The sequence below is a fragment of the Streptomyces sp. TLI_053 genome, assembly GCF_900105395.1.
Classification (GTDB): domain Bacteria; phylum Actinomycetota; class Actinomycetes; order Streptomycetales; family Streptomycetaceae; genus Kitasatospora.
Genome location: NZ_LT629775.1, coordinates 5,917,501 through 6,032,005, shown reverse-complemented (window position 1 = coordinate 6,032,005; position 114,505 = coordinate 5,917,501). Strand labels below are relative to the sequence as shown.

General features: G+C 73.4%; 95 protein-coding genes, 2 tRNA genes, 2 rRNA genes, 1 other RNA gene and 1 riboswitch (2 of these 101 running past the window's edge). Of the genes, 30 read left to right on the top strand and 70 right to left on the bottom strand.

Annotation, left to right across the window (positions count from 1 at the left end; all coding sequences use genetic code 11):
* Window positions 1-296: the 5' end (the start) of a chitinase C-terminal domain-containing protein gene (locus tag BLU95_RS24885; protein ID WP_231978837.1), read on the bottom strand. 2,092 nt of this gene lie to the left of the window's left edge; the window shows 296 of its 2,388 coding nt (coding positions 1-296); the start codon lies at window positions 294-296; the stop codon falls past the left edge of the window.
* Window positions 297-704: 408 nt separating this feature from the next.
* Here BLU95_RS24885 and BLU95_RS24880 point away from each other — a divergent pair, with 408 nt between their 5' ends.
* Both BLU95_RS24880 and BLU95_RS24875 read left to right on the top strand, forming a co-directional pair.
* Window positions 705-1,418 (top strand): HNH endonuclease signature motif containing protein, encoded by a 714-nt coding sequence (locus BLU95_RS24880; protein ID WP_093861949.1) that lies wholly within the window; start codon window positions 705-707, stop codon window positions 1,416-1,418.
* 12 nt (window positions 1,419-1,430) lie between these two features.
* Window positions 1,431-1,514 (top strand) — tRNA-Leu (locus tag BLU95_RS24875).
* Between the two features lie 70 nt (window positions 1,515-1,584).
* Here the strand turns inward: BLU95_RS24875 and rdgB are convergent.
* The 4 genes from rdgB to BLU95_RS24855 all read right to left on the bottom strand — a co-directional run bounded on the left by rdgB (window position 1,585) and on the right by BLU95_RS24855 (window position 3,950).
* Window positions 1,585-2,190 carry an RdgB/HAM1 family non-canonical purine NTP pyrophosphatase gene (gene rdgB, locus BLU95_RS24870; RefSeq protein WP_045938651.1) on the bottom strand — a complete coding sequence of 202 codons (606 nt, stop codon included), beginning with the start codon at window positions 2,188-2,190 and terminating at the stop codon, window positions 1,585-1,587.
* A 37-nt stretch (window positions 2,191-2,227) separates the two neighbouring features.
* On the bottom strand, window positions 2,228-2,617 hold the full coding sequence (locus BLU95_RS24865; protein ID WP_149030570.1) for a hypothetical protein: 390 nt from the start codon (window positions 2,615-2,617) through the stop codon (window positions 2,228-2,230).
* Window positions 2,618-2,819: 202 nt separating this feature from the next.
* Window positions 2,820-3,554: a ribonuclease PH gene (gene rph, locus BLU95_RS24860; protein ID WP_093861948.1), complete on the bottom strand. Its 735-nt coding sequence runs from the start codon at window positions 3,552-3,554 to the stop codon at window positions 2,820-2,822.
* A gap of 162 nt (window positions 3,555-3,716) precedes the next feature.
* Window positions 3,717-3,950 (bottom strand): PTS sugar transporter subunit IIB, encoded by a 234-nt coding sequence (locus tag BLU95_RS24855; RefSeq protein ID WP_030060521.1) that lies wholly within the window; start codon window positions 3,948-3,950, stop codon window positions 3,717-3,719.
* 380 nt (window positions 3,951-4,330) lie between these two features.
* Between BLU95_RS24855 and BLU95_RS24850 the strand changes: the two genes are divergently transcribed.
* The 4 genes from BLU95_RS24850 (at window position 4,331) to BLU95_RS24835 (ending at window position 10,126) form a co-directional block, all read left to right on the top strand.
* Complete coding sequence (locus BLU95_RS24850) at window positions 4,331-5,620, top strand: PTS transporter subunit EIIC (RefSeq protein ID WP_093861947.1); 1,290 nt, start codon at window positions 4,331-4,333, stop codon at window positions 5,618-5,620.
* 396 nt (window positions 5,621-6,016) lie between these two features.
* Complete coding sequence (locus BLU95_RS24845; RefSeq protein ID WP_093861946.1) at window positions 6,017-7,288, top strand: PTS transporter subunit EIIC; 1,272 nt, start codon at window positions 6,017-6,019, stop codon at window positions 7,286-7,288.
* A 433-nt stretch (window positions 7,289-7,721) separates the two neighbouring features.
* Window positions 7,722-8,840, top strand: coding sequence for an LLM class flavin-dependent oxidoreductase (locus BLU95_RS24840; RefSeq protein WP_093861945.1), 1,119 nt, complete (start codon window positions 7,722-7,724; stop codon window positions 8,838-8,840).
* Window positions 8,837-10,126: an NtaA/DmoA family FMN-dependent monooxygenase gene (locus tag BLU95_RS24835; RefSeq protein ID WP_093861944.1), complete on the top strand. Its 1,290-nt coding sequence runs from the start codon at window positions 8,837-8,839 to the stop codon at window positions 10,124-10,126. The genes BLU95_RS24840 and BLU95_RS24835 overlap by 4 nt, the downstream gene beginning before the upstream one ends.
* A gap of 78 nt (window positions 10,127-10,204) precedes the next feature.
* Here BLU95_RS24835 and BLU95_RS24830 read toward each other — a convergent pair whose 3' ends face one another.
* The 9 genes from BLU95_RS24830 to clpS form a co-directional block, all read right to left on the bottom strand.
* Complete coding sequence (locus BLU95_RS24830; RefSeq protein ID WP_093861943.1) at window positions 10,205-10,951, bottom strand: MBL fold metallo-hydrolase; 747 nt, start codon at window positions 10,949-10,951, stop codon at window positions 10,205-10,207.
* Between the two features lie 234 nt (window positions 10,952-11,185).
* On the bottom strand, window positions 11,186-11,377 hold the full coding sequence (locus tag BLU95_RS24825) for a MerR family transcriptional regulator (protein WP_093861942.1): 192 nt from the start codon (window positions 11,375-11,377) through the stop codon (window positions 11,186-11,188).
* Window positions 11,378-11,534: 157 nt separating this feature from the next.
* Window positions 11,535-12,503, bottom strand: a complete 969-nt coding sequence (locus tag BLU95_RS24820; protein WP_093861941.1) for a PLP-dependent cysteine synthase family protein — start codon at window positions 12,501-12,503, stop codon at window positions 11,535-11,537.
* A gap of 91 nt (window positions 12,504-12,594) precedes the next feature.
* Window positions 12,595-12,873, bottom strand: coding sequence for a MoaD/ThiS family protein (locus BLU95_RS24815; RefSeq protein ID WP_030394231.1), 279 nt, complete (start codon window positions 12,871-12,873; stop codon window positions 12,595-12,597).
* A gap of 104 nt (window positions 12,874-12,977) precedes the next feature.
* The gene (locus BLU95_RS45600; protein WP_317621128.1) at window positions 12,978-13,097 is read right to left on the bottom strand and encodes a putative leader peptide; all 120 of its coding nucleotides are present in this window, start codon (window positions 13,095-13,097) and stop codon (window positions 12,978-12,980) included.
* 149 nt (window positions 13,098-13,246) lie between these two features.
* On the bottom strand, window positions 13,247-13,678 hold the full coding sequence (locus BLU95_RS24805; protein ID WP_030394232.1) for a M67 family metallopeptidase: 432 nt from the start codon (window positions 13,676-13,678) through the stop codon (window positions 13,247-13,249).
* A 66-nt stretch (window positions 13,679-13,744) separates the two neighbouring features.
* Window positions 13,745-15,199, bottom strand: a complete 1,455-nt coding sequence (locus BLU95_RS24800) for an amino acid permease (RefSeq protein WP_093861939.1) — start codon at window positions 15,197-15,199, stop codon at window positions 13,745-13,747.
* Between the two features lie 226 nt (window positions 15,200-15,425).
* Window positions 15,426-16,001, bottom strand: coding sequence for a DUF2017 domain-containing protein (locus BLU95_RS24795; protein ID WP_093861938.1), 576 nt, complete (start codon window positions 15,999-16,001; stop codon window positions 15,426-15,428).
* An 85-nt stretch (window positions 16,002-16,086) separates the two neighbouring features.
* Window positions 16,087-16,380 (bottom strand): ATP-dependent Clp protease adapter ClpS, encoded by a 294-nt coding sequence (gene clpS, locus BLU95_RS24790; protein WP_030394235.1) that lies wholly within the window; start codon window positions 16,378-16,380, stop codon window positions 16,087-16,089.
* A 253-nt stretch (window positions 16,381-16,633) separates the two neighbouring features.
* On the opposite strand from clpS, the gene BLU95_RS24785 reads away from it, so the two are divergent.
* On the top strand, window positions 16,634-17,950 hold the full coding sequence (locus BLU95_RS24785) for a nicotinate phosphoribosyltransferase (RefSeq protein WP_093861937.1): 1,317 nt from the start codon (window positions 16,634-16,636) through the stop codon (window positions 17,948-17,950).
* 294 nt (window positions 17,951-18,244) lie between these two features.
* Window positions 18,245-18,835 carry an isochorismatase family protein gene (locus tag BLU95_RS24780; protein ID WP_093861936.1) on the top strand — a complete coding sequence of 197 codons (591 nt, stop codon included), beginning with the start codon at window positions 18,245-18,247 and terminating at the stop codon, window positions 18,833-18,835.
* 88 nt (window positions 18,836-18,923) lie between these two features.
* Here the strand turns inward: BLU95_RS24780 and BLU95_RS24775 are convergent, their stop codons facing one another.
* On the bottom strand, window positions 18,924-19,961 hold the full coding sequence (locus BLU95_RS24775; protein ID WP_093861935.1) for a hypothetical protein: 1,038 nt from the start codon (window positions 19,959-19,961) through the stop codon (window positions 18,924-18,926).
* Window positions 19,962-20,217: 256 nt separating this feature from the next.
* Between BLU95_RS24775 and BLU95_RS24770 the strand changes: the two genes are divergently transcribed.
* Together BLU95_RS24770 and BLU95_RS24765 are read left to right on the top strand one after the other, a co-directional pair.
* Window positions 20,218-21,006, top strand: coding sequence for a hypothetical protein (locus tag BLU95_RS24770; RefSeq protein WP_093861934.1), 789 nt, complete (start codon window positions 20,218-20,220; stop codon window positions 21,004-21,006).
* A 539-nt stretch (window positions 21,007-21,545) separates the two neighbouring features.
* Window positions 21,546-22,010 (top strand): RNA polymerase sigma factor, encoded by a 465-nt coding sequence (locus BLU95_RS24765; RefSeq protein WP_093861933.1) that lies wholly within the window; start codon window positions 21,546-21,548, stop codon window positions 22,008-22,010.
* A 74-nt stretch (window positions 22,011-22,084) separates the two neighbouring features.
* On the opposite strand, the gene BLU95_RS24760 is transcribed toward BLU95_RS24765, so the two are convergent.
* Together BLU95_RS24760 and BLU95_RS24755 are read right to left on the bottom strand one after the other, a co-directional pair.
* On the bottom strand, window positions 22,085-22,711 hold the full coding sequence (locus tag BLU95_RS24760; protein WP_093861932.1) for a DinB family protein: 627 nt from the start codon (window positions 22,709-22,711) through the stop codon (window positions 22,085-22,087).
* 74 nt (window positions 22,712-22,785) lie between these two features.
* Complete coding sequence (locus BLU95_RS24755) at window positions 22,786-23,169, bottom strand: winged helix-turn-helix transcriptional regulator (RefSeq protein ID WP_093861931.1); 384 nt, start codon at window positions 23,167-23,169, stop codon at window positions 22,786-22,788.
* A gap of 127 nt (window positions 23,170-23,296) precedes the next feature.
* On the opposite strand from BLU95_RS24755, the gene BLU95_RS24750 reads away from it, so the two are divergent.
* Window positions 23,297-23,956, top strand: a complete 660-nt coding sequence (locus BLU95_RS24750; RefSeq protein WP_093861930.1) for an NAD(P)-dependent oxidoreductase — start codon at window positions 23,297-23,299, stop codon at window positions 23,954-23,956.
* Between the two features lie 4 nt (window positions 23,957-23,960).
* Here BLU95_RS24750 and mycP read toward each other — a convergent pair whose 3' ends face one another.
* The 4 genes from mycP to BLU95_RS24730 all read right to left on the bottom strand — a co-directional run bounded on the left by mycP (window position 23,961) and on the right by BLU95_RS24730 (window position 28,155).
* Window positions 23,961-25,076, bottom strand: a complete 1,116-nt coding sequence (mycP, locus tag BLU95_RS24745; protein ID WP_159424986.1) for a type VII secretion-associated serine protease mycosin — start codon at window positions 25,074-25,076, stop codon at window positions 23,961-23,963.
* Window positions 25,077-25,284: 208 nt separating this feature from the next.
* On the bottom strand, window positions 25,285-26,808 hold the full coding sequence (locus BLU95_RS24740) for a WXG100 family type VII secretion target (protein ID WP_093861928.1): 1,524 nt from the start codon (window positions 26,806-26,808) through the stop codon (window positions 25,285-25,287).
* Window positions 26,805-27,287, bottom strand: coding sequence for a DUF2563 family protein (locus BLU95_RS24735; protein WP_093861927.1), 483 nt, complete (start codon window positions 27,285-27,287; stop codon window positions 26,805-26,807). The genes BLU95_RS24740 and BLU95_RS24735 overlap by 4 nt, the downstream gene beginning before the upstream one ends.
* 94 nt (window positions 27,288-27,381) lie before the next feature.
* Window positions 27,382-28,155, bottom strand: coding sequence for an endonuclease V (locus tag BLU95_RS24730; RefSeq protein ID WP_093861926.1), 774 nt, complete (start codon window positions 28,153-28,155; stop codon window positions 27,382-27,384).
* A gap of 273 nt (window positions 28,156-28,428) precedes the next feature.
* Here BLU95_RS24730 and BLU95_RS24725 point away from each other — a divergent pair, with 273 nt between their 5' ends.
* Complete coding sequence (locus BLU95_RS24725; RefSeq protein WP_093861925.1) at window positions 28,429-28,656, top strand: hypothetical protein; 228 nt, start codon at window positions 28,429-28,431, stop codon at window positions 28,654-28,656.
* A 44-nt stretch (window positions 28,657-28,700) separates the two neighbouring features.
* On the opposite strand, the gene BLU95_RS24720 is transcribed toward BLU95_RS24725, so the two are convergent.
* Window positions 28,701-29,414: an RDD family protein gene (locus tag BLU95_RS24720; RefSeq protein WP_093861924.1), complete on the bottom strand. Its 714-nt coding sequence runs from the start codon at window positions 29,412-29,414 to the stop codon at window positions 28,701-28,703.
* A gap of 140 nt (window positions 29,415-29,554) precedes the next feature.
* Complete coding sequence (locus BLU95_RS24715; protein ID WP_159424985.1) at window positions 29,555-31,129, bottom strand: RDD family protein; 1,575 nt, start codon at window positions 31,127-31,129, stop codon at window positions 29,555-29,557.
* A gap of 502 nt (window positions 31,130-31,631) precedes the next feature.
* Here BLU95_RS24715 and BLU95_RS24710 point away from each other — a divergent pair.
* A complete protein-coding gene (locus tag BLU95_RS24710) occupies window positions 31,632-32,048 on the top strand; it encodes an SsgA family sporulation/cell division regulator (protein WP_093861922.1) in 417 nt (138 codons plus the stop codon).
* A gap of 140 nt (window positions 32,049-32,188) precedes the next feature.
* Here BLU95_RS24710 and BLU95_RS24705 read toward each other — a convergent pair whose 3' ends face one another.
* From BLU95_RS24705 to BLU95_RS24690, 4 genes are all read right to left on the bottom strand, one after another.
* Window positions 32,189-33,589, bottom strand: a complete 1,401-nt coding sequence (locus tag BLU95_RS24705) for a glycosyltransferase 87 family protein (protein ID WP_093861921.1) — start codon at window positions 33,587-33,589, stop codon at window positions 32,189-32,191.
* A 242-nt stretch (window positions 33,590-33,831) separates the two neighbouring features.
* Entirely contained in the window at window positions 33,832-35,514 is a 1,683-nt protein-coding gene (locus BLU95_RS24700; protein WP_093861920.1) for a glycoside hydrolase family 18 protein, read from the bottom strand.
* A gap of 266 nt (window positions 35,515-35,780) precedes the next feature.
* Window positions 35,781-37,367 carry a sensor histidine kinase gene (locus tag BLU95_RS24695; protein ID WP_231977764.1) on the bottom strand — a complete coding sequence of 529 codons (1,587 nt, stop codon included), beginning with the start codon at window positions 37,365-37,367 and terminating at the stop codon, window positions 35,781-35,783.
* Window positions 37,364-38,089, bottom strand: coding sequence for a response regulator transcription factor (locus tag BLU95_RS24690; RefSeq protein ID WP_078880030.1), 726 nt, complete (start codon window positions 38,087-38,089; stop codon window positions 37,364-37,366). Before BLU95_RS24690 ends, BLU95_RS24695 begins: the two co-directional genes overlap by 4 nt.
* A gap of 178 nt (window positions 38,090-38,267) precedes the next feature.
* Here BLU95_RS24690 and BLU95_RS24685 point away from each other — a divergent pair, with 178 nt between their 5' ends.
* On the top strand, window positions 38,268-38,837 hold the full coding sequence (locus tag BLU95_RS24685) for a hypothetical protein (protein ID WP_093861919.1): 570 nt from the start codon (window positions 38,268-38,270) through the stop codon (window positions 38,835-38,837).
* 30 nt (window positions 38,838-38,867) lie between these two features.
* Here BLU95_RS24685 and BLU95_RS24680 read toward each other — a convergent pair whose 3' ends face one another.
* Complete coding sequence (locus BLU95_RS24680; protein ID WP_093861918.1) at window positions 38,868-39,401, bottom strand: VOC family protein; 534 nt, start codon at window positions 39,399-39,401, stop codon at window positions 38,868-38,870.
* Between the two features lie 362 nt (window positions 39,402-39,763).
* Here BLU95_RS24680 and BLU95_RS24675 point away from each other — a divergent pair, with 362 nt between their 5' ends.
* Window positions 39,764-40,225, top strand: a complete 462-nt coding sequence (locus tag BLU95_RS24675; protein ID WP_030308163.1) for an Lrp/AsnC family transcriptional regulator — start codon at window positions 39,764-39,766, stop codon at window positions 40,223-40,225.
* Window positions 40,226-40,343: 118 nt separating this feature from the next.
* Here BLU95_RS24675 and BLU95_RS24670 read toward each other — a convergent pair whose 3' ends face one another.
* The 3 genes from BLU95_RS24670 to BLU95_RS24660 all read right to left on the bottom strand — a co-directional run bounded on the left by BLU95_RS24670 (window position 40,344) and on the right by BLU95_RS24660 (window position 44,207).
* Complete coding sequence (locus tag BLU95_RS24670; RefSeq protein ID WP_231977763.1) at window positions 40,344-41,150, bottom strand: S16 family serine protease; 807 nt, start codon at window positions 41,148-41,150, stop codon at window positions 40,344-40,346.
* 80 nt (window positions 41,151-41,230) lie between these two features.
* Window positions 41,231-41,881, bottom strand: coding sequence for an IclR family transcriptional regulator (locus BLU95_RS24665; RefSeq protein ID WP_030308168.1), 651 nt, complete (start codon window positions 41,879-41,881; stop codon window positions 41,231-41,233).
* 493 nt (window positions 41,882-42,374) lie between these two features.
* Window positions 42,375-44,207 (bottom strand): DEAD/DEAH box helicase, encoded by a 1,833-nt coding sequence (locus BLU95_RS24660; protein WP_093861917.1) that lies wholly within the window; start codon window positions 44,205-44,207, stop codon window positions 42,375-42,377.
* Between the two features lie 324 nt (window positions 44,208-44,531).
* On the opposite strand from BLU95_RS24660, the gene BLU95_RS44325 reads away from it, so the two are divergent.
* Entirely contained in the window at window positions 44,532-44,966 is a 435-nt protein-coding gene (locus BLU95_RS44325) for an SsgA family sporulation/cell division regulator (protein WP_231977762.1), read from the top strand.
* Between the two features lie 88 nt (window positions 44,967-45,054).
* On the opposite strand, the gene BLU95_RS24650 is transcribed toward BLU95_RS44325, so the two are convergent.
* The 3 genes from BLU95_RS24650 to BLU95_RS24640 are packed head-to-tail and all read right to left on the bottom strand — an operon-like array spanning window position 45,055 to window position 49,672.
* A complete protein-coding gene (locus tag BLU95_RS24650) occupies window positions 45,055-47,706 on the bottom strand; it encodes a rhomboid family intramembrane serine protease (RefSeq protein ID WP_093861915.1) in 2,652 nt (883 codons plus the stop codon).
* The gene (locus BLU95_RS24645; RefSeq protein WP_093861914.1) at window positions 47,703-49,031 is read right to left on the bottom strand and encodes an alpha/beta hydrolase; all 1,329 of its coding nucleotides are present in this window, start codon (window positions 49,029-49,031) and stop codon (window positions 47,703-47,705) included. Before BLU95_RS24645 ends, BLU95_RS24650 begins: the two co-directional genes overlap by 4 nt.
* The gene (locus BLU95_RS24640; RefSeq protein ID WP_231977761.1) at window positions 49,028-49,672 is read right to left on the bottom strand and encodes a class F sortase; all 645 of its coding nucleotides are present in this window, start codon (window positions 49,670-49,672) and stop codon (window positions 49,028-49,030) included. The genes BLU95_RS24645 and BLU95_RS24640 overlap by 4 nt, the downstream gene beginning before the upstream one ends.
* A 432-nt stretch (window positions 49,673-50,104) precedes the next feature.
* Between BLU95_RS24640 and BLU95_RS24635 the strand changes: the two genes are divergently transcribed.
* Window positions 50,105-51,349: a polysaccharide deacetylase family protein gene (locus BLU95_RS24635; RefSeq protein WP_093861912.1), complete on the top strand. Its 1,245-nt coding sequence runs from the start codon at window positions 50,105-50,107 to the stop codon at window positions 51,347-51,349.
* A 38-nt stretch (window positions 51,350-51,387) separates the two neighbouring features.
* Here BLU95_RS24635 and BLU95_RS24630 read toward each other — a convergent pair whose 3' ends face one another.
* Both BLU95_RS24630 and BLU95_RS24625 read right to left on the bottom strand, forming a co-directional pair.
* Window positions 51,388-52,827: an MFS transporter gene (locus BLU95_RS24630; protein WP_093861911.1), complete on the bottom strand. Its 1,440-nt coding sequence runs from the start codon at window positions 52,825-52,827 to the stop codon at window positions 51,388-51,390.
* Between the two features lie 139 nt (window positions 52,828-52,966).
* A complete protein-coding gene (locus BLU95_RS24625; RefSeq protein ID WP_093861910.1) occupies window positions 52,967-53,281 on the bottom strand; it encodes a DMT family transporter in 315 nt (104 codons plus the stop codon).
* 45 nt (window positions 53,282-53,326) lie between these two features.
* Window positions 53,327-53,391: riboswitch (guanidine-III (ykkC-III) riboswitch) on the bottom strand.
* A gap of 273 nt (window positions 53,392-53,664) precedes the next feature.
* Between BLU95_RS24625 and BLU95_RS24620 the strand changes: the two genes are divergently transcribed.
* Window positions 53,665-53,739 (top strand) — tRNA-Cys (locus tag BLU95_RS24620).
* Window positions 53,740-53,961: 222 nt separating this feature from the next.
* Here the strand turns inward: BLU95_RS24620 and BLU95_RS24615 are convergent.
* The 6 genes from BLU95_RS24615 to BLU95_RS24590 all read right to left on the bottom strand — a co-directional run bounded on the left by BLU95_RS24615 (window position 53,962) and on the right by BLU95_RS24590 (window position 61,413).
* Window positions 53,962-56,289, bottom strand: coding sequence for a xanthine dehydrogenase family protein molybdopterin-binding subunit (locus BLU95_RS24615; protein ID WP_093861909.1), 2,328 nt, complete (start codon window positions 56,287-56,289; stop codon window positions 53,962-53,964).
* On the bottom strand, window positions 56,286-57,545 hold the full coding sequence (locus BLU95_RS45865) for a (2Fe-2S)-binding protein (RefSeq protein ID WP_093861908.1): 1,260 nt from the start codon (window positions 57,543-57,545) through the stop codon (window positions 56,286-56,288). The genes BLU95_RS24615 and BLU95_RS45865 overlap by 4 nt, the downstream gene beginning before the upstream one ends.
* Window positions 57,542-58,408, bottom strand: coding sequence for an FAD binding domain-containing protein (locus tag BLU95_RS43370; RefSeq protein WP_051742572.1), 867 nt, complete (start codon window positions 58,406-58,408; stop codon window positions 57,542-57,544). Before BLU95_RS43370 ends, BLU95_RS45865 begins: the two co-directional genes overlap by 4 nt.
* A gap of 346 nt (window positions 58,409-58,754) precedes the next feature.
* Complete coding sequence (locus tag BLU95_RS24600) at window positions 58,755-60,365, bottom strand: beta-N-acetylhexosaminidase (protein ID WP_093861907.1); 1,611 nt, start codon at window positions 60,363-60,365, stop codon at window positions 58,755-58,757.
* A 96-nt stretch (window positions 60,366-60,461) separates the two neighbouring features.
* A complete protein-coding gene (locus BLU95_RS24595; protein WP_030394272.1) occupies window positions 60,462-60,743 on the bottom strand; it encodes a DUF3039 domain-containing protein in 282 nt (93 codons plus the stop codon).
* A gap of 85 nt (window positions 60,744-60,828) precedes the next feature.
* A complete protein-coding gene (locus BLU95_RS24590; RefSeq protein ID WP_030394273.1) occupies window positions 60,829-61,413 on the bottom strand; it encodes a YqgE/AlgH family protein in 585 nt (194 codons plus the stop codon).
* A 318-nt stretch (window positions 61,414-61,731) separates the two neighbouring features.
* On the opposite strand from BLU95_RS24590, the gene murA reads away from it, so the two are divergent.
* Window positions 61,732-63,105, top strand: a complete 1,374-nt coding sequence (gene murA / locus BLU95_RS24585; RefSeq protein WP_093861906.1) for a UDP-N-acetylglucosamine 1-carboxyvinyltransferase — start codon at window positions 61,732-61,734, stop codon at window positions 63,103-63,105.
* Window positions 63,106-63,217: 112 nt separating this feature from the next.
* Here the strand turns inward: murA and BLU95_RS24580 are convergent, their stop codons facing one another.
* The 8 genes from BLU95_RS24580 to ftsE form a co-directional block, all read right to left on the bottom strand.
* Window positions 63,218-63,499, bottom strand: coding sequence for an HU family DNA-binding protein (locus BLU95_RS24580; RefSeq protein WP_045938702.1), 282 nt, complete (start codon window positions 63,497-63,499; stop codon window positions 63,218-63,220).
* Between the two features lie 558 nt (window positions 63,500-64,057).
* Window positions 64,058-65,530, bottom strand: a complete 1,473-nt coding sequence (locus tag BLU95_RS24575; RefSeq protein ID WP_093861905.1) for an NAD-dependent malic enzyme — start codon at window positions 65,528-65,530, stop codon at window positions 64,058-64,060.
* Between the two features lie 454 nt (window positions 65,531-65,984).
* Window positions 65,985-68,285 carry a HelD family protein gene (locus BLU95_RS24570; protein ID WP_093861904.1) on the bottom strand — a complete coding sequence of 767 codons (2,301 nt, stop codon included), beginning with the start codon at window positions 68,283-68,285 and terminating at the stop codon, window positions 65,985-65,987.
* Window positions 68,286-68,413: 128 nt separating this feature from the next.
* Window positions 68,414-68,795, bottom strand: a transfer-messenger RNA (tmRNA) gene (ssrA, locus tag BLU95_RS24565).
* 86 nt (window positions 68,796-68,881) lie between these two features.
* Complete coding sequence (smpB, locus tag BLU95_RS24560; RefSeq protein ID WP_043474758.1) at window positions 68,882-69,358, bottom strand: SsrA-binding protein SmpB; 477 nt, start codon at window positions 69,356-69,358, stop codon at window positions 68,882-68,884.
* Window positions 69,359-69,402: 44 nt separating this feature from the next.
* Window positions 69,403-70,551 (bottom strand): S41 family peptidase, encoded by a 1,149-nt coding sequence (locus BLU95_RS24555; protein WP_093861903.1) that lies wholly within the window; start codon window positions 70,549-70,551, stop codon window positions 69,403-69,405.
* A gap of 122 nt (window positions 70,552-70,673) precedes the next feature.
* A complete protein-coding gene (ftsX, locus tag BLU95_RS24550; protein WP_093861902.1) occupies window positions 70,674-71,585 on the bottom strand; it encodes a permease-like cell division protein FtsX in 912 nt (303 codons plus the stop codon).
* A gap of 76 nt (window positions 71,586-71,661) precedes the next feature.
* Complete coding sequence (gene ftsE / locus BLU95_RS24545; protein WP_030394280.1) at window positions 71,662-72,351, bottom strand: cell division ATP-binding protein FtsE; 690 nt, start codon at window positions 72,349-72,351, stop codon at window positions 71,662-71,664.
* 350 nt (window positions 72,352-72,701) lie between these two features.
* On the opposite strand from ftsE, the gene BLU95_RS24540 reads away from it, so the two are divergent.
* On the top strand, window positions 72,702-72,896 hold the full coding sequence (locus BLU95_RS24540) for a hypothetical protein (RefSeq protein ID WP_045938705.1): 195 nt from the start codon (window positions 72,702-72,704) through the stop codon (window positions 72,894-72,896).
* 151 nt (window positions 72,897-73,047) lie between these two features.
* Here the strand turns inward: BLU95_RS24540 and prfB are convergent, their stop codons facing one another.
* The 3 genes from prfB to BLU95_RS24525 all read right to left on the bottom strand — a co-directional run bounded on the left by prfB (window position 73,048) and on the right by BLU95_RS24525 (window position 77,713).
* Complete coding sequence (gene prfB / locus BLU95_RS24535) at window positions 73,048-74,160, bottom strand: peptide chain release factor 2 (protein WP_093861901.1); 1,113 nt, start codon at window positions 74,158-74,160, stop codon at window positions 73,048-73,050.
* A gap of 103 nt (window positions 74,161-74,263) precedes the next feature.
* Window positions 74,264-75,523: a serine/threonine-protein kinase gene (locus BLU95_RS24530; RefSeq protein WP_093861900.1), complete on the bottom strand. Its 1,260-nt coding sequence runs from the start codon at window positions 75,521-75,523 to the stop codon at window positions 74,264-74,266.
* 225 nt (window positions 75,524-75,748) lie between these two features.
* Window positions 75,749-77,713, bottom strand: a complete 1,965-nt coding sequence (locus BLU95_RS24525; protein ID WP_093861899.1) for a serine/threonine-protein kinase — start codon at window positions 77,711-77,713, stop codon at window positions 75,749-75,751.
* 427 nt (window positions 77,714-78,140) lie between these two features.
* Between BLU95_RS24525 and BLU95_RS24520 the strand changes: the two genes are divergently transcribed.
* The gene (locus BLU95_RS24520) at window positions 78,141-80,951 is read left to right on the top strand and encodes an FtsK/SpoIIIE domain-containing protein (protein WP_093861898.1); all 2,811 of its coding nucleotides are present in this window, start codon (window positions 78,141-78,143) and stop codon (window positions 80,949-80,951) included.
* A gap of 114 nt (window positions 80,952-81,065) precedes the next feature.
* Here BLU95_RS24520 and BLU95_RS44320 read toward each other — a convergent pair whose 3' ends face one another.
* The 9 genes from BLU95_RS44320 to BLU95_RS24480 form a co-directional block, all read right to left on the bottom strand.
* Entirely contained in the window at window positions 81,066-81,350 is a 285-nt protein-coding gene (locus tag BLU95_RS44320; RefSeq protein WP_231977760.1) for a hypothetical protein, read from the bottom strand.
* Window positions 81,351-81,451: 101 nt separating this feature from the next.
* Window positions 81,452-82,540, bottom strand: a complete 1,089-nt coding sequence (locus BLU95_RS24510; RefSeq protein ID WP_093861897.1) for a CU044_5270 family protein — start codon at window positions 82,538-82,540, stop codon at window positions 81,452-81,454.
* Window positions 82,537-83,166, bottom strand: a complete 630-nt coding sequence (locus tag BLU95_RS24505) for an RNA polymerase sigma factor (RefSeq protein WP_231977759.1) — start codon at window positions 83,164-83,166, stop codon at window positions 82,537-82,539. Before BLU95_RS24505 ends, BLU95_RS24510 begins: the two co-directional genes overlap by 4 nt.
* 63 nt (window positions 83,167-83,229) lie before the next feature.
* Window positions 83,230-83,388 carry a hypothetical protein gene (locus tag BLU95_RS42440; protein ID WP_159424984.1) on the bottom strand — a complete coding sequence of 53 codons (159 nt, stop codon included), beginning with the start codon at window positions 83,386-83,388 and terminating at the stop codon, window positions 83,230-83,232.
* A 102-nt stretch (window positions 83,389-83,490) separates the two neighbouring features.
* The gene (locus BLU95_RS24500; protein WP_093861896.1) at window positions 83,491-88,437 is read right to left on the bottom strand and encodes an NAD-glutamate dehydrogenase; all 4,947 of its coding nucleotides are present in this window, start codon (window positions 88,435-88,437) and stop codon (window positions 83,491-83,493) included.
* A gap of 333 nt (window positions 88,438-88,770) precedes the next feature.
* A complete protein-coding gene (pruA, locus tag BLU95_RS24495; RefSeq protein WP_093865098.1) occupies window positions 88,771-90,396 on the bottom strand; it encodes an L-glutamate gamma-semialdehyde dehydrogenase in 1,626 nt (541 codons plus the stop codon).
* A 246-nt stretch (window positions 90,397-90,642) separates the two neighbouring features.
* Window positions 90,643-91,299 (bottom strand): HAD family hydrolase, encoded by a 657-nt coding sequence (locus BLU95_RS24490; protein WP_286158582.1) that lies wholly within the window; start codon window positions 91,297-91,299, stop codon window positions 90,643-90,645.
* 119 nt (window positions 91,300-91,418) lie between these two features.
* Window positions 91,419-91,928 carry a DUF6912 family protein gene (locus BLU95_RS24485; protein ID WP_030394295.1) on the bottom strand — a complete coding sequence of 170 codons (510 nt, stop codon included), beginning with the start codon at window positions 91,926-91,928 and terminating at the stop codon, window positions 91,419-91,421.
* 174 nt (window positions 91,929-92,102) lie between these two features.
* Window positions 92,103-93,284, bottom strand: coding sequence for a patatin-like phospholipase family protein (locus BLU95_RS24480; protein ID WP_093861894.1), 1,182 nt, complete (start codon window positions 93,282-93,284; stop codon window positions 92,103-92,105).
* Between the two features lie 399 nt (window positions 93,285-93,683).
* Here BLU95_RS24480 and BLU95_RS41620 point away from each other — a divergent pair, with 399 nt between their 5' ends.
* Window positions 93,684-94,172 (top strand): Rv3235 family protein, encoded by a 489-nt coding sequence (locus BLU95_RS41620; RefSeq protein ID WP_107452596.1) that lies wholly within the window; start codon window positions 93,684-93,686, stop codon window positions 94,170-94,172.
* 194 nt (window positions 94,173-94,366) lie between these two features.
* Here BLU95_RS41620 and secA read toward each other — a convergent pair whose 3' ends face one another.
* Window positions 94,367-97,129, bottom strand: a complete 2,763-nt coding sequence (gene secA, locus BLU95_RS24470) for a preprotein translocase subunit SecA (protein WP_093861892.1) — start codon at window positions 97,127-97,129, stop codon at window positions 94,367-94,369.
* Window positions 97,130-97,380: 251 nt separating this feature from the next.
* On the opposite strand from secA, the gene BLU95_RS24465 reads away from it, so the two are divergent.
* On the top strand, window positions 97,381-97,989 hold the full coding sequence (locus BLU95_RS24465) for a GNAT family N-acetyltransferase (protein WP_093861891.1): 609 nt from the start codon (window positions 97,381-97,383) through the stop codon (window positions 97,987-97,989).
* A gap of 119 nt (window positions 97,990-98,108) precedes the next feature.
* Window positions 98,109-99,323, top strand: coding sequence for a winged helix-turn-helix domain-containing protein (locus BLU95_RS24460; protein WP_093861890.1), 1,215 nt, complete (start codon window positions 98,109-98,111; stop codon window positions 99,321-99,323).
* Between the two features lie 79 nt (window positions 99,324-99,402).
* Here BLU95_RS24460 and BLU95_RS24455 read toward each other — a convergent pair whose 3' ends face one another.
* Window positions 99,403-100,161, bottom strand: a complete 759-nt coding sequence (locus BLU95_RS24455) for a response regulator (RefSeq protein ID WP_231977758.1) — start codon at window positions 100,159-100,161, stop codon at window positions 99,403-99,405.
* A 236-nt stretch (window positions 100,162-100,397) separates the two neighbouring features.
* Window positions 100,398-101,093: a ribosome hibernation-promoting factor, HPF/YfiA family gene (gene hpf / locus BLU95_RS24450; protein ID WP_093861889.1), complete on the bottom strand. Its 696-nt coding sequence runs from the start codon at window positions 101,091-101,093 to the stop codon at window positions 100,398-100,400.
* A gap of 366 nt (window positions 101,094-101,459) precedes the next feature.
* On the opposite strand from hpf, the gene BLU95_RS24445 reads away from it, so the two are divergent.
* Window positions 101,460-102,227 (top strand): ComF family protein, encoded by a 768-nt coding sequence (locus BLU95_RS24445; RefSeq protein WP_353653507.1) that lies wholly within the window; start codon window positions 101,460-101,462, stop codon window positions 102,225-102,227.
* A 64-nt stretch (window positions 102,228-102,291) separates the two neighbouring features.
* Here BLU95_RS24445 and BLU95_RS24440 read toward each other — a convergent pair whose 3' ends face one another.
* The 3 genes from BLU95_RS24440 to mtrA are packed head-to-tail and all read right to left on the bottom strand — an operon-like array spanning window position 102,292 to window position 106,973.
* Entirely contained in the window at window positions 102,292-104,178 is a 1,887-nt protein-coding gene (locus BLU95_RS24440; protein ID WP_093861888.1) for an LpqB family beta-propeller domain-containing protein, read from the bottom strand.
* Window positions 104,153-106,291, bottom strand: a complete 2,139-nt coding sequence (gene mtrB / locus BLU95_RS24435; RefSeq protein WP_093861887.1) for an MtrAB system histidine kinase MtrB — start codon at window positions 106,289-106,291, stop codon at window positions 104,153-104,155. The genes BLU95_RS24440 and mtrB overlap by 26 nt, the downstream gene beginning before the upstream one ends.
* Before the next feature lie 4 nt (window positions 106,292-106,295).
* Window positions 106,296-106,973, bottom strand: coding sequence for an MtrAB system response regulator MtrA (gene mtrA / locus BLU95_RS24430; protein ID WP_030247322.1), 678 nt, complete (start codon window positions 106,971-106,973; stop codon window positions 106,296-106,298).
* 286 nt (window positions 106,974-107,259) lie between these two features.
* Here mtrA and BLU95_RS24425 point away from each other — a divergent pair, with 286 nt between their 5' ends.
* From BLU95_RS24425 to BLU95_RS24405, 5 genes are all read left to right on the top strand, one after another.
* Window positions 107,260-108,459, top strand: a complete 1,200-nt coding sequence (locus tag BLU95_RS24425; protein ID WP_093861886.1) for a DUF7847 domain-containing protein — start codon at window positions 107,260-107,262, stop codon at window positions 108,457-108,459.
* A 5-nt stretch (window positions 108,460-108,464) separates the two neighbouring features.
* A complete protein-coding gene (locus BLU95_RS24420) occupies window positions 108,465-109,136 on the top strand; it encodes a DUF4129 domain-containing protein (RefSeq protein ID WP_093861885.1) in 672 nt (223 codons plus the stop codon).
* Window positions 109,133-110,398, top strand: coding sequence for a DUF4350 domain-containing protein (locus BLU95_RS24415; protein ID WP_231977757.1), 1,266 nt, complete (start codon window positions 109,133-109,135; stop codon window positions 110,396-110,398). The genes BLU95_RS24420 and BLU95_RS24415 overlap by 4 nt, the downstream gene beginning before the upstream one ends.
* 26 nt (window positions 110,399-110,424) lie before the next feature.
* Window positions 110,425-111,450 carry an AAA family ATPase gene (locus tag BLU95_RS24410; protein WP_093865094.1) on the top strand — a complete coding sequence of 342 codons (1,026 nt, stop codon included), beginning with the start codon at window positions 110,425-110,427 and terminating at the stop codon, window positions 111,448-111,450.
* Window positions 111,451-111,562: 112 nt separating this feature from the next.
* Window positions 111,563-112,873, top strand: a complete 1,311-nt coding sequence (locus BLU95_RS24405) for a DUF58 domain-containing protein (protein WP_093861884.1) — start codon at window positions 111,563-111,565, stop codon at window positions 112,871-112,873.
* 301 nt (window positions 112,874-113,174) lie between these two features.
* Here the strand turns inward: BLU95_RS24405 and rrf are convergent.
* Window positions 113,175-113,291, bottom strand: a 5S ribosomal RNA gene (gene rrf / locus BLU95_RS24400).
* A gap of 86 nt (window positions 113,292-113,377) precedes the next feature.
* Window positions 113,378-114,505 (bottom strand): 23S ribosomal RNA (locus BLU95_RS24395) (it continues 1,995 nt past the right edge of the window).

The window sequence follows — 114,505 nt, the reverse complement described above, 5'->3', positions numbered from 1 at the left end:
GGACCGACGTGGCCGAAGGCGTAGTTGAGGTGGGTGACCTTGTCCCACGGGATGTCGCTGACCAGGTACGGCGGCGTGCCGTCCTTGCCGGTGCGCCAGCCGGTGAAGTACCCGATGATGCGGCGCTGGTGGTCGGCGCCCATCTTCTCGCGGCCGTTGGTGTCGTAGACGCTGCAGTACGGGACGTCGACGCCGGGCGTGGCGTAGAGGCCGTCAGGACGACAGGCGGCATTGTCGACGGTGGCGGACGCCTGGGAGGGCGCCGCGCCCAGCGTGGCCATCAGCAGGCCGGCCATCGTGGCCGCGGCCAGCGAGGCCAGGCCAGCGCGGGCCGCCGGGCTCTTGGACCGACGGGCAGCGGTGGGACGCCGCTCCGCCGTGGATCGGATCAACACTCGGTCCTCCGGGCAGAGTGTCGGCGCGTGCCTGTGGGGGAGCACGCACGTGGGGGAAAGCAGATTGGCGCTGAAGCTATGTGGTCTGAACCACATAGGTCAATAGGTCTGTACCAATTGGTAATCAATTCCCCAACCCCGCCGCTCGAACGGCCGGTTGTCGACGGTCATCCGCGGCCGCCCACGACACCCCGCCGCCCGCCTCCCCCACCCCGCCCGACCCCTCGACCGCCGGACCGTAACCGAACCGGCCCACGATCGTTCGCATGCGTGGGGGACGGGCGCACACCAGCCCGAAGGGGGAGCACCATGCCGACCGAATACACCCGCGAGCTGCTCACGGAGAGGGCCGCGGCCGCGACGTCGCTCGACGAGATGCTCGTCGCGCTGGACAGGGAGCCGAACAAGGACCGCCGCAAGTACCTGCGGCGCAAGCTGACGGAGTACGCCATCGACACCTCGCACTTCCGCCCCGGCGGGAGCGTCTACACGCGCGAGCTCCTCCAGGAGGCCGTCGATGTCTCGCACAGCGTCGCCGGGGTGGTGCGCCACCTCCACCTCCGGCAGGCCGGCGGCACGCAGGCCCACATCGGGCGGCGGATCAAGGCGCTCGGCATTGACACCTCGCACTTCACCGGGCAGGCCCACCACCGGGGCAAGCACTCGACCAAACGGCTCTCCCCCGAGCAGATCCTGGTCCAGCGACCGCCGGAGGCCAAACGGCTGCCCGGCGCCCGGATCCGCGCCGCGCTGGCCGAACTCGGCCGGCCGGAGCTCTGCGAGGGGTGCGGCACCGGCCCCGAGTGGCAGGGGCGTCCGATGACCCTGGAGGTCGACCACATCAACGGGGACTGGTCCGACAACCGGCCGGACAACCTGCGCCTTCTGTGCCCGAACTGCCATGCCGTCACCGACACTTACTGCGGCCGCAACAGGAAGCGCCGAACGGAGCCGGCCCGGTGCGGCGCCCAGGGCGGCCCGCGCCCCGGAATGACGGTGTCCCCGCACCGCACGACCCCCTAGACTGAAGGCCGTGCGGCCTTGGCGTAACTGGCAGCCGCGTGGGTTTTAGGTGCCCATGGGAGAAATCTCGTGAGGGTTCGAGTCCCTCAGGCCGCACTGGGCTTCGAAACGAAGGCCCGCCCGGAGTGATCTCCGGGCGGGCCTTCATCGTTCACGGGGTTCCGGATCAGCCGATCAGGTCCTTCACCACCGGGGCGAGGGCGCGGAAGGCCTGGCCGCGGTGGCTGATGGCGTTCTTCTCCGCCGGGGTGAGTTCGGCGCAGGTGCGGGTCTCACCGAGGGGCTGGAGGATCGGGTCGTAGCCGAAGCCGCCGTCGCCCGCCGGGGCGGTGCGCAGGGTGCCGAGCAGGCGGCCCTCGACGACGCGCTCGGTGCCGTCCGGCAGGGCGAGGGCGGCGGCGCAGAAGAAGTGGGCGCCGCGGTGCTCGGGGGCGATGTCGGAGAGCTGGGCGAGCAGCAGGTCGAGGTTGGCGCGGTCGTCGCCGTGCTTGCCGGACCAACGGGCGGAGAGGATGCCGGGGGCGCCGCCCAGGACGTCGACGCAGAGGCCGGAGTCGTCGGCGACGGCGGGCAGTCCGGTGGCTCGGGCCAGGGCGTGCGCCTTGAGCAGGGCGTTCTCGGCGAAGGTGATGCCGGTCTCGGGGACGTCGGGGATCTCCGGGTAGGCGTCGGCGCCGACCAGTTCGACGTCCAGGCCGGCGTCGCCGAGGATGTCGCGGAGTTCGGCGACCTTGTGCTGGTTGCGGGTGGCGAGGATGAGTCGGGTGGTCATGGATCCACCCTAAACGGACAGTGCCCGTGAGGCCTCGTCAGCCGGTGCAGACCTTGGTGAGGTTTGAGGCGGCGTTGCCGAGCGGCTTGAAGTCCGGGACCTGCTTGTTGTTGACGGCCTGCTGGACCTTGTCGACCTGGGTGTTGAGGTCGTTGATGGCCTGGACGACGTCGGTGTCCTTGGAGTTCTTGCCGAGCTGGTCGAGGTCGTTCTTGAGCTTCTGCAGTGCCTGCCCGGCGGCGGCCGAGTCGTTGCTCGCGTTGCTGTAGGCGTTGCTGACCTCGTTGATGTCCCCGGTGATCTTGACGGCGGTGTTGCCGCAGTCGAGCGCCTTCTGGGCCGCGGAGCAACTGACCGCGCTGAGGGGGAGGATGGCGATCAGGCCGGCCACGGCGAGCATGGTGGGGCGGGCAATGCTCTGGGGCATCCGGTCCTCCTGGGTGCGCGGGTATCCGGAAGGGAAGGACGCGCGCTGAGGGGTGCGCGGTTCCCGCAACGGGGTGCTGCGGGAACCGTACGGGCTCCGGACCCGGCGTGTACAGCGGCCTGGTCCGGAGCCCGGGGGATTTCGCGGAACCGCAACGGAACCGGTACACGGGCACGCCGGCGCCGGGTTCTCCGGGCCGGCGTCAGCCCTCCAGCTCGCCGAGGACCTTGCGCTGGACCTCGTCGAGTTCGGCGCAGCCGAGGGTGCCGAGGTCGAGCAGCCGGTCGAGCAGGGCGCGGTCGAAGGGGGCGCCCTCGGCGGTGCCCTGGACCTCGACGAAGCGGCCGTCGGAGGTGCAGACGATGTTCATGTCGGTCTCGGCGCGGACGTCCTCCTCGTAGCGGAGGTCGAGCATGGGGGTGCCGTCGATGATGCCGACGCTGACGGCGCTGACGCCGCCGGTGATCGGCTTGCCCTTGGCGCGGAGCAGCTTGCGCTCGCGGGCCCAGCCGACGGCGTCGACGAGGGCGACGTAGGCGCCGGTGATGGCGGCGGTGCGGGTGCCGCCGTCGGCCTGGAGGACGTCGCAGTCGAGGACGATGGTGTTCTCGGCGAGGGCGCGGTGGTCGACGACGGCGCGCAGCGAGCGGCCGATGAGGCGGCTGATCTCGTGGGTGCGGCCGCCGAGGCGGCCCTTGACGGATTCGCGGTCGCCGCGGGTGTTGGTGGCGCGCGGGAGCATGGAGTACTCGGCGGTGACCCAGCCTTCGCCGCTGCCCTTGCGCCAGCGGGGGACGCCCTCGGTGACGCTGGCGGTGCACAGCACCTTGGTGTCGCCGTAGGAGATGAGGACGGAGCCTTCGGCGTGCTTGCTCCAGCCCCGTTCGATGGTGACGGGGCGGAGCTGGTCGGGGGTGCGGCCGTCGATGCGTGACATAGGCACCGAGCGTAGTCGGTTGTGGGGGGCGCTCCGGCGTGCCGCGGCCCGCCGACCGGTGGGGTCGGCGGGCCGCGGTGGCGCGGAGCCGGGGTGGCGCGGGCGCGGAGGCCGGGGCCGGGGCGGCGCGGGCGCCGGGTGGAGCGAGCCGGTGGGCTCAGCTCACATCATGTCCTCGATGTCGGCGGCGATCGGGTCGGCGTCGGTGCCGATGACGACCTGGATCGCGGTGCCCATCTTGACGACGCCGTGGGCGCCGGCGGCCTTCAGCGCGGCCTCGTCGACGAGGGAGGCGTCCTTGACCTCGGTGCGAAGGCGGGTGATGCAGCCCTCGACCTCTTCGATGTTGTCGATGCCGCCGAGACCGGCGACGATCTTCTCAGCCTTGCTGGCCATTGCTTTCTCCCTCTGTCTCGGCTCGTCGGCTGCTCTGCCGGGTGCCGTCCTGCGCGGTGACCTCGGTCGCGGGTGACGCGTGGTCAGTGGTCGGTCGTGCCGTGGCGTGCTGTCGGAGCAGCGCGACCAGCATGACGTGATCCGGACCGATATGTCACGTTAGTCCACTTTTGGCCCACTTCGACGCGCATACCCCTGGCCGGCACCCGAGGATGACGAGCAGCGGGACCGGTTGCCCGGTGCGCGGACTGCGTCCCAAAGTGGTCTACACCAATATATGTGTACTCCGATGAACGCAGGAAGGGCCCCGGGTGTTCCCGGTCCACGCCCGAGGTCCCGCCGGGGACCACCGGACGGCAACCGCACTCGGAGGGCGAAGGATGAGTTCGGCAAGCGCCGCGGCGTCGCAGACCACGTGGTGGCACACCTTCTACGGCGGGCTCCAGAAGATGGGCCGCTCGCTCCAGCTCCCGGTGGCGGTGCTCCCGGCCGCCGGCATCCTCAACCGGCTCGGGCAGCCCGACGTCTTCGGCAAGGACGGCCTGGGCTGGGACAACGTCGCCAAGGTCTTCGCCGCGGCGGGCGGCGCGCTGCTGGACTCCTCGCTCGGTCTGCCGATGCTGTTCTGCATCGGTGTCGCGATCGGCATGGCGAAGAAGGCCGACGGCTCGACCGCGCTCGCCGCGGTGGTCGGCTTCCTCGTGTTCTACCGGGTGCTGCACGCCTTCCCCGAGCACTGCAAGCCGCCGACGGTACTGGTCAGCGACCAGTGCGTGGACTACACCTCGGCGAAGGCGGCCGCCGCGACCTACCAGAACCCCGGGGTGCTGGGCGGCATCCTGATCGGCCTGTTGTCGGCCTGGCTCTGGGTGCGCTTCCACCGCACCCGGCTGGTCGACTGGCTGGGCTTCTTCAACGGCCGCCGCCTGGTGCCGATGATCACCGCCCTGGTCGGGATGGTCATGGCCTGTCTGGCGCTGTGGGTCTGGCCGCCGATCGGACGGGGCCTGAACGACTTCAGCCAGACCCTGGCCGACCTGGGCTCGGTCGGCGCGGGCATCTTCGGCGTGGCCAACCGGGCCCTGCTGCTGATCGGCATGCACCAGCTGCTGAACACCTTCGTCTGGTTCCAGTTCGGCGAGTTCACCAAGCCGGACGGCACGATCGTGCACGGCGACATCCCGCGCTTCCTGGGCGGGGACCCGACCGCCGGCCAGTTCCAGTCCGGCTTCTTCCCGATCATGATGTTCGCGCTGCCGGCGTGCGCGCTGGCCATCGCGCACGCGGCCAAGCCGCACCGACGCAAGGAGATCTACGGCCTGATGGTCTCGCTGGGCCTGACCTCCTTCGTGACCGGCGTCACCGAGCCGATCGAGTACTCCTTCGCCTACATCGCCCCGGTGCTGTACGGGGTGCACGCCCTGCTGACCGGCGCCTCGATGGCGATCACCTGGGCGCTGGGAGTGCACGACGGCTTCAGCTTCTCGGCCGGCCTGATCGACTACGCGATCAACTGGAGCCTGGCCACCAAGCCCTGGCTGATCATCCTCATCGGCCTCTGCTTCGCCGCCGTGTACTACGCGCTCTTCCGCTTCATCATCGTGAAATTCGACCTGAAAACCCCGGGGCGGGAGGACGAGAGCGAGGTCGAGGACGTGACCAAGGCATAAACCGAGCGTCACCGCCGTCAATCCGAAAAGGCCCCCGGACCCTCGGTCCGGGGGCCTTCGGCATATCCGGTCCGGGCCGATGGTCCCGGTGCGGAACGCCGCACCGTCACCGGTGACGAGCCATCGGTGACCTGCCGCGCAGCCGCCGGGGCCATCGGCTTTTTGTTGCGCAATTAGCCAAAATGCCAATCACGGCGGGTAATCAAGATCGTTGATCCGCAAGTAGGTTTCGATTTCATAGCGCTTCCCACCAGCACCGCTTTCGAGGGTTCCGCACCCCCTCCACCCGTGCTACAAAACTGGTCTACACCACGTGTGGTGTAGACCAGTTCGCGGTTCGGCGCCCTGTGCACCTTCCCCCGACCGACCCGCCCTTGCCGTTAGGAACCCACCCCCATGAGTCAGTCTGCGCAGGCACCGGCGCCCGCCACGGCTCCGGCCACGCCAAGTGCCGCCAAGAAGTTCGGCCAGAACACGCTGCAGGGTCTCCAGAAGATCGGCCGCAGCCTCCAGCTGCCGGTCGCCGTGCTCCCCGCCGCCGGCATCCTGCTGCGCCTCGGCCAGGACGATGTCTTCGGCAAGGACGGCCTCGGCTGGGGGAAGGTCGCCACGGTGTTCGCCACCGCCGGTGACGCCGTCTTCGGCAACCTCGCGCTGCTCTTCTGCGTCGGCGTGGCGATCGGCTTCGCGAAGAAGGCCGACGGCTCGACCGCGCTGGCCGCCCTGGTCGGCTTCCTGGTCTACAAGAACGTGCTCACCGCGTTCCCGGTGGACGGCTCGATCACCGCCGCCCTGCCGAAGGGCAAGCCGCAGGACCCGGGCGTCTTCGGCGGCATCATCGTCGGCCTGCTCAGCGCCCTGATCTGGCAGAAGTACCACCGCACCAAGCTGGTCGACTGGCTCGGCTTCTTCAACGGCCGCCGCCTGGTCCCGATCCTGATGGCCTTCGTCGGCACCCTGCTCGGTGTCGTGTTCGGCCTGGTCTGGGGCCCGATCGGCACCGGCCTGACCAACGCGAGCGACTGGCTGACCGGCCTCGGCGCCGGTGGCGCCGGCATCTACGGTGTCGCCAACCGCATGCTGATCCCGGTCGGCATGCACCAGTTCCTGAACACCTTCTTCCAGCAGCAGGTCGGCAGCTTCACCGACGCCTCCGGCACCACCTGGACCGGCGACATCCCGCGCTTCTTCCACGGTGACCCGACCGCCGGCCAGTTCATGTCCGGCTTCTTCCCGATCATGATGTTCGGCCTGCCGGCCGCCGCCCTGGCGATCGCCTACTGCGCCCGGCCCGAGCGCCGCAAGGCCGTCCTCGGCATGATGATCTCGGTCGGCCTGACCAGCTTCGTGACCGGTGTCACCGAGCCGATCGAGTTCTCCTTCATGTTCATCGCCCCGGTGCTGTACGTGATCCACGCCCTCCTCACCGGCCTGTCGATGGCGGTCACCTGGGGCCTCGGCGTCCACGACGGCTTCGGCTTCTCGGCGGGTCTGATCGACTACCTGCTCAACTGGAACCTGGCCACCGACCCGTGGCTGATCATCCCGATCGGCCTCGTGTTCTCCGCGCTGTACTTCTTCCTCTTCCGGTTCGCGATCGTCAAGTTCGACATCAAGACCCCCGGCCGCGAGGACGACGACGAGGTCGAGGACGTCACCAAGGCCTGACGCCCGACGCCCGGAACCACCCGCACGCCGCTCACGGCCCCGCCCCGCCACCCGCTCCCCCGGGTGGCGGGGCGGGGCCGTTCGTGCGTCCGGCAGTCCGCCCGCCCGCCGGGACGGCGGTTGACGAACCGGCGAGAGCGCTGGTCAACTGGGACGGTGAACACCCCCGGCCCGCTGGTGACCCGCAGCCACATCGACTTCGGTCGCGTGTGGTCCGCGGCGTGTCGCGGCTGACCCGAGCGTTCCCCCCGCCGCCGCCCGGCTGACGTCCCGCCGCGCCCCGGCCGTTCCTCCCGCCTCCCACGCCCGCCCGTGACCAGGGCGCGCCGCCCCGTGCCCGTCCGCGCCCCGCCCGTCCCCGCCGCCGGGGCCCGGGCCGGTTCCGCGACCCGCGGCACGCACCGCTCCCGTACGAGGAAAGTCAAGGCCACCCATGCCACGCCAGCTGCACCTTTCCGCCGCCCTCGACAGCCCCGGCCGGTTCGACGCCGCCCACTTCACCGGTCTCGCCCGGCTCGCCGAACGCGCCACCCTCGACTTCGTCACCCTCGACGACTCCTACACCCCCGAACCCCGCCGCCTCGACGCGCTGGCGACCTTCGCCCGGCTCGCGCCGGTCACCCACGGCCTCGGCCTGGTCCCGACCGTCACCACCACCCACACCGAGCCGTTCCACACCTCGATCGCGGTCAACACCCTGGACTGGGTCAGCGAGGGCCGGGCCGGCTGGCTGGTCGGGGTCTCCGACACCGGGGCGGAGGCCAGGGCCTTCGGCCGCCGGGGCACCGCCCCCGCCGAGGAGCTCTGGGCCGAGGCCGCCGACGCCGCCGACGCCGCCTCCCGGCTCTGGGACAGCTGGGAGGACGACGCGGAGATCCGCGACACCGCCACCGGCCGCTTCGTCGACCGCGCCAAGCTGCACCACATCGACTTCGAGGGCCCGTACTTCTCGGTCCGGGGGCCGTCCATCACCCCCCGCCCGCCGCAGGGCCGCCCGGTGATCGCGGTCACCGTCGCCGCCGCCGACCTCGCACCGGACGCCGGCCCCGGCGGCCGCGCCCGGGTGGCCACCGCCGCCCGGCACGCGGACGTCGTCCTGCTCGACGCCCCCGACCGGGCCGCCCGGCTGACCGCCGCCACCGAGCTGCGGCTGCGCGGCGGCGAGGCGCTGCGGATCCTGGCCCGGATCCCGGTCGCGCTCACCACCGCCGCCGCGACCGCCGACCTGCTCACCGAGGCCACCGAGGGCGGCGGCGGGGTCGACGGCTTCCACCTGGTGCCCGCCGACCCGGCCCGCGACCTCGCGGTGCTCGCCGACCACGTGGTGCCGGCCCTGCGCGAGCGCGGCCTGTTCCGCACCGGCTACACCGGCCGCACCCTGCGCGACCGGCTCGGCCTGGCCCGGCCCGCCAGCCGCTACGCGGCCACCGGCGGCGCCGGCGGCACCGACACCTCCGCCGCCGGAACGCCCGCCACCACCGCAACGTCCTCCCGCTCCGCCGGCACCGGAACGTCCGCCCGCTCCGCCGCGACCCCCGAGGTGACCCGATGACGGACCGTCCGCTCAAGCAGATCCACCTCGCCGCGCACTTCCCCGGCGTCAACAACACCACGGTGTGGACCGATCCGGCCGCCGGCAGCCAGATCGCCTTCGAGTCCTTCCGCCACCTCGCCGCCACCGCCGAGCGCGGCCGGTTCGACTTCCTCTTCCTCGCCGAGGGCCTGCGGCTGCGCGAGGTCAAGGGCCGGATCCACGACCTGGACGTGCTGGGCCGTCCCGAGTCGATCACCGTGCTGAACGCGCTCGCCGCCGTCACCACCCACCTGGGGCTGGCCGCGACCGTCAACGCCACCTTCAACGAGCCGTACGAACTGGCCCGCCGGTTCGCCTCGCTGGACCATCTCTCCGGCGGCCGCGCCGCCTGGAACGTGGTCACCTCCTCGGACGCCTTCACCGGTGAGAACTTCCGCCGCGGCGGCTACCTCGACCGCGCCGACCGCTACACCCGGGCCGCCGAATTCGTACAGCTGGCAAGGGAGTTCTGGGACGCTGCGGGCACCGGCACGGTCCGCCACCGGGGCCCGCAGTTCGACGTGGAGGGCACCCTCTCGCTGCCCCGGCCGCCGCAGGGCCACCCGGTGGTGATCCAGGCCGGGGACTCCGACGAGGGCCGCGAGTTCGCCGCCGCCACCGCCGACGTGATCTTCAGCCGGCACTCCACCCTGGCCGCCGGGCAGGCCTTCCACGCCGACGTCAAGCGACGGCTCGCCGGGTACGGGCGCAAGCCCGACGAGCTGAAGATCATGCCGGGGGTGACCTGGGTGCTGGGCGACACCGAGGAGGAGGCCGTCGAACGGGCCGCCGCGATCCGCCGCGCCCAGGTGAGCCCGGCCACCACCGTCGCCTACCTGGAACAGGTCTGGGGCGTCGACCTCTCCGGCCACGACGTGGACGGCCCGCTGCCGGAGGCCGACCCGGTGCGCGACTCCGGGCTGGTCCAGGGACGCACCTCGCTCGGCGATCCGCTGGAGATCGCCGCCCAGTGGCGGGCGGTGGCCGCCGCGAAGGGGCTCAGCAGCCGCGAACTGGTGATCGAGGTGACCGGCCGGCAGTCCTTCGTCGGCACCCCGCGGAGCGTGGCCGAGCAGATCGACCGCCATGTGCAGAGCGACGCCGCGGACGGCTTCGTCCTCGTCCCCCACCTCACCCCGGGCGGGCTGGACGAGTTCGTGGACCGGGTGGTGCCGCTGCTCCAGGAGCGCGGGGTGTTCCGCACCGAGTACACCGGGACGACCCTGCGCGACCACCTCGGCCTGCCGGTCCCCGGCCGCCGCTGAGGGACCGTTCCCGGGCCGGGCTCGGAGCTCAGAGCTCGTAGCCCGGGCCGGGCTCAGAGCTCGTAGACCGCGCCGGGCTCAGAGCTCGTAGACCGCGCCGGCCCGGGCGATCTCGACCGGCCCGGAGTAGGCGGCGGCCGCGTCCCGCCGGTTGAGCTCGGCGTCCGTCCACGGCGGGATGTGGGTGAGCACGAGCCGGCGGGCGCCGGCCGCGGTGGCGTGCTCACCCGCCTCGCGGCCGTTGAGGTGGACGGCCCGGTAGGTGTCCCGGCCGTCCAGGTAGGCGGCCTCGCAGAGGAAGAGGTCGGTGTCCCGGGCTAGCTCGACGAGTTCGGGGCTCTCCCCGGTGTCGCCGGAGTAGACCAGGCTGCGGCCGTCGTGCTCGAGCCGGAAGGCGAAGGCGTCGACGGGGTGGTTGACCTGGGCGACGTCGATCCGGAAGGGACCGAGGTCGAAGCGGCCCGGGGTGAGGGTGCGGAACTCGAACACCTCCTTCATCCCGGGGTTCTCCGGCATGTCGTAGGCGCGGGCCATCCGTTCGGCGGTGCCGGCCGGGCCGTGGACGGGCATCGGCGCGGGGCAGCCCTCGGCCCGGTAGTTGCGGGCGACCCAGTAGGCGCACAGGTCGATGCAGTGGTCCGCGTGCAGGTGGCTGAGCAGGATCGCGTCGACCTCGTAGATCGAGGTGTACTTCTGCAGGGCGCCGAGCGCGCCGTTGCCGAGGTCGAGCACGACCCGGTAGCCGTCGGCCTCCACGAGGTAGCTGGAGCACGGCGAGTCGGCCGACGGGAAGCTCCCCGAGCACCCCACCACGGTCAGTTTCATCCGAGCCCCTCCGCCCCGACACGTCCTGGCTGCCGCTGGTCATGACAGCGGGCCGGGAGTACCGGCCGGAGGCGCTGCCCTGCGCGTGTTGTCGAGAGTAAGGGCGGAGCGGCACTTTGCCCCCGTCTCCGTGCCGTGCTGTGGCTGGAATCACCAGAACGCCGGGGGGACGGGGGACGGACGGTGCGCCGGTGGTGGACCGGCGCCCGCCGGGGCGGCCCGGCGGCGGACGGCTCAGCGGTGGCCGGGGCGGCTCCGGGCCCAGGCGCGGACGGTCTCGGGGTACCAGCGCGGGTGGCCGCCGCCGTCGACCAGGTCGGGTTCGGGGAGCAGTCCGTGCCGCCGGTAGTTGCGGACGGTCTCCGGCTGGACGTTGATGTGACGGGCGATCTCGGCGTACGACCACAGGTCGGTACTGCGACTCACGGGCCACCTCCGCTGGTGCGTGGGGAGACGTTCGTGAGCAGCCTTTCCGCGCCGGGCGGCGGTCCCGCACCGGAACGGCCACCGTGGTCGTACCGTGACGAACCGGGAGCACGGTACGGACAAATCCCCGATCGTCACGATCGGGGCGGTGGGGGTTTCAGGCCCAGAGCTGGCCCTGCAGCGCCTCGACGGCGGCCTCGGTGGACTCGGCGGTGTAGATGCCGGTGGAGAGGTACTTCCAGCCACCGTCCGCGACCACGAAGACGATGTCGGCGCGCTCGCCGGCCCCGGCGGCCTTGCGGCCGACACCGATCGCCGCGTGCAGGATCGCGCCGGTGGACACGCCGGCGAAGATGCCCTCCTCCTGGAGGAGTTCGCGGGTGCGGCGGACGGCGTCGGCGGAGCCGACCGAGAAGCGGGTGGTCAGCACCTCGGCGTCGTACAGCTCCGGGACGAAGCCCTCGTCGAGGTTGCGCAGCCCGTAGACCAGGTCGTCGTAGCGCGGTTCGGCGGCGACGATCCGCACGCCGGGGACCTTCTCGCGCAGGAAGCGGCCGACGCCCATGAGGGTGCCGGTGGTGCCGAGTCCGGCCACGAAGTGGGTGACGGTGGGCAGGTCGGCGAGGATCTCGGGGCCGGTGGTGGCGTAGTGGGCGCCGGCGTTGTCGGGGTTGCCGTACTGGTAGAGCATGACCCAGTCGGGGTGCTCGGCGGCGATCTCCTTGGCCATCCGGACGGCGGTGTTGGAGCCGCCGGCGGCGGGCGAGGGGATGATCTCGGCGCCCCACATGCGGAGCAGTTCGCGCCGTTCCTCGCTGGTGTTCTCGGGCATGACGCAGACCATCCGGTAGCCCTTGAGCTTGGCCGCCATGGCGAGCGAGATGCCGGTGTTGCCGCTGGTGGGTTCGAGGATCGTGCAGCCGGGGGTGAGCCGGCCGTCGGCCTCGGCGCGCTCGATCATGTGCAGCGCCGGGCGGTCCTTGACGGAGCCGGTGGGGTTGCGGTCCTCCAGCTTCGCCCACAGGGTGACCAGGCCGTCGGTGTTGCCGGGCACCGCGGCCGACAGCCGGGGCAGGCGGACCAGCGGGGTGTTGCCGACGGCTTCGAGCGGGCTGTCGTAACGCAAGGGGTCCTCCGGCGGCGGCGGTTCGGTCGGGTCCGGTCGGGCGGGGCCCGCCGCGGCCCGGGCGGAGCGCCGGGCCGGGGCGGGCGGGGTGTCAGCGAGCGCCGCCGGCGACGGCGGGCAGGATGGTGACGCTGTCGCCGTCGGCGAGGGCGGTGGAGATGCCCTCCAGGAAGCGCACGTCCTCGTCGTTCAGGTAGACGTTGACGAAGCGGCGCAGCTCGCCGCCGTCCAGCAGGCGGGCGGCGATGCCCGGGTGGCGGGCGTCGAGGTCCTGGAAGAGTTCCCCGAGGTTGCTGCCGGTGCCCTCGACGGCCTTGGCGCCGTCGGTGTAGGTGCGGAGGATGGTCGGGATGCGGACCTCGATGGCCATGGCTGCGCTCCTGTGCGAGTCGTGAGGTGGGTGGGCCGCAGCGGGCGCGGCAGGGCGTGACGGCCCGGGGCGGTGGGAACCGCGGGCGGGCCGGGACGGGCGGCTCAGCGCGAGCGCGCCGGCGTACCGGGACAGATCGCGCCGGCGTGCCGGCACAGGTCGATGTGCAGGCGCGCCACGAGGCGGGTGCCCGGGGCCTGGTTGCTCACATCGACGGAACGCATGGGCTCATCGTATAGATTCCCGGGCCCGCTCCTCCATGCCCGTCCCGGCATGCGGATGTTTTCGTCCCCCATGTCGAGATGTCCCGGGAACGGCGGCGGCCCGCCGACCACTCGCGGAGGTCGGCGGGCCTCGCCCAGGTGGGTGCGGGTCAGGCCTGGTGGGCCTCGACGACCTGGACGTCTTCCTCCGTGATCACACCGTCCACGATGCGGAACGAGCGGAACTCGTACGGGTCCTCGGCGCCGTTGCCCTCGGCGGTGGAGACCAGGACGTAGTGGGCGTTCGGCTCGGAGGCGTAGCTCACGTCGGTGCGCGAGGGGTAGGCCTCGGTGGCGGTGTGGGAGTGGTAGACGATCACGGGTTCCTCGTCCCGGTCGTCCATCTCGCGGTAGAGCTTCAGCAGGTCGCCCGAGTCGAACTCGTAGAACGTGGGCGAGCGGGCGGCGTTGAGCATCGGGACGAACCGCTCGGGGCGGCCGCTGCCCTCCGGACCGGCGACCACACCGCAGGCCTCGTCCGGGTGGTCGGCGCGGGCGTGGGCGACGATCGCGTCGCGCAGTTCTCGGGTGATGGTCAGCATGGCGCCAGGATAGCCACGCCCCGGCGGGTCACCGCCGGGGCGTCCACGACGGCCGGGGGTGCCGTCTCAGTGGGTGTCGGCGCCGTCGCCGGCCGCGTGCAGGTGGTCGTGCGCGACGCCGTGCACCGCCTCGGGGCGGCGGCGCTTGAGCACCTGGTAGCCGACGACGAGCAGGACCGCCCAGACCGGGAAGACGTAGAGCGAGATCCGGTTGTCCGGGTCCAGGGCGATCAGCACGACCACCAGGACCAGGAAGGCGAGCGAGGCCCAGCTGCTCCAGACGCCGCCGGGCGCCTTGAAGCTGGGCGGCGGCAGGTGGCCGCCCTGCCAGGCCTTCCGGTAGCGGATCTGGCAGATGAGGATCATCGCCCAGGTCCAGAGGCCGCAGACGGTGGCGACGGAGGTGATGTATTCGAACGCGCGGGCCGGGACGACGGCGTTGAGGATCACGCCGAGGCCCATCAGCAGGCAGGAGAGGGTGATCGCGACGGACGGCGTGCGGTGGGAGTTGAGCTTGGTCAGCTTCCCGGGGGCCTGGCCGCGCAGCGCGAGGTCGCGCAGCATCCTGCCGGTGGAGTACATGCCGGAGTTGCAGGAGGAGAGCGCGGCGGTGAGCACCACGAAGTTGATGATGCCGGCCGCGGCGGGGATGCCGATCTTGCCGAAGGCGGCGACGAACGGGCTGACGCCGGGCTGGAACTCGGTCCACGGCACCAGCGAGAGGATGATGACCAGGGCGCCGATGTAGAACAGCGCGATGCGCCAGGGCAGGGTGTTGATGGCGCGCGGGAGGGTCTTCTGCGGGTTCTCGCTCTCCCCCGCGGTGACCCCGACGAGTTCGACGCCCAGGTAGGCGAACATGACGATCTGCAGGGTCATCACGGTGGCGCCGATGCCCTTGGGGAAGAAGCCGCCGTTCTCCCACAGGTGGGTGATCGAGGCGGTGTCGCCGGCGTCGCTGAAGCCCAGGGTGAGGACGCCGATGCCGATCAGGATCATGCCGATGATGGCGGTGACCTTGACCATGGAGAACCAGAACTCGATCTCGCCGAAGAGCTTCACCGAGATCAGGTTGGCCCCGTAGAGGATCACCAGGAAGACCAGCGCGCTGAGCCACTGCGGGATGTCGGGTGCCCAGAAGCGGACGTAGACGGCCGCGGCGGTGGTCTCCGCCATGCCGGTGACCACCCAGAACAGCCAGTACGTCCAGCCGGTCACGTAACCGGCGAAGGGGCCGAGGAACTCCCGCGCGTACTCGGCGAAGCTGCCGGAGACCGGGCGGTAGGTGAGGAGTTCGCCGAGGGCCCGCATGATCGCGAAGATCACCACGCCGGCGACCGCGTAGGAGAGGATCAGGCTGGGGCCGGACTTGGAGATCGCGGTGCCGGCGCCGAGGAAGAGGCCGGTGCCGATCGCGCCGCCGATCGCGATCATCTGGATCTGGCGGCTGCCGAGTCCCCGCTCGTAGCCCTCCTCGTCCGGTTTCGCGTCGACGACCTCGTCGTAGAGCTTTTCGGCCATGGTGCACCGTCCTGGATGGGATCTCGTGGTGGGACTCGTGGGGGTGGGGAGCAGTCGTACCACGCCCGATCCGCACAGCGGTGTCCATCTGAGCGATATTTGAGCATGTCCCGATAGGGTTTCGCCCGTTTTGACCGGAAAAGCCCCGACCGCCCGTCCAGCATGCGGACGGGCGGTCGGGGCCTGTTCCGGGCCCGGGCGACCGTTCCCGGGACGCCCCGGCGACTCAGTCGGCCATCGCCTCCAGCAGCGACTCCTGCAGCGCGCCGAGCCACAGGTAGGCCATCACCAGCGGCTTGCGGTCGTCGCTGTCCGGCAGCTCGTAGAGGCCCTTCTCGTCCTCGTCGGTGACCTCCAGTCGCACCCCGAGGGTCAGCCGCAGGTCGTTGAGCGCGCCCAGCCAGTGCCGGCACCCGACGGTGTCGAGCTCGACCGTCCCGTCCCCGCCGCCCAGGCCGTCCAGGGTGCGCACCGTGTACAGCGCGTCCTCGCGCTTGCGGGTCCGCAGGTCCGGCTCGGTGTAGCGGCGGAACTCCCCGGCCGCCTCCCGGGACTCCGGGTCCACCGGTCCGGCGGGGTCCCCGTAGGCGTCGGGGAAGAGCCGCGCCAGCGCCGGGTCGGCGGGCGCCTCGGTCGGCCCCTCCGCGAACAGCGCCGCCAGCGGGTCACCGCCGTCCCCGCCCGGGCCCGGCCCGATCAGCTCCAGCATCTGCACTTCCAGCGAGCGCAGGATGGAGGCCTCCAGCTCGTCCAGCGCGAGCACCGCGCCCCCGCCACCGGCACTCTCGAACAACCCAGCCATCGGTATCGGTCAGCCCGTCTTCGTCTTCGTCGCCGTCATCGTCGCTGTTTCCGCCGCCGCCGTCGCCCCGACCGGCGCGGCGGCCTCAGTCGTGCTGCAGGGTGGCCCAGAGGCCGTAGCCGTGCATCGCCTGCACGTCGCGCTCCATCTCCTCGCGCGAGCCGCTGGAGACCACCGACCGGCCCTTGGTGTGCACCTCCATCATGAGCTTCCTGGCCTTGTCCTTCGGATAGCCGAAGTAGGCCTGGAAGACGTACTGGACGTAGCTCATCAGGTTGACCGGGTCGTTGTGCACGATGGTGACCCAGGGGGTGTCCGGTTCCGCCACCGGTACGCCCTCGACCTCCGGGCGCTCGATCTCCACGGGCGCGACACTCACCGCGGGGTCCCTCCTGTCGCCTGGCTCTCCAGGTGGCTCCCACCTGGCCGTCACGTGGTTTGCACGTGCCCCTTCAGCCCCATGCTGCCATCCGGGGGACCTCGGGGCGATTCCGCCCCCGGCCCCGCGAGCCGCTCCCGAGCCGCTCCCGAGCCCCTCCCCGGACCCTCCCCGGACGCCCGCGACGCGCCCGCCGACGATCCGCCCGCGAGAAATCGTCAATCTGACGCTAAGGGGTAGTAGCATCATCCTCATGGACGCCACTTCCGTGACTGCGGCCGGCTCGACCGCGCTGCTCACCGACCGCTACGAGCTCACCATGCTCCAGGCCGCCCTGCGCAGCGGGGCGGCGCACCGCCGCTCCGTCTTCGAGGTGTTCACCCGCAGGCTGCCCGCGGGCCGCCGCTACGGCGTGGTCGCGGGCACCGGCCGGGTCCTGGACGCCGTGGAGAGCTTCCGCTTCACCTCCGCCCAGCTCGACTGGCTCGCCGACCAGCGGATCGTCGACGAGGAGACCCTGCGCTTCCTCGCCGACTACCGGTTCACCGGCGACATCCACGGCTACCCCGAGGGCGAGGTCTACTTCCCCGGCTCCCCGCTGCTCACCGTCGAGGGCAGCTTCGCCGAGGGGGTGATCCTGGAGACGGTGATCCTCTCGATCCTCAACCACGATTCGGCGATCGCCGCCGCCGCGTCCCGGATGACCTCCGCGGCCGGCGGGCGTCCGGTGATCGAGATGGGCGCCCGGCGCGCCCACGAGCGGGCGGCCGTCACCGCCGCCCGCGCCGCCTACGTGGCCGGCTTCACCGCGACCTCCGACCTGGAGGCCGGTTTCGCCTACGGCATCCCGACCACCGGGACCGCGGCGCACGCCTTCACCCTCGTCCACGACAGCGAGCGGGACGCCTTCCGGGCGCAGATCGACTCGATGGGCCGGGGCACCACCCTGCTGGTCGACACCTACGACCTGCGGGAGGCCGTGCGCACCGCCGTCGAGGTGGCCGGCCCCGAGCTGGGCGCCGTGCGGATCGACTCCGGCGACCTCACCCTGCTCGCCCACCGGGTCCGGCGGCAGCTGGACGAGCTCGGTGCCACCGGCACCCGGATCATCGTCACCTCCGACCTCGACGAGTACGCGATCGCCGCACTCGCCGCCGCCCCGGTGGACGGCTACGGCGTGGGCACCAGCCTGGTCACCGGCAGCGGGCACCCGACCTGCGCGATGGTCTACAAGCTGGTCGCCCGGGCGGCCGGCCCGGACGGGCCGCTGGAGCCGGTCGCCAAGCGTTCGGCCGGCGGCAAGACCAGCGTCGGCGGGCGCAAGTGGGCCGCCCGGCGACCCGACGCGGACGGCGTCGCCGACGCCGAGGTGGTCGGCACCGGAACGGTCCCGGCCGAACTGGCCCCGCACCTGGTGCAGGTGCCGCTGGTCAAGGCCGGCGAGGTGGTCGGCCGGGAGCCGCTGGAGGCCGCGCGCGAGCGGCACGTCCGGGCCCGGGCGGCGCTGCCGCTGTCGGCGACCCAGCTGTCCAAGGGCGATCCCGTGCTGGCGACCGAGCTGCACGTGTGACGCCGGGACGGGCGGGGCGGAACGCATGGCGCCGGGACGGACGCGGCGGGACCGTTACGGGCGGACGCCCGGCGGCACGGTTCCGCCCGACGGCGCACGGTTCCCCGCGACGGCGCACGGTTCCCCGCGACGGTTCGTGGACGGGCCGAGGGGCCGGGCCCTCCCCGGGCCTTCCGCCCCCGGATGCCACTGCCTACAGTCGACCGTAGAGTTCCCCTCACACGGGCCTGAGGTCCCCTCACGCCCCCTCCCCACGTCCTCCGCAGGACCCCACCGGACCGAGGAATACCAGCCATGCACCGGGCACTGATCGTCGTCGACGTGCAGAACGACTTCTGCGAGGGCGGCAGCCTGGCCGTCGCGGGCGGGGCCGAGGTGGCCGCCGCGATCACCGACCTCATCGCCGAGTCCGCCCCCGGCTACCGGCACATCCTCGCCACCCGGGACAACCACATCGACCCGGGCGACCACTTCTCCGACCACCCCGACTTCGTGCACAGCTGGCCGGTGCACTGCGTCGCGGGCACCGAAGGGGTCGGCTTCCACCCGAACTTCGCGCCCTCCGTCACCTCCGGCGCGATCGAGGCGGTCTTCGACAAGGGCGCGTACGCCGCGGCCTACAGCGGCTTCGAGGGTCTGGACGAGAACGACCGCGGGCCCGCCGAGTGGCTGCGCGAGCGGCAGGTCACCGAGGTGGACGTGGTCGGCATCGCCACCGACCACTGCGTCAAGGCCACCGCTCTGGACGCGGTGCGGGCCGGGTTCACCACCCGGGTGCTGCTCGACCTCACCGCCGGGGTGGCCGCGCCGACCACCGCCGCCGCGCTGGACGAACTGCGGGCGGCCGGGGTGGAGCTGGTCGGCACCCCGATGGTCGGGGGCTGAGCCGGGCACCGTCCCGTCCGCGGGAGCGCCCTCCGGGGCGGTTCCGGCGACCCGGCCCTCCCGGCGACGGCTCCGGACTGCCGGGCGCTCACCGCTCGGTGACCAGCAGTTCCACCACGTCGGTGCCGCCCAGCCGGAAGGCCTCCCGCAGCTCGGCGCCGACCGCGTCCGCGTCCTCGGCCAGCCGGGCGCCGGAGACGTACACCACCCGGACCCCGAGGTACTCCATCCGGTGCTGCCCGCCGCGCACCCAGGCCGCCTCGCCCTCGCTGACGCAGCGCAGCTCCGAGTCGACCTCGACCGCGACACCCGCCTGCGGCCAGTAGAGGTCCGGCACCGCGACGTAGGTGCCGCCGCGCATCCGCAGCTCCGGGGAGGTCAACGGCACCGGCAGCAGCCATTCGTCCACCAGTTCGCCGACCCGCTCCAGCACCCGGTCGCGTTCGGCGGCCAGCAGGCCGTCCAGCACGGCCCGCACCCGGGGGTCGGCGGTCAGCCCGGACTCGGCCAGCTCGGCGGCCAACTCCCCCACCGGGCAGCGGAGCTCGGGCCGGCGGACGGCCTCGCACAGCACCTCCCGGACCGGCGCGGGAGCGAACACCCCGGCGCCGGCGCCGGCCGTCCACTCGGCGGAGGTCCACTCGCGGAGCGCGTCGGCCACCGCCCTGGCGACCGGCGCGCAGGCCAGGCCGTGCACCGAGCGCGCCACCAACTCCCGCTCGGTGCGCCGGATCCGCACCTCCCCGGCGTCCTTCAGCCGGCGCTGGCGCGGCACCAGCACGTCCACCCCGGTGACCGCCGGCAGCCGGGGCACCGCGGCGAAGCCGTACAGGGCGAGCGCGGCCGGTCCGGTGATCACCGCCCCCTCCCGGCTCCCCTCCTCCCTGCCGTTCTGCGCCGCGTACAGCAGCGCGGCCCACATCCGCTGCTCCGGCGAGGGCTCGCCGGACTGCATCAGATAGACCCGGGGCAGCAGCCGCTGCCAGGGCCCGCCGCGGCGGCAGTGCTCGCTGACGACCCGGGACGGCACGCCCCTGGCGCGCAGCTGACCGGCGGTGAGGACGTTCTGCTGACGGCGCGCCAGCTCCTCCAGGGAGGGCGGCGGCGTGGGAATCCGGTAGTTCATGCCGACACCATCCCCAACGCTCCGGAGCCTTTCCCGGCCGCCTGACGCACTGTTACCCAACCGTCGCGAAACCGGGACCAGCCCGCACTAAAGTCCTCATACCCTCACCCATTCGGAGGAATGGGTGATCATCGTCTTGTCATACTCGATCACTCTCGATCGACCACCTGGCCGTCTGACCGTGCGTGACCAAGCACATACGGCAAAGTCACCTCCGGACGTCACTCCAGCCCGCCGGATTGCCTACCCTTAGTACATGTCACGTGACGAGACCGCCGGCCTCCGCGCGGCCCAGCTCCGCCTCGGACGCCTGCCCGGATACGTCCGCCGGCCGGACCCGGCCCGCCGCAGCGGCGCACAGGGCCATACTTACAAGAAGGGCTGGGAGGTCCGCTTCACCGCGCGCAGCGAAGCGGAGATAGCCGAGATCCGCGACCTCGTGGTCGCCGCCGGATTCGCGCCCGCCCGCCCCTTCTTCAAGGGCCATCAACTGATTCAGCCCGTCTACGGAATGGCAGCCGTCCAGGCCTATCTGGCGGCTAGACAGGCGGCCGAGGAGCAGTCGGCGCGCACCGCGCCCGCGCGGGCCCGAGGGGGTTCCGGGGCGGCGCGACTGCGAGCCGCCGCCAGGGCCGCGCACGAGGCCGCCGAGAGCACCGCGCACGAGCTGCGCGAGCTCCGGGAGGACCCCGGCCGCGAAGCCGCGGAGCATCCCGCACCGGAGACCGACGCACCGGAGGACGACGCGGCGGACGCACCGGGCACCGGCGCACCGGGCACCGGCCCGCGGGGCGGCGCCGCGACGGGACGCGGGACCGCGGACCACGGCACGGCCGACGTCCGCCCCGAGGACCTCCGGGGCCGGGAGCACGAACGGCAACGGCTCGCCGCGGCCGAGGAAGTGGCCCGCACCGCAGGGGCCGCGGCTGCGGCGGCCGCGCGGCGCGCCCGCCGCCGGGCCGCGGAGGCCTTCCCCGCCCAACTCGCCCGGGGCACCGCACCGGACGACCTGACCGCTCCGACGAAGACCCGCAACACCACCTGACAGTTCGTCAACTCTCTGCTCGTACACGGCGATCCGCCGACGAAGGGCCGGGCACGCGGGACGCGTGCGACGGGGCCGGCCCCCACCCCACCCGCTCCGGAACCGCGCCGCCAGGCCGCTGCCCGCGTCATCGCCGCAGCCCGGCCCGGCCCACCCAGCGCGCGAGCGGTGGTGCGCCCGGTGGTGCGGGCGCGGCTTCGCGCCGCAGGCGTGGACGGGAACCGCCGAACCGCTTACGGTGGCACATCACACCCCCCGCGGTGGCGCACCGACCGATCCGCCACCACGGCCGTGCCACCCCGCTGACCGGCCACGAAGCACCGCACCCCAGCCTCTGACACCACTGCGCAGCACTCCACGCCCCTCCGCCACCGCCGTACCGCACGCCGGCCTCCACCCGGCCACCGCCGGAACCGGCCGCACGGCGACTCCTTCCGGGCATTCCATCCGATTGGTAACCCAGCGCACCGAGCGCCTACCGTAGAGTGAGCACAGATGATCGACCGTCAGATGCCCATCTCACTTGCCGAGAAGCCGAGATGACCCAACGTCACGACAGCACCGCCGAGCCACCCCCGGGGCCCGGCGAACCACCGGCCGTACCGCTGGAGTTCGCGGCATTCTGCGAGCTGCACCGGCCGCGGTACCTCAGCTACGCCCGGGTCTGGCTGCCCGACCCGGACCGGGCGACCGCGGCCGTCCAACAGGCCTTCGCCGAAATCGCCGTCGAGTGGCGCGAGTTGCTGGGGAGCTCGAATCCCACCGCGCACGCCTGGCAGATCCTGCGCACCACCGTCGACGAGCACACCCGGCAGAACGGCCTGCCCTCCGGCCGCCCGGCCGCCCAGGACCGCCCCGGCCGCGCCGCCGACGACGACCTTGCGATCCTGCACTACGTGGTCGGTCTCGCCGCGCCCGAGATCGCCGACGTCGTCGGCACCGACACCGCCAGCGTGGCCGGCCGGCTCCGCCGCACCATGCTGCGCGAGGCCTCCGGCTGGTGAGCCGCCGCCGGGCCCGACCCGGCCCGCACCGGCCCGCCCTGGCCCGCTCACGGGCCCGCCACGGGCGCCCGCGCTCAGACCCGCTCGCCCGTCACGTCGTACAGGTGGTGGACCGGGTCGTGGATCAGATAGCGGGCGAACGACTCCACCGTGAACCGCGCCCCGTCGGAGCGGTTGCCGGTCCGCGCCCACCGCGCGCCCGTCACCCCCTCGAACGCCGCCGCCAGCGCCTCCGCGGCCGCCGCCAGCTCCGCCGCCACCACGTCCGGCCGCTGCTCGCCGTAGCGCTCGGCGACCGCCGTCGCGTCCTGGTCCCAGTTCGCGAACAGCGGGTCGTCCTGGTCCAGCATCAGGTCCAGCCGGACCAGGAACAGCCGGAAGACGTCGCGGACGTGGCACGCGTATTCGAGGTCCGACCAGATCTCCGGACGCGGACGCCGGCGCAGCGCCTCCGGGTCGCCGCCCAGCACCGCCGTCCAGCCGGCCGCGTTCGCCCGGACCATCCCGGCCACGTCCTCCCGCACCACGGCGCCCGCGTCCAGGCCGCAGTCGGCACAGGGTTCCTCCAGCACCCAGGTCCAGTCCTTGGTGTCGGGGACGATCGCGTCGGCGGGGACGATCGCGTCGGCGGGGGCGAGGGGATCGGGCCCGGGCGCGGGCGAGAGCTCGGGCTCGGACGCGGTGTGCTCGGAATTGGTCATGCGCCCAGGATGGTCGCGCCCCACCGCCCCCACCAGCGGCGTCAGCGCCAGCGGTCACCGAAATCCTGCCAGCCCTACCGCTCCGCGAGCCCGGAGGCCTCCCGGGCGGCGAGCAGTTCCGCCAGATTCGCCCGGCTCCAGTCGCACATCGCGTCCATCGGCCCCAGCAGCGTCCGCCCGAGCGGCGTCAGCGCGTACTCGACCCGCGGCGGGTTCTCGGCGAACTCCGTCCGCTCCAGCACACCGTCCTGCTCCATCGACCGCAGCGACTCGGTCAGCACCTTCGCCGTGATCCCCACCAGCGACACCCGCAGCTCCGAGAACCGGCGCGGACCGCCCTCCAGACAACGCAGGATCCGCCACGCCCACTTCTTCCCCCCGAGCACCGGAACCGTCGGTACGGGGCAGTCCGGGTCGAAGAAGTCCGGCGGCAGCGGCGCGGGCACGGTCCGAGTCATCCCTCGACCGTAACCGAACAGCGCTCCCCGCCGGTACCGTTGAAGTAACCGGCACCCCCCGGTCTACCGTCACCGCGACGGCGGACGGCCCCCCTGGCCCCGCCCCGACCCACCGACGGAGACCGCCATGGACCGCACCCCCGCCACCACCACCGACCTCGTCGTCTTCGGCGCCGGCGGCCAGGTCGGCCGCGCCGTCGTCGCGGAGGCCCGACGCCGCGGACTGACCGTCACCGCCGCCGTCCGCGCCCCCGAACGGCACCCGGACCTGGCCGGCCCCGGAATCACCCTGACCCCCTGCGACGTCACCGACCCCGCCGCCGTCGCCACCACCGCCCGGGACCACGCCGCCGCCGTCAGCACCGTCCACACGCCCGACGTCCCCGCCGGCGACTTCTACCCCGCCGCCACCCGCGCCCTGATCACCGGCCTCGCCGCGGCGGGCGTCCACCGCCTCGTCCACGTCGGCATCGCCACCACCCTCGAGACCGCCCCCGGTGTCGCCGTCCACGACGACCCCGCCTTCCCCGAGGCCCACCGCGCCTTCTCCCTCGGCCACGCCGCCGCCCTCGACCTGCTCCGCGACTCCCCCGCCACCCTCGACTGGGTCGTCGTCACCCCGCCCCTCGACCTCGACCGCACCGCCCCCGGCACCGGCCACTACCGCCTGGGCGGCCCCCAGGTCCTCGGCGGCCGGATCGCCCAGGCCGACCTCGCCGCCGCCGTCACCGACCAGCTCACCGGCCCGGCGGCCCGCCACCGCGAGCAGATCGCCGTCGCCGAGTAGCCCCTCACCCCTGCCGCGGCGGCGGATACCCCTGGTACGCCGCCGCGGCCGCCCGGTCCCGCCGTCGCCGCCCCCGCACCACCAGCACCGCCGCCACAACCCCCACCACCACCGCACCGGCGACCCCCGCCGCCCCCACCAGCACCCACCGCACCCCGCGGTTCCCCCCGTCCACCACCGGCGCCACCGCCTCCGGCGACTCCCACGCCTCCTCCGACGGCGGCGGCACACTCCCCTGCGACTCCACCCGCCCCACCAACGGATTCTCCCGCGGCCCCCCGTCCACCGCCGGATCCGCCTCCAACGCCTTCCCCGGCGCCAGCACCCCGTACCCGTAGCGGTTGCTGGGCACCGCCGAGCCGTCCCCGGGCGCGGAGGCGGACTTGATCATCCGGTTGATGACCTGCCCGGCGGAGAGCGACGGATACTTCGCCCGGATCAACGCGGCGGTGGCGGAGACGTAGGCGGTGGCGTCGGAGGTCCCGTTACCAATGCCTTGCGCGCTTGTCGACTTGGAACCGGCCCGGGGGATTTCCGTGCCCGGCGCCACCAGGGTGGTCTCGGGGCCGACGGTCGACTTGCTCCAGAGCTGCCCGTTCCTGTCGACGGCCCCGACCGCGACAACCCCGGGGAATGCCGCTGGATACTCCACAGCGTTTGTGCCGTTGCCAGTACTGGCAACGAGGACAACATCCTTGTCAACTGCGTACTTGACCGCTGCTCGCTCGTCGGGATCAGCCCCGGAGGGCCCGCCGAGGGACATGTTGATGACGCTCGCGCCGTGGTCGACGGCATAGTGGATCGCCATCGCAAGCCCCGACCTCGTCGAGAGCGACTCCCCGTCCAGCTCGATGCGGATCGGAAGGATCTTGGCCTTGGGGGCCAGACCCTTGATACCGGCCTCATCGCCGTGACCGTGGCCGGCGATGAGGCTGGCCATACCGGTTCCGTGGCCGTCGGTGTCAACAGTGCCGTCGGTGTTCGCTCCGGTGAGGTCCTTACCCGCCAGCACCTGCCCCGTGAGGTCTCGATGGTCCTTCAGCACACCACTGTCGATGACCGCGACGGTGACACCGTCCCCTTGCGAGACCGGCCAGACTGCGGACTCGGCCCGGAACATGGCAAGCGGCCACTGAGAATCCCTCACACTGTCGGCGCGGGACGCCCCAGCGCCGACCGCTGCCAGCAACACCCCCGCCAACACGGTTGTCCCGCGACTCGGACGCCAGCCACTCAAGCCCTGCCACCCCACTCAGCGCAGAGGCTGCCCCAGGTCCGAACGACCCGCAGGGCAACCGATCGATCGGCCCGGGCCCGAAGGCCGGCCGTCATTCCACCACGTTCGGATTCACGGGCTCGTCGGACACCCAGGTCTCCTCGTCCTCGACCAGGTAGTCGGGACGTCGCCGCTTCTTCGCTTCGTCCTTCCTACCGTTGTCGGTGCTGCCGAGGGGCATCCAAGGCGCCTGCGGCAACGGGCTCCTGCCACCGGTCTCCGGCTGGATCCGCCCGCGCGCTCCCACCCCCGAGCCGCCTTCGGTGAAGGCCTGCTTGCCTCCGCCACCCTTTCCGGGCCGGTCACCGACACCGACGACCGTGCCTCCGGCGTGCCCTGCTGCACCTCCGGCACTTCCTTTCCCCCGGGTAGGACCGGCGCCGACTGTCCCGCCGCCACTGACACCGGGCATACCCTCCACGCCGAAGGCCGCACCGCTACGGCCGGCGGTGTTCCGACCCGATGCCCCCTCCCTCCCTGCACGCGCGGCCTCAGGTCCCGAGGTGTCACGCCCGGCCCCCGAGCCGGGCCCCTGCTTGCCAGCAGGAGGGAATGACAGCGCTGTCCCGTTCGGATGAGGAGATGCGCCCCCGGTCCCCTGCGACGCGGCGGACTGGGCCGCCGAAGTGCTTGGCAGAACGTGATTGCCGCCGGCCCCCGGCGTACCGAGCAGAGACGTGCTGCTGGGATCCGGCGACTTCCTGCCGGGCGCCTGAGAGAAACCGGGCTCGGTGCCGTCCACTACCGTTCCGGAACCGAAGCTCACCGGCGCGGACCTGGGTGGCGGCATGGCAACCCCACCCTTGACACCAGGGTCGGAGGGGACCGGAGGTGGCTTCGAGAGCGATGGGCTCGCCGCCCGGGAGGTCGAGCGTCCCGTGCCGCCCGTCCGAGGATCCGCCACTCCCGTCTCCCTCGGCCGGGAGACAGGTGCCGAACCCGCCCCGGGAGTGCCTGCCCCCACACCGCCGAGGAAGCCGCCCACAGCCGCGTACCCACTTGTTCCGGCGTCACCGTCGTCAGGAAGGTCGGTGTAGTCGCCCCTGCTCGTCTTCGGAGGCGGCCCCGGAGGTTGCGGCGGCTTCAGCATCGGGGCGGCCGTGCGGTAGTGCATGGCGAGGGTCTGGAGGACGGTGGCGGCTTCGGCCTTCTTCTGGTTGGCGAGGTCGGTGCGGGCGTCCTCGTCGTCGGCGCCGAAGAGGGAGGAGAAGGTGTCGCCGACGCCGTCCTTGAACTGGGCCCAGCCGCTGGGTTCCTCGGGCATGTTGCGTTTGGCCTCGGCGATGGCCTCGGAGACCGCCTTGAGGGTGATGGCCGCGTCGTTGGCGTAGGAGGCGGCGGTGTTGATGGTGGTGGCGAGGTGGAGCATGCGGCTGTGGAAGGCGTCGCTGGTGCTGCCTTCCCAGGTGGTGGCGGTCTCGGTGCTGGCGCGGGTGAGGGTGGTGCGGATGGCCTTGAGGGTGTCGGCGGCGCGGCGCCAGGGGTCGGCGGCGGCCATCACCTCACCGGGGTCGAGTGCCTGGACCATGGCGCGGAGTTCGGCGTGGCTGAACTGCCGGAAGTCGGTGTACTTCATCGGACGCCCTTCCCGTCGTCGTTCCGGGCCGGGGCGGTGGTCCGGGCGTAGGCGGCGGTGCTGGCGGCGGAGGGGTTGGCGACGGACCAGCCGTCGTCGCCGAGTTTCAGCCCGGTCCTGGTGAGGTGTTCCTGTTCCTCGTAGTTGGTGGCGGTGAGTTCGGCCTTCTTCTGGGCCTCGTCGATCGCCTCCTGGAGCTGGTCGAGGGCGTCGCGCAGGCCGTCGCGCATGATCTGGTAACGGCCGTGCAGGTCGGTGGCCTCGGCGAAGGTGCCGAGGGCCTTGGGGCCGATGCCGCTGCGGCCGTGGGTGGCGGTGCCGTCCGCGTGGTGCTGGAACTCGGCGAGCAGCAGCCGCACCTGGGCGGCGAAGGCGCGCAGTTGTTCGACCTCGACCCGGTAGCCGCGTCCGGCCCCGCCGGTCGGTCCCGCCCCGCTCCCCGTTCCGTTCCCCTTCCCCGTTCCGTTCCCCGTTGCCACTGCGGCGCCTCCCCCGTGCGTCCGGCCGGTGTGTCGTTCACGGTTCTGGTGAATCGGTTATGTCTAACACACGATCCTGGCGCCTGGCATGCCGTCAGTTCACCTCCGGCGCGGGGCCGGTGGTTCCGGTGGCAGTGAGGGCGGCAAGGGCGCGGCGGCAGAGCGAGTCGGCGTGCCGGGTGGTTTCGGGGAGGCGGTAGCGGGGGGTGAGGGCGAGGGTGGTCTCGACGGCTTCGGTGAGGCCGATGCGGTGCCCGACGGAGACGAAGACGGGTTTGACGCCGGCCCGGGTGCGGACGGCGCTGCCGACCTCTTCTCCGGTGGCCGGGTCGGTGAGCGGGGTCCGGTCGCCGCGGTCGGGGCCGGGGGGCCGGTGGTCGAAGGTGAACGGGGTCTTGGCGACACCGAGGGTGCGCAGGCCGGTGAGGACGCCGAGGTGGCTGGCGAGGCCGAGGCGGCGGGGGTGGGCGAGGCCGTAGCCGTCGCAGACGACGGTGCCGGGGCGGTGGGTGAGGGCGTCGAGGGCGTCGAGCACGGCGGGGATCTCGCGGAAGGCGAGCAGGCCGGGGACGTAGGGGAAGGCGATGCGACCGGTGGCGGTGGCTTCGTCGACGACGGCGAGGCCGGCGCGGTCGAGCACCACGGCAGCCGCGACGACGAGGTCCCGTTCGTCGTCGTAGGCGACGTCGACGCCGGCGATCAGCCGCTCGTCACCTGAACGAGCGGAGGAGCCCGGGGCGGAGGAGTCCGGCGCGAAGGCGGCCGCTGCGGCGCCGATCGCCCCGGTCGGCTCGACGAGCGGGCGCAGGCGTTCCTGTTCGGCGAGCGCCTCGGCCTCGGTGGTGGGCCAGTCGGCCGGGATGGGCACGGCGGTTCCCCCTGGTGCGTGGTGCGGTGGTTCGGTCGGGCCCACGGTACCGAGCGGGGCGGACGGACTCGGGGGCGGTTCCGTGAGCCCGTGCGCCCCCCGTGCCCCGGGCGCGCCGGGCTAGCCTGGACGGAATGCCGCGGACGACCGCCGGAACGCGCCGAACGCCCTTCCCCCGCACGGTTCCCCGCCGCGGCCCGGGCGGCACCGGGGTGGCCGGTGTCCGCCCCGGCAGCGGCCGCTCGTTCCCCCCGACGCGCGAAGGACTCCGCCATGTCGCACCGCCCGACCACCGCGCAGTTCGCTCTCGGTGTCTTCACCGTGGTCGCCGCCACGGTCGCCCTGCTGGCCGCCACCGGCGTCTCGGGCGTGCCGGGGGTCGCCGCGGTGGTGCTCTTCGCACTCGCGCTCGGCACCTTGGTGGCGGTGCTCGCGGCACCGGCCCCGCACGCGGCCGACCGGCGCGCGGAGCACCGCACGCCGGTCGGCGGGCACGAGTAGGAGGCCACCCGGACCCCGGCAGGGGTGGGCGGGCCCGAGCGGATTCAGGCCGTGGAGACCACGACGGTCTTCGCGGCCTTGTCGTGGATGCACTGCCGGTACGGCTTGTCGAACACGCCGAACAGGCCGTCGATCAGCCACCAGAGGACGGCGCAGCAGATCACGGCGGGAAGCACGAAGACCGCCGCCCTGGTCCAGGCGGCCGACTGGGTCGGGGTGTTGCCGTCGACCAGCATGGCGACCCGGACCTTCATGGCCTTCTTGCCGAGGGTCTGACCGTCCCGGCCGAGCATCACTCCGTCGTAGACGAGCCAGAGCCCGCAGGCGAGCCAGAACGATCCGGCCGAACCGGAGCGGTCGGCCAGGCTGGCGAAGGGCAGGACCAGGAGCACGGCGACGGCCTGGACCAGCAGGTAGTCGATCAGCCGGGCGACGATCCGGTTGGGCCAGGTGCCGAGCGGGGGCATTCCGGGGACGGGGCCGCCGCCGGGCGTGCCGTATCCGGCGGGGCCCTGGCCGGGCGGCGGCCGGTCGTAGGGCGACTGGCCGTAGGGGCCCTGGCCGCCGGGGGCTCCGCCGTAGGTGCCGCCGTACGCGCCGGGGCCGCCGGCTCCGGGGCCGCCGGGGGGTGGCGGGGTGCCGTACGGGTCCGACGGCGTACCTTCCGGCGTGCCGCCGCCCTGCTGCGGGGGCTGCTTGCCGAAGGAGGGCTTGCCGCCCCCCTCCGGCTCGGGGCCTGAGGGGTCGTAGGTACTCATTCCCCGAGTAGAACATCACGCATTCTGTGAATTTGGGATATTCAGTCCGTTTTGTCGATCAAGGCCCCGGAGCGGAGGACGGCCGGGCCGGACCCGACGGCCGGGCCGGGCCAGCCGGACAGAGCCGGGCCGGGCCGGGCTCAGAGCCGGACGACCCGGGTGCGCGCCGCCCGGTCGTGCCAGCCGCGCCGGTCCGGGCGGTCGAACAGCGGCCAGAGCAGGCCGATCACCAGCAGCGCCGACACCTGCCCGACCAGCCAGCGGACCAGGGCACGGCCGAGCCCGGGGCGGTCCGGACCGGAGGTCGAGCCCGCCCGGGCCGTGGCGACCACCCGGATCCGGGCGAGCCGCTTGCCGAGGGTCTGGCCGGTACGGGCGGTCGGCAGTGCCTCGTAGAGCAGGCCGACGAAGAGCAGGATGCCGAGCAGGACGGCGACCTTGCCGAGCACCGTGCCGTCCACCAGCCAGACGTGCGTCTGACGGCGGGTGAGGCTGCTGGCCATCCGGGCCTGGTCGAGCTTGCGCTGGAGGTGGGCATCGACGGACCGGCCGAGCGGGACACCGGCGGCGACGGCGACCACGGCCAGGACGGCGCTGTCGACCAGCCGGGCGAGCAGCCGTCGGCCGAGACCGGCCGGGCGGAGCGCCGACGCCGTCCCGGCGCGGCGGCGCGGGGCAGGGGACGGCACCCGAGCAGGCACCGTGGCAGCGGCGACAGCGGCGGCGACGGCAGCAGGAGCGGCGGGAGCCTGCCGACGGGCGGGCGCGGCGGCGGCCGGGGACGGCTCGACGGCCTCCGCCTCGTCCACCGCCGCGTCCGGCTCGGGTTCCGGCCGCGCCGGACTCCCCGCCACGACGGACGACGTCGGGACCGAGAGCCTCGGCCCCGGAACGGAACGCGGCTCGTCCGGTCCCGGGCCGACGGGCAGGGCCGGGGCGGAGGAGACCCCGGACGACACCACGGACGACACCCCGGCGGGCGACCCCGACGACACCTCGGAGAGCGGCCCCGAGAGCGGCCCCGAGGGCGCCGCGGAAGGCGACCCGGAGAGCGGTGCGGACACCTCGACCACGGCGGGGGCCCCGGCCGGCACCGCGCCGGACGGCTCCTCCGCCCCGGGGAGCACCCCCCAGGACACCCACCGCGGCGCGCTCCCCGTCTCCATCAGGCCGCGCTGCGCCCGGGGGTCCGCCTGCCAGCCGGCCGGCTCCGGTGCCGATTGGGCCGGCACCCCCGGTGCGGGGTCGGGCGCCGGTCCCGCGGTCGCACCGGTCACCACCGGCTCACCACCGCGCCGGAACACCGGGCCGTTGTCCGGGGCCGTGAAGGTGAACGACGCCCCGCCCGCCGTCCGGTCCAGGTACACCGGCCCGGTGTCACCGCCGGACGCCGGTTCGGGTTCCGGCACCGATTCCGGCACCGGCATCTGCACCGGCTCCACGACCGCCAGCTCCACGACCGCCGGCTCCGCGACCACCGGCGGCGGCACGTACCGGGCCCCGGCGCCGGCACCCGCCGCGGCGGGGCGGCGGGTCGCGTAGCGGGGCGGTTGCAGCACCTCGCCCTCGGCCGGGGCCGCCCTGCTGGTACCGGGCACCCAGGCCGAGCCGCCCCAGTAGCGGACGAAACCGGGAACGGACGGGTCGGGGTAGTAGCCCGGCGCCGGGCCGGCCGCCGTCTCCGTACTGCCGCCGGCGTGGGGCCGGTCCGTCATGGGGGTCTCTTTCCTGGCAGGGCCGATGCGGCTCGCCCGGCGAGCGGGGTGTGCGCGACGGTGGCACGGGCGACCCGGGTGGCTCCGCCGTCGGCGCGCGCGAGGGGGGGTACCGCCGAGGAGGCGGACAGTCGCCGGGCAGTCACAAAGCGTAGTACCTCGGCGGGGGCGCGATGCGAAGTTGCCCGTTCGGGGGACAGTTCGGGGCCGCCCACGGTAAGGAAGACGGCGCACATGTCCGACCACGCGCCCGCCCTTCCCCATTCACCACTCCGTGTACCCCCGACAACGGACCGGCCGCGGAGCCCCCCGAGGGGGTTGCACCCACGCGTCCACCTCGCGTCCACCCCGGCTCCGCCCCGGCGTCCGCCCACGCCCCCGCGCGGGATCCGGGGTCCGAAGAAATTCCGGAAACCCGTGTAAGAGCGCTCCCGGGCCGCGCTCTCCCAGGTAACAGGGCCCGACAACCGGGCACGACCCGCAGGCAGAGAGGAACCCGATCATGGAGCGCCCGACGAGCGTGGTCGAGCACGAGCTGGAACTCAACCTGGTGCTCTCCCCCGAGCACAGCGTCCCCGTCCCCGCCCGGCTGTCCTACGGCAGCCACGACCCGTACGCCGTGCACATCACCTTCCACCTGGACACCGGCTCGCCGGTGACCTGGGTGTTCGCCCGCGAGCTGCTGGTGGAGGGCACCTTCCGGCCCTGCGGCCAGGGCGACGTGCGGATCTGGCCGACCAGGTCGGGACGGCGCAGCGTGCTCTGTCTGGCCCTGAGCTCCCCGGCCGGGGACGCGCTGCTGGAGGCGCCGCTGCCGGTGGTGGCCGCGTGGCTGGAGCGGGCGCACCGGCTGGTGCCGCCGGGCAGCGAGCTGGCCGCGCTGGACATGGACGGTTCGCTGGCCGAGCTGCTCGCGTGAGGCGTCGCGTCCCGGTCCCGCGAGCGGACCGGCCGGACCGGCCGGACCGGCGGGGCCTTCCCACCGCACGCCCGGGCCTTCCCGCCACACGCCCGGGCCTTCCCGCCACACGCCCGGGCCGCCCCGGCGCGCGGGCCGAGTCAGCGGGCCGCGGGGGCCTGCTGACGCTCGCGCGCGGACTCCGACGAACCGCCGTCCCGCTGACCGGGCAGCGCGGTCGGCGCCGCTCCGGCCGCCCGGCGCCGGGCCCGTACGCGTAGCGCGGCGGCCAGCAGGAAGCAGATCCCGACGAGCGGGTACACCGAGGTCGGGATCTGGTGGAGCGGCGACAGCTCCAGCACCAGCGCGCCCTTCGGCTTGGCGAGCCACATCGCGAACGACAGGAAGGCGATCAGCGTGGCCCCGAAGGCGAGCCGCCAGCGCAGCTTGCGGACGGCGGCCGGGCGGGCCCGTTCGACCGCCGCCTCGCTCGCGAGCAGCACCAGTACGGGCACGCACCAGACCCAGTGGTGGGTCCAGCTGATCGGCGAGATCAGGACGGCGGTGACGGCGGCGCAGCAGACGCCCCAGGCCTCGGAGCGCGCCAGCCGGCGCGAGCTGCGGGCGGCCCAGGCGGCGACGCCGAGGCCGGCCACCGCGACGGCGACGGCCGCCAGGGTGCCGGTGAAGCCCGGTGCGGAGGTGTGCAGCAGCCGGGCGACGGCCCCGCTGAGCGCCTGGTTGTCGACGATCTCGGTCTTGCCGACCCGTGAGGAGTCGTAGAGGTACTTGGTCCAGAAGCCCCAGGTGGCGTCGGGCAGGACGAGCGCGCCGAGCAGGAAGGTGCCGAGGAAGGTCGCGCCGGCCACGAACGCGGCCCGGATCCGGCCGGTGAGCAGCAGGTAGACCGCGAACAGGCCGGGGGTGAGCTTGATGCCGGCGGCGATGCCGATCGCGATGCCCTTGCCGCGCTTCCCGTCGGGCCGGGTGAGGTCCCAGAGGACGAGGCAGCCCAGGGCGAGGTTGATCTGGCCGTAGCGCAGCGTGGTGTAGACGGGTTCCAGCCAGACGCCGACGCCGGCGACCAGGATCACGGCGATCGCGCGGAGGTCCCGGCGCGGCCAGCCGACCAGCTTGAACGACAGGTGGGCGAACAGTGCGAGCAGCCCGATGTTGCAGAGCGTGATCGCGACCCGCAGGAACGGCACCGGGAACCAGGTCGTCGGCACGAACAGCATCGCGGCGAACGGCGGGTAGGTGGCGGGCAGGTTCCACTGGGTGACGCGCAGGCCGTAGAGGTCGCCGCCGTTGACGACGGCGGCACCCTCGGCCCGGTAGACGATCATGTCGACCATCGAGGTGTGCGCGAAGTGCCGCACCACCGCGTAGCCGAGCAGCGAGACCAGCGCGAGCACGGAGACGATCAGCAGCGGACGGCGCGGGGCTTCGCGCAGGGCGCGGACGGGCGCTCCGAGGGCCGTGCGCAGCCGGTCCGACAGGGGGGCGGGCGTCAGGTCGGGTGGGGTGTCCACCGCGCCGCGCTCGTCTTGCACCGCTGTCACTTCTCGCTCCGTCCGCCGATCGGCCAACCAGCGACGATACCGGATGCCCGGCGGACGGGCCGGATCGATCTTCGTGACGGAGAGTGGCCGCCGGGGAATTGGAGCCGGCCGGCCGTGCCCCGTTGCGGTCGGGGCACGGACGGCCGGAGTCGGTGCGGCGGACGGGTCCGCCGGGTGCCGCACGAGGTCGGCGGGCCCGGGAGCCGGTCTGCGCCGGGCCCGTCACGGGCCCGGCGGGCCGGTCAGCCGGTGTAGGCGCCGAGGGCCCGGGTGAAGTCCAGCGGCTGCTGGACGATCGAGCTGCAGCTCGCGTCCGCGTACGCCTTGGCCCCGCCCTCGCAGGCCTTGTCGCGGGTGCCGGACCACATAGCCAGCCAGGCCAGGTGCTTGCTCGCGGCGAACTGGGCGAGCTGCTTGGCGTCGGCGACGGTGAAGACCTCGCTGGCCACGTCGTTGACGCCGATCATCGGCGTGACCGCGACCCGGCGCCACGCGGCCGCGTCGTCCAGGCCGAGCACGCTCTTCACCTGGGCCTGGGTGGCGGTGGCCGCGGCGATGGCGTAGGTGCCCATCCGGCCCAGCGGGTCGGGGGCGACCCCGTCGCCGTAGTCCATCGCCATGATGTTGACCGCCCCGATCGTCACCCCGTTGCGCTTGGCGTCGGCGACCAGGTCGACGCCCTCCTGGGTCAGTCCGGAGGGGAGCGCGGGAAGGGTGAAGGAGACGTCCAGGGCCTTGCCCCTGGCGGCGGCGTTCTTCTGCAGCTGGGCGACGGCCTGGGCGCGCCGGGTGTTGGCCGCGGTGTTGGCGATCGCGCCGCCCTCGACGTCGAAGTCGAGCCGGGTGAGGCCGAAGGCGTCGACGGTCCGCTGGTACACGGCGGTCAGGTCGGCGACGGAGGAACAGGCGAGGGCGAGCTCGCTGCCGTTGGCGCCGCCGAAGGAGACCCGGACGTCGCCGCCGATCGCCCGCAGGGCGCCGATCCGGGCCGCCACCGCGTCGTCGGCGAGCTCGGTCACACCGCCCCACTTGGGGGTGCAGCCGCCGCCGGAGACGACGAAGGCCAGGGTGAAGTCCTTGACCCCGGTGGCCTTGGCGGTGGCGACCAGGTCGTACGGCGGGTAGAGCGAGGTGTCGACGTACGGAGCGAAGCGGCCGCCGCCCGCCGGGGTGGGGGTGCCGGTCGCGGTGGCGGTGGGCACCGGAGTGGTGGGCGCGGCAGTGGTGGGCGCGGCGGTGGCGGTCGTGCCGGCCGTCGCGGTCGGGGTGACCGGAGCGGTCGGCCGGACGGTCCCGGTGCCGGTCGGGCTCGGCACCCCGGTGGTGGGCCGGGCGGTCCCGGTGGCGGTGACCGGGGCGGAGGGCGTCGCGGTCACCGGGACGGACGCGGACGGCGACGCGGAAGCCGTGGCCGTGGCTGTCGCGGTACCGGTCGGACGGCCGGACGGGGTGGGCGCGGTGCCGTCCCCGGCCTTGCAGGAGGTCTTGTTGATCAGGCAGTTGCCCGGCTCGGCCTGGGCCGCGCCGACGCCCTGGGCGACGTAGCCGACCACGACGCTCCGCCCGGGCTCCAGCCGCTTGCTCCACGACTCGGGCCGGACGGTGATGTGCCCGCCCTCGGCGGTGAAGGTGGCGTTCCAGAGCGAGTCGATCCTCGCGCCGGCGGGCAGGTCGAAGGTGAGCGTCCAGTCCTCGATCGCCCGGTCCGCCGGGTTGGTGACCAGGTACTGGCCGGTGTAGCCGGAGTCCCAGCCGCTGGTGCGGGTGTAGACGGCGCCGAGCGGGGCGGCACTGGCCGAGGAGGCGAGGACGACGACACCGCCGGCGACCAGGGCGGCGGCGACCGCCGAGGCGCCGAGCACCGTGCCCCGGCGGCTGCGCCGACGGCGGCCGCCGGGGCGGCGGTGGGGCTGCTGGGTCGTCATGGGGCGTACCTCCGGGGCTGGCAGATGCGCGGTCGGGGGTGACCGGCGCGGCCGACGCGGACGACGCTAGCGGGGGCGAACGGCCGGAATCCGCCTGCTGAGCCAGGGGTAGAACTCCCTTACGACGCGCTTAAGAAAGACGCCCTCCGGCCCGCCGCCGGGTCCTGACCGGCCCGGAACCCACCCTGACCGGCCCGGACCCCGCCCGGCCCCGGTGGCCGCCGTCGGCGCCGAAACCTTTCTTCAACCGCTCCGCGGTCCCCCGCTCAGCGCGCGAACAGCGATCCCCGGCCACGGCGCCGACCGGCCCGGGGCGGCACGGCGCCGTCCGGCCTGGACCGCAGCCGCAGCCGGATCTCGGCCCCGCCCAGCACCGCCGACCGCCCGAGCGCGAGGTCCCCGCCGGTGGCCTCGGCGAGCTTGCGGACGATGTCCAGCCCGAGCCCGGTGGAGCCCTCGCCGCCGTGGCCCTCGCCCCGCTTCAGGGCGGCCTCCGGATCGGTGAAGCCCGGGCCCGCGTCGCCGACCAGCACGATCACCGAACTCCCGGTGGCCAGCACGTCCACCGAGAACGCGGTGCCGACCCCGGTGTGCCGGAAGACATTGCCGAGCAGCGCGTCCACGGCGGCGGCCAGATCCCCGCGCTGGACCGGGACCGGCGTCTCCCGGTCCGCGCCGGCCAGCTGCCAGCGGCGGCCCTCGTCCTCGGCGAGCGCCGACCAGAAGCCGACCCGCTCACGGATCACCTCGGCCGCGTCGCAGCCGACCGTGACGGCGGGGGCGTCCTCCGGTGCCCGGCGGGCCGAGCGGATGATCTGGTCGACCTCGCGCTCCAGCTGCGCCACCGCGTGCCGGGTGGCGTCGGCCGCGTCGCCCTCGCCCAGCGAGGCCGCGTTGAGCCGCAGCACGGTCAGCGGGGTGCGCAGCCGGTGCGACAGGTCGGCGGCCAACTCCCGTTCGGCGGCCAGCAGCTGGACCACCCGGTCGGCCATGGCGTTGAACGCGTGGGCGGCCTCCCGCAGCTCCTCGGGGCTGCCGGCGGCCTGCTTGCCGTCCACCGGCACCCGGACGGCGAGGTCGCCCGCGCCGAGCGATCGGGCCGCGGCGGCGAGCCGGCGGGCCGAGCCGACGATCCGGGCGCCCATCCGGTCGGCGACCAGCACCGAGACGGCGACCAGGCCGAGCGCGACCCCGGAGAGCACCTGCCAGGCGGTGGCGACGCCCCGGGTGAGGTCGCCGTCGGCGACGAACACCTCGACCACGGCGGTCCGGGCGGTGTCCACCGCGACCGGCTGGAGCAGCGCGTAGCCGCCCGGGACCTCGACGGTGAACGAGCGTCCCTGGCCCCCGGCACTGGCCACATCGGCGGCCAGCGCCCGGACTTCGCCGATGGTCGCACCGGCGGCCGGCCCCGCGGCGGCGCCCGCCGCCGTCCCGTCCGAGACCTTCCCCGCCGGCGCCGTCCCGCCGGGCGCCGAGGCCACCCCGCCGGCGGCACCGCCCGGTCCCGACGGCGCGCCCGTCCCGGACGCCCCCGTCCCGGCTGTCCCGGCCCCCGACGCCCCTGCCCCCGAGGCCGCGGCCGCGGCCGGCGGCAGGTGCACCGCCATCCGCCCCTGCGCTCCGGCGTCCGTCGAGGCCACCGCCCGGGCGATGGCGTCCTGGTCGGTGGTGATGGCCAGGGCCGGACCGAGCGCCGCCGCCTGCCGTTCCGCGGCCGTGAACGCCCGGTCCCGGGCGGTCTGCTGGACCATCAGGCCGAGCGGGATGAGGAAGGCCAGCGCGACCATCGTGGTACCGGCCACCGCGGCCTTGATCAGGGCCCAGCGCAGCGAGTGCCGCAACCGCCTCATGTCCGCCGCTCCACCGGGACGGGCCCGGGCCCGGCGGGGTGCCCGGACGCCTCCAGCCGAACCCCGACCCCGCGCACGGTGTGCAGGTAGCGCGGGCTGGACGCCGTCTCCCCGAGCTTGCGGCGCAGCCAGGACAGGTGCACGTCGATCGTCTGGTCACCGCCGTAGGTCTGCCGCCACACCTCGGCCAGGATCTCCTTGCGGGGCACCACCACACCCGGGCGGGCGGCGAGGAAGGCCAGCAGGTCGAACTCACGCCGGGTCAGGTCCAGCGCCCGCCCGTCGAGTGCGGCCTCCCGTCGCTGGAGGTCGATCGCCAGCCCGCCGACCCTGAGCACCTGGCTGACCGGGGCCGCCCCGCCGCCGAGCCGGCGCAGCACGGCGGCCATCCGGGCGCTCAGGTGCTCCCCGGAGAACGGTTTCACCAGGTAGTCGTCGGCGCCGTCGTTGAGCAGCCGGACGATCTCGGCCTCGTCGTCGCGGGCGGTGGAGATGATGACCGGGACGTTCGTCAGCCCGCGGATCATCTTGAGCGCCTCGCTGCCGTCCAGATCCGGCAGTCCGAGGTCCAGGATCACCAGGTCGCAGCCGACCTGGGCGACCTCGCGCAGCGCCTCGAGTGCCGTGCCCACGCTGCGGACCGCGTGGCCGGTGTCGGACAGGTGGCGGATGAGGGCGGATCGTACGAAGGGGTCGTCCTCGACCACGAGCACTGTTGCCATGGGGCTGCACGGTACGGCATCGACCCCGAATGGTCTGTACCTCGGGGTGGCCCCGGGCAGCGCTTCGTGAACCTTCGGGAAGGGTTCGCCCGGAACGTCGCGGGTTTGTGCAAGTCCCCTGTGGAAGTGCGGGGGTGCCCACCTGCCGGGAGCCGTGATGGGGCAGGATGTGCGCACTATGCGGAACGGACTGGTACAGCTCGGCGCCTGGGCGGCGGCCACCGGGGCGGCGGTGGCGCTGTCCTGGTTCGGCGTGCACACGGTGCTGACCGGGGCCGCGTTCGAACAGCCCACCGCGCTGCCGCTGCCCTCACCGGCGTCGGCCGGTGGCGCGAGACCCACGCCGACCCCGTCGGCGGACCCCGCGCAGTCGGCCGGCCGGCCGGATCCGGCCGCGCCGCCGTCCACCGCCCCGGCGTCGGCCGCCCCGTCCAGGCCCGGTCCCCCGGCCTCCGCCGCGCCACCCGCGGCCCCCTCGACCGCCGCCGTCGTGTCGCACCGTCCGGCGCCGGCCACGAGCACGACGTCCTCCGTCCGCAGTTATCCCGTTCCCGGCGGCAAGGTCGCCCTGGACCTCGGGCCCGACCGGGCCTCACTGGTCACGGCCGCCCCGGACCCCGGCTGGCAGATGCAGGTCTGGGACGGTCCGCAGTGGATCCGGGTGGACTTCACCAAGGACAACCAGGCCAATTCGGTGTTCGTCTACTGGAACGGGCACCCGCCCGTGGTCGACACCGTCGTCCGCTGAGCCGGTCCGGCCCGCGCCCCCGGCGCTCCGTCACCACCGCTCGAAGGGCACGTAGCCCGGCAGATAGGCCCCCCGGTAGCGGGACCGGTCGACCAGGGTGTGCCTGGTCCCGCCGGGCACCCCGATCGCGGCGAGCACCACCGTGCCGTACGCGTCCCGCACCTCGTACGGCTCGGCGAGCGAGGCCGCGCCCCGGTCGACGGCGTAGTCGTAGGCGTAACAGACGTCCGGCACGGCCACCGCGAGGTCGATCACGCCGTCGCCGTGCCGGGCCAGGTGGCCGGCCAGCTCCCGGCCGCGCGGGCCGATCACCTGGACCAGCGAGGTCAGGACGAAGCGGGTGCCGGGGCCCTGCAGCACGTAGGAGACGATCTCGGGTTCGCCGGTCTCGGGCCCGGCGTACGCGGTGCAGCGCAGGCCGAGCGCGACGGCGTACCGGTGGGCCGCCCGCTCGGCGTCCCCGACCACGAGGACCACCGCGTCGGCGCGGCCCCTCGGGAGGAGGCCGGGCTCGTCGGGCCCGGCGGCGGTGAGCAGCGCGGGTTCGGCGGCGGTGTCGGTCATGTCAGCCCTCCCGGTGGGGGTACGGGACCACGGTTCCGCTCGCGGACCGGTGGGGGCCGGCGCGCGGGGTCGTGGCTGGAGGGTGGCGCCGGGGCGACATCCGCGCAACTGTTCCGTTTCCTCCTGGTCAAGCTGTGCTCCGGGGCGGGAGAATCGGCCGCACCGCTGTACACAATGCCCACCCGAGGACGGAGCCCGCGATGCCCCCCGCCCACGCCGCCAGCCCGACGGGCGCACCTGGTTCGCCCAACTCGCCTGCCGGGCAAGGGCATTCCGGCATCGCCCCGGCCGCTGCCGGGACCGCGAACGGAGCCGGGTCCGGGCCTGCGGCCGGGGCGGTCACGGGGAGCGTCAACGACGCCATCGACGCCCTGGACGGGCGGCTGATCCGGCTGCTCGCCGAGGAGCCGCGGATCGGTGTCCTGGAGTGCTCGCGACGGCTCCAGGTGGCCCGCGGCACCGTGCAGGCCCGGCTGGACCGGCTCCAGGCCCGCGGGGTGATCGGCGGCTTCGGGCCGGAAGTGGACCCGGCGGCGCTCGGCTACCCGGTGACGGCCTTCGCGACCCTGGAGATCTCCCAGGGGCAGGGCGCCGACGTGCGCGCGCATCTGGCGGCCGTGCCCGAGGTGCTGGAGCTGCACACCATCACCGGGCACGGCGACATGATGGTGCGGATCGTGGCCCGGTCGAACGCCGATCTGCAGCGGGTGATCGACCGGGTGGTGGGCTTCGACGGGATCGTCCGGTCCTCCACCGCGATCGCGCTGGAGAACCCGGTGCCCTACCGGATCCTGCCGCTGGTCGACCAGGCCGCCGCCGAGTAGCCCACCGCCCGACCGTCCGGCCGTCCACTTGCCCAGTCGCCCAGCCGCTCAGTCGCTCAGCCGCTCGACGGAACCCGGCGGCTCGGCCGAACCCGGCGGCCCGGCCGAACCCGGCGGCTCAGCACCCCGGAACGGCCCCGCCCGACCGCAGCGCCTCCAGCGCGGAGACGGACTCCCCGAGCGTGCCCACCGGCACCAGCCGCAGCCCCGCCGGGAGGTTGACCTTGGCGTCCGCGCACTCGTCCTTGGGCACCAGGAAGACGGTCGCGCCGTCCCGCGCCGCCGCCTGGGTCTTCAGCGGCACACCGCCGACCGGGCCGATCACGCCCCGGTCGTCGATGGTCCCGGTGCCGGCGACGGTCGTCCCGCCGGTGAGGTCGCCGCCCTTGCCGTCCCCGCGGAGCTTGTCGACGATGCCGAGCGCGAGCATCTGCCCGGCACTGGGGCCGCCGATGTCACCGAGGTCGATCGCGACCTTCACCTGCGCGGGCGACAGCTGGAGGTAGCCGAGCGCGGCCGTGGTGGCGGCGTCCTGGGACTCGGCCATCTGCTGGGCGGTGACCTCGTTGGCCTTCGCCGGGTCGCCCTGCGGGTAGACCGTCTCACTGGGCCGGACGGCCTCGTCCTCGTCGAACCAGGCCTGGAGCGAACGCCACAGCGTGGTCCGCTCCCCCGGGTTGGTCGCCGAGATGGTCACCATCCGCAGCTGCCCCTGGGTGGCCCGGACCGGCGCGCCGGTGACGGTGAGCACCGGGCGGCCCTGGTAGCTGCCGAGGGTGTCCGCGGTCACGCCGGGGAAGGTCAGCGTGTAGGGCAGCGGGACGAACGCGGCCACCCCGAACAGTGCGGCGACCGTCGCGCCGCAGAGCGCGAGGGCCCGGGTCCGGGGGGAGGTCAGGGCCTTGGGCAGCTTGGTGTCGGACACAGAGGCATCCAAACACACCGGGGCCGTCCGGCGGGCACGCACACGGCCACCCGAACGGCCCACCCGGCGGACCGGGGCGGTCAGCGCAACGCGTCGGCCACCTCGGTGGCGGCCTCCACCACGCGGGGGCCGACCCGCTCCGGGACCAGTCCGTTCAGCATCACCACGCCGACGCTGCCCTCGATGCCGCTCAGGCCGAGCAGCGCGGCGGCCGCGCCGGACGCGCCGGACTGCTCCTCCGCCCGGGTGATGACGAAGCCCTGCTCCGGCCGGCGCTGGCTGGGGAAGGTCCGGGCCTCCAGGATCGCCCGGCCCGCCGCGCTCTCGCCGAGCGGGTGGCGCAGCCCGGTCCGGTAGGCGACGTGGAAGTCGGTCCAGCTGGGTTCGACGACGGCCACCGCGAGCGCCTCGTTGCCGTCCACCAGGGTCAGATGGGCGGTGGCCCCGAGGTCCTCGGCGAGGCTGCGCAACGCGGGCAGCGCCGCCTCGCGCAGCAGCGGGTGGACCCGGTGGGCGAGCCGGAGCACGCCCAGGCCCACCCGGGCCCGGCCGCCGATGTCCCGGCGGACCAGCCCGTGCTGTTCCAGGGTGGCCAGCAGCCGGTAGACGACCGTCCGGTTGACGGCGAGGCGGGCCGCCAGTTCGGTCACGGTGAGCCCGCGCTCCGAGTCGGCCAGGAGCTTGAGGACCCGGACTCCCCGGTCCAGGGTCTGGGAGGTCTCTGCAGTCACGACGCGCAATTCCTTTCCGCGGCGGTCGCGGATCGGCTGGCCGGTCCGGGACTCGGTGGTCGCGCGCAGGGGGGTGGCCGCGCCAGGGCCGCGGTGTGTCGTCCTTGACGTCCTGGGGCCCTGCGATGCCCGTCCCGCGGGGGTTGCCCGGCGGGAGAGCGTGGGGGAAAGGTAGTGAAGGAAATGCGGCGGCGGAAGTGTTTGTCCAAAATTCGGTCAAGATCAATTCGCCCTGACCGGACAGAAGCGGACAAAGGTCCGCATTCCACCCGGCCCGACCGGGCGCAAGTTCGAGCACAGTCCGAAGTCCGGACAGACGCCCGGGATCGGAGGGGCCGGACGACCGGCCGGGAACGGGCCCCGGAGCGGCCGGGAACAACCCGGAGCGCCCCCCGGAGCGCCGTCCGCCCCACCCCCGGACCACCCCCGGAACGGCGGGTCCGACCGCCCCGCCCCGACACCCTCCGAGCGACCCGGCCGATCCGACGGATCGTTACTTCGCCCACTCCCGGATCTTGGCGATCCGCGCCTTCAGCTGATTGGCGGTGGCCTGCGCGGTCAGCGGACCGCCGCACTGCCGCCGCAGCTCGTTGTGGACCGTACCGTGCGGCTGGTCGGTGCGGTGGTGCCAGGCGGCCACCAGCGCGTTCAGCTCCTTGCGCAGCTCCCGCAGCTCCTGATGGGTCACCACCGGCCGCTGCTCGGCCGGCAGCTCCAGCAGATCGGCCTCCTCGGCCGGCTTGCCCTTGCTCCGCTGGATCTGCCGGTGCTGACGCTTCTGCAGCAGCATCTGCACCTGGTCCGGCTCCAGCAGGCCCGGGATGCCGAGGTAGTCCTCCTCCTCCTCGCTGCCCGGGTGCGCCTGCATCCCGAACTCCATGGCGTTGTACAGCACCCGGTCGAAGACCGCCTCGGAGCCCAGCGCCTCGTAGGAGAACTCGTCGCCGCCCGCGCCGTCCGGGCCGTCGTTGGCCCGCTCGGCCTCGGCGAGCAGCCGGTCCTCCTCGTCGAAGAGGCCCTCGCCCTCCTTCTTCGGCCGGTCCAGCACATGGTCGCGCTGGAGCTCCATCTCGTTGGCGAAGCCCAGCAGCATCGGGACGGTCGGCAGGAAGACGGAGGCGGTCTCGCCGCGCTTGCGGGCGCGCACGAAGCGGCCGACGGCCTGGGCGAAGAACAGCGGCGTGGAGATCGAGGTGGCGTAGACGCCGACGCACAGCCGGGGCACGTCGACGCCCTCGGACACCATGCGGACCGCGACCATCCAGCGCGAGGTCCCGGCCGCGTAGTCGGAGATCCGCTGCGAGGCCTCGGTCTCGTCGGAGAGCACCAGGGTGACCTTCTCGCCGCTGATCTCGCGCAGCATCTTGGCGTAGGCGCGGGCCACGTTCTGGTCGGTGGCGATCACCAGGCCGCCGGCGTCGGGGATCGCCTTGCGGACCTCGGTGAGCCGGCGGTCGGCCGCCTGCAGCACGGAGGGGATCCACTCGCCCTGCGGGGAGAGCGCGGTGCGCCAGGCCTGGGCGATCAGGTCCTTGGTCATCGGCTCGCCGAGCCGGGCCTCGAGCTCGTCGCCGGACTTGGTGCGCCAGCGCATGTTTCCGCTGTAGGACAGGAAGATCACCGGACGGACGACGTGGTCGGCGAGCGCGTGCCCGTAGCCGTAGGTGTAGTCGGCGACCGACTTGCGGATGCCGTCACTCCCGGCCTCGTACTGGACGAAGGGGATCGGGTTGGTGTCCGAGCGGAACGGCGTCCCGGTCAGCGCGAGGCGCCGGGCGGCCGGCTCGAAGGCCTCGAAACACGCCTCGCCCCAGGACTTCGAGTCACCGGCGTGGTGGATCTCGTCCATGACGACCAGCGTCTTGCGGGCCTCGGTGCGGTTGCGGTGCAGCATCGGGTTCACGCCGACGCCCGCGTAGGTGACCACGATGCCGTGGTACTCCCGGGAGAGCGGCCCGGAGGAGTAGCCGGGGTCCAGCTTGATGCCTATCCGGGCGGCGGCCTCGGCCCACTGCTTCTTCAGGTGCTCGGTCGGCGCGACCACGGTGATCTGCTGCACCAGGTGGTTGTGGAGCAGGTACGAGGCCAGCGTCAGCGCGAAGGTGGTCTTACCGGCGCCCGGGGTCGCGACGGCGAGGAAGTCTCGCGGCTGCTTCTCGATGTACTTGTCCAGCGCCCCCTGCTGCCAGGCCCGGAGCTTGCCCGCGGTGCCCCAGGGGGCACGGCCGGGGAAGGCCGGGGAGAGCTGGTGCGAACTGGTCGGCGCGGCATGGCCGACGGCCCGGACGGGCGCGTGCGACTCGTTCGCGTCGGAGAAGAGCGGCATCGGGGCGGCGGCAGTACTCACGGTCTCCGAGGGGGGATCATCGCAGGTCAGAGGCGGTTTCGCGGCCTCGATCCACGGTCGGACGGCGTTCGGACAACCCACCCAGCGTACCGGTCCCGGCGCCGTTCGGGCGGCCACGGCGAGGCCGGACCGGACCGGTGTCCGCCCTGCCCGGGGTGGGCGCGGCCGGAAATCGATGTGAGGTGGATCACAGCGGAATTCCGGGAAACCCGCGTAAGCGGAACCCCTCCCGCCGTCTCTCTCCGGGTGAGGCCGCTCCACCCTCCACCGCCCGCCACGGCCTCACCAGCGAAGGGAACCGCCGTGCACGCCACCGCCGAAGAGACCGTCCAGGCCCGACTGATCCTGTCCGCGCACCGGTCCGCCCGGCTGCGGGTCGCCCTGACCTACCGGACGGACGACCCGCTCGCGGTCCGGATGGCCTTCCCCGGTGAGTTCTCCCTCGACGAACCCACCGCGGCGGCGGGGCCGGACAGCGGCGACATCGTCTGGGTCTTCGCCCGCCGGCTGCTCGCGGGCGGCCTCGAGCTGCCCTCCGGCGTCGGCGACGTGCAGGTGCGGCCCGGGCCCGGCCGGAGCACCCTGGTCGAGCTGCGCGCGCCCGAGGGCGCCGCACTGGTCCGGTTCGACGCCGCCGACCTGCGGCGCTTCCTGTGGCGCAGCCACCTGCTGGTGCCCGAGGGCGAGGAGCACCTGTACCTGGACGCCGACCGCGCCCTCGCCCAGCTGCTCGGCTGACCGGGGCGGCCCGGCCGCGGGCACACGGACGCCGGTCGTCCCGGACCGAGGTCCGGGACGACCGGCGTCCGTGTGCACGGGCGTCCGGCTAGGAGGACAGCTTGCGCATCAGCCGCACACCCTGCGTCGGCGTGAGGTGCGGCAGGTACGCCTTGCCGATCGCCCGGGTGATGCTGGGCAGCGCCGCCGGGTCCGGGTACGCCATGTACATCGGCCGGTACTCCGGCTGGAACTTCGCCTTGAAGGCGAGCAGCGAGCGGAAGCCGTACACCGGCTCCAGCACCCGGCCCAGCCAGTCCAGGGTCTTCTGCAGCCCGGTGGGCGGCTCCTTCTCCGAGCGGGCCAGCGGCGCGCCGGAGAGCGAGAGGAACCGCGCGCCCTCCTGCTTGAAGCCCAGCGCGGCCGAGGCGATCAGGAACTCGGTGACGCCGCGGAAGCCGTCCGAGCGCCGCCGCATGAAGTCCAGCGTCCAGCCGACCGGCTCGCCGTCCTCGTAGACCGGCATCCAGCTGGTCAGGCCGTGCACGCTGCGGTCCTCGTCGATCGCGATCAGCAGCCGCACCGCCGGGTCGTCCAGCTCCTCGAGACCACCGAGGGTGAAGCCCATCTCGGGCAGGCCCTTCTCGGAGACCCACTCCTCGGAGATGGCCCGGATCTGCTCCTTCAGCGCCAGCGGGGCCTCGTGGTACGACCACCACTCGGCGGTGATGCCCTGCTTGCCGGCCTTGTTGAGCGCGGTCCTGATGTCCTGCCACTTGCGGCCGGTGAAGGCGAGGTCTGGCAGGGCGACGACGGTGTCCTCGGCGACCTGGAGCGAGCGCCAGCCGAGCTCCCCGGCCGCGGCCCGGGTCTGCGGGGTGACGCTGTAGAAGCACGGCGTCCAGCCCCGGGCGTCGCAGTACCGGGCGAAGCCGGCCACCGCGCGGTCCCGGGCCGCCGGGTCGCCGAAGGGGTCGCCGGTGGTCAGCGCCACGGTGTTCAGCACCCGGTAGGCGACGGCGGCCCGGCCCTCCTCGTCGAACCAGTAGTGGTTGCCGTCCCAGGTGGTGATGAAGGACAGCGTGCCGCCGCCGTGCTCGGTGAGCAGCGCCCGGGCCCGGGCGGCGTCCTCGGCGGCGACCTGGACCACCGGCCGGCGGAAGGTCAGCAGCAGCGCGGCCAGCGCGACCGCCCAGAAGCCGAGCCCGCAGTAGGTCTCCAGGGCGCGGGCGAACCTGCCGACCGCGATCGGGTAGTCCGGCAGCAGGTCGTTGTAGGCGGGCGGCAGGAACTGCGCCGGCAGCCCGTGGACCAGGCCGCGGAAGGTCGCGCCCGGCTCGAACTGCCCGGCGGCCAGGACGCCCAGCCCGGTGTAGGCGGCGGAGGCGACGGCCAGCGCCCCGCCGACCACGGCGAACAGCCGGACGAGCACCGGGCGCGGCAGCCGCAGTGTGAAGCGCTTGCGGGTGGCCAGCAGCAGGCCGACGGTGACCATCGGCAGCAGCAGCGCCTCGACGAAGTACTGGAGGACGTCGCTCGAGCCGGTGCTGGTCTCCACGAACAGGACGACCAGCATCACGGTCCAGAGCAGCTCGGTGGCGACGGTGATCCGCCAGGCGAACCGCAGGCCGCGGCGCAGGCCCTCGGCGAGCACCAGCAGCAGGGCCGGGAAGAGCGTGGCCATCAGCCGGGCCGGGGTGTCGAAGATCCGCTGCACGGCGTGCGCGCGGGCGCAGTCGTGGGCCGAGACCGAGCAGAAGTCGGCGACCTCGTCCGGGGTGAGCCGGTGCGAGAGGTAGATCTCCGAGAAGGTGTTGAACGGGCCGGCCGCGTTGTCGTACAGCGAGGCGATCATCGGGCCGAGCGCCGCGGCGACCAGGCAGAGCGCGACCAGCACCCGGGTCTCGGTGTGGGAGGAGCGGTGCGAGCGCAGGTGCGGGCGGCGGCGGAACAGCAGTGCGCCGGCGGCCAGACCGACCAGCGCCCCGCTGAACCGCTGCACGCTCTGCAGGTGTCCCACGTACAGCGCCATCACCAGCGGCACCAGCAGCACCAGCAGGTGCAGCCGGCGGCGCCAGAGCACGGTGAGCCGGTATCCGAGCACGCCGGCCAGCGCGAACAGACCGACGCCGGGGCCGACGGCGGTCTGGCCGGCTATGGAGACGGTCCACTGCTCGCCGAGCCGGGCACCGACCGCGACCACGACGGTCCCGGCCATGACGCCGACCAGCTGGCCGGCGACCAGCACCCCGACGGTGCGCAGCCGGCCGAGGCGGCGCTCGGCGGCCGGGCCGACCAGGAGCAGCAGCAGGCTGGTGAAGACGTAGGCGCCGATGCCGGAGCACCAGAACAGCGAGGTGAGCGGCGTCCACCAGCGGCCCGCGTGGAGGGTCGGCCGCCCGATGCCGACGTGCTCCAGCAGGGCGTCCGACGGCCCCCGGGTGAGGCTGCCGGTGGCGGCGCCGACGGCCCACAGGCCGACCAGCAGCACCAGGGTGAGCGGGGCCTCGCCGAGCCGGGCGGCCAGCCGGGTGACGAGACCCGCGGCCGCGCGGACGGCCCGCTGCCGGGGCCTCGGCGCGGGCGCGCCGGGGCCCGGGGCGCCGCTGTCGGGACCGCCGGAGTCGGCGGGCGCGGCGTCGGCGCGGTTGGATCCGGACCCGGTGCGGAAGGGCCGGGGCACGAGCAGGCGCGACGCTCCACCGCCGCGGCTCTGCTCCTGCTCGGCGGCGACTCCCGGGGAGGCGCCGAGCAGGGTCACCGGATCATCCCGGTCTGCTGTGCCAGCCAGGGCAGCTGGTCGGCGATGCCGGGCCGGAAGATGATCCAGCCGTGCCCGCCGGGCATGAGGTCGAACTTGGCCTGCATTCCCGCCTCCACGACCGCGCGGTACACCTTCTCCTGCTGCGGCCGGAACTCGTCGTCGTCGCGGCCGACCACGATGGCCCCCGCGGTGTCCGGGAACTTCTTCCGCGCCATCACCTGGAGCGGGTCGACAGCGGCGAACTTCGCCGCGTCGCCGTCGTAGGCCGCCTGGACGGTCTCCTCACGGGTGCCGAGGGTGGGCTCGTCCTGACCGGACATGTCGAGGAACGAGCCGTAGACCTCGGGCGCGTTGACGGCGAGCTGGAGCGCGCAGGTGCCACCCATCGAGGCACCGGCGATCACCCAGTTCTTGCGGCCCTCGGCCGTCTGGAGGTTGGCGTGCACCCAGGCCGGCACGTCCTCGGCCAGGAAGGTCTGGACCTTGGCGATCTTGGAATCGAGGCAGAGCGTGTTGTTCCAGGTCGAGCCCAGCTGGTCGACCATGACCACGATCGGGGCCAGCCCGTGGTGCTCGGCCGCGAAGGCGTCGAGGGAGTCGGCGATCTGGCCGCCGAACACCCAGTCGCCCGGAGTGCCCGGCTGGCCGGCCAGGAGCACGACCACCGGCAGCAGCGGCCTGGGGTTGGCCTGGTAGGCCGGCGGCAGGTACACGTACCCGTCGCGGGACTCGAAGCCGGACTTGGTGCCCGGAACCGCGACGGACGAGACGGTGCCCTTCGCCGGGAGGTCGGCCGGCGGCTGCCAGACCTCCTCCAGCACCTTGCCGGGCGGCCGGCCGATGGTGGCGGCGGCCTTCCCGGTGGTCAGCTCCTGGGTCTTCTCCAGCCACGGCGCGAGCATCACCCGGCCGGTCGGGTACTGGTCGAAGCCCCGGTTCACCTGGGAGGAGGCCATCAGCAGCACCAGGGCCCCGGCACCGACCGCCAGCAGCCGGCGGCGCAGCGTGCTGCCGCGCATCCGGAAGGCGACCAGGGAGAGCCCGAGCAGACCGACCGCGATCCACCAGGTGACGTAGTGCGGGGTCCCCTCGGGGAAGGGGTGCCACCAGTCGTCGACGGCGGTGTCGAGCAGCAGGCTGAGCGCCGCCGCCGTGACCAGGGCCGCGGGCAGCCGGAGGCGCCACCACCCGCGGGTGCGGGACCAGCAGGCGAGGAACAGCAGCGAACCCCAGCCGGCCAGCAGGACGGCGCGCGGGATCGGGCCGCGGGTCAGCGGCCAGTCGATCGGGTTCCAGCTCAGGGCGAGAGAGACGGTGGTCATACGTTCGTCCCCGAACGCCTGGTGTCGGCCAGGAAGCCGTAGGCGACGACGTTGCCGTCGTAGCCCCGCTCCTCGCTGTAGCCCCCGCCGCAGGTGATCACCCGCAGCTGGGCGTCGGCGGCCTGGCGGTACACCCGGTCGTCCGGGAAGTCCTTTCGGTCGTGCACTTCGATGGCGTAGAGCTGGTAGACCGCGGTGCGGCCGTCCTCGCGGAGGATCTCGATCCGGTCCCCGCGGTGCAGCGCGCCCAGGTCGTAGAAGACGGCGGGCCCGCTGTGGTTGTCGACGTGGCCGGCGATGATCGCCGTGCCCCGCTGGCCGGGGGCGGCACCGTCCCGGTACCAGCCGGCGAGGTTCCGGTCCTCCTCGGGAGGGGTCTGGAGGTGGCCGTCCCGGTCGAGGCCGAGGCCGGTGACCGGGGCGTCGAGCCGCACGGCCGGGATCCGGATCCTGGTCGGCCGGGAGGGCCCGAGCGGCGGCACCACGGAGACCGGCGCGAAGCCGGTGAGGGCCTGCCCGCTGCCGGGGGCCGGGGGGAGCACGACGTGACCGCCGTCGGTCAGCAGCCACGCACCCAGCACGAGCGCGGCGCCGACCGCCAGGGTACCCGGCCACGGGCTCCTGCTCTGCTGGGCGCCCACCGGCGCTCCCCTCTGCTGACGTCGTACGGTTGCCGGTTTCTGGGAGATGTCTGAGAACAATGCAACCGGATCGGACCTTATGCCACATCCATACGATGGTCGTACTCGCTCCCCCCGTTCGGCAGGGCCCGGGTGGCCCGACATGGTCCGAGCGAGTGAAGCGTCACCGTGACGCCACGCTCCGGTCACCTGGCGGACGCCCGATGTCGCGACAATCTCTTCATCTGACACTCAGGAACGTCATCCCGGTTGCATCCTTCGGGCGATGAGTTCCGACCGTTCGTGGTGAAGCACTGACCGCTTCCGATCACATGCCATGCTGACCCCGTTCACAGGCCTATCACCGCACTTGTCCCACCGGACCCCGGTCCGGCGGACGGTCGCGCGCCTGCCGTGCCCCGCCCCCGCGCACGCCCCACGAACGGAGTGACCATGGACGCCCTCTCCCGCCGCACCCTGCTGGCCGCGGGTGCCGCCGGCGCCGCCAGCCTCGCCGCGGGCTGCGCGAGCCGGACCGACCCCGACGGCGGACAGGCGACCACTCCGGCCCCGGTCCCGGCCACCCCGGCCGAGGACCACGCCGGCACCCCGACCGAGGCCGCCAAGCCCCCGGTCACCCTGATCGGCGACGGCTCCACCTCGGACACCGGCCCGCAGCCGAACCAGCCCACCCTCGAACCGCTGCGGCCCGGCCAGCGTCCGCCCCAGTTCGTCGTCTTCTCCTGGGACGGCGCCGCCGAGCTCGACAACGGCCTGTTCGCCCGCTTCCGCCGGCTCGCCCGGGAGCACAACGCGTCCATGACCTTCTTCCTCAGCGGCTCCTACCTGCTGCCCGAGGGGAAGAAGGACCTCTACCGCCCGCCGCAGCACAAGGTCGGCGCCTCCGACATCGGCTACCTCAGCGACCAGCACATCCACGACACCCTGGAGAACCTGCACGCCGCCTGGATGGAGGGGCACGAGATCGGCACCCACTTCAACGGCCACTTCTGCGGCCCCAACGGTGTCGGCCAGTGGTCCGCCGAGGAGTGGGACAGCGAGATCGAGCAGGCGATGGGCTTCGTCATGAACTGGCGGACCAACACCGGCTTCACCGACCTGCCGGCGCTGCCCTTCGACTACCGCAAGGAACTGATCGGCAGCCGCACCCCCTGCCTGGAGGGCCAGCGCAACCTGCTGCCCACCGCCGTCCGGCGCGGCTGGCGCTACGACAGCAGCGGCAACGGGACCCAGGTGTGGCCGCAGAAGATGCAGGGCGGCGCGCTCTGGGACCTCCCGCTGCAGTCCATCCCCTTCCCCGGTCACACCTTCCAGGTGCTGTCGATGGACTACAACATCATGTTCAACCAGTGCGGCAGCAACACCAAGGCGGACCCGGCGCTCCACCCCGGCTTCCAGACCCAGGCCCGGGAGTCCTACCTGATGGGCTTCGAGCGCGCCTACACCACCAACCGCGCCCCGTTCGTCATCGGCAACCACTTCGAGGAGTGGAACGGCGGCATCTACATGAACGCCGTCGAAGAGGTGATCAAGGCGATCGCCGGACGGCCCGAGGTGCGGATGGTGTCCTTCCGCCAGCTGGTCGACTGGCTGGACGCCCAGGACCCGGCGCTGCTCCGCAAGCTGCAGGGCCTCGCCCCCGGCCAGGCACCGGCCGGGGGCTGGGAGACCTTCTGAGTCTTCGCCCGCTCGCCTCCGGAGCGCTTTTCTCCGGCTCAGGCGGCCTTGCGGACCCGGCCGGAGACCAGGGCGCCGAGCAGCGCCACCCCGGTCATGGCCAGGAAGATCACCGTGAAGGCCCCGGTCGTCCCGGTGCCCGCGGCGCCGTCGTGGGCGGCGGCCACCGAGCCGCCGCCCAGCGCCGCGAACAGCACTCCGGCCAGCCCCACCAGCAGCACATTGCCCAGCGCGTCGCTCACCTGGAGCGAGGCCGAGTTGGCCCCGGCGTCCTCGGGCGTGGACAGCTTCATCATCAGCACGCTGATGCTCGCCACCGCCAGGCCCATGCCGATGCCACCGACACCCCAGGCCACCGCCGCCACCCAGGCCGGCACGGCCGGGACGAGCACCAGCGCCGCGCCCGCGATGGCGACCGCGGTCAGCACGAACCCGCCGCGGATCATCAGCGCCCGGTGGCGCTCCGCCCCCGGCCGGCCCTGGATCCAGGAGCCGAGCGCCCAGGACAGGCCGCCACTGGTCAGGGTGAGACCCGCCAGCGTCGGCGACAGCCCGCGCTCGGTCACCATCATCAGCGGGATGAACGCCTCGGCCGCGAAGAAGGCCCCGGCCGCGACCCCGCGCAGCAGGATCACCGTCGGCAGTCCGCGCCCGGCCCGCAGCGTCCCGGCCGGCAGCAGCCCCAGCACCGCCGGGACCAGCAGGGCCGCACCCGTGACGGCCGGCAGCAGCCCGGGCAGGTCGCGCCGCTGGCCCGCGTACTGCAGCAGGCCCGCGCCCAGCGCGGCCATCGCGGCCAGCCCGGTACGGCGGCGGTCGAACCCACCGCCCCGGAGCACCGGCTGCGCCTTCTCCGAGCGGCGCAGCGCCGGGCCCATCACCACGAGCGGCAGCAGGATCAGCACCGGCACGGCGAGGAACACCCAGCGCCAGCCGAGGTGCTGGGTGACCGCCCCGGAGACCACCGGGCCGATGATCGAGGGCAGCACCCAGGCCGAGGAGAAGGCCGCGAAGACCGAGGGCCGCAGCCGTTCGGGGTAGGCCCGGCCGACCACCACGTAGAGCGCGACGATCACCAGACCGCCGCCGAGGCCCTGGATCGCCCGGCCGCCCACGAAGATCCACATCCCGGGCGCCGCGCCGGCCACCAGCAGGCCGGCGCCGAACACCGCGATGCCGGTGAACAGCGGCTGCAGCGGCCCGCTGCGGTCGCACCACTGGCCGGAGACGACCAGCGCGAACAGGGTGGTGGTGAAGTAGCCGGAGAAGGCGAAGGCGTACAGCCCGAGCCCGTCGAGCTCACGGGCGGCGACCGGCATCGCGGTGTTGACGGCCGTCGCCTCGAAGGCGATCACCAGGACCACCGAGACGATGCCCAGGGTCAGCGCCCGGAAGCGGTCGCCCATGACCCCTCCGCCGGGGTCGGTCGATATCGGAACGGAGGCGGTGTCGGCCGACACGGGGGAGGCTGTGGTCATACGTATGATCGTAAGGCGCATCTGGCCCGATGGCCCCTGACCGTGGTCGGGAACCGCCTCCACCTCCGGCCCTAGGACCGGAGGACGAGAGAGCGGCGCGGGACCTCCGGGACAGCGCGACCCGGCCCGTTCGGGCAGCTCAGTGCAGCACCTTCAGGCCCACCACGCCGGAGACGATCAGGAGCAGGCAGCCGATCCGGGCCAGGGTCGCCGCGTCACCGAGCACGGTCATGCCGTAGAGCGCCGTACCCACCGCGCCGATGCCGACCCAGACCGCGTAGCCGGTGCCGATCGGGATCGAGCGCATCGCGTACGCCAGGCCGCCCATCGAGAGCGCCAGCGCCACCCCGAACACCACGGTCGGGACCAGGCGGGAGAAGCCCTTGGAAGACTCCAGGGCCACCGCCCACACCGTCTCCAGGACACCGGAAATGATCAGAACGAGCCAAGCCATGACGGTCGTACCTCCGCAGTCGGCAGCGGCACGGTTGCCGCTGTCACTGCGCCGTCTTGTCGTGACCGGGTACGACGCGCTCGTCCGGGGCGGCCGCGAGGACCACCTGTTCCCGACCGTAGCACACCCGGCCGGGAATCCCGCCACACAGAATTTACAAAGGGATATTGACGCTCCGCGCGCCGTTCCGCCAGACTGAATTCACCAACACGGCGAACGACGACAAGGAGTCGGACATGGACAGGAGGACGGCGGCCCTCGCGCCCCGCACCTGCACCACCGCTCCCCGCTGTTGTCGCGCCTGTCGCTGCTGCCGCTGCGCCTGAGCGCACCCGCAGTTCCAGCCGCACCACCGCTCCCGCCCCACCCAAGCCCCACCCCACGGCCGTGTGCCCGAGTGGATCAGGGAACCGCCTGCAAAGCGGTGTACACGGGTTCGATTCCCGTCATGGCCTCCACGAAGACGAATTGCCGGTCCGGCCCCGAAAAGGGCCGCCCGGCAATTCGTCGTGCTTTCCCGTCGCCGCGCTTTCCCCTCGCGTGCTTCCCCCTCGCGCGCTTTCCCGTCGTCGTGCTTTTCCGTCGCGGGATTCGCGGGATTTCGCGTCGCCGGATTTCCCAGGAGAAGCGCCGGTCCGGGTGGTTCCGCGGAACCCGCGGAACCACCCGGCGGCACCGGCTCAGCCGGTGACGGCGTCCTCCGGGCGGATCGGCAGCCGACCCACCGGCAGACCGGTCGCGGCCCGGACCGCCGCGGCCACCGCCGCCGGCGCGGTCACGGCCGGCACCGCGCTGACCGCCTTGGCCCCGAACGGAGCCACCACGTCACGCTCCTCCAGCAGCGCGGCGACCCGGATCTCCGGGGTGTCCAGCGCGGTCGGCAGCCGGTACCCGGTCAGCGAGGGGTTGGCCAGCACACCGCCCTCGGTCCGCAGGTCCTCCAGCAGCGCCAGCCCGACGCCCTGGGCGACCCCCGCCTCGATCCGGTCCTCGATCTGCCGCGGGTTCAGCGCCCGGCCGACGTCCTGGGCCACCGTCACCTCGACCACCCGGACCGCGCCCAGCTCGATGTCCACGTCCACCACCGCGCGCATCGCGCAGAACGCGATGGAGACGAAGGCGTCGCCCTGCCCGGCCTCGTCCAGCGGCTCGGTCGGGTGCGGGCGGCACTGCGCGGTCGCCCACAGCTCCTTGCCCTCCAGCGCCTCGGCCACCGGCATGCCGAGCACCCCGTCGTACGAGGTGATCTTGCCCTCGGCGATCTGCAGCAGCTCCACCGACATCCCGAAGTCGGCGGCGATGGGCTGGAGCAACTGGTGGCGGACCATCAGCGCGGCCCGCTCGACCGCACCGCCGGACACCCAGGTGTGCCGGCCCCGGGCCGACGGCCCGGCCACCGCCTGGTCGCTGTCGGCGGGCGCGATGTACACCTCGCTGACGCCCAGCACGCTCTGCACGATCTGCCGGGCCAGCGTGGCGAAGCCCTGGCCGGCGTCGACGGCGGAGCAGATCACCGTGGCGTGGTCGCCACTGACCCGCACCGTCGCGGTGGCGACCTCGTCCTCGCCCTCGGCGCCCAGCATGTGCACCATGCCCAGCGCGTAACCGATCCCGCGCCGCACCGCGGCCGGGTCGCCCGCGCCGCCGGGCCCGCCCGGCAGCAGCCATTCGGCGTCCGGGTCGTCCACCGGCAGCGCGGGCAGCGGCTCGGCGGCCACGGCGTCCAACAGCGCAGCCACCGGCGCCGGGCAGGTGACGGCCTGTCCGGTGGGCAGCGGGTCCCCGGTCGCCATCACGTTGCGCCGGCGGACCTCCACCGGGTCCACGCCGATCCGGGCGGCCAGCTGGTCCAGCTGCGACTCGTAGGCGAAGCACGCCTGCAGCGCGCCCTCGCCGCGCATCCGGCCGGCCGGCGGGTTGTTGGTGCGCACCGCCCAGGCGTCCACGAAGACGTTGGGGCAGTTGTACGGGCCGACCGAGAAGGCGGTGGCGGCGGCCAGCGCCTCGGCCGAGACGTCCGCGTAGGCTCCGCCGTCCAGCAGGATCTGCGCCTCGACCTTCACCAGCGTGCCGTCGGCGTCCGCGTGGTGGCGGTAGCGCAGCAGCGCCGGGTGCCGCGAGGTGTGGGTGTGGAAGGACTCCTCGCGGGTCAGCGTCATCTTCACCGGACGGCCGGTGCGCAGCGCCAGCAGCGCCAGGGTGACCTGGAAGGAGAGGTCCTCGCGGTCGGAGGTGGCACCGGGCACGCCGGTGACCACCAGCCGGACCCGGTCCGGCTCCAGGCCCAGGCAGGCCGCGGTGCGGTCCCGGTCGCCGTGCGGGTCGGTGGAGGAGAGGTGCAGCTCGACCCCGCCGTCCGGGCGCGGCACGGCGAGGCCGGCCTCGGCACCGAGCGGGGCAGGGTCCTGGCGGCCCACCTGGTACAGGCCCTCGACGATGATCTCGCCGGCCGCCTCCGGGTCGCCGGTGCGCAGCGGCAGATGGCGGAACAGGTTGCCGTCCGGGTGCAGCGGCGGGGCGGTGAAGGCCTGCTCGGGGTCGGTGACGGCCTCCAGCGGCTCGTACTCGACGACGATCAGACCGACCGCGAGCCGGGCGGTGTCGGGGTGGTCGGCGGCCACCGCGGCCACCGGCTCGCCGTGGTGGCGGACCACCCCGGCGGCCAGCACCGGGCGGTCGGCGACGATCGGCCCGGAGGGCGCGCCGTCCGGGCTGCCGTCCGGACCGGCCGGCAGGTCGGTGGCCGTGACCACCGCGTGCACACCGGGCAGGGCCAGCGCGGCCGAGGTGTCGATGCCGAGGATCCGGGCGTGCGGGTGCGGCGAGCGCAGCACCGCGCCCCACAGCAGGCCCTCGGCCCACAGGTCGGCGGCGTACGGGTAGATGCCGAGCGCCTTGGGCAGGGCGTCGCTGCGCAGCGGGGAGCTGCCCAGCCCGAACGGCTCCGCCGCGCCGCCCGCGTCGCCGTCCTGCTGGAGTGCTGCGCCGATGTCGGTAGGCGACGTCATGATGCGTGGTCGTCCTCGGGGAGCCGGATGCCGTGGGCGGGGGTGGCGCCGTACGGGACGCCGGCCTGGGCGTTGCCCTCGGCCGGGGCACCGTGCGGGGGTGCGGGATCGTACGGCGTGCCGTGCGCGGGGGTGGCGGGGGTCTCGTAGACCGGGCCGTCGTACGCCGAGGCGGTGTCGTAGCCGGGCTGCTGCGGGTAGCCGCCCTGGTCGGGGTAGCCGGTCCCGGGCAGGTAGGTGCCGTGCGCCGGGGTCGCGCCGGGGTACGGCTGCTGCTCGGGGTAGCCCTGGGCGGGGTAGTACCCGGTGGACCCGTCGGCCTGCTGCGCCGGGACGTCCCGGACCGGGGCCAGCACCGTGGTGTCGTACACCCCGCTGTCGTAGCCGCCCGGCCCGTCGTAGCCCCCCCGGTCGCCGGGAGCAGCGGGGGCGCCGGGAGCACCGGGCCCGTCCAGGGTGCCGTACCCCGGGCCCGTTCCGGCGCCGGCCGCGGTCCCGGGCTGCTCCGTGCGCGGCTGGGGGACGTGCTCGATCCAGGCGTCCTCGGTGTAGACCGGCAGGTCGGCGGTCGGCGGTCCGGGGTCCGCGGGGGCCGCCGCGGGCACCTGCTCGGGAGCGGCCGCGGCGGGTGCGGCGGCCCGGTCCGCGGCGGTGGCCGCGGCCTCCTCGGCGGCCGCCTCCGCGGCCCCGGCCACCGCGGCCCGCGCGTCGGCGACGGTCTGCACGGCGGCCAGCGCGCCCCGGTAGCCGGTGCACCGGCAGAGGTTGCCGCACAGCGCCTGGCGCGCCTCGACCTCGGTGGGCCGGTGGTTGCGCTGGAGCAGGTCGTGCACGGCCATCGCCAGGCCGGGCACGCAGTAGCCGCACTGCACCGCACCGGACTCGGCCAGCGCCTGCTGGACGTCGCTGGCGCCGCCGCCGGCCGACAGTCCCTCGACGGTGTTGATCTCGCTGTCCTGGGCCAGCGCGGCGGGCACCAGGCAGCCGGCCACCAGCTGGCCGTCGACCTGGACCGAGCAGGCCCCGCACTCGCCCTGCTCGCAGCCGTCCTTGGCGCCGGCCAGGCCCAGCCGCTCGCGCAGCACGTAGAGCAGGCTCTCGCCGATCCAGGCGTCCGAGACCGGCCGTTCGAAGCCGTTGACCCGCAGGGTGTACGAGGTGGTCGGCCGCAGCTCCCGGCTGACCTGCGGCGCGTGGTCGTGCGCGTGGTCGAGCAGCCCCGCGTCCAGGGCCTCGATGGGGTGGTCTGTGGTCACTTGAGCGCCCTTCCCAGTGCCCGGCGGGCCAGCACGGCTACGGTACGCCGCAGACGGACGGCGGCCGCGCTCGGCCCCTCGGTGACGGCCTCCCAGGCGCCCTCCGCGCCGTAGCCGTCGGGGACGCAGGCCGCGGCCACGTACTCGCCGAAGGCCGCGGTAGCGGCGGGGTCGATCTCCCGCGAACCGTCCCAGTCGATGCAGCCCGCCACCCAGGCCTCGGCCTCCAGGGGCCGCAGCGGCACCGGGGCGACGGCGCCGACGGCGCAGCGGACGGCGCGCCGGGCCGGGTCCAGGACGAGGGCGACGGAGGCGGTGGCGCGGGCCGGGCCGCTGCGGCCGGTGGCCTTGAGGAAGACCTGCGGGGCGTGCAGCAGCGGGACCCGCACCCAGGTGAGCAGTTCGCCGGGCCGCAGCGGGTCGAGTCCGGTCAACAGGTGGCTGACCGGGACCTCGCGGGTGGCGCCGGCCCGGGCCAGGGTGACGCTGGCCTCCAGCGCCGCGAGCACCGGCAGGGTGTCCCCGGCCGGGGCGGCGGTGGCGATGTTGCCGCCGAGGGTGCCGACGTTGCGGACCTGCGGGGGTCCGGCGGTGCGGGCGGCGTCGGCGAGCGCGGGGATCAGGGCGGCGAAGTCCGGGCGGTCCATCCGGGCGTGGGTCAGCCCGGCGCCGAGGACGGCGGTGCCGCCGTCCTCGTAGCGCCAGCCGCGGAGTTCGGTGATCCGGCCGAGGCCGACCAGCGAGGCGGGGCGGAGGCGTCCGGCGTTGACGGCCTCCATCAGGTCGGTGGCGCCGGCCACCGGCACCGCGGCCGGGTGAGCGGCCAGCGCTTCGACGGCCTCGTCGAGGGAGGCCGGCAGCATGATCGTCCGGTTCACCTGGGTCCCACCGTGCTCCACTTGCTCATCGATCGCCTGCCGCCCGCGGCCCCTGACCGGGGTGTCCGCTCCGGCAGCCCGGCCTGGCCCGTAGGGTACGGGCGATCGGGCCGGGTTGGGCAACTCTGGCACACAATGCTCGATGATCATTTCGGGACAGGCGAACGGTACTGCCCGATTGGGACCGATACCGGGCGGTATCCGCCCCGGTCCGGTTCGGACCGGGGCGGATGTTCATCTGTTCTTGACGTCCGACGGCCGCCCGGAAGTTCCCGCGGGCCGTCCGGTCCGGGCCGCGGGCGAGGTCCGGACCGGACCGGACGGGCCCGGCTCAGACCGCCGGCGGGGGCCCTTCGATCGGCCGGCCCACCACTCCAGGCCGGGTCTGCCACGGGTGCGGCCCGCCCGCCGGGCGGTACTCGACACCGAGCGCGTCCAGCACCTCCAGATGGCCGGCCAGCCGCTGTTCGAAGCCGGCGAAGTCGCGGGCGGCCGGGTCCGCGGGCAGCGCGGACCAGGCGACCTCGGCGAAGGCCGCGAGCCGGGGGAAGGCCCGGTAGTCGACGTCCCGGGCGCTGTCCATGAACTCGCTCCACAGGTTCGCCTGGGTGCCGATCACCCGGCGCGCCGCCTCCTCGTCCAGCTGGGCCGGCACCGGCTCGAACCGGTAGACGTCCTCCAGGGTGCGCACGAAGCCGACCGGGACCGGCTCCTGCTCCCCCGGCGCCTGCCGGTGGTCCAGGTAGACGTGCTGCTCGGGGCACATCACCACGTCGTGCCCGGCCTGCGCGGCGGCGATCCCGCCGCCGTAGCCGCGCCAGGAGGACACCGCGGCGCCCGGGGCGAGGCCGCCCTCCAGGATCTCGTCCCAGCCGATCAGCCGGCGGCCGCGCTCGGCCAGCCAGCGGTCGAAGTGCCGGATGATGTGGCTCTGCAGCTCGTCCTCGTTGCTCAGGCCCAGCTCGCGGATCCGCGCCTGCGCGGCCGCGCTGTCCTTCCACTGCTCCTTGGGGCACTCGTCGCCGCCGAGGTGGACGAACTCGGACGGGAAGATCTCCAGGACCTCCTCCAGCACGCCCTCGAAGAACCGCAGGGTGGCCTCGGAGGGGTTGAGCACGTTGTGGCTGACCCCCCAGTCGGTCCACACCCCGAGTGCCGCGGTGTCCACCACATCGGTGTTGCCCAGCTCGGGGTAGGCGGCCACGGCGGCCTGGGTGTGGCCCGGCAGGTCGATCTCGGGCACCACCGTGACGGCCCGTTCGGCCGCGTAGGCGACGATCTCGCGCAGGTCGTCCTGGGTGTAGAAGCCGCCGTGCGGACGGTCGTCGCGGCGCCCGGCGGAGCGGTAGCCGACCATCGAGCGCTCGCGCCAGGACGCCCGCTCGGTGAGCCCGGGGTAGCGCTTGATCTCCACCCGCCAGCCCTGGTCGTCGGTCAGGTGCAGGTGCAGCACGTTGAGCTTGTGCGCGGACAGCTGGTCGACGAAGCGCAGCACGTCGGCCTTGGGCAGGAAGTGCCGGGCGACGTCCAGCAGCGCACCGCGCCAGCCGAACCTCGGCTCGTCCGCGAGGTCGACACCGGGCAGCACCCAGCCGGACGGGCGCAGCGGCGCGCGCCGGTAGGCGTCCGGGCCGAGCAGCCGGCGCAGCGTCTGGGCACCCCAGAGCGCGCCGGCCGGACCGCCGGCGGTGACCACCGCGTGGCCGGGGCGCACCGAGAGCCGGTACGCCTCCCCGGCGAGCGCCGGGTCGAGGAGCAGTTCGACGCCCTCGCCGGGCCGCCCCGGGGCGAGCGGCAGGCCGGTGGCGGCGGTCAGCGAGGAACGCAGCCACCGTTCGGCCCCGGCCAGCTCGGGCGGCGCGGTCAGGGTGGTCGTCCGGTCGAGCGGGAAGTCCTGGTCCGGGAGGCGGACGGAACTCACGGGGGCAGGGATGAGGTCCATTGCGCCATCCTGCCCCGACCCCGACCAGTGGCATAGACCACTCCGGAAACGCGGCACCATGCAAAACGGTGATGTGCGGAACGGGGGGACGCGGGGCTACTTGCCCTTGTCGCCGTCCCCGTCCTGCGGCTTGCCGATGCCGTCGTAGATCTCCTTGCACATCGGACAGACCGGGTACTTCTTCGGGTCGCGGCCGGGCACCCACACCTTGCCGCAGAGCGCCACCACGGGGGACCCGGAGAGCGCGCTCTCCATGATCTTGTCCTTCTGGACATAGTGCGCGAAGCGCTCGTGGTCGCCGTCCCCGTGGGACACCTGCGGGACGGGCTCGACCAGGGTGCCGGTGCCGAGGCCGCGCTCGGGCTCAAGAGTGCTCATGAGTGCCAAGTCTATGGGCGCCCCGGAGAAGCGGGCCAGTGTCGCGGCGGCGCCGTGACGGCGCACCGTCGGTTCCGGGCCGGATTCAGTTCAGGGTGGGATCGTCCGGATAGGTCGCCAGCAGCGCCAGCGGCCCGCGCTGGCGCCGCAGCACCGCCCGCCACAACCGCTCCGGCTCCGGGCTGGAGATGTCCCCCGGCTCGCAGTCCACCAGGTACCAGGCGCCGGTGGAGATCTCCGACTCCAGCTGCCCGGGCGCCCAGCCCGCGTAGCCGGCGAAGATCCGCAGCGCCCCCAGCTCCCCGGCCAGCACCTCGGGCGGCGCCTCGAGGTCCACCAGGCCGATCGCGCCGTGCACCCGGCGCCAGCCGAGCGGCTCCCCGGTGCCCGGCTCCCCCGGCGCCACCGCCAGGCCGAGCGCCGAGTCCAGCGCCACCGGACCGCCCTGGAACACCACCGCGGGCAGACCGACCAGCACCCCCCAGCCGTCCAGCACACTGCCGACCTCGACCGGCGTCGGCCGGTTCAGCACGACACCGAGCGCCCCCTCGGCGTCGTGGTCGAGGAGGAGCACCACCGCCCGGGCGAAGTTCGGGTCGGTGAGCACGGGCGTCGCGACGAGCAGACGGCCGGTGTGGGACCGGCCTCCGTGCGAATGGGCCGCCGTCATGCCTCACATGATCCCGCAGAACCCCCGGCGGCGGCACCCGAAACGGCGACCGCACCGGCCACCCGGCCCTGCCCGGCCCGCCCGCCACGAACACCCGTACGGACGCACCGGCGCGCGCCCCGGGGCCCGGGGAGAGCACCATCACGGGAGAGGCTCACAGGAACCATCGGCACGACCACTACCATCTACTGATGGTGGACGCCCCTCCACGGTGCCGACTCGGTCACACCGGGGGCCCGACGCGCCCGTGAAACGCTCCACCGCCTGGCTCGTCGCCGAGCCCGCCCCACTCCTCTGGCACCCCGGATTGCGAGAACGATGACCGACGACGTCCTGCTGGTCCACGGCGGAAACCCGCTCGAAGGCGAGATCCGCGTCCGCGGTGCGAAGAACCTGGTCCCCAAGGCCATGGTCGCGGCCCTGCTCGGCCAGGGCCCCAGCAGACTGCGCAACGTCCCGGACATCCGCGACGTCAAGGTCGTCCGCGGCCTGCTGCAGCTCCACGGCGTGACCGTGCGCACCGGCGACGAGGACGGCGAGCTGATCCTCGACCCCTCGCACGTGGAGAGCGCCAACGTCGCCGACATCGACGCGCACGCGGGCTCCTCCCGCATCCCGATCCTCTTCTGCGGCCCGCTGCTGCACCGCCTCGGCCACGCCTTCATCCCGGGCCTGGGCGGCTGCGACATCGGCGGCCGTCCGGTCGACTTCCACTTCGAGGTGCTGCGCCAGTTCGGTGCCACCATCGAGAAGCACCCGCAGGGCACCTACCTGGTCGCCCAGCAGCGGCTGCGCGGCACCAGGATCGAGCTGCCCTACCCCTCGGTCGGCGCGACCGAGCAGGTGCTGCTCACCGCCGTCCTCGCCGAGGGCGTCACCGAGCTGCGCAACGCGGCCATCGAGCCGGAGATCGTCGACCTGATCTGCGTGCTGCAGAAGATGGGCGCGATCATCACCCTGGGCACCGACCGCACCATCCTCATCACCGGTGTCGACGAGCTCGGCGGCTACAACCACCGGGCACTGCCGGACCGGCTGGAGGCCGCCTCCTGGGCCTGCGCGGCGCTGGCCACCAAGGGCGACATCTACGTCCGCGGCGCCCGCCAGCTGGAGATGATGACCTTCCTCAACACCTTCCGGAAGGTCGGCGGCGCCTTCGAGGTGGACGACGAGGGCATCCGGTTCTGGCACTCGGGCGGCGAGCTCAAGGCGATCGCCCTGGAGACCGACGTGCACCCCGGCTTCCAGACCGACTGGCAGCAGCCGCTGGTCGTCGCGCTGACCCAGGCCACCGGCCTGTCCATCGTGCACGAGACGGTGTACGAGTCGCGGCTGGGCTTCACCGGCGCGCTGAACCAGATGGGCGCGCACATCCAGCTCTACAGCGAGTGCCTGGGCGCGACCCCCTGCCGCTTCGGCGCCCGGAACTTCCAGCACTCCGCGGTGGTCTCCGGCCCGTCCAAGCTGATCGGCTCCGAGCTGGTCATCCCGGACCTGCGCGGCGGCTTCTCGTACCTGATCGCGGCGCTGGCGGCCGAGGGCACCTCGACCGTGCACGGCATCGACCTGATCAACCGCGGCTACGAGAACTTCATGGACAAGCTGCGCGACCTCGGCGCCCACGTCGAGCTGCCGGGCGAGCTGCCCGCGGTGGCCGCCGGCGAGCCGAGCGGCGAGCTCGTCGACGCCTGACCGGCGCGTCCGTCCGGCGGCCCTCCGGGGCCGCCGGACCCCCGGGACGACAACAGGAGGCCGGGTCCCCACGAGGGGGACCCGGCCTCCCGGGCGTTCAAGGGGTGGTCGTTCAGACGCCCTTGGCGGCTTCCTTCAGCTTGGAGCCGGCGCTCACCTTGGCGCTGTAGCCCTCGGGGATCTGGATCGGCTCGCCGGTCTGCGGGTTGCGGGCGGTGCGGGCCGCGCGGTGGGTGCGCTCGAAGGTCAGGAAACCGGGGATGGTGACCTTCTCGTCGCCCTTCGCGACGACCTCGCCGACGATCTCGGCGAAGGCGGCCAGAACGGCGTCGGCGTCCTTGCGGGTCACCTCGGCGCGCTCGGACAGCGCGGCCACCAGCTCACTGCGGTTCATGTGTACTCCTGTGGTCTGTTCGCTTGCGGTGTGCCGGGGCCCGTCGGTACTCCCACCGGGAGGCACCCCGATGGGCCGCGGGTCCGCACACTGTGCTCATGCAGGCAATGCGTGGTCGCGGGCCGGGTCCGCACCCAGTGCCGCGCGCCGTGCCTTCGAAGGCCCGCCTGCCTGCCCGGATACGAATCCTGCCCCGACCGGCCCCGAGAAAGCCAATCGGGCCCCGGCGGAACGACCCGAACAGCGCCCGCCCGCCGGAGGTGTGACGCTCCGTCGGCTCCGGCGGACCGGGCGCGGGCGGCGGTCGGGACGACGCGCCGGAAGACCAGGGGGACGTTCCGTACTTGTCGGACACGCCTGCCCCGTGCAGGGCTACCGTACGCCCTAGGTCCGACAAGCCCAAACACGCCCCTCGCCCTTGTGTCGCAAGGGTTCGGGGCGGGAATGGGCGGGTACGACCGTTAATCGGTCATTTGATCGATCCACGTCACCGCGCGGGCACCGCCGCGGAAGCCGGATGCCGGGCCCGGCGCAGGGGCCCGTCGACGGATTCCGAGGTCAGAGCCGCACGGCGGGGAAGGACGCGGTGTCGAGCGTGCCGACGATGCCCGGGGTCGGGCGGGACGGCGCGGGCGCCTCCGAGGTGGCGGCCAGGGCGGCGTCCCGGACGGCCGCGGCCACCGTCTTGGCCACGTCCTTGTGGAACACGCTGGGGATGATGTAGTTCGGGTTGCGCTCGTCGTCGCCGACGGTGGCGGCCAGCGCCCGGGCGGCGGCGATCATCATCTCGGTGTTGACGGTGCGGCTCTGCGCGTCCAGCAGACCGCGGAAGACGCCCGGGAAGACCAGCACGTTGTTGATCTGGTTCGGGAAGTCGCTGCGGCCGGTGGCGACCACCGCGGCGGTCTGCCGGGCCACCGCCGGATCGACCTCCGGGTCCGGGTTGGCCAGCGCGAAGACGATCGCGTCCCCGGCCATGGTGGCCAGGTCGTCGCCGTCCAGCAGGTTCGGGGCCGAGACGCCGATGAAGACGTCGGCGCCCGCCACGGCCTCCTTGAGGCTGCCGGTGCGGCCCGAGCGGTTGGTGTGGTCGGCGATCCAGCGCAGGTTGTCGTTGAGGTCGTCGCGGCCCTGGTGGACCACGCCCCGCACGTCCGCCACGGTGGCGTGCTCGACGCCCGCCGCCATCAGCAGCTTGAGGATCGCGGTGCCGGCGGCGCCGGCGCCCGACATCACCACCCGGATCTCCGAGATCTCCTTGCCGACCACCTTGAGCGCGTTCATCAGCGCCGCCAGCACCACGATCGCGGTGCCGTGCTGGTCGTCGTGGAAGACCGGGATGTCGAGGGCCTCGCGCAGCCGGGCCTCGATCTCGAAGCAGCGCGGCGCGGAGATGTCCTCCAGGTTGATGCCGGCGAAGCCCGGGGCGATCGCCTTGACGATGGCCACGATCTCGTCGGTGTCCTGGGTGTCCAGGCAGATCGGCCAGGCGTCGATCCCGGCGAAGCGCTTGAACAGGGCCGCCTTGCCCTCCATGACCGGCAGCGCCGCGGCCGGGCCGATGTTCCCCAGGCCCAGCACGGCGGAGCCGTCGGTGACCACGGCGACGCTGTTGCGCTTGATGGTGAGGCGGCGGGCGTCCTCGGGGTTCTCGGCGATCGCCATGCAGACCCGGGCGACACCCGGGGTGTAGATCATCGAGAGGTCGTCACGGTTGCGGATCGGCAGCTTCGAGGACATCTCGATCTTGCCGCCGAGGTGCATCAGGAAGGTGCGGTCCGAGACCTTGCCGATGGTGACCCCGTCGATGGTCCGGAGCTTCTCGACGATCTCCTCGCCGTGCGCCACCGAGGTGGCGGCCACGGTCACGTCGATCCGGAGCGCCTCGAGCCCGGAGGCCGTGACGTCGAGGCCGGTCACCGAGCCGCCGGAGGACTCCACGGCCGTGGTGATCGCGCTGACGGCGTTGCCCGTGGCCGGGACCTCCAGCCGCACCGTGATCGAGTTGGAGACACTGGGCACCGTCGCCATCGACGTTCCTTCTTCCGTCTGTCCGTCCGCGAGTTCAACAGTTTGTTGAAGTCCCTCGCCTGCGCATGCTAGACCTCGATCGTCGCACCTACCAGGGCGTAGTCAGAAATAACGTTCATTGAGTGTGCGGACCCGACAACTTCTTGCCTCCGGCGCCCGATGCGTTACATTGGACGGGACACCGGCTCGATCCAAGCCCCCGGGCCCAACCTTCGTCCCTTCGAGGGACCACTTGCCGCGAGGCGAGCATGGCGGGTCGGTGTCGTAGCTTCTGAAGGCCCCTCACCCACCGGGCGAGGGGCCTTCGTCGTGCTCACCCGGTGCTCCCCCGCGGTACTTCCCCCGGCACTTCCCCGGTGCTCGGCACGCCTGTCCGGCGGCCGTGCGACGGCCGGCCCCGGCGGGCCGGCCGTCACGCTCCGTCAGACCCCGGGTCGGGCGGACGGCGGCGCGCTCAGCCGCGCAGCAGCGCGGGCGTCCCGGCCGCGTCGGGCAGGTCGTCCGGCCCGGACAGCACGGTCAGCCGCTGGGTCGCCCGGGTGAGCGCCACGTACAGCACCCGCAGGCCCGCCTCCGACTCGCCGGCGATCCCGGTCGGATCGGCGACCACGGTCGCGTCGTACTCCAGCCCCTTGGCCTCCAGGCTGCCCAGTGTCACCACCCGCTCGCCCAGGCCCTCGGCCCAGCGGGCCGCCTCGGCCCGCCGGTCCATCGGCACCACCAGCGCCACCGTGCCGTCCACCTCGCCCAGCAGCAGCTCCAGTTCGGCCCGGGCGGCCGCGCCGAAGACCTCCGGCGAGGGGTCGGTGACGGCCGCGAACCTCGGCTCGACGCCCACGTGCCGCACCGCGCTCGGCGACGGCGTGCCCGGCGCGGCCAGCGCCAGCACCTTGGCCGCCACCTCGGCGATCTCGGCCGGGTTCCGGTAGTTCACGGTCAGCGTGTAGCGGCGGCGCGGCTTGCCGGACAGCACCTCGTCCAGCGCGGCCTGGGCCTCCTGCGGGAACGGCCAGGAGGACTGCGCCGGGTCGCCGACGATGGTCCAGGTGGCCATCCGGGCCCGGCGGCCGATCATCCGCCACTGCATCGGGGTGAGGTCCTGCGACTCGTCCACGATCACATGGGCGTACTCGGTGCGCTCGGCCGGGATCCGCTCCCGCTGCCGGGCGTTCCGGTCGGCGAAGGTGGTGACCTCGTCCAGGCCGGTCAGCAGGTCCGCCGCGTCCACCTCGCGGAACTTGGGCCGGGCCGGCTCGCCGAGCAGCAGCTGGAGCTCGTCCACCAGCGCCACGTCGTGCGCCGACAGCGCGCCCTCGCCGTGCTCGGACAGGTGCCGCCAGGAGGCGGCCAGCACCTTCGACTCCTCCGGCGTGACCGCGCCGCGGGCGATCCGGTTGGTGTGCCGGGACTGCTTCAGGGTGCCGAGCACCGAGCGCGGGGTGACCGCGGGCCACCAGGCGTCCAGGAAGGCCAGGAACGGCGCCTCGTCCGAGACGTACTCGTCGAAGGCCTCCTTCTCCTCCTGGCGCCGCTCGCGGGCGTAGTGGTCGGACGGCTTGGGCAGGTCGCGGACGGCCTCCTGCCAGAGCGCGTCCAGCAGCAGCCGGCGGGCGCGCGGGCGGAGCAGGTTGAGCGGGGTGCCGCCGGAGCCGACGACGTTGCCGCGCACCGTCCTGAGCCGCCCCGCGTCCAGCCGCAGCACCTCGCCGCGGGCGACCACCTTGAGTTCCTGCGGGGCGCGCAGCTCCAGGGTGGCCCGGGCGGCCCGGCGCAGCAGCTGGACCATCCGGGCCGAGCCCTTGATCCGGGCCGCCCGCGGGGTGTCGTAGGTGCCGGCCTCGATGCCGTCGACCAGCGAGCCGACCGCGCGGATGGCGACCTGGCCCTCCTCGCCGAGCGAGGGCAGCACGCCCTCGGTGTAGGAGACCAGCAGCGGGGTCGGCGAGACCACCAGGATGCCCCCGGCGTACCGGCGGCGGTCCTGGTAGAGCAGGAACGCGGCACGGTGCAGCGCGACGGCGGTCTTGCCGGTGCCGGGCCCGCCGGTGACCAGGGTGGCCCCGGCCGCGGCGGCGCGAATGACCTCGTCCTGCTCCTTCTGGATGGAGGAGACGATGTCGCGCATCGAGTGGCTGCGGGCGCGTCCGAGCGAGGCCATCAGCGCCCCGTCGCCGACCACCGGCAGTTCCTCGCCGTCCAGGGTGGGGGTGAGGTCGGGGCGGAGCAGGTCGTCCTCGACCCCGATCACCTTGCGGCCCTTGGAGCGGATCACCCGGCGGCGCAGGACCCGGCCGGGCTCCAGCGGGGTGGACCGGTAGAACGGCGCGGCGGCGGGCGCCCGCCAGTCGATCACCAGCGGGCCGAACTCGGCGTCCAGCACGCCCAGCCGGCCGATGTGCAGGGTCTCGGCGACGGTCGGGTCGGCGGGGTCGAGCGGGGTGTTCGAGGGGATGCCGTGCTCCTCCGGGGCGTCGGCCTCCTGGAGGTCGACCCGGCCGAACAGGAAGTCCTCGAACTCGTTGTTGAGCCGCTGGAGGTGCGCACCGGCCCGGTACACCTGGGCGTCGCGCTCGGCGAGCGCGCCCGGAGTGCCGACGTGCACCCGCTTGGCGGCGTCCTCGAGGATGTACTCGGCCTCGGCGAGCTTCTCCTCCAGACGGTGGTAGACGTTGTCGAGGTGGCGTTGCTCACCGGCGATCTCGCGCGCGCGCACGGTCTCGTGGTCGGTGGCGGTGGTGTCCGTGTTGCTCTGCATGGCCTCGGTGGTTGCGGCGGAATCCCGCTCCGGGATACGAGCGGACGGACGATCCTACGCCCAGGCCGGGGGAAACGTGAAGGCCGCCCTCCGCAACGCGGTGGACGGCCTTCACTGTGAACATGGGGTGGTGGAGATGCCGGGAATCGAACCCGGGTCCAGTGGAGTCAATTCAGGGCTTCTCCGAGCGCAGTCCGCTGTGAGTTTCTCGGCCCTGGCAGTCACGCGGACAAGCCGCCAACAGGCCCAGCTGCTGTTTGATTTCCCATCCACCCCCGCAGCCCGGGCGGACGGTTGAGTTCCCTAGATTATGCCAGGGTCCGGGTCGGGAACCCCCCGGTCTGACACCCAAGCGCTATCGGTGCTTATTAGGCAGCGAGAGCGAACTGCTGGGAATCGCGCTTAGAGTTGGCGATTATTTTTTTGCGACACGTGGTTAACGAGATCATTGCCGCGTTCCTCGGCTCGCTTCCCCTGTTTCAACATCCCCTGTCGAAACCGATCATCCCCATGTTTTTTTGAGAAACAGCTCGGACGGTGACCGTCCTTGTTGCTGGCGCCATACTACGCGAGGCGACCAGCGGGGGTCCAGCCGATTAACTCTGGCGCCGCCGGGCGGCCGCCACGGCGCGCGCCGTCTCGCGGGTGTCCTGCTTCTCACGCAGGGTCTGCCGCTTGTCGTAGAGCTTCTTGCCGACCGCGAGCGCCAGTTCGAGCTTCACCCGGCCGTCCTTGAAGTACAGCGAGAGCGGGACGAGGGTGTGGCCGGCGTCGCGGACCTTCGTCTCGATCTTCTGGATCTCCATCCGGTGCAGCAGCAGCTTGCGCTTGCGCCGGGCCGCGTGGTTGGTCCACGTCCCCTGGGTGTACTCGGGGATGAAGACGTTGTCGATCCACGCCTCGTGGTTCTGGATGTAGGCGTAGCCGTCGACCAGGTTGGCCCGCCCCTCGCGCAGTGACTTCACCTCGGTCCCGGTGAGCACGAGGCCGCACTCGTAGGTGTCGAGGATGGTGTACTCGTGTCGCGCCTTCTTGTTCTGCGCGATCAGCTTGTGTCCGGTTTCCTTTGCCATAGCGCCGTCATTCTCGCACCTCCGGCCCCGTTCCAGCAGCCCCTTTACGTGCGGCTGCCGAGACCGGCGAGCACCCGCAGGGCGAGCGCGTCCGCGTCCTCCTCGGCGCCCGCCGGGACGTCCGGGGCCAGCCCGGCGCCCTCCGGCGAGCGGCCGGCCGGGGTGTAGTAGCGGCCGACGGTGAGTTCCAGCACGGCGCCGTCGGCGAGCCGGCTGGGCTGCTGCACGGTGCCCTTGCCGAAGGTCCTGGCGCCGGCGACCACGGCCCGGCCGCGGTCCTGGAGGGCGCCGGTGAGCAGTTCGGCGGCGCTCATGGTGCCGCCGTCCACCAGCACCACCAGCGGGGTGCGCTGGTCGCCGCCGGGCGGGGCGGTGAGTTCGCGGGTGCCGCCGCGGTCCTGGTAGGAGCCGACCGGGCCGCCGTCCAGGAAGACCCCGGCGGTGCCGACGGCCTCCTCGACCAGTCCGCCGGAGTTGCCGCGCAGATCCAGCACCACCCCGGCGTGCGCGCCGCGCACGGCGGCGCGCACCTGCTCGGCCACGCCGGAGGTGAAGGCCCGGACGGCGATCCGCACCACGCCGCCGGCCAGGTGCTCGACGGTCACCTGCTGGCTGTCCAGCAGCGCCCGGCGCAGCCGGACCTCGCGGACCCCGCCCTCGCCCCGCCGCAGCTCCAGCACCACCTCCGAGCCCGCCTGCCGCTCGGCGCCCTCGCGCCCGCGCAGCCGGGCGACCACCTCGGTGACCGGCAGCCGGTCGGCCTCGTCCTCGCCGATCCGCAGCAGCCGGTCGCCGACCGCGATCCCGGCGGCGGCCGCCGGACCGGCGGGCAGCACCTGGGAGACGGTGGTGACGCCGTCCTCGCCCCGGCCGACCGACAGGCCCACGCCCAGGTAGCGGCCGTCCAGGCCCTGGCTGAACTCGGCGTACTCCTGGGCGCTGTAGTAGGCGCCCCAGCGGTCCCCGGTGGCGCCGATCAGATGCTCGGCCTGCTGCTGGGAGAGGTTGGCGCCGGCCGGGTCCTGGCCGGCCCCGAGGGGCGCGGCGACCGCCCGGGCGGTGTCCACCGACGGCGGACGGGCCGCCGCGCCCGGCTCGCCCCAGGCGCCGGTGGCGGCCCCGGCCAGCAGGACCGCGCCGAACACCAGGCCGAGAGTGGCCGCCTGACGGGTCGCACGGGGAGAGACGGACATGGCACCGGAGTCTAGGCGCAGCCCCGGAGCACGCGGGCCGCAACGGACTGCGGCGGAACGCGGGCGGCCCCGGACGGCGCAGTGCCGTCCGGGGCCGCCCGGTCGTCCGGAGCGTGGTCCGGTCAGACCTTCAGGTACTTGCGGAGGGTGAAGAAGGCCGCGATGCCGGCCATGCCCATACCCACCACGACCAGCAGCGGTATCACCGCGAGCACCGAGGAGAGGCCGATGAAGTGGATGAACTGCACCCGCTCGGCCAGCCAGCCCTGGACGAAGAAGTGCCCGCCGAGCAGCAGGCCGGAGGCCATCACCGCGCCCAGCAGCGCGGAGAACGCGGCCTCCGCGATGAACGGCATCTGCACGTAGAAGTTGGAGGCGCCGACCAGGCGCATGATGCCGGTCTCGCGCCGCCTGCTGAACGCCGACACCCGGACGGTGTTGACGATCAGCAGCAGGGCGACGAAGAGCATCAGCACCATGATCACGAAGGCCGCCGTCTGGAGACCGTTCAGCAGGCCGAAGAGGTTCTCCAGGATCTTCCGCTGGTCCTCGACCGACTTCACGCCGGGCTTTCCGGCGAAGGCGCTCTGGATGACGTCGTACTTGGTCGGGTCCTTCAGCTTGACCCGCCAGGACTGCGGGATGGCGTCCGGGCCGAGGACGGAGATGAGCGGGTTGTCCGGGTTCATCTCCTTCCAGTGCTTGTACGCCTCGGTGGAGTTCTCGAAGGTCGAGGACTGGACCACCGAGTCCATCTTGTCCAGCTGGGTCTTGATGTCGGCGATCTGCTGGTCGGTGGCCGCGCCCTTGTCGCACTGGGGCGAGTTCCGGGCATCGGCCTTGGTGCAGAAGTAGATGCTCACCTCGACCTTGTCGTACCAGTACCCCTTCATCGAGTTGACCTGGTCGCGGACCAGGAGGGAGGCACCGGCGAGGGCGAGGGAGAGCGCGACACTGACGACGACCGCGATGGTCATCGTCAGGTTGCGGCGGAGACCCACACCGATCTCCGACAGGACGAACTGCGCGCGCATGCGTTCAACAACTCCAGGGTCGGTACTGCTGGTCGGAGGAGGCGGGCGGACGGCCCACGGGTTCAGCGCCGAGCGGTCAGTGCTGGTACCCGTAGACGCCGCGGGCCTGGTCGCGGACCAGCAGCCCCTTGTCGAGCTCGATGACGCGCTTGCGCATCTGGTCGACGATGGCCTGGTCGTGGGTGGCCATCAGCACCGTGGTGCCGGTGCGGTTGATGCGGTCGAGCAGCTTCATGATGCCGACCGAGTTCTGCGGGTCGAGGTTGCCGGTGGGCTCGTCCGCGATCAGCAGCATCGGGCGGTTGACGAACGCCCGGGCGATCGCGACGCGCTGCTGCTCACCGCCGGAGAGCTCGCCGGGCATCCGGTCCTCCTTGCCGCCGAGGCCGACCAGGTCGAGCACCTCGGGCACCACCTTGCCGATGGCGCTCTTCGGCTTCCCGATGACCTCCAGCGCGAACGCGACGTTCTGCGCGACCGTCTTGTTCGGCAGCAGCCGGAAGTCCTGGAAGACGGTGCCCAGCTGGCGGCGCATGTGCGGCACCTTCCAGTTGGACAGCTTGCCCAGGTCCTTGCCCAGGACGTGCACCTCGCCGGTGCTGGGCCGCTCCTCGCGCAGGCACAGCCGCAGGAAGGTGGACTTCCCCGAGCCGGACGAGCCGACCAGGAAGACGAACTCACCCTTCTCGATCTCCAGCGAGACGTTGTCCAGGGCGGGACGGTTCTGCTTGGGATAGGTCTTGGAGACGTTGTCGAATCTGATCACGGCTGCATCACGGAGGCCATCCTAGGCGGCGCCAGTCCTCGGTCGGTCCGCCCCCCGGCATGCCCGGCCCGGGGCGGGCGAGGGGAGCGGAACGGCCGCTCCCGGCTTGGGACCATACGCGAAGGCCCGCCCGGCCCGCAGGTTCAGGGAGTGACAGCGGCAGAAAACTGGGGGAGAATGCCCGGTTATGCCCTGAAAATTGGGAGCCATCTCACAGCCCGGGGGCCGGAACGGCCGGAACCTGGCAGAGTGGAGGTTGCGGTCGGGCCCGACCGCTCCGCCGCACAGGGCACAACGAGGAACCAAGGCCCGCTCCGGTGCGTTGGCAGTAGCAGCGAGGAGGAGATCGCATGACCTGCGACCATCTGGTGTGCGCCAACTGCAACGGCCGCGTCAGCGAGGGCCGCTGCCCCGCCTGCCGGGCCACCCGGGCCAGGCTGCAGGAGCAGCAGGGTCCGTTCGCCGCGCTCTCCCCCGCGATGCTGCTGGCCGTCCTGGCCGGACTGCTCGCGGTGGTGCTGCTCGCGCGGCAGGCACTGGCCTGAGGAAGGTACCGGCGGTACCCCGAACCACCGGCGGACGTACACGGTGGACATGCACGAACGGGAAGGGTCCCGACCGGAGTTCCGGTCGGGACCCTTCCCGTTTCGGCCGCTGCCTGCGCCGAGCACCGCGCGTACCGACTACTGCGCGCGACTACTGCGCGGCGGTCTCGCGCTGCTTGCGCCAGCGGATGCCGGCCTCGATGAAGCCGTCGATGTCGCCGTCCAGCACGGCCTGCGGGTTGCCGGCCTCGAACGCGGTCCGGACGTCCTTGACCATCTGGTACGGGTGCAGCACGTAGGAGCGCATCTGGTTGCCCCAGGAGCTGCCGCTGTCCTTGAGCGCGTCCATCGCGGCGCGCTCCTCCTGGCGGCGCCGCTCCAGCAGCTTGGCCTGGAGGACGTTCATCGCGGACGCCTTGTTCTGGATCTGCGAGCGCTCGTTCTGGCAGGAGACCACCACACCGGTCGGGATGTGCGTGATGCGCACCGCCGAGTCGGTGGTGTTGACGCCCTGGCCACCGGGGCCGGAGGCACGGTAGACGTCGATGCGCAGCTCCGACTCGTCGATGTCGACGTGGTCGGACTGCTCGACGACCGGGAGCACCTCGACACCGGCGAACGAGGTCTGCCGGCGGCCCTGGTTGTCGAAGGGCGAGATGCGGACCAGGCGGTGGGTGCCCTGCTCGACCGAGAGGGTGCCGTAGGCGTACGGGGCCTTCACGGTGAAGGTCGCGGACTTGATGCCGGCCTCCTCCGCGTACGAGGTGTCGTAGACCTCGGTCGGGTACCCGTGCCGCTCGGCCCAGCGCAGGTACATGCGCATCAGCTGCTCGGCGAAGTCGGCGGCGTCCACGCCACCGGCCTCGGCGCGGATGTTGATCAGCGCCTCGCGGGCGTCGTACTCGCCCGACAGGAGGGTGCGGACCTCGAGCTCCTCCACCGCCTTGGCGACGGCGGCCAGCTCGACCTCGGCCTCGGCGCGGGTGTCCGCGTCGTCCTCGGCCTCGGCCAGCTCGAACAGGACGCCCAGGTCGTCGATGCGGCCGCGGAGGCCCTCGACCCGGCGCAGTTCGCCCTGGAGGAAGGAGAGCCTGCTGGTCACCTTCTGCGCGTTCGCGACGTCGTCCCACAGGGTGGGGGCGGCTGCCTCCTCCTCCAGGACCGCGATGTCGGCCCGGATCTTGTCCAGGTCGAGGACGGCCTCGATCGACCCCATGGTCGTATCGAGGTTCTTGAGCTCTTCGGAAGGATCGACGGCTGCCACGCCCCCAGGGTAATGGTTCCCGGGGTGCACATGACGACCCCGGGGGTCCCCGAGGCCCGGAGTGCGCCGTCGGGGCGGCCGCCCGGGGCGCGGACGGCGCCGGTCAGGGAGCCCGCGGAGCCGTCGCGGAGGTGGCCGGGCGCGGGCCGGGACCGGCGTCCGGCACGGTCGCGGCGAAGGCGGTCCAGGCCGCCGCGGCCCCGGCCAGCAGCAGGATCGTGGCCAGCAGCACGGCCAGCATCCGGCGGCGGCGCAGCAGCGCCTGGCGGTCGCGGCGGTGGGCGCTGCCCGGGGCGGTCCGCTGGGCCCGCGACTCGGCCGCGTACGAGGCCAGCTCGTGCGCGGAGGGGCGGCGCAGGCTGGTGTGGGTGTCCCGGGTGGAGTCCGGGGCGGCGCCCGGCACCAGCGGGACGGCCGGGCCGCGGCGGCGCTTGTGGGCGCCGGGGGCGGCGTCCACCTCGGCGTAGACCGCCTCGCCCGGGGTCAGCTGCTCCTCGGCCGGGGCCCGGCCCTGCTGCGGGACTGCCAGCACCGGCAGTCCGGCCAGGGCGGGCAGCTGCTCGCGCAGCCGGGCCGCCAGCTCGGCGGCGCGCAGCCGCGAGGCCGGGGCCTTGGCCAGGCACTCGGCGATGATCCGCCACAGGCCGTCGGGCAGGCCGGGGATCGGCGGCACCTGTTCGGTGACGTGCCGGCGCAGCACCGCCCCGGTGTGGCCGCCGCCGAACGGGGTGAAGCCGGCCAGCAGCTCGTAGAGCACGGTGGCGAGGGCGTAGATGTCGACGGCGGCGCGCGGCTCCAGGCCCTCGATGATCTCGGGGGCGAGGTAGTCGGGGGTGCCGATGATCCTGGTCGCCCGGGTGCGGCGGGGGGCGTCGACCAGCCGGGCCACCCCGAAGTCGGTCAGCTTGGCCCGCGGGGCGCCGCCGGGGCCCGGAGCGGCGGCCAGGTCGAGCAGGACGTTCTCCGGCTTGACGTCGCGGTGCACGATTCCGGCCGCGTGGGCGGCGGCCAGGCCGTCGGCGACGTCCGCGATGATCGAGGCGGCGGCCTGCGGGGGCAGCGCGCCGTCGCGCTCCAGCCGGGAGCGGAGGTCGGTGCCCTGGACGAGTTCCATCACCAGGGCGAGGTCGCTGCCGTCCACCACCATGTCGCGCACGCCGACCACCCGGGGGTGGTCGAGGCTGGTCAGCGCGGCCCGTTCCTGGACGAAGCGCCCGACCAGCACCTGGTCGGCGGCCAGGTCCTCGCGGAGCAGCTTGACCGCGACCGGACCGTCCGGGCCCTCGCCGAGCCAGACCGTCCCGGCCGAGCCCCGGCCGATCACCTGGTGGACGGTGTAGCGGCTGCCGATCTTGCGTGCCAATGCTGCTCCGTGGGCGGCGGGAGCGCCCCGGGAGGGTCCGGTGCACTCGGTGGGGCGGGACAACAGCGACCAACCTACGCGCCCGGACACCCTCCGCGGGCCGCCTGAGGCCGCTCGGCGGGCGGGAAGAGGCAAGAATTCCCGGGAAGTGTCGACAAAACGTCAATTCCACCGGCCGGAGGCGGCGCCGGGCCCCGGCACCGCCCCTCCCTCAGCGCGCGGCCGTCATTTCTTCGAGTTGAAGACGTCGCCCACCCAGTCCTTCGCCGTGGTGAACCAGTCCTGGACGTTGGCCCAGTACTCGGGGAGCGGGGTGAAGTTCCACAGCGCCACCGCGGCCACCGCCAGCACCAGCAGCACCATCAGGCAGCCCTTGAGACAGCCCAGGCCCGGGATGTACATCCGGTTGCGGCTGCGTGGGCGCGGCTCGCGGCGCGGCGTCTCCCGGGGCGCCTCGCGCGGCGGCTCGGCCCGGCGCTGCGGGGGCTCGCGGTGCTGCGGCGCGGGCGGCTCGGCCCGGCGCGGCGGAGCGGCGGGGGCGGCGGCCTCCCGGCGCGCGGCCGACCGGGACGGCGCGGGGGCCTGCGGCGGCTGCTGCCCGTACGGCTGGCCCTGGCCCTGCTGCGGCTGGTTGTAGCCGCCGGGCGGCTGCGGACGCCCACCACCGCCGGGCGGCTGCCCGCCCGGGCCGCCGCGGTACGGCGGCGGGGCGACCGGCGGGCGCTGGGCGTAGCCGGGCGGGGCCTGGTGGTGGCCGCCGCCCTGCGGCTGCTGGCCGGGCTGCGGGTAGCCCGGCTGGTAGCCCTGCGGGGGCCGGTACCCCGGCTGCTGCTGGTGCTGCTGCGGGTAGCCCTGGTGGCCCTGCTGCTGGTGGCCCTGCCCGGCCTGGTAGGGCGCCGGGGCCACCGGCGGGGCCTCGAAGTCCTCCGGCTCGAAGTAGCCGATCTCGGTCTGCTGGTTGCGGTCCCGGGCGGCCCGCAGCTGGGACTGCCACGGGTGCGGCGCGTCGGCCTGCGGCGGCCCGGCCGGGGGCGGCGGCACCGCGGCGGGCGGCATCACCCGGGTCGCGGCCGCGGGGTCGTACGGTGGCGGCTGGGTACCCATCACCCGGGTGGCCGCCGCCGGGTCGTACCCCTGGCCGGGCTGGGCGGGGGCGCCCTGGCCCGCCGGGAGCACCTGGGTGCGGTCCTCGGCGTCGAACGGCAGGCCGGCCGCGCCCGGACCGCCCAGCGGGCCCTGGCCCGCGCCGTCCGCGCTGCCGGGCACGACGGTCGGCCGCGGATCGGGCACCAGCAGCGCGCCCACGGCCAGCGCCGCGTCCACCGCCGCCGGGGAGGCGTGCACGCCCACCCCCGCCGCGACCACCCGCAGCGCGCGCGAGAGCGAGACCGCGCCGGGCCGCTGCGCCGGGTCCTTGCGCAGGCAGCGCTCGATCACCGTCCAGAGCGGCTCGGGCATGGTGGACGGCCGCTGCGGCTCCTGGGCGAGGTGCGCCTGGAGGATCGCCAGCGGGTTGTCGCCCTGGAACGGCTGGCGCCCGGTGACCAGCTCGTACAGCATGATCCCGGCGCCGTAGACGTCCACCGCGGAGGTCTGCGGACGGCCCTCGGCCGACTCCGGCGCCACATAGGCGGGAGTGCCGACGAACTCGTGGCTGCGGGTGATGCCCGGGGAGTCGGCGAGCCGGGCGATGCCGAAGTCGGTCAGCATCGGGTGCATCTGCTCGGTGCCCTCGACGACCGCGGTGGCGAGCAGCACGTTGGCCGGCTTGAGGTCGCGGTGGACGATGCCGTCGTCGTGGCTGGCGGCCAGCGCGTCGGCGACCTGGGCCATCAGCAGGGCGCCCGCGATCGGGCTGAACGGACCGTTCTCGCGCAGGTAGCGGGACAGGTCGGGGCCGTCGACGAGGTCCATCACCAGGGCCAGCAGCTCGCCCTCGACGACCAGGTCGCGGACCTTGACGATGTTCGGGTGGGTGAGCCGCAGCAGCAGCGAGCGCTCGCGCAGGAACCGCATCACCACATCGGGGTCGGCGGCGAGCTCCTCGCGCAGGATCTTGATCGCCACCTGCTGCCCGGGCGCGGTACCGGGGACTTCGACGTCGGCGCGCACCTGACCGCGCCAGACGGTGCCGGTGGCCCCTCGTCCGAGGGTCTCCTCCAGCAGATACTTGCTCCCGACTGGCCGCACCTGTCGCACTCCTCGCCGTGCCGCCCGCGCGGGCGGCTCCTCCGCCGGTGCGGTGAGCCTGCCGGGCCCGTGTTTCCGGCCACTCTAACGGGGCCCGTTCACGTTTTTGGGTCGACCGGCAGGGCGTTCGCCCGGGTTGGGGGACATCCCCTACGGGAAGACCCGCAGGGCCCGCCGGCGGTTCCACCGGGGCCGCCGGGCCTGCCTTCCCGGGCACCGGTTGACCTGACTCTCCGTCGCCCCCGAACATGGCGATGATCGCAAGATCGTCAAATCCGGTACCGTGCGCGGACTGTCCGTGACGGATGGCAGGATGACACTCGCCACTCTTGTGGCCCAACCGGTGTCGCGGCCACCCCCGCTCCCCCGCGGCGGCCCCGCGCAGCGGCACAACGGCGTCACACCAGCAGAAGGGACCGCGGGCGAGATGCAGATCCGGCTGACCGTCCTCCGACCGCGCAGCGGCCCGGCAGTCGCCGGCACCGCCATCCCGTACGTGGACGTGCTGGTCACCGCACCCGTGGGCACCGCGCTCGGCTCCCTCGCCGGGGCGCTCGCGGGCGCCGTCGGCGTGCGCGGACCGCGGGCCGCCACCCATGTGCACCTCTACGCCGGGGCGCGCCGGGTGGACGAGCACACCCTGCTCGGCCATCCCCCGCTGCTCGACGGCGCCGTCCTCTCCCTCAACGAGCCGGACCCGACCGCCGACGACCCGGACGACACCCCCGCCGCCGCCGAACTCCGCGTCGTCGGCGGCCCCGACGCCGGCGGCGTGCACCGGCTGCACGGCCGGGAGATCCGGGTCGGCCGCTCCGGCGAGGCCGACGTCCCGGTCGACGACCCCGACGTCTCGCGGCTGCACCTCGCGCTGCACCTCGCCGAGGACGGCACGGTCACCGTCCGCGACCTCGGCTCCACCAACGGCACCACCGTGGACGGGCGGATCGTTCCGCCGGGTGCGCCGGAGGAGGCCGTCCCGCTCGACGGCACCGGCCTGCTGCGACTCGGCGAGACCACCCTGCGGGTGACCGTGCCCGACCCCCGGGACGGCTCCGGGCCGTCGGCCCGCGCCGCACTCCCCGACGGCCACGGCCACCTCCAGCTCGCCGCCCCCGCCCCGGCCCGGACCGCCCCGCCGGTCACCGAGCCGCCCAGCGCGCCCGAACCGCCCACCGGGCGCGGCCGCGGCCTGCTCTCGCTCCGGCTCGGCCGCTCCACCGCCGAACCGCCCGAGGAGAGCGCCGAGCGCCACCACGCCGCCGTCCGCACCCGGCAGGCCGCCGCCCAGCGCGAGCGCTGGCCCGACCTCGCCACCCTCCTGCTCAACGCGGTCGGCCGCGGGCCCCGGCTCTGGGAGCGCGGCCCCGGCCACCCCGACGCGCTCACCCTGCGGCTCGGCACCGCCGACCGGCCCGGCGGCCCCGGCACCGCGCCCGGCACCGTGCTCCCCGCCGTCCCGGTCACACTCGACCTGCAGACCGCCGGCAGCCTCGGCCTCAGCGGCCCGCGCGAGCGGCTGGACGCGCTGACCCGCGCCGTCGTCGCCCAGCTCGCCGCCCTGCACCCGCCGACCGGACTCAGCCTGGTCGTGGTCGACGCCGACCCGGCGCGCACCCCGCAGGACCGCGTCGACACCTGGGCCTGGGCCCTGTGGCTGCCCCACCTGCGCCCCGCCGAGGGCCAGGACTGCCGACTGCTGCTCGGCCTCGACGACGAGCAGGCCGCCGCCCGGCTCACCGAGCTCACCACCCGGCTCAGCGGCCCGGTCGGCCTCGGCGGCCACCCCGCCACCGTGGTCGTGGTCGACGGCCGCCCGGCCACCGAGGCCGCCCGGCAGGCCCTCGACCTGCTGCTGCGCCAGGGCCCGGCGGTCGGCATCTTCCCCGTCTGCCTCGCCGAGCAGCCGGAACTGCTGCCCCGAGGCCTCGGCGCCACCGCGCTGATCACCGGCGAGGTCGGCACCCAGCTGTCGCTCGACCGCCCGGGCCCGGTCGCCCGCGGCCGCGAGACCCTGCACGAGATCTCCCTGGACGCCGTCTCCGACGCCTGGGCCGAGCGCCTCGCCCGGGTCCTCGCCCCGCTGCGCGAGGCCACCCCGGCCAACCGGGGGCCGCTGCCGGACGCGCTGCGGCTGCTCGACCTGCTCCAGCTGGACACCGTCACCCCGGCCAAGCTCTCCGCCCGCTGGGACGCCCACGCCGGCGGCATCGGCGCCGCCACCGCCCTGCTCGGCACCACCCGGGACGAGCTGTGCGTGCTCGACCTCGCGGACCCCGAACTCACCCTCCCCTCCCCCGACCCGGGCGGCCCGCACCTGCTGATCGGCGGCGCGCGCGGCTCCGGCAAGACCGAGCTGCTGCGCACCCTGATCGCCTCGCTCGCCGTCTCCGAGCGGCCCGAACGCCTCGCCGTCAGCATCGTCGAGGGCCGGGCCGCCGAGGACGGACTCGCCGGCTGCACCGAACTCCCGCACGTCACCGGCCTGGTGAACGCCGGTACCGACCCGCGCGCCGCGCTGCTCGCCGCCGAGGCGCTGGAGGACGAGCTCGCGCTGCGGGAGCGGCTGTTCGACGGCCTGGACTTCGCCTCCTGGCACGCGGCCCGCATCCTCGACGGTGAGCCGGTCCCGGTCCCCGCCACCGTGGGCGCGCCCTCGGCGGCGAGCACCGCGCGCATCATCCAGCCGCGCAGCCCCGAGGCCGTGGTGGCTCCCGCGGCCGCCGCCGGGCCCTGCCCACCCCGGCTGGTCGTCGTCGTCGACGACTACGACGCCCTGCTCGCCCCGACGTCCCCGGCCGGTCGCCCGCTCGCCCGGGCCCTGGCCGCCGTCGCCCGCCGCGGCGGGCCGCTCGGCGTGCACCTCGCGGTGACCACCGGGCGCCCGGAGGAGACCACCGGCACCGAGGTCGACGACGCCGCCCTGCTGCGGATCGCGCTGCGGACGGACGACCCGGCCGACTCCGACCTGCTGATCCACCTCGGCGACGCGGCGGCCCTGCCGGACTCGACCCCGGGCCGCGGCTACCTGCGCCTGCCGGACGGCGGCGTCACCGCCTTCCAGACCGCCCGCATCAGCGGCCGGATCCCCCGGACGGCGACCCTGCGCCCCACCGTCGTCGCCATAGACCCGCTCACCCTCGGCGCCCCACCCGCCCGCCGCCCCGTCCGCGAGCTGGGCAACGGCCCCACCGACCTCGCCCTCCTCGCCAGCGCCCTCCAACGCGCGGCGGCCCGCTGAACCGTCGGACTCGGTGATGGAGGACGGTCGGGAGACGGACTCCACGCGTACGGACACCGGCGGGCCCGCGCCCTCGGACGCGGGCCCGCCGGAGCGGAACAGTCGGTCGTGGCACTACTCGACGACGGGTTGGCGGTCGCCGTGATCAGAAACCTCCACCTGCGTGAGCGCCTGCTCCCTGCGGATCTCCGCGAGACGGTAGGTACGGACTTCGGCGTCGAGCTTCGCTCGGTGCGCGGCGACCCGCGCTTCATCGGTCACGACCTCGGACCGAACCTCTCTCCAGGCCCTGGCCACCTGCTTCTCGCCTCCCTCGAGTTCTTCGAGGTGCTCGTCGAACCGAGCTGCTACCGGGCACCGGGCGGCGACTTCCGCACGCAACGAGACTTCCCGTGCCAAGGACCGATTGTGCTCCTGAAGCTATATTCGTTGCCGCAGGAGCCCGAAACGGCCGTGGGGCCCGCTTGCACCGGGCCCCACGGCTTCGTTCCGTGCTGTGATCAGGCGTTGTTCTGCTTCGGCTCGTCGCCCGGCTTGTCGGTGATCGAGCGGCCCAGGACCGCCGTGTGGCCGACCACCGTGCCCGCCTTGCCGAAGTCGCCGTCGGCGACGACGACCTCGCGCTCACCGAGGAACTCGTGGGTCTTCGGCTCGAAGATCCACTCGGTCCGGAGACCGCTCTCCTCGTGCGCCACGGCCACGCCGTGGCGGCCCGAGGCGTCCACCGAGTCCGCGGCCGCGGTGACACCGGGGATCTTCGCCGCCGCCCGGTAGAGGGCGGCGCTGACGGCCGGCGGGGCGATCTGCTCGCGCAGCAGGTCCCCGATGGTCGCGAACGCCTGCTGGTCAGGGGTGCGGCCCTGGCCCTTGGTCTCGGCGTAGATCTTCTTCAGCAGCGCGTCCGGGTCGGTCGGCAGAGCCGCCAGGTACTTGTAGGTGGGCGCGCTGATGGTCGGCTTCTTGGTCGGGTCGAGCCACAGCCCGCCGTCGGGACGCGGCGCGGGGCGCTTGTCCCCCTCCTTGGCGGCGGCCTCGCCGGCCTTGCCGGTCTTGCCCTCCTCCTTCAGGACGCCCCACTGGCTGCCGTCCACCGACAGCCAGATCTGGCGGCGGTGCGGCGCGTCGACCTTCGCCTCGCCGGTGGCCAGGTTGTAGCCCGCGAAGGACACCAGGCTGTCCACGTAGACGAACTGGTTCTTGCCGGGCTTCGGGTCGGGCTTGCCGGCCGCGGTGTCGGCGGCCTGGGTCAGCAGCTCGACGGCGGCGACCGGGGCGGCGTTCAGCGTGGTGCCGCCGCTCTCGGCCGGCTGCCCGCCCCGGACCTGCTGCCCGCTCTGCTGCTGGGCGAGCGGGGCCTTGGAGGCCGCGCCGTCACTGCCGCCCGGCAGGACCATCGCCAGGGCCAGACCGCCCGCCAGGGCCGGAATCGCCACCCAGCCGAGCTTGCCCCGCCGGACCCGCGCGGGCTTGGTGTCCCGGATCTCACTCATCAGATGTCCCCTCAACAGCCGGTGGCGGTCGGAGGAGAGTTCGGGCCGGGCCGGCGGCGGCAACAGCCGGGCCAGCTCGGCACGCTCGTGCTCGTTCATCGGTTCGTCTCCCGTGTCGACCGGGCCGCATCGGTGCGGCCAACCCGTACCTGTCCGGGCTCGGAGCGGAGTTCCCGCCCTTTTCTCAGTTCTTCCTCGGCGAGCGCCCGGAGCTTGGTGCGGGCGCGCGAGAGCCGCGAACGCACCGTTCCGACCGGCACCCCGAGCGCCTCGGCGGCACTCGCGTAGTCGAGCCCGGCCCATACGCACAGGCCGAACACCTCCCGCTCCGCCTTCCGCAGGCGCTCCAGCGCCCGCCGCGCGGCGACCAGCTGGGCACTGTCGTCGAGCCGCCCGACGAGCTCGTCGGCGAAGTCCGGCACCACGTCCCTGGCCGGCAGCCGCTCCATCGCGGCCCGGTGCCGCCGGGCCGCCCGGGCGGTGTTCCGCAGCACGTTGGCGGCGACCCCGAACAGCCAGGGGCGGACCGGCTCGTCGCTCTCGCGCAGCTTGTGGCGCAGCCGCCACGCCTCCAGGAAGGTCAGCTGGACGATGTCCTCCGCGACCGCCCAGTCCCCCGAGACCCGCACCGCGTACCGGTACAGGTCGTCCGCCGCCTCGTCGAACAGCTCCCCGAACGCCCATTGGTCCCCGTTCCGTATCCGTCCCCGCTGTGACAGCTCCACACCTCCACCTGTCCGCGGCGTCGAAGCGGTTCCGACGTGGTTCCGACGGGTCTCGGGAACGGCTCAGGAGCAGCAGGTGTCGCGGTCGGCCGGGGCGAGGCCGGTCACCCGCTCGGCGTCGACGGTGAACTCGTACCGCCGCCCCCGCTCGATCCGGCCGGTCCCGGCCCACAGCGTGTACTTGCCGTCCTTGCCGAGCCGGAGCCCCTGGGCCTCGATCAATCCCCTCGTTCGGGGGTCACCGTATCGAACACGGGTGCACACGAAGCGGCGGGCCCGCGTCCACCAGGGACGCGGGCCCGCCGTCGAACCGCTACCGCCTCGTCAGCGCATCGAACCCGTGCGGAGCAGGGTCCGGATGACACGCATCGCGACGGAGAGGCTGGACAGCTCGTAGTTGTCCGAACCCCTTATGTCGTCGAGGGTGCTCTTGGCGCGGTTCAGCAGGGTCGCGTTGAGCTCCGCCCAGGCGGTGTACCGCTCCTCCGGGCTGGCGCCCTCGGGGCCGCAGGCCAGGATGTCGGCGGTCAGCGCCGCGTGGGCCGCGAAGAGGTCCTCGCGGATGGCGGCGCGGGCCATGGACGACCAGCGGTCGGTGCGGGGCAGCTCGATGATGCGGTCGAGCAGGTGGGTGATCTGCAGCCGGTCGGCGAGGTCGTAGTAGAGCTCCGCGACCTGGGCGACGTCCTTGCCGGACCGGTCCGCGACCTCGGTGATGTCCAGGGTCGGGAAGGTCGAGGACAGGCCCGCGATCCGGGTGGCGAGCTCCTCCGGCACACCGGCGCCGGCGAGCTCCCCGTAGACGTGCTCGAACCAGGCCAGGTCCTCGCCGCGCAGCGGCTTGGGCAGCGAGCCCCACACCTGGTTGACCCGGTCGTGGAAGAACTCGATGGTGCCGGCGATGTCCAGCGGCTGGCGCCGGTTGTTGAGCATCCACCGGGTGGCGCGCTCGACCAGACGGCGCGAGTGCAGCCGCATCTTGGTCTGGGCCCGGGCGGGGACCCGGTTGTCCAGGCCCTCGATCTCGGACCAGATCTCCTCGAGGCCGAAGACGGCCCGGGCGGCGGTGTGGGTGCGGGCGACCTCTTCGTAGGTCGCGCCGGTCTCCTCCTTCAGGCGGAAGGCGAAGGTGCAGCCACCGCGGTTGATCGTGTCGTTGACGATCAGCGTGGTGATGATCTCGCGGCGCAGCGGGTGCCGGTCGATCTGCTCGGCGAACCGGACCCGCAGGGCGCTGGGGAAGTACTCGTGCAGCGCGGTGCGGAAGAACGGGTCGTCGGGCAGGTCGGTGGCGAGCAGCTCGTCGGCCAGGGTGATCTTGGTGTACGCGAGCAGCACCGACATCTCGGGCTGGGACAGGCCCCGGCCGTTCTGCTGGCGCTCGCGGATCTGCCGCTCGGTGGGCAGGAACTCCAGGCCCCGGTCGAGCTGGCCGGCCGACTCCAGGCGGTTGATCATCCGGGAGTGGACGTTGACCATGCTGTGCGCCTGGGCGACCGCGTTGGCCAGCACCACGTTCTGCGCGTAGTTGTTGCGCAGCACGAGGTGGCCGACCTCGTCGGTCATCTCGGCGAGCAGGGTGTTGCGCTGCTTGACCGTCATGTCGCCGTCGGCGACCACCTGGTTGAGCAGGATCTTGATGTTGACCTCGTGGTCCGAGGTGTCCACACCGGCCGAGTTGTCGATGGCGTCGGTGTTGATCCAGCCGCCGGTGTTCTCCGGGCCGCCGGAGGCCGCGTACTCGATGCGGCCGAGCTGGGTGCAGCCGAGGTTGCCGCCCTCGCCGACGACGCGGGCGCGGACCTGCTCGCCGTTGACGCGGATGGCGTCGTTGGCCTTGTCCCCGACCTCGGCGTTGGTCTCGGTGGAGGCCTTGACGTAGGTGCCGATGCCGCCGTTCCAGAACAGGTCGACCGGCGCCTGCAGCACGGCCTTCATCAGCTCGGCGGGGGTGAGCCGGGTGTCGGAGACGCCCAGTGCGGCCCGGACCTGCGCGGTGAGCTGGATCGACTTGGCGCTGCGCGGGAAGATCCCGCCGCCGGCCGAGATCAGCGACCTGTCGTAGTCGTCCCAGGAGCTGCGGGGCAGCTCGAACAGGCGGCGGCGCTCGGCGTACGAGGCGGCCGCCTCCGGGTTCGGGTCCAGGAAGATGTGGCGGTGGTCGAAGGCGGCGACCAGGCGGATGTGCTCGCTGAGCAGCATGCCGTTGCCGAAGACGTCGCCGGACATGTCGCCGATGCCGACGACGGTGAAGTCCTCGGACTGGGTGTCGACGCCGAGCTCGCGGAAGTTGCGCTTGACGGACTCCCAGGCACCGCGGGCGGTGATGCCCATGCCCTTGTGGTCGTAGCCGGCCGAGCCGCCGGAGGCGAACGCGTCGCCCAGCCAGAAGCCGTAGGACTCGGCGACACCGTTGGCGATGTCGGAGAAGGTCGCGGTGCCCTTGTCCGCGGCGACGACCAGGTAGGTGTCGTCCTCGTCGTGGCGGACCACGTCGGCCGGGTGGACGACCTCGCCGCCGACCAGGTTGTCGGTGATGTCCAGCAGCGCAGAGATGAAGGTCTTGTAGGACGAGATGCCCTCGGCCAGCCAGGCGTCACGGTCCACCGACGGGTCCGGCAGCTGCTTGGCGACGAAGCCGCCCTTGGCGCCGACCGGCACGATGACGGTGTTCTTGACCATCTGCGCCTTGACCAGGCCGAGGATCTCGGTGCGGAAGTCCTCGCGCCGGTCGGACCAGCGCAGACCGCCGCGGGCGACCTTGCCGAAGCGCAGGTGCACACCCTCGACCTGCGGCGAGTAGACCCAGATCTCGAACGCCGGGCGCGGGGCCGGCAGGTCCGGGATCGCCTTCGGGTCGAACTTCATCGACACGTAGGAGTGCCAGGCGCCGGTGCCGTCGTGCTGGAAGAAGTTGGTCCGCAGGGTGGCCTTGATGAGGTGCAGGAAGGAGCGCAGGATGCGGTCCTCGTCCAGCGAGACGACCTCGTCCAGCGCGCCGTCCAGCTCCTCCAGGATGCCCTCGGTCAGCTCGAGCGCGCCCTGCTGGTGGCTGGGGCTCAGCCGGGCCTCGAAGAGGTTGACCAGCAGCCGGGTGGTGTGGGTGTTGTTGCGGAGCGCGTCCTCCATGTAGTCCTGGGAGAACGTGGAGCCCGCCTGGCGCAGGTACTTGGCGTACGCGCGCAGCATCATCGCCTGGCGCCAGGTCAGCCCGGCGGTCAGGACCAGCTCGTTGAAGCCGTCGTTCTCGGCCAGGCCGGTCCAGGTGGCCGCGAAGGTCTCCTGGAAGCGGTCGCGGGCCTCGTCGGTCAGCTCGACGGCCTCGCGCAGCCGCAGGCCGAAGTCGTACACCCAGGCGGTGGTGTGGTCGGAGCGGGTCAGCGCGTACGGGTGCTCGTCGAGCACCTCGACGCCCAGCCGCTGGAGGACCGGCAGCACCTCGGTGAGCGAGATCGGGCCGCCCACCCGGTAGATCTTGAAGCGGCGCTCGTCGTCGCCGGCGCCGACCGGCTGGTAGAGGTTCAGCCGGAAGTCGCCCTCGCCGTGCAGCGACTCGATCTGCTTGAGGTCCGCGACCGCGGTGCGCGCGGTGAAGTCGGCGCGGTAGCCGTCGGGGAAGGCGTTGGCGTACTTGCGGGAGAGCTCGGCCGCCTTCTCCTCGCCCAGCTCGACGTGCAGCTGGTCGTTGAACCCGTCCATCCAGAACCGGGCGGCCTCGGCCAGCTTGGCCTCGATCCGCTCGATCTCGGCGTCCGTGAGGTGCGGGAGTTCGCTGCCGGGGGTGACCCGGACGACGAAGTGCAGCCGGGTCAGCACCGACTCGGTCGACCAGACCGTGTAGTCGATCGAGGCGCCGTTGAGCTCCTGCATCAGGATGTCCATGAGGCGCAGCCGGATGCGGGTGGTGTAGCGGTCGCGCGGCAGGTAGACCAGCGCGGAGAAGTAGCGCCCGTACTCGTCCTGGCGCAGGAACAGCCGCAGCCGGCGGCGCTCCTGGAGGTAGAGCACGCTGGTGGCGATCTGCAGCAGCTCGTCGGCCGGGGTCTGGAAGATCTCGTCCCGGGGGAAGGTCTCCAGGATCTGGAGCAGGTCGCGGCCGTCGTGGCTCTCGGTGGAGAAGCCGGAGTCGACGATGACGTCCTGGACCTTGCGGCGGACGACCGGGATGCGGTTGACCGACTCGGTGTAGGCGGCGGCCGAGAACAGGCCGAGGAAGCGGCGCTCGCCGATGACCTCGCCGTTGGCGTCGAACTTCTTCACGCCGACGTAGTCGAGGTAGGACGGGCGGTGCACGGTCGCCCGGCTGTTGGCCTTGGTGAGGACGAGCAGCTTCTTCTCGTGGGCCTTGGCGCGGACCGGCGCGGACAGCCGGCCGAAGGCCTCGCTGACGGCGTGGTGCTGGTCGTCGTGGCCGATCGGGTCGGAGCGCAGGATGCCGAGGCCGGTCCCGGCGACGGCCTTGAGGACCTCCTCGCCCTCGTGCTCGACCAGGTCGTACTCGCGGTAGCCGAGGAAGGTGAAGTGGTCGTCGGCGAGCCAGCGCATGAGCTCCCAGGCCTCGCCGACCTCCTGCTCGGGCAGGCCGGCCGGGGGCTGCTCGGCGAGCTCGTCGGCCAGACGCAGCGCGGAGTCGCGCATCTTGGTCCAGTCCTCGACGACCTCGCGGACGTCGCCGAGCACCCGGCGCAGGCCGGTCTCGATCTCGCGCAGGTCGTCGCGGTCGGTCTCGCGGTCGACCTCGATGTGCATCCACGACTCGACGGTCGCGTCGGCCGGCCACTCGGTGCCGGCGGCCTGGCTGCGGGCGCAGGCGTCGACGTCGAGGATCTCCAGCAGCTTGCCGGTGATGTCGCGGCGCACGACCAGCTGGGGGTGGATGACGATGTGGATCGCGCGGTCCTGGCGGGACAGCTCGTTGGTCACCGAGTCGACCAGGAACGGCATGTCGTCGGTGACGACCTCGACCACGGTGTGGCCGCAGGACCAGCCGTTCTCCTCGACCGAGGGGGTGTGCACCCGCACCTCGGCGGTGCCCTGGGGGCGCTTGAGGCCCAGGCGGTAGTGCGAGGCGGCCGCGCCGTAGACGTCGACCGGGTCGCGGTCGACCAGGTCCTCGGGCGCCGTGTGGAGGTAGTAGTGGTGCAGGTACGCGGACAGAGCGCCGTTGCTCAGTCCCTCCCCCGGCGCCGCTCCCCCCACCTGGCTGTTCTCAGCGGCTGCTGCTGCCTTCCTGAGCAGTTCGGCCTTGGCTGCGTCCAGCTTGGTCTGCATGACTTCTTGGCTCCTGTCGCGCGCCGTTGCGTGACTCGGTGGTGGTCTCGGTGTCCACCGCCGGGGTCTTCCGCAATCCTGCCGCACCATCCAGCTGAAAAGGCCCCATGGCGCGCATGGAACACCTCTGCAGCGGGTAGGACGCAACGTTCGGCCTGCGGAGCCACCCGACGACGCCAGCCAGCCTAACGGGATCAATCGAAGGTGTCAGGGGACAAGCAGGCGCAAACCTGCAGGAAGATCGGGCCGTCCTGGACAGCTTGTCCAATCAGCCTGCCGGTTTGCGCCGAAAGCCGGAACTTCGTGCGGAGCACGTGTGCGGACCGTCGGCATTCAGCCCATGTGCGGGTGAACGTGGGTGGTCGGCGGCACGAACGTCTCCTTGATCGACCTCGCCGAGGTCCAGCGCAGCAGGTTCTGCGGCGCGCCCGCCTTGTCGTTGGTGCCGGAGGCCCGGCCGCCGCCGAAGGGCTGCTGGCCGACCACGGCACCGGTGGGCTTGTCGTTGATGCAGAAGTTCCCGGCCGCGAACCGCAGCGCCTCCAGGGCCTGCGCGATCGCGTAGCGGTCCTGGGCCACCACCGCGCCGGTCAGCCCGTACGGGGCACCCCCGTCGACCCGGCCGAGCACGTCCTCCCAGCGGGAGTCCTCGTAGACGTGGACGGCCAGGATCGGACCGAAGTACTCGGTGCGGAACATCTCGTTGCGGTGGTCCGAGGAGACCAGCACGGTCGGGCGGACGAACCAGCCGATCGCGTCGTCGTACTGGCCGCCGGCCACCAGCTCCACCGTCGGATCGGCCTTGGCCCGCTCGATCGCGTCCCGGTTCCGCTCGAACGCGCGCCGGTCGATCAGCGCGCCCATGAAGTTCGACAGGTCGGTGACGTCGCCGACGGCCAGCGCGTCCACCTCGGCGAGCAGGTCGTCCTTGATCCGCTGCCAGATGCTGCGCGGCAGGTACGCGCGGGAGAGCGCCGAGCACTTCTGGCCCTGGTACTCGAAGGCGCCCCGGATCAGCGCCGCCTTGAGGATCTCCGGATCGGCCGAGCGGTGCGCCAGCAGGAAGTCCTTGCCGCCGGTCTCGCCGACGATCCGCGGGTACGTCCGGTAGCCGCCGATGTTGGCACCGATGGTCTGCCAGAGCGACTGGAAGGTCGCGGTGGAACCCGTGAAGTGCAGCCCGGCCAGCGCCGGGTCCGCCAGCGCCACCGCGGACAGCTGCTGCCCGTCGCCGGTGACCAGGTTGATCACCCCCGGCGGCAGCCCGGCCGCCTCCAGCAGCCGCATCAGGTGGTGGGCGGCCAGCGTCTGGGTCGGCGCCGGCTTCCACACCACGGTGTTGCCCATCAGCGCCGGCGCGGTCGGCAGGTTCCCGGCGATCGCGGTGAAGTTGAACGGGGTGACCGCGTAGACGAAACCCTCCAGCGGGCGGTGGTCGACGCGGTTCCACACCCCGGGCGAGGAGACCGGCTGCTCGGCCAGGATCCGCCGGGCGAAGTGCACGTTGTAGCGCCAGAAGTCGATCAGCTCGCAGGCCGAGTCGATCTCCGCCTGCTGGGCCGTCTTGGACTGGCCGAGCATGGTCGCCGCGTTGAGCGTCTCCCGCCACGGCCCGGCCAGCAGGTCGGCGGCGCGCAGGAAGACCGCCGCCCGGTCGTCGAAGGACAGCCCGCGCCAATCGCGCCCGGCGGCCAGCGCGGCGTCCACGGCGGCCCTGGCGTCCTCCCGGGTGGCGTTGCCCAGCACACCCAGCTTCGCCGCGTGGTGGTGCGGCTGGACGACGTCGATCCGCTCGCCGCCGCCGAACCTCTGCTCGCCGCCGACGGTCATCGGCAGCGGGACCGGTTCGGCCGCCAGTTCGTCCAGCCGGCGCACCAGCCGCTCCCGTTCCGGGCTTCCGGGCGCGTAGCCGAGCACCGGCTCGTTGCCCGGGACCGGGACGTCGGTGACTGCGTCGATGGGCATGGGCGGGCTCCGCTCCTGGTGGGGCGGCCGGCCCGTTCCGACGACGGGCCCGGCACCCGTCCAGCCTGACCAGCCCGGGGGCGCCGCGCCCGCCCGGACACGCCAACGGTGGAGTGGCGCGCGCCACTCCACCGTCGAACGGCGGGCCGGTGCCGGTGCGGTGCCGGTCCGGGCCCTGTCCGCCGCGGGGCCGCCGCCGGTCCGGGGCCGGGAGACGCCGGTCCGGGGCCGGGGAGCGCCTCAGCCGGCGATCCGGCCCGCCAGCTCCACCGCCTCCGCCAGGCTGTCCACCACCGGCACGCCGACCGGCTCCAGCTTCTCCCTGGTGTGCGAGCCGCCGGTGTAGAGCACGGCATGCGCGCCCGCCTCCAGCGCGGCCAGCGCGTCGTCCGCCGCGTCCCCGATCAGTACGGTGCGGGCCGGGTCCACCTGCGTGCCGAGCGCCGCCAGGTGCCGGACCAGGTACTCGGCCTTCTGCCCGCCGGCCGGGCCGCTGCGCCCGTCCACCCGCAGGAACTGGCCGGTCAGACCGAAGCCCTCGACGACCGGCAGCAGCCGGTCGTGCTCGTACATGGACAGCAGCGACTGGCTCCGCCCGGCCGCACGCCAGTCGTCCAGCAGCTCGCGGGCGCCGTCGGTGAGGCCGCAGGCGACGCTCAGCTGGCGGTAGCGGTCGTGGAACGCGTCGTCCAGACGCAGCCACTCGGCCTCGGAGGGCAGCCGGCCGAGCAGCCGCTGGTAGAACCGGGGGATCGGGATCTCGTACTGCTCGCGGTACTCCTGCAGCGTCATCGGCCCGACACCGATGGTCGCGAAAGCGGCGTTGCTCGCTCCGAGCACCGCTTCCATGTCGTGGAAGAGCGTTCCGTTCCAGTCCCAGACGATATGAGTGCGCACGTCTGAACGGTAGCGCCGCGCCCGGCCGGACCGGTAGGACGGGGCTCACGGTGCCCGGGGGCCGGACACCGGGGCACGGTGTGCCCGGGGCGGGCCCGGGCACACGACCCGGCGCGGTCTCAGGCCAGCAGGCCGGCGATCTCCTGGGTGGCGAACCACAGCAGGTCGTGGTCCTCGGCGCCGTCCACGGTGAACTGGGCGTCCTGGTCGCCCGCGTCCGCGGCCGCCACCGCCCCGACCGCCGCCGCCACGTCGGCCACCACGTCGCGGTCCGCGACATCGGCGTGCACGGCGGCCGCCTTGGCCAGCTTCAGCGGCCCGGCCAGCACCACCCGGCCCAGCGAGGCCTGGTCCTGGTACTCGTCGCCGGGGAACGGCGTCACGGCCGAGTCGGCGACGTCGAGCGCGATCACGACCCGGCGGCGCGGGGCGTCCGGCTCGGCGGCCAGCAGCCGGAGCGAGGACTGGGCGGCCCGGTTGAGCGCCGCGTACTCCAGCTCCTCCAGGTCGTCGCTGACGTACCACTCGCGCAGCGCGGGCGTCACGGCGTACGCCGCGGACTGCTCCAGCGCGCCGCCCGAGTGCGCCGCCGCCAGGCCGGTCAGGGTGGTGGGCACGTACACGCGCATCGGTGGCACTCTCCGGTTCGTCCAGCGGCACAGCTTCCAGCGTCCCCAAGAATAAGCTCCGGACGCGGCTCCGCGATCACCCGTGCACCCGTCGGCCGTCCCGGCGGGCCCGCGCGCGCCCCCGCGGGCCCGCCGCCCCGCCGTTCCGGGGCCCGTCCCGCCGGCCGTCCCGGGTCAGCGGGCGGCCTCCAGGGCCCGGCGGCAGGTGGTCAGCGCGCTCTCCAGGACCGGGCCCCGACGGGACGGATCCATCATGTTCGGCCCCATCACGGCGAGGTCCGCGGGGGCGGGCGCGAGCAGGTGAACCCGGACGCCGCCCGCCCGCAGCAGCCCGGCCTCGCGTTGCAGCTGCCGGGTCACCGCCCTGCGGTAGCGGCCGACCACCTGGGCGAGCACCCCGCGCGGGAGGTCCAGCCCGCGCCGGGCGCGCGCGAATACGGACGCGCCCGGGACGGACTCCGCGTGCCCCGGTTGCGCACGGCCCGGCGGGTCGCCCCACAGCGCCATCGGCGCCAGGACGTACACCTCGTCGAGGCCCCGGTCGAGCAGCAGGTCGGCGTTGGTGGCCGACCAGCAGCCGCCGTCCACGTAGTCCGCGCCGCCCACCCGGACGGGGGCGAACCAGCCCGGGATCGCGCAGGAGGCCATCACCGCCTCGCCGACGCCGGCGGGCGGGGCGTCCGGGTCGCCGAAGACCACCCGGTGGCCGCTGCGGTAGTCCACCGCGACGACCCGCAGCGCCGGGGCCCGCCCGGCGAACCCGGGCGGCGCGGGCCCGTCCGCCCCTGTCGTCGCCGTCGTTCCCGCCGTCCGCGTCGACGCCGTCGCCCCTGTCGTCGCCGTCGTTCCCGTGCCCCCGGCCGCCCCGGTGCCGCCGAACAGACCGCCGACCAGCGCGCCCACCGGTTCCAGCGAACCCCGGCCGTGCGGGGCCATCGCCGAGACCAGGGTGAGCAGCGGGTACTCGCGCGGGTGCCGCACGGCGTCCCGCAGCAGCCCCGGCGAGCCGATGCCCGCCCGGGGCCGCGGCGGCAGCGCGCCACCGACCGCCGTGTCGTAGTCGAAGTCGACCCCGGCCAGCGGCCCGGACGTGATCGGCAGTCCCCGCTGGTGGTCCCGGAGCTGCTCGGCGCCGACCCCGGCGGCCAGCAGCGCGCCCAGGATCGCCCCGGCCGAGGTGCCGAGCACCACCTCCGCGTCACCGGCCCGGCGGCCGGTGGCCTCCTCCACCGCGCAGAGCGCGCCGACCGTCCAGGCCGCGCCGAGCATGCCCCCGCCGCCCAGCACCAGACCGCGCCGGGGAGCGCCGGCGGCCCGCGGTGCCGTCGGCCGTGACCCGGATACCCATGTCGTCATGCCGGCCGCCTGTCCTCGTCGGGGCGGTACTGCTCCGGAGCGGGCGCGCGACGGACGGCCCGCCCCGGCTCCGGTCTCCGATCCTGCGCGCCGACCGGCCCGGGCCGCAACGCCCGTCCCGGCGAAACCGACCGTCCTCTTTCGGGCTTTCCCGCCCTTCCCGGTGCGTCAACCCGGTGCCGACCGACTCGGCCCGAACCCGTTCCCGCAGGGGCCGACTCACCCGGATAGGTGAATTTTCCGGAGGCGGGAGCACCCCGCGCAAAGCCGTTGCCGCCCGCTGCGGACGGCCGCTAACAAGGAACCCGTCCGCACCCGCACCACCCCCACCGCACCGCAGCACCCCGGCCCGCAGCAGCAGCCCGGGCCCCGACCCGCCCGCCGCCCCGAGGAAGGCCCATGACCTCGTGTCCGAACCGCACCGCTCCCCCGCCCGCCCCGCCCGCCGTCCTGTCGGCGCGCCCGTACCGCCCGCACGGCACCGCCCGGGACCACCGGGCACCCGCCGAGCCTCGGCGCCCCCGGCACCCCAGGGCAGCCTGCGCCGACCCGCCGGGCCACGACCCGCGGAGCGGCCTGAGCGCTCGGTTCGCACACCGGCTGGTGGAGGTGCTGACCGGCTCCCGGCCGTCCGGGCAGCTGCTGCGCCACACCACCCTGGACTGCTACGGCCAGCTGTCGGCCCTGGTCCGGGCGGGCACCCTGCGCGGGACGCGGGGCGGCGAGCGGCCGCGGCTCGGCCCGGTGCACGACCGTTCACCGGCGCCGGGCGCGGTCGAGGCCTGTGTCCGGGTCGACCTCGGCGGCCGGCACCACATGGTGGCGTTCCGGCTGGAGCCGCGCGGACCCTCCGGCCAGTGGCAGTGCACCGCCGTGGAGGCCCGATGAGCCGCCCCGGAGCGTACCCGCCGCCGCAGCCCCATCCGTACGCGCACGCGGCAGCGCACCCGGCCGCGCACGCCCGGTGGGCGGACGCCACCGCGGTGCCCCCGCCCCCGCCGGCCCCGGGAACGACGCCGGGCGCCACCCCCGTACGGGAATGGCGCCCGGCGCGGCGGCCGACCGGACCGGTCGGCCCCGCCTCAGCTCTTGCGGCGGCGGCCCTTGGCCGACTTGGCGGCCTTGCGGCGCTCGGCGCGGGTCAGACCGTCGCCCTCGTCCTCGGCACCGAGGTCGTCGAACTCGCCCTCGACCACACCGCCGCCGACCTCCTCCGAGGGGGCCGTGTAGTGCAGCCGCTGCGGCTTCGGGGCCTCCAGGCCCTTGGCCTTGATCTCCGGACGGGGGGCGTCCTTCTCCAGCTTGTCGAGCATCACCTGGGCGTCCTCGACCGGGACCTCCTCGACCTGCTGCTCGACCTGGACCTCCAGGTTGAACAGGTAGCCGACGGACTCCTCCTTGATGCCCTCCATCATCGCGGTGAACATGTCGAAGCCCTCGCGCTGGTACTCGACCAGCGGGTCGCGCTGCGCCATGGCCCGCAGACCGATGCCCTCCTGGAGGTAGTCCATCTCGTAGAGGTGCTCGCGCCAGCGGCGGTCCAGCACCGAGAGGACGACCCGGCGCTCCAGCTCGCGCATGATCTCCTCGCCGAGCTGGTCCTCACGGGCGCCGTACTGGCCCTGGACGTCCTCCTGGATGGCCTTGGTGAGGAACTCCGGGGTGAGGCCCGCGGCGCCGCCGGCCTCCTCCTCCAGCTCGGCCAGGTCCAGGGTGACCGGGTAGAGCTGCTTGAGCGCGGTCCAGAGCTTCTCGAGGTCCCAGTCGTCCTCGAAGCCCTCGCCGGTGGCGGCGTTGACGTACGCCTCGACGGTGTCGTCCATGAAGTGGCCGACCTGCTCCTGCAGGTCCTCGCCCTCCAGGACGCGGCGGCGCTCGCCGTAGATGACCTCGCGCTGGCGGTTCAGCACCTCGTCGTACTTGAGGACGTTCTTGCGGATCTCGAAGTTCTGCTGCTCGACCTGGGTCTGCGCGGAGGCGATGGCCCGGGTGACCATCTTCGACTCGATCGGCACGTCCTCGGGCACGTTGGCCATCGAGAGCACGCGCTCGACCATGCCGGCCTTGAACAGACGCATCAGGTCGTCGCCGAGCGACAGGTAGAAGCGGGACTCGCCCGGGTCGCCCTGACGGCCGGAGCGGCCGCGCAGCTGGTTGTCGATCCGGCGGGACTCGTGCCGCTCGGTGCCGAGGACGTAGAGGCCGCCGGCCTCCTTGACCTCGTCCTGCTCCGTCTTCACGGCCGCCTTGGCCTTCTCCAGCGCGGCCGGGAACGCGGCCTCGTACTCCTCCGGGCTGTCCTCCGGGGTGAGCCCGCGCTGCGCCAGCTCGGCCGCCGCGAGGTGGTCGGCGTTGCCGCCGAGCATGATGTCGGTGCCTCGGCCGGCCATGTTGGTGGCGACGGTGACGGCGCCCTTGCGGCCCGCCTGGGCGACGATCTGCGCCTCGCGCTCGTGGTGCTTGGCGTTCAGCACCTCGTGCGGGATGCCGCGCTTGCGCAGCTCCTGCGACAGGTACTCGGACTTCTCGACCGACACGGTGCCGACCAGCACCGGCTGGCCCTTCTCGTGCTTCTCTGCGATGTCCTCGACCACGGCCGCGAACTTGGCCGGCTCCGACTTGTAGATGAGGTCGGGCTGGTCGATGCGCAGCGGGTTCTTGTTGGTGGGGATCGGCACCACACCGAGCTTGTAGATCTGGTGGAACTCGGCGGCCTCGGTGGTACCGGTACCGGTCATACCGGCCAGCTTGTCGTACAGGCGGAAGAAGTTCTGGAGGGTGATGGTGGCCAGGGTCTGGTTCTCGTTCTGGACCTCCACCCCTTCCTTCGCCTCGATCGCCTGGTGCATGCCCTCGTTGTAGCGGCGGCCGGCGAGGATACGACCGGTGTGCTCGTCGACGATCATGACTTCGCCGTTCATGACGACGTAGTCCTTGTCGTTCTTGTACAGCTCCTTGGCCTTGATGGCGTTGTTCAGGAAGCCGACGAGCGGGGTGTTCACCGACTCGTAGAGGTTGTCGATGCCGAGGTAGTCCTCGACCCGGGTGACGCCCTCCTCGAGAATGCCCACGGTGCGCTTCTTCTCGTCGACCTCGTAGTCGCGGTCGATCTTCAGGCGCAGCACCAGCTTGGCGAAGTCGGCGTACCACTTGGTCGCCTGGTCGGCCGGGCCGGAGATGATCAGCGGGGTCCGGGCCTCGTCGATGAGGATCGAGTCGACCTCGTCGACCACCGCGAAGTTGTGGCCGCGCTGGACGAGCTCGTCCTTCGACCAGGCCATGTTGTCGCGCAGGTAGTCGAAGCCGAACTCGTTGTTGGTGCCGTACGTGATGTCCATCGCGTACTGGCGCTTGCGCTCGGCGGGCGTCATGTTGCCGAGGATCACGCCGACCTCGAGGCCGAGGAAGCGGTGCACCCGGCCCATCCACTCCGAGTCGCGCTCGGCGAGGTAGTCGTTGACCGTGATGAGGTGCACGCCCTTGCCGGTCAGCGCGTTCAGGTACGCGGGCAGGGTGCCGACGAGGGTCTTGCCCTCACCGGTGCGCATCTCGGCGACGTAGCCGTGGTGCAGCGCGGCGCCGCCCATGATCTGGACGTCGTAGTGCCGCTGGCCGAGCACGCGCTTGGCGGCCTCGCGGACGGTGGCGAAGGCCTCGGGGAGGATGTCGTCCAGCGACTCGCCGTCGGCGAGCCGCTGCCTGTACTCGTCCGTCAGGGCGCGAAGCTCGGCGTCGGTGAGGTTGACGAAGTCCTCTTCGATGGAGTTGACCTGGGCGGCAATCCGCTGCAGCTTGCGAAGGATCTTGCCTTCGCCGGCGCGCAGGATCTTGTCGAAGACGGACACGTGAGCGGGCTCCTTGCCTGTATTGGCACTGGACGACTGCACGGCGGATCCACCCCACCGCACGGGCCATCGTATGCGAGGAGCCCAATGCCTCGGGAGGTGCGTCAGCACGGTATTCCCGTGTCACCCCTGCGAGCACATGCCCCGATAGCATTCCCCACCGGGGCAAACCGGGCGGCCGTCCGGAGAGTTGGGCGCCCGGGACCGTTAATCGGATGCTCGGATTCATCTCTGGACGAAATAATCCGCCCATGGAAGAAAGCCCCGAACCCCGCCCCGGGGAGCAGCCCGGCCCGCCCGCCGCCGGGCCCGGCCGCGAACCGGTCGTCCTCACCACCGAGCGCCTCGTCCTGCGGGCTCCGCACGAGTCCGACATCGACGCGATCGAAGCCGCCTGCCAGGACCCGGAGATCCAGCGCTGGACGGTCGTCCCCGTTCCGTACCTGCGCGGCGACGCCGAGTACTTCGTGTCCGACCTGGCCCGCAACGGGTGGCGGACCGGCGAGAACCCGATCTGGTGCGTGATCGAGCGCGAGTCCGGCGCACTGGTCGGCACCCAGGGGCTGACCCTCCCCGCCGGGCGGCCCGGCGTCGCCGAGATCGGCTGGTGGGCGACCAAGGAGTTCCGCGGCCGCGGCTACACCGCGGAGGCGGCCACCGCGGTCGCCCGCTACGGGCTGGCCGAGCTCGGCCTGCGCCGGCTGGAGTGGATCGCCTACGTCGGCAACGAGGGCTCCCGCGCGGTCGCCGCGAAGGTCGGTTTCCGGTTCGAGGGCACCCTGCGCGCGTACGCCCAGCAGCGCGGACAGTTCCACGACTCGTGGATCGCCTCCCTGCTGCCCGGCGACCTCGCCGACTGATCGGGCCCCGCCGCCGCCACGCCCCGGCCGGACTCCGTCCCCTGCCGAACCGCCGCCCGCCCGGATCCCCGGTGCTCCGGGCGGGCGGATTGTCGGTGCCCACCTCTAGGCTCGCCGGCATGACCGCCTCGACCCCCGGCCCGGCCCCGGCCCCGTCCTCCCTCCCCGCCCCGGTGACCGCGCTCGGCGCCGACGACGCCCGCCGGATCGCCCTGCGCGCCCAGGGCCTGCTCGGCGCGCCCGACCGCCGCGGCGGGGTGCCCGGGGTGCTGCGCCGGCTCGGCTCCGTCCAGCTCGACACCATCTCGGTGCTGGCCCGCTCGCACGAACTCGTGCCGTACGCAAGGCTCGGCGCGGTCGGCCGCCCGGCGGTCGAGGCGGCGTACTGGGGTGCCGGCGCGACCTTCGAGTACTGGTCGCACGCGGCGTGCATCCTGCCGATGGAGGAGTGGCCGCTGTTCGCCTTCCGCCGTCGCCGCTACCGCGCGAAGGACAACGTCTGGGGCAAGCAGAGCGAGGCGGCGACCTACCGCTCGGTGCTGGACCGGCTGCGCGCCGAGGGCCCGCTCACCTCCACCGAGCTGGGCGGCGCCAAGAAGACCGCCGAGTGGTGGGACTGGTCGGACACCAAGATCGCGGTGGAGCGGGCCCTGGCCTTCGGCGATGTGGTCTGCACCGAGCGCAGGAGCTGGAAGCGCGTCTACGCGCTGGCCGAACAGGCCGTCCCGGCCGAGCTGTTCGCCGCCGAACCGGACGACGCCGAGTGCCTGCGCACCCTGGTCGCCCAGTCCGGTGCGGCCCTCGGCGTCGGCACCCGCGCCGACATCGCCGACTACCACCGGCTGCGCGCCGACCAGGTGGACGCGGTGCTGCCGGACTCCGGACTCGTCCCGGTCACGGTGGCCGGCTGGGGCCCGGACGGCACCCCCGGCGCGGCCTGGGCCGACCCGGAGGCACTCGCCACCACGCCGCGCGGCCGCCACCGCACCACCCTGCTGTCGCCGTTCGACTCACTGATCTGGGAACGCCCGCGCACCGAGCGGATCTTCGGCATGCTCCACCGCCTCGAGGCGTACACCCCCAAGCACAAGCGGGTGCACGGCTACTTCGCGATGCCGGTGCTGACCGGCGGCCGGCTGGTCGGCCGGGTGGACCCGGCCCGCGAGGGCCGGACCCTGGTGGCACGTCAGGTCTCGCTGGACTCCCCCCGCCACCTGGAGGCGCTGGCCGACGCGCTGCGCGAGGCGGCCGGCTGGGTGGGCTGCGACACCGTCCGGGTCGAGGCGCTGCAGGACGACTCGCTGCGCCCGGCACTGGAGCGGCTGTTGGCCTGACCGGGGTGCCCCGCCGGGCACCCCGACTCCCCCGGGCACCCCGGCCGCCACGGCGGCCGGGGCCCACCGGGCCCCGCGGTCACCCTATTTCGAGGATCTTCTCCCGCATCGCGTACACCACGGCCTCCATCCGGGAGTGCAGCTGCAGCTTCTCCAGGATGTTGCGCACATGGTTCTTCACGGTGTTCTCGCTGATGAACAACTCCTTGGCGATCTCCCGGTTGTTCATCCCGGTGGCCACCAGCTTCAGCACCTCCAGCTCCCGGTCCGTCAGCCGCGGCGCGGGCACCAACTCCCTTTCGTCGGAGCGGCGCTGGATCATCGACTTGAACTCGGTGAGCAGCTTGGACGCCATCGACGGGCTGATCTGGGACTGCCCGTCGGCGACCGCGCGGATCGCGGTGGCGACCTCGTCGGTGGAGATCTCCTTGAGCAGGTAGCCGGTGGCCCCCGCCTTGATCGCCTCGTAGAGGTCGGCCTCCTCGTCGCTTATCGTCAGCATGATGATCTTGGTGCTGGGTGCGACGTCCTTGATCGCGGTGCAGGCCTCGATCCCGCTGCGGCGCGGCATCCTGACGTCCATGAGGATGATGTCGGGCAGCAGGTCGGCCGCCTTGAGCACCGCCTCCGCACCGTCCCCGGCCTCGCCGACGACGGTGATGTCCTCCTCCTCGGCCAGCACGATCTCCAGGCCGCGGCGGAACAGCGCGTGGTCGTCCACCACCAGGACGCGGATCGGCTCCCCCCGGCGCGGCGCGTAGTCGGACTCGGCCCCGGGGCCGGACGACACCCCCACGACCGGCACTGTCGCGGGCCCCAGCCCGAAGTGATCCCCCATCCGCTCCTCCCCCGTCGCCGGTCGTCGTCGGCCAATCATTCCACGGCCGGGGGCCCTCGCGGTCACCCTCCGGTGCCGATTGCCCCGCATCGGGTGACCTGTCCGGTGACCGCTGTCCGCGGACCGGCCCCGGAACGCCCCGCACCTGCCCCGGGGTGCGGCGTCCCGGCCCCGGAACGCCGGTGACCCCGGCGGCGGTCGCCACCGGGGTCACCCCTCTCCTGCTGTCCGGACGGTCAGTCCTCGTCGTCGCCCGCACCGATCGCACCGCCGGCGCCGCCGCCCTCGACCGACGAACCGTCGGCCTTCAGGTGGATCACGCCGTAGTGGTAACCGTGCCGGCGGTACACGACGCTCGGCAGGCCACTGTCCTTCTCCACGAAGAGGTAGAAGTCGTGGCCGACCAGCTCCATCTCGTAGAGCGCCTGGTCGAGCGCCATCGGGGCGGCCGGGTGGGTCTTCTCCCGGACCACCAGCGGGCCTTCGCCCTCCACTTCCAGGGATCCCATCATGGTCTTGCGGACGGCCCCGTTGGTGCCGCTCTCCGACGGCTTCGCCTCGGGCAGCGCGGCCAGGGCCGCGGTCGCCTCGGCGACGCTGATCGGGGTGCGGCTGCCGCTGCCGCCCTTGTGGACCCGACGCCGGTCCGCGGACTTGCGCAGTTGGGCGTCGAGCTTCGCCGAGGCCAGATCGAGCGCCGCGTAGGGGTCAGCGGCGGCGGCCTCGGCCCGGATCACCGGGCCACGGGTACGGAGGGTGATCTCCACGCGGTCGGACCGGTCGGCCTGCCGCGGGTTGTGTTCCTTGGACACCTCGACATCGAGGCTGATCGCCTTGGTGTCGAACTTCTGGACCTTCTCCAGCTTCTCGGCCACGTGATCCCGGAACCTCTTCGGCACCTCGGTCTTGCGGCCCTTGACGACGATGTCCACGCAGAACTCCGATCCCTCGTTCTGTCGCCGGCCCGGGTGCTACCGGACCGGACTGAGACCAGCCGGACCAGCCGATACATCCGCCGGCCCTCCGCCCCACCGGCAACGGTGGGAACGACTGGCCCTCACTGCACTTCCTCCCCACCAGGGACGGTTGAAACCCCCTGGAGCCTCATCGAACACCTCACACGGGGTTTTCGCCTCTCCGGCGGAGACTTCGGGTATGACGGAGTGATGGGCCGGCGGTCAAGCTGCTGCACCCCTGTCTACCCTCTCGCGAGTGAAACACAGGTAAATACCTGGACAACACCCCCCGTACGGCGCATTCTTTGCTCACTCTCCGTGCCCCACCCGCGAGGAGCGGCCGTGCCCCGGACCTCCGCAGCACCCCGTCGGCAGTCCCACCAGGGTCCCTTCGCCCACACTCTGACCGGCCTCCTCGACGCGCTGCTCCCGGCCCCCTGCACGGGCTGCGGGGCCGACCTCGGCCACTTGTGCCCGGATTGCCGCGACCTACTCGCCACCACCCCTCCGGCGCCCGTCGCGGCCCTCCCCCGGGCGTACGCGGCCGCGCCGTACGACGGCCCGGTCCGACGGCTGCTGCTCGCCCACAAGGAGCGCGGCGCGCTGGGGCTGGCCGGACCGCTCGGCGACGCGCTCGCCCGGGCGGTGCGCTCCGCACTCGGCCCCTGCCCGGGGCCGGCGCCCCTGCTGCTGGTCCCGGTCCCCTCCGCCCGGGCGGCGGTCCGCGCCCGGGGGCACGACCCCACCCTGCGGCTGGCCCGCGCCGCCGCCGGGGCCCTGCGCCGGGAGGGGCTGGAGGCCCGCGCCGTGCCGCTGCTGCGCCACGCCCGGCCGGTCGCCGACCAGGCCGGCCTCTCGGCCGCCGAGCGTCATCACAACCTGCGCGACGCGCTCACCGTCCGACCGCCCGGCCGCCTGCGCCGGTCCGGCCGCCCCGGCCCCGCCGGGTACCGGCCGGTCCTGGTCGACGACCTGGTGACCACCGGCGCCAGCCTCGTCGAGGCGGCCCGGGCACTGTCCGCCGCCGGCCTGCCGCCCGCCGCGGCCGCCACGGTCGCGGCCGCCGTCCCGCACCACCACCGGCACCGCCCGGACACCCCCGGCCGGTGACGTACACCCGAGGGCCTGCCGCTGACGGACACCCGAGGCCCCGGCCCGCGCCGAGCGCCCGGCCTCAGCCCGGGTAGACGAACGCGGAGGCCTTGTACGGCAGCACCAGCTCCCGCCACTGGTTGTTGACCAGCCGGTAGGGCTTGCCGGTTTCCTTCTCCAGCGCCAGCACGGGCGGCACCGGCACCCCGTTGGTCCCCCGCGACTCCGACGCGGCGGCGGCGACCATCTCCCCGCCGCTCAGCAGCCTCGCGTCCCGGTTCTGCGACCCGTCGGTGCTGATGTACTGCAACTGCTGGGCCTTGTCCTTCTCCTTGCCCAGCACCAGCAGCTGGTCGGCCTCCGCCCAGGACACCGCCAGCACCTCCTGGAACGCCGGGTTGGCCAGCCGCAGCCCGGTGATCCTCGCGGTCGGGGCGTCCTTGGTCCCGCCGTGGACGAGCAGCCCCAGCCAGAGCCGCTGGTCCTTGCTGTCCTTGCCCTCCTTCAGCAGCAGGGCGACCCGCACGCCGTCCGAGGACACCTTGACGCCCTGCACCGAGCGCCCGAGCAGGTCGTCCACCGCGACCGGGACGGCCTGCTTGTCCCGCACCATCAGCACCCGCGGCCCGGCCGGGTCGCGGTCCACCACGTACAGGTCGCCGCGCCCGTCCCAGGTCGGCGAGGTCAGCCCGTCGTCACCCTTCGAGCCCGGACGGCTCGGGGTGGTGAGCACCGGCTGCGGCATGGCCGACAGCGAGTCCAGGAACGGCACCGTGAAGAGCTGGTGGCCGTCGGCGCTGATCGCCGCGGCACGCTCGCCGTCGCGGGCCACCGCGACCGCGCCCAGCGGCCGCCCGCTCGGCTGCACCCGCCCCAGCGGCCCGTGCACGGGCTCACCGACCGCGTCCCCGCGCGTCTCGTGCAGCACGCCGTCGTCGGCCCGCTGGTAGAACTGCCGGGGGGACATCTGCCCGGCCAGCGAGCCGGGCCCGGTCGCGGGCTCGTCGGCACGGCTCGCCTGACAGACCGGACCGCCGTGCTTGGCCTTGAGCTCGAGCCGTTCGACCTGTCCGGTGCCCTGGTCGGCGAGGGTGTAGAGGAGCTGGGTGGCCATCCGCCGGCAGGCGGTGGCACTGCCGAGGTCGACCCCGACGAGCGTCACGTGTCCGGTGCGGTTGTCGTCCAGGGTCACCGAGTCGACCGCGCCGGGCCCGAGCCCTGCCGGGAAGGCCGAACGGGCGACCGGCGTCAGCCAGGTCGACGGCCCCGAGACCAGCGCGCGGACCGCCGAACCCAGCGGGTCTATTCGGCGCCGCAGGTAGATCGGGTCGGCGATCAGCACGTCCTGGTTGGTCACCGAGGCCGCGGTGGGCGCGGACGGGTCGGGCGCGGCGTAGTAGAACCGGTCGACCTGGCGGTAGCTGTTGCGGAAGTTGACCTCGTTGAGGATCAGCCCGTCCGGCAGCTTGTCGATCCGCCACTCGCCCGCCTTCTCCCGCACGAAGGAGAAGTTGAACTCGATCGGGCGCGGCGACTCGCCGTACGAGTGCCGGTCGTCCACCTGGGAGACCAGCTGCCCGCGGACCGGGATCGACACCTCGGTGTCGTTGTCGGTCACGCCGACGTTGATGTGGCCCGGGTTGGCGGCGAGCACCTTGATGCCCGCCTCGGGGTTCCAGCTGGTCCGGGCGTCCGGCGTCAGGTACTTGCGCGCCGTCGTGTAGCTGTCGTCGGCGGTCAGGGCGTCGAGGAACCCGGCCAGCAGGTCCTGCGGCCCGGCCCCCTTGGCCGGCTCCACCGGGAAGATCCTGACCTGGAGGTTCTTCTCCGCCGAGTTCTTGGACAGCTCGATCTTGGTGACGCCCCCGGAATCCGGCATCGCCGCGCAGCCGGCGGCCAGCAGGGCACCGACCAGCGCGCCCGCCGTCCCGGCCAGCCGCAGCTCAGTCCTGGTGCTGGTCCTTCGCACGCCGCGACCCCTCCGTGTCCGTTCCACCCGTGCCGTCCGCCCCTGCGTCCTCGTCCGGCCCCGCGGTCCGCTGCGCCACCGACGGCCGACCGGGCGTCGGGTCCACCATGACCTGGGCCCCGGTCGCACCGTACCCCGCGCCGACCGGCAGCACGTCCGACGGATCCGCGCGCGGGCCCTCGGCGGGCCTGCGGCCGAGACCGGGGCCGATGCTCAGCACACCGCCGAGGCCGCTGCCGAACCCGTTGCCGGAGGTGTCCGGCGTCTCCGGGACGGCCTGCTCGTCGGTCGCGGTGAGGGCGGTCGCCCCGGCCGGGCGCGCGGCCCGCCGGTACGGCGCCCCGTAGGTGCCCAGGCCCCGGTTGTTGCGGGAGTCCTCCGGCTCCAGCCGGAACGGCGCCCGGCTGATCTCCCCGCCGCGGGTGCGCGGCATGGTGAGCCGGAAGTGCGAGCCGCCGCCCGGTTCCCCCCAGGCCTGCAGCCAGCCGCCGTGCAGATGCGCGTCCTCGACCGCGATCGACAGGCCGAGGCCGGTGCCGCCGGTGGTCCGCACCCGGGACGGGTCGGCCCGCCAGAACCGGTGGAACACCCGGGACGCCTCGCCCGGCTTGAGACCGATGCCGTAGTCCCGGACACCGATCGCGACCGCGCCGTCCCGCGAGCCCAGCCGGACCACGACGTCCCGGCCCTCGCCGTGCTCCAGCGCGTTGACCACCAGGTTGCGCAGGATGCGCTCGATCCGCCGGGAGTCGACCTCCGCCAGCACCGGCTCGCCGTCGCCGCGGATCACCACGGCGCTGCCCTTGGCCTGCGCCAGCGGATCGGCGGCCTCGACCACCCGGCCGACGATCTCGCGCAGGTCGACCGGCTCGGCGTCCAGGACGGCCGCGCCCGCGTCGAAGCGGCTGATCTCCAACAGGTCGGCGAGCAGCGACTCGAACCGGTCGAGCTGGCCCTGGAGCAGCTCGGCGGAGCGGGCCGCCATCGGGTCGAGGTCCTCGCGGCTGTCGTAGATCAGGTCGGCGGCCATCCGGACGGTGGTCAGCGGCGTGCGCAGCTCGTGCGACACGTCCGAGACGAAGCGCCGCTGCACCCGGGAGAGTTCCTCCAGCTGCCGGATCTGCGCCTGCAGCGCGTTGGCCATCCGGTTGAACGACTCGCCGAGACGGGCGATGTCGTCGGTGCCGGTGACCTTCATCCGCTCTTCCAGGTGCCCGGCGGCCAGCCGCTCGGAGATCCCGGCAGCCATCCGGACCGGTGTGACCACCTGGCGCACCACCAGCCAGGCGATGCCGCCCATCATGATCACCACGAACACCCCGGCGGTCGCCAGCGTGCCGGTGACCAGCCCCAGGGTCTTGGTCTCCTGGCCGAAGGAGAAGACGTAGTACAGCTGGTAGCTGCCGTTGCCGGGCCCGGTGAACTGCTGCCCGAAGACCAGTCCCGGCTCGGTGCCCACACGGCTCTCCGGCGAGCGCTGGATCCGGGTGGGCTGGCTGAAGCTCTGGCCGGGCTCCTGCGCGACCCTGGCCTTGAGGCTGTCGGGGATGCTGCTGGGCAGGATGTCCGCGGAGTAGCGCGGGCCGAGGCCGGCCTTCTCCGGCTGGACGGTCTGGCCGGTGCCGGGCAGCATCGCGATCACCGAGTAGACGTTCTGCCCGCTCGCCGCCAGGTCACCGACCTGCTGGAGCAGCCAGGTGCCCAGCCCCTCGGTGGCGGGATCGGTGGTCGGGGTCCGCAGCCGCAGGTCGTTCGCGTCGTCGATCTTCTTGAGCTCGGTCTGGAATCCCGCGAGCGCCTGGTCCCGGGCCGCCGACCGCTTGGTCTCCAGCAGCCCGGTGCGCACCTGCGCCACCACGACGACGCCCAGCACCATCACCACCACGACCGACAGCAGCAGCGTGGCCGCCACCACCCGCAGCTGGATCGACCGCCGGTACAGCGCCGCCACCCGGTGCAGGGGGCGCCGCAGCTGTCGGTTCACCAGCGCGAGCAGGGCGACCGGCCCCCGTCGGCGGCGGCTGCGCACGGTCGAACTCAGTACGTCCCCGCGCACGGCGCCGCCACCCCCGTCGGTCGCGGTACCCGCCGGGGTCTCGTCGGCCCGGTACATCACGTCAGCTGGGCCCGGCCTTGTAGCCGACGCCGCGGACGGTCACCACGATCTCGGGACGCTCCGGGTCCTTCTCGATCTTGGAGCGCAGCCGCTGCACATGGACGTTGACCAGCCGGGTGTCCGCCGCGTGCCGGTAGCCCCAGACCTGCTCCAGCAGCACCTCGCGGGTGAACACCTGCCACGGCTTGCGGGCCAGCGCGACCAGCAGGTCGAACTCCAGCGGGGTCAGCGGGATGCCCCGGCCGTCGCGCTTCACCGAGTGACCGGCCACGTCGATCACCAGATCGCCGATGGTCAGCTGCTCCGGAGTCGGCTCCTCGGCCCTGCGGAGCCGGGCCCGCACCCGGGCCACCAGTTCCTTGGGCTTGAACGGCTTGGTCACGTAGTCGTCGGCACCCGACTCCAGGCCGACCACGACGTCCACCGTGTCGGTCTTGGCGGTCAGCATGACGATCGGAATGCCGGACTCCGCCCGGATCTGCCGGCAGACGTCGATGCCGTCCCGGCCGGGCAGCATCAGGTCGAGCAGGACCAGGTCCGGCTTGGTCTCCCGGAACGCGGCTAGCGCCCTGTCCCCATCCGCGACGAAAAACGGCTCAAAACCCTCACCACGCAGCACAATGCCGAGCATCTCGGCCAGTGCGGAGTCGTCATCAACGACGAGGACGCGTCCCTTCATGCGTCCATCTTCTCATTACCGGATTGTGACCTGCCGCACAGCAGTCCCATTGCTCCAGAACGGCCAACTGGCGATCCGGGCGAATTCAAGCCAAACCGGGCCAATCTCCTGCCCCCTCCAGCCCCCCGGGCCACCGCCGATGCCGACGAAACGTCCGCCGCCCGGCCGTTGCCGTTCAGCAACCGGCTCCCCCTGGGGCGCGTCCGGGCACCATGGCACGATGGGCGCTGCGCGCGGGTGAAGATCCACCCGGTGCCGCGCCCCCGAAGCCCTCCGAGGAGCAGTGATGACCGACACTCCGGGCTGGGCCTCGCCCGGCTCGTCCGAGCCGCCCCGCGACGGTGCCCGGCCCAGCGCCGACGCACCCGCCGCCGTGCCCGGCCAGTCGGCACCGCCCCAGGACACCCCGCCGCCGCCCTACTCCGGGCAGCAGCCCGCCTGGGGCACGCGGCCCGGCCACGGCGGACCCCCGCCCGGCTGGGGCCCGCAGCCCGGCCACGGCGGCTACGGCTGGGGCGTACCGCAGAGCCCCAAGCCCGGCGTGATCCCGCTGCGCCCGCTCGGCCTCGGCGAGATCCTCGACGGCGCGGTCTCCACCGTCCGCAAGCACTGGCGGGTCACCCTCGGCCTCGCCCTCGGCGTCGCGGTCGTCCAGCAGGGCGCCTCGCTCGGCGCCCAGCTCGCCGTCCAGGGGGACACCGGCGACCTCACCCCGGTGCTGACCGCCCTGATCAGCCTGCCGCTGTCGATGCTGCTCGGCGTGGTCGCCTCGGCCCTGCTGACCATGGTGGTCAGCCGCGCCATCCTCGGGCAGGCCGTGTCGATCGGCGACGCCTGGCGCGACGCCAGGCCCCGGCTGCTCCAGCTCCTCGGCCTCACCCTGCTCACCGGTCTCATCGCCGGCGGCATCGTCCTGCTGGGCTTCGCCCCGCTGATCGGCTACCTGGTCGCCGGGGCCGAGGAACCCGCGATCGTCGGCCTGCTCGTCGTCGTGGGCCTGCTCAGCCTCCCGGTCGCCGTCTGGATCGGCATCCAGCTCAGCCTGGCCGCCCCCGCCCTCATGCTGGAGAAGCAGGGCGTCATCACCGCCCTCTCCCGCTCCCGCCGGCTGGTCAACCGCTCCTGGTGGCGGATCTGCGGCATCACCGTGCTGAGCCAGATCATCGCCGCGGTCGTCGGCGGTGTGATCAGCACCCCGTTCACGATCGCCGGAATGGTGATCGGCTTCGACGACTTCGTCGGCCAGGTCGACGCCGGGCAGAGCGGCAGCATGCCCGCCGCCATGCTGGTCGCCATGGCGATCGGCGGCGTCCTCTCCTCCACCGTCACCCTCCCCTTCACCGCCACCATCGGCGTGCTGCTCTACGTCGACCAGCGGATCCGCCGCGAGGCCCTCGACATCGAGCTCGCCCGCGCCGCCGGCCTGCCCGAGCACGGCGGCACCGGCTGGGGCGACCAGGCCGGCCCCGCCCCCGCAAGGCTCTGAGCCCGATGCCGGTCCGGGGGGAGACCGTCGTGCTCGCGGGTGGCGCCCCGGTCACGACACCGCGCGACGCCGCCAAGGACGCGGCCCGCGACGAACTGATCAACGCCGACTACCACCGCCACGACCCGAGCCTGCGGGAACGGGTCCTCGACTGGATCTCGGCCCGGATCGACGAGGCGCTGGGCGCGCTCACCGGCGACGGCACCAGCGGCGCCACCGGCCTGGTCCTGTTCCTGCTGGTCGCCGCGGTGATCGGCGCCGCCCTCTGGTGGCGCCTCGGCGCTCCGAAGCGGGCCGCCCGCACCCACTCCGGGGTCTTCGGCCGCACCGGCCCGCGCAGCGCCGCCGAGCACCGGACCGACGCCGAACGGCACGCCGCCGCCGGCCGCTGGACCGAGGCCGTCCGCGAGCAGATGCGCGCCCTGGTCCGCGGCCTCGAGGAACGCACCCTGCTCGACGCCCGCCCCGGCCGCACCGCCGACGAGGCCGCCGCCGAGGCCGGTCGCGCCCTGCCCGGCCACGCGGCCGAGCTCGCCGCGGCCGCCCGCGCCTTCGACGACATCGCGTACGGCGAGCGCGCCGCCGACCAGGGCGCCTACCAGTCGCTGCGCGCCCTCGACCGGGCCCTCGAACGCGCCCGCCCGGTCCTCGCCCCGGCCGCCGGAGGAGCCGCATGACCAGCGCCGCCCCCGCTCCCCCGACCGACCCGGCCGCCGCCCCGATCCCCACCGGCACCGCACCGATCGGCACCGGCACCGCACCGATCGGCACCGCACCCACCAGCACCGCACCGACCGGCCGCGGACTGTGGCGGCGCGCCCGCTGGTACCTGCTCACCGCCGCCCTGGTACTGCTCGCCGCGGTCCTGCTCGCGGCCGTCGACCAGGAGCGCCGGTACCCGCCGCTCGACCCCCGCTCCTACGAGCCCACCGGCAGCCACGCCGTGATCGCCCTGCTGGAGCGCGAGGGCCTCCAGGTCGCCCTGACCGCCGACCCGGCCGTGCGGCCCACCGGCACCGACACCCTCGTCCTGCCCGAACCCGACCTGCTCACCCCCGAGCAGCTGACCGCCGTCGCCGCCGCCGGGTACAGCCGGGTGGTCCTGGTCTCCCCCGGACCCGCCGCCCTCAGCGCCCTCGTCCCCGGCGTCCGCACCTCCGACGAGAACGGCGGCATCCCGTACGCCGGTGTCCGCAGCACCGACTCCGGCTGCTCCCTCCCGGAAGCCGTCCGGGCCGGCAGCGCCCATCTCGGCGGCCTGCTCTACACCGCCGGCAGCCGCGGCGAAGGCTGCTACCCGCGCGGCCACGGATACCCGCTGGTCGCCGTCACCACCGGCCGGAACACCGACGTCGTGGTCCTCGGCAGCGGCGAGTTCCTCACCAACGACCTGCTCGGGAAGGACGGCAACGCCGCCCTGGGACTCGGCCTGCTCGGTTCCCGGCCGCACATCACCTGGCACCTGCCCGACTACACCGCCCCGGTCGCCGAGGGCGGGCGCAAGAGCTTCCAGGACTACATCCCCGAGGGCTGGACCTGGGCCGGCTACCAGCTCGGCATCGCCGTCCTGCTCGCCGCGCTCTGGCGCGCCCGGCGACTCGGCCCGGTGGTCAGCGAGAGGCTGCCGGTCGTGGTCCGCGCCTCCGAGACCACCGAGGGCCGCGCCCGCCTCTACCGCCGGGCCAAGGCCCGCGGCCGGGCCGCCGACGCCCTGCGCCGCGCCACCGCGCTGCGCATCGCGCCGGCCCTGGGCGTCCCGCCCGTGGCCGGCGCGCCCGACCCCACCGCCCTCTGCGCGGCCGTCGCGGACCGCCTCCCCGAACGGCCCGCCGGGGACGCCGCGGCCCTGCTGTACGGCCCTCCCCCGACCGACGACGCCGCACTGCTGCGGCTCGCCGACGACCTCGACACCCTCGAAAGGCAGGTACGGAAGCCGTGACCGAGAAGGCCACCACCCAGCTCCGCATCACCCCCGGCCCGGCGCCCGCCACCACCGGCACCACCGTCCCCGGCAGCGCCGCTCCCGCCAGCGACCCGCGCCTCGGCGACCCGCGCGAGGCGCTCACCGCCCTGCGCGCCGAGATCGCCAAGGCCGTCGTCGGTCAGGACGCCGCCGTCACCGGCCTCGTCGTCGCCCTGCTCTGCGGCGGCCACGTGCTGCTCGAAGGCGTCCCCGGTGTGGCCAAGACCCTGCTGATCCGCACCCTCTCCACCGCGCTCAGCCTGGGGACCAAGCGCATCCAGTTCACCCCCGACCTGATGCCCGGTGACGTCACCGGCTCGCTGGTCTACGACGCCCGCACCGCCGAGTTCTCCTTCCAGCCCGGCCCGGTCTTCACCAACCTGCTGCTCGCCGACGAGATCAACCGCACCCCGCCGAAGACCCAGGCCGCCCTGCTGGAGGCCATGGAGGAGCGGCAGGTCACCGTCGACGGCGAGCCCCGCGCGCTACCGGTGCCGTTCCTGGTCGCCGCGACCCAGAACCCGGTCGAGTACGAGGGCACCTACCCGCTGCCCGAGGCCCAGCTCGACCGCTTCCTGCTCAAGCTGGTCCTCCCGCTGCCCGACCGCGACCAGGAGTTCCAGGTCCTCGCCCGGCACGCCGCCGGCTTCGACCCGCGCGACCTCGCCGCGGCCGGTGTGCGCCCGGTCGCCGGCCCCGAGCACATCGCCGCCGCCCGCGAGCAGATCGCCGGGCTGACCGTGGCCCCCGAGGTGCTCGCCTACATCGTCGACCTGTGCCGGGCCACCCGGCAGTCGCCCTCACTCTCCATCGGCGTCTCCCCGCGCGGCGCCACCGCGCTGCTCGGCGCCTCCCGCGCCTGGGCCTGGCTGGCCGGCCGCGACTACGTCACCCCCGACGACGTCAAGGCGCTCGCCCTGCCCACCCTGCGGCACCGCGTCGCCCTGCGGGCCGAGGCGGAGATGGAGGGCGTCACCGCGGACTCCGTGATCCAGGCCGTCCTCGCCCAGACCCCGGCCCCGCGCTGATCCCCGCACCGGGCACCGCACCGGGCACCGCAGCACCGGAGATCACCGCCCCGGGTACCACCGCCCCACGTTTCGCCGCCTCACCGTCGGCCCCGACGAAGGAACGCACCGCATGGCCATCACCGGGCGAACCGCCCTGCTCGCCGCGCTCGGCGCCCTCGTCACGGGCCTGCTGCTGCCGTCCTGGGCGGGTGTCGGCGCCGTCACCGGCGCGGTCCTGCTCGCGGTCGTCCTCGACCTGGTGCTCGCCGCCCCCGTCCGCGGCCTGCGGATCGACCGGGGCGGCGACACCACGGTCCGACTCGGCGAACCCGCCGCGGTCGAACTGACCGTCACCAATCCGACCGGACGCCCCCTGCGGGCCCGGATCCGCGACGCCTGGGCCCCGTCGGCCTGGCGGCCCGGCACCGGGTTCGCCGCCTCCCGGCACACCCTCACCGTCCCCGGCCACGAACGCCGCCGCGTCACCACCGTCCTCACCCCGACCAGGCGCGGGGACCACCACGCCCACAAGGTGACCGTCCGCTCGCTGGGCCCGCTCGGCCTGGCCGGGCGTCAGGGCTCGCACCTCGTCCCCTGGACGGTCCGCGCCCTGCCCCCGTTCGCCAGCCGCAAGCACCTGCCCTCCCGGCTCGCCCGGCTGCGCGAACTCGACGGCCGGACCTCGGTCCTGACCCGCGGCCAGGGCACCGAGTTCGACTCGCTGCGCGAGTACCTGCCCGGCGACGACATCCGCTCCATCGACTGGCGGGCCAGCGCCCGCCGCCACACGGTCGCCGTCCGCACCTGGCGGCCCGAGCGGGACCGGCACATCCTGGTCGTCCTGGACACCGGCCGCACCTCCGCCGGCCGGGTCGGCGACGCACCCCGGCTCGACGCCTCGCTCGACGCCGCACTGCTCCTCACCGCCCTCGCCACCAAGGCCGGCGACCGGGTCGACCTGCTCGCCCACGACCTGCGCAAGCGGACCGCGGTGGCCGGCCGTTCCCCGGGCGAGATCCTCCCGGCCTTCACCAACGCGATGGCCGTCCTGGAGCCCGCCCTCTACGAGACCGACATGCGCTCGCTGGTCGCCACCGCCCTGAAGATGGCACCGCAGCGCTCGCTGATCGTGCTGCTCACCGGCCTGGACGCGGCCTCCGCCGAGGACGGCCTGCTCCCGCTCCTGCCGCTCCTCACCAAGCGCCACGAGGTCGTCCTCGCCTCCGTGTCCGACCCCCACCTCGACGAGCTCGCCGCCGGCCGCGGCACCGTCGAAGCCGTGTACGGCGCCGCGGCCGCCGAGCAGACCCGTGCGGACCGCCGTCTCACCGCCGACCGCCTCACCCGCGCCGGCATCACCGTCCTCGACGCCCCGCCCGCCTCGATCGCCCCGGCCCTGGCCGACACCTACCTCGCCCTCAAGGCCGCCGGCCGCCTCTGACAGAAGCCTTCCGAAGCTTTCCGAACCCGCCCGGGAGCACAAAGAAGCCCGGCCACCGAACCGGTGGCGGGGCTTTTGAGCGCCTTTCGACGGGGTGGTGAACCCCAACCAGGGGTCCGGCCCAGCGTGTCTCCAGGAGCCTTTCCCGGCGCTTCCCAGGATCTTCTCAACGTACTCCGCGTGCTCCGCCGCCGAATCGGGCAGCGTTCCCGTGCCCGCTCAGGGAAATACCACGAGGGGAATACACGCGGAACGCAAAGAACCCCCGCCGGTTTCCCGACGGGGGTTCTTCACAATGATTGTTCGGCGGCGTCCTACTCTCCCACAGGGTCCCCCCTGCAGTACCATCGGCGCTGTGAGGCTTAGCTTCCGGGTTCGGAATGTAACCGGGCGTTTCCCTCACGCTATGACCACCGAAACACTATGAAACTGTCGACCGCACCCGGTTCCTGGCCAGGAACCGGGGGTCGTTGTTTCAGAACAACACAGTGGACGCGAGCAACTGAGGACAAGCCCTCGGCCTATTAGTACCGGTCAACTCCACCCCTCACAGGGCTTCCATATCCGGCCTATCAACCCAGTCGTCTACTGGGAGCCTTACCCTCTCAAGGAGGTGGGAGTGCTCATCTCGAAGCAGGCTTCCCGCTTAGATGCTTTCAGCGGTTATCCCTCCCGAACGTAGCCAACCAGCCATGCCCTTGGCAGGACAACTGGCACACCAGAGGTTCGTCCGTCCCGGTCCTCTCGTACTAGGGACAGCCCTTCTCAACACTCCTACGCGCACAGCGGATAGGGACCGAACTGTCTCACGACGTTCTAAACCCAGCTCGCGTACCGCTTTAATGGGCGAACAGCCCAACCCTTGGGACCTACTCCAGCCCCAGGATGCGACGAGCCGACATCGAGGTGCCAAACCATCCCGTCGATATGGACTCTTGGGGAAGATCAGCCTGTTATCCCCGGGGTACCTTTTATCCGTTGAGCGACGGCGCTTCCACAAGCCACCGCCGGATCACTAGTCCCGACTTTCGTCCCTGCTCGACCCGTCAGTCTCACAGTCAAGCTCCCTTGTGCACTTACACTCAACACCTGATTGCCAACCAGGCTGAGGGAACCTTTGGGCGCCTCCGTTACTCTTTAGGAGGCAACCGCCCCAGTTAAACTACCCACCAGACACTGTCCCTGATCCGGATCACGGACCCAGGTTAGACATCCAGCACGACCAGAGTGGTATTTCAACGACGACTCCACCATGACTGGCGTCACGGCTTCAAAGTCTCCCACCTATCCTACACAAGCCGAACCGAACACCAATATCAAGCTATAGTAAAGGTCCCGGGGTCTTTCCGTCCTGCTGCGCGAAACGAGCATCTTTACTCGTAATGCAATTTCACCGGGCCTATGGTTGAGACAGTCGAGAAGTCGTTACGCCATTCGTGCAGGTCGGAACTTACCCGACAAGGAATTTCGCTACCTTAGGATGGTTATAGTTACCACCGCCGTTTACTGGCGCTTAAGTTCTCAGCTTCGCCCCGACGAATCAGAGCTAACCGGTCCCCTTAACGTTCCAGCACCGGGCAGGCGTCAGTCCGTATACATCGCCTTACGGCTTCGCACGGACCTGTGTTTTTA

Bases quoted from the DNA above. Each gene is read 5' to 3' on its own strand.
- BLU95_RS24880 (WP_093861949.1), top strand. From the start codon at position 705: ATGCCGACCGAATACACCCGCGAGCTGCTCACGGAGAGGGCCGCGGCC.
- rdgB (WP_045938651.1), bottom strand. From the start codon at position 2,190: ATGACCACCCGACTCATCCTCGCCACCCGCAACCAGCACAAGGTCGCC.
- BLU95_RS24865 (WP_149030570.1), bottom strand. From the start codon at position 2,617: ATGCCCCAGAGCATTGCCCGCCCCACCATGCTCGCCGTGGCCGGCCTG.
- rph (WP_093861948.1), bottom strand. From the start codon at position 3,554: ATGTCACGCATCGACGGCCGCACCCCCGACCAGCTCCGCCCCGTCACC.
- BLU95_RS24855 (WP_030060521.1), bottom strand. From the start codon at position 3,950: ATGGCCAGCAAGGCTGAGAAGATCGTCGCCGGTCTCGGCGGCATCGAC.
- BLU95_RS24850 (WP_093861947.1), top strand. From the start codon at position 4,331: ATGAGTTCGGCAAGCGCCGCGGCGTCGCAGACCACGTGGTGGCACACC.
- BLU95_RS24845 (WP_093861946.1), top strand. From the start codon at position 6,017: ATGAGTCAGTCTGCGCAGGCACCGGCGCCCGCCACGGCTCCGGCCACG.
- BLU95_RS24840 (WP_093861945.1), top strand. From the start codon at position 7,722: ATGCCACGCCAGCTGCACCTTTCCGCCGCCCTCGACAGCCCCGGCCGG.
- BLU95_RS24835 (WP_093861944.1), top strand. From the start codon at position 8,837: ATGACGGACCGTCCGCTCAAGCAGATCCACCTCGCCGCGCACTTCCCC.
- BLU95_RS24830 (WP_093861943.1), bottom strand. From the start codon at position 10,951: ATGAAACTGACCGTGGTGGGGTGCTCGGGGAGCTTCCCGTCGGCCGAC.
- BLU95_RS24815 (WP_030394231.1), bottom strand. From the start codon at position 12,873: ATGGCCATCGAGGTCCGCATCCCGACCATCCTCCGCACCTACACCGAC.
- BLU95_RS45600 (WP_317621128.1), bottom strand. From the start codon at position 13,097: ATGCGTTCCGTCGATGTGAGCAACCAGGCCCCGGGCACCCGCCTCGTG.
- BLU95_RS24805 (WP_030394232.1), bottom strand. From the start codon at position 13,678: ATGCTGACCATCACCCGAGAACTGCGCGACGCGATCGTCGCCCACGCC.
- BLU95_RS24800 (WP_093861939.1), bottom strand. From the start codon at position 15,199: ATGGCCGAAAAGCTCTACGACGAGGTCGTCGACGCGAAACCGGACGAG.
- BLU95_RS24795 (WP_093861938.1), bottom strand. From the start codon at position 16,001: ATGGCTGGGTTGTTCGAGAGTGCCGGTGGCGGGGGCGCGGTGCTCGCG.
- BLU95_RS24785 (WP_093861937.1), top strand. From the start codon at position 16,634: ATGGACGCCACTTCCGTGACTGCGGCCGGCTCGACCGCGCTGCTCACC.
- BLU95_RS24780 (WP_093861936.1), top strand. From the start codon at position 18,245: ATGCACCGGGCACTGATCGTCGTCGACGTGCAGAACGACTTCTGCGAG.
- BLU95_RS24775 (WP_093861935.1), bottom strand. From the start codon at position 19,961: ATGAACTACCGGATTCCCACGCCGCCGCCCTCCCTGGAGGAGCTGGCG.
- BLU95_RS24770 (WP_093861934.1), top strand. From the start codon at position 20,218: ATGTCACGTGACGAGACCGCCGGCCTCCGCGCGGCCCAGCTCCGCCTC.
- BLU95_RS24765 (WP_093861933.1), top strand. From the start codon at position 21,546: ATGACCCAACGTCACGACAGCACCGCCGAGCCACCCCCGGGGCCCGGC.
- BLU95_RS24760 (WP_093861932.1), bottom strand. From the start codon at position 22,711: ATGACCAATTCCGAGCACACCGCGTCCGAGCCCGAGCTCTCGCCCGCG.
- BLU95_RS24755 (WP_093861931.1), bottom strand. From the start codon at position 23,169: ATGACTCGGACCGTGCCCGCGCCGCTGCCGCCGGACTTCTTCGACCCG.
- BLU95_RS24750 (WP_093861930.1), top strand. From the start codon at position 23,297: ATGGACCGCACCCCCGCCACCACCACCGACCTCGTCGTCTTCGGCGCC.
- mycP (WP_159424986.1), bottom strand. From the start codon at position 25,076: ATGTTCCGGGCCGAGTCCGCAGTCTGGCCGGTCTCGCAAGGGGACGGT.
- BLU95_RS24740 (WP_093861928.1), bottom strand. From the start codon at position 26,808: ATGAAGTACACCGACTTCCGGCAGTTCAGCCACGCCGAACTCCGCGCC.
- BLU95_RS24725 (WP_093861925.1), top strand. From the start codon at position 28,429: ATGTCGCACCGCCCGACCACCGCGCAGTTCGCTCTCGGTGTCTTCACC.
- BLU95_RS24720 (WP_093861924.1), bottom strand. From the start codon at position 29,414: ATGAGTACCTACGACCCCTCAGGCCCCGAGCCGGAGGGGGGCGGCAAG.
- BLU95_RS24715 (WP_159424985.1), bottom strand. From the start codon at position 31,129: ATGACGGACCGGCCCCACGCCGGCGGCAGTACGGAGACGGCGGCCGGC.
- BLU95_RS24710 (WP_093861922.1), top strand. From the start codon at position 31,632: ATGGAGCGCCCGACGAGCGTGGTCGAGCACGAGCTGGAACTCAACCTG.
- BLU95_RS24700 (WP_093861920.1), bottom strand. From the start codon at position 35,514: ATGACGACCCAGCAGCCCCACCGCCGCCCCGGCGGCCGCCGTCGGCGC.
- BLU95_RS24695 (WP_231977764.1), bottom strand. From the start codon at position 37,367: ATGAGGCGGTTGCGGCACTCGCTGCGCTGGGCCCTGATCAAGGCCGCG.
- BLU95_RS24690 (WP_078880030.1), bottom strand. From the start codon at position 38,089: ATGGCAACAGTGCTCGTGGTCGAGGACGACCCCTTCGTACGATCCGCC.
- BLU95_RS24685 (WP_093861919.1), top strand. From the start codon at position 38,268: ATGCGGAACGGACTGGTACAGCTCGGCGCCTGGGCGGCGGCCACCGGG.
- BLU95_RS24680 (WP_093861918.1), bottom strand. From the start codon at position 39,401: ATGACCGACACCGCCGCCGAACCCGCGCTGCTCACCGCCGCCGGGCCC.
- BLU95_RS24660 (WP_093861917.1), bottom strand. From the start codon at position 44,207: ATGCCGCTCTTCTCCGACGCGAACGAGTCGCACGCGCCCGTCCGGGCC.
- BLU95_RS24645 (WP_093861914.1), bottom strand. From the start codon at position 49,031: ATGACCACCGTCTCTCTCGCCCTGAGCTGGAACCCGATCGACTGGCCG.
- BLU95_RS24635 (WP_093861912.1), top strand. From the start codon at position 50,105: ATGGACGCCCTCTCCCGCCGCACCCTGCTGGCCGCGGGTGCCGCCGGC.
- BLU95_RS24630 (WP_093861911.1), bottom strand. From the start codon at position 52,827: ATGACCACAGCCTCCCCCGTGTCGGCCGACACCGCCTCCGTTCCGATA.
- BLU95_RS24625 (WP_093861910.1), bottom strand. From the start codon at position 53,281: ATGGCTTGGCTCGTTCTGATCATTTCCGGTGTCCTGGAGACGGTGTGG.
- BLU95_RS24615 (WP_093861909.1), bottom strand. From the start codon at position 56,289: ATGACGTCGCCTACCGACATCGGCGCAGCACTCCAGCAGGACGGCGAC.
- BLU95_RS43370 (WP_051742572.1), bottom strand. From the start codon at position 58,408: ATGCTGCCGGCCTCCCTCGACGAGGCCGTCGAAGCGCTGGCCGCTCAC.
- BLU95_RS24600 (WP_093861907.1), bottom strand. From the start codon at position 60,365: ATGGACCTCATCCCTGCCCCCGTGAGTTCCGTCCGCCTCCCGGACCAG.
- BLU95_RS24595 (WP_030394272.1), bottom strand. From the start codon at position 60,743: ATGAGCACTCTTGAGCCCGAGCGCGGCCTCGGCACCGGCACCCTGGTC.
- BLU95_RS24590 (WP_030394273.1), bottom strand. From the start codon at position 61,413: ATGACGGCGGCCCATTCGCACGGAGGCCGGTCCCACACCGGCCGTCTG.
- murA (WP_093861906.1), top strand. From the start codon at position 61,732: ATGACCGACGACGTCCTGCTGGTCCACGGCGGAAACCCGCTCGAAGGC.
- BLU95_RS24580 (WP_045938702.1), bottom strand. From the start codon at position 63,499: ATGAACCGCAGTGAGCTGGTGGCCGCGCTGTCCGAGCGCGCCGAGGTG.
- BLU95_RS24575 (WP_093861905.1), bottom strand. From the start codon at position 65,530: ATGGCGACGGTGCCCAGTGTCTCCAACTCGATCACGGTGCGGCTGGAG.
- BLU95_RS24570 (WP_093861904.1), bottom strand. From the start codon at position 68,285: ATGCAGAGCAACACGGACACCACCGCCACCGACCACGAGACCGTGCGC.
- smpB (WP_043474758.1), bottom strand. From the start codon at position 69,358: ATGGCAAAGGAAACCGGACACAAGCTGATCGCGCAGAACAAGAAGGCG.
- BLU95_RS24555 (WP_093861903.1), bottom strand. From the start codon at position 70,551: ATGTCCGTCTCTCCCCGTGCGACCCGTCAGGCGGCCACTCTCGGCCTG.
- ftsX (WP_093861902.1), bottom strand. From the start codon at position 71,585: ATGCGCGCGCAGTTCGTCCTGTCGGAGATCGGTGTGGGTCTCCGCCGC.
- BLU95_RS24540 (WP_045938705.1), top strand. From the start codon at position 72,702: ATGACCTGCGACCATCTGGTGTGCGCCAACTGCAACGGCCGCGTCAGC.
- BLU95_RS24520 (WP_093861898.1), top strand. From the start codon at position 78,141: ATGCAGATCCGGCTGACCGTCCTCCGACCGCGCAGCGGCCCGGCAGTC.
- BLU95_RS24510 (WP_093861897.1), bottom strand. From the start codon at position 82,540: ATGAACGAGCACGAGCGTGCCGAGCTGGCCCGGCTGTTGCCGCCGCCG.
- BLU95_RS24500 (WP_093861896.1), bottom strand. From the start codon at position 88,437: ATGCAGACCAAGCTGGACGCAGCCAAGGCCGAACTGCTCAGGAAGGCA.
- BLU95_RS24485 (WP_030394295.1), bottom strand. From the start codon at position 91,928: ATGCGCGTGTACGTGCCCACCACCCTGACCGGCCTGGCGGCGGCGCAC.
- BLU95_RS24480 (WP_093861894.1), bottom strand. From the start codon at position 93,284: ATGACGACATGGGTATCCGGGTCACGGCCGACGGCACCGCGGGCCGCC.
- BLU95_RS41620 (WP_107452596.1), top strand. From the start codon at position 93,684: ATGACCTCGTGTCCGAACCGCACCGCTCCCCCGCCCGCCCCGCCCGCC.
- BLU95_RS24465 (WP_093861891.1), top strand. From the start codon at position 97,381: ATGGAAGAAAGCCCCGAACCCCGCCCCGGGGAGCAGCCCGGCCCGCCC.
- BLU95_RS24460 (WP_093861890.1), top strand. From the start codon at position 98,109: ATGACCGCCTCGACCCCCGGCCCGGCCCCGGCCCCGTCCTCCCTCCCC.
- BLU95_RS24455 (WP_231977758.1), bottom strand. From the start codon at position 100,161: ATGGGGGATCACTTCGGGCTGGGGCCCGCGACAGTGCCGGTCGTGGGG.
- mtrB (WP_093861887.1), bottom strand. From the start codon at position 106,291: ATGTACCGGGCCGACGAGACCCCGGCGGGTACCGCGACCGACGGGGGT.
- mtrA (WP_030247322.1), bottom strand. From the start codon at position 106,973: ATGAAGGGACGCGTCCTCGTCGTTGATGACGACTCCGCACTGGCCGAG.
- BLU95_RS24425 (WP_093861886.1), top strand. From the start codon at position 107,260: ATGACCGACACTCCGGGCTGGGCCTCGCCCGGCTCGTCCGAGCCGCCC.
- BLU95_RS24420 (WP_093861885.1), top strand. From the start codon at position 108,465: ATGCCGGTCCGGGGGGAGACCGTCGTGCTCGCGGGTGGCGCCCCGGTC.
- BLU95_RS24415 (WP_231977757.1), top strand. From the start codon at position 109,133: ATGACCAGCGCCGCCCCCGCTCCCCCGACCGACCCGGCCGCCGCCCCG.
- BLU95_RS24405 (WP_093861884.1), top strand. From the start codon at position 111,563: ATGGCCATCACCGGGCGAACCGCCCTGCTCGCCGCGCTCGGCGCCCTC.